General features: G+C 61.9%; 87 protein-coding genes and 2 pseudogenes (2 of these 89 cut by a window edge). 45 read left to right on the top strand and 44 right to left on the bottom strand.

Translation table 11 applies throughout. The features are described from left to right. Together OSC50_RS10165 and OSC50_RS10170 are read right to left on the bottom strand one after the other, a co-directional pair. Positions 1-130 carry the 5' end (the start) of a hemagglutinin repeat-containing protein gene (locus OSC50_RS10165; RefSeq protein ID WP_266247858.1) on the bottom strand. Its footprint begins 4,550 nt before the window's first position, so only the first 130 of its 4,680 coding nucleotides appear in the window; its start codon is at positions 128-130; its stop codon lies off the left edge, out of view. A gap of 29 nt (positions 131-159) precedes the next feature. Further along, a complete protein-coding gene (locus OSC50_RS10170) occupies positions 160-1,854 on the bottom strand; it encodes a ShlB/FhaC/HecB family hemolysin secretion/activation protein (protein ID WP_266247859.1) in 1,695 nt (564 codons plus the stop codon). Positions 1,855-2,065: 211 nt separating this feature from the next. On the opposite strand from OSC50_RS10170, the gene sohB reads away from it, so the two are divergent. Beyond that, a complete protein-coding gene (gene sohB, locus OSC50_RS10175; RefSeq protein ID WP_181076871.1) occupies positions 2,066-3,091 on the top strand; it encodes a protease SohB in 1,026 nt (341 codons plus the stop codon). A gap of 381 nt (positions 3,092-3,472) precedes the next feature. Beyond that, on the top strand, positions 3,473-5,041 hold the full coding sequence (locus OSC50_RS10180; protein WP_266247860.1) for a TerC family protein: 1,569 nt from the start codon (positions 3,473-3,475) through the stop codon (positions 5,039-5,041). Positions 5,042-5,084: 43 nt separating this feature from the next. Here the strand turns inward: OSC50_RS10180 and OSC50_RS10185 are convergent. Together OSC50_RS10185 and OSC50_RS10190 are read right to left on the bottom strand one after the other, a co-directional pair. After that, positions 5,085-5,351, bottom strand: a pseudogene (locus OSC50_RS10185) (thioredoxin family protein); the annotation flags it as partial. Between the two features lie 74 nt (positions 5,352-5,425). Then, the gene (locus tag OSC50_RS10190) at positions 5,426-5,674 is read right to left on the bottom strand and encodes a hypothetical protein (RefSeq protein ID WP_181076968.1); all 249 of its coding nucleotides are present in this window, start codon (positions 5,672-5,674) and stop codon (positions 5,426-5,428) included. Between the two features lie 323 nt (positions 5,675-5,997). Here OSC50_RS10190 and OSC50_RS10195 point away from each other — a divergent pair, with 323 nt between their 5' ends. The 8 genes from OSC50_RS10195 (at position 5,998) to OSC50_RS10230 (ending at position 12,532) form a co-directional block, all read left to right on the top strand. Further along, positions 5,998-6,846, top strand: coding sequence for a transporter substrate-binding protein (locus tag OSC50_RS10195; protein ID WP_040268561.1), 849 nt, complete (start codon positions 5,998-6,000; stop codon positions 6,844-6,846). A gap of 52 nt (positions 6,847-6,898) precedes the next feature. Beyond that, a complete protein-coding gene (locus OSC50_RS10200) occupies positions 6,899-7,561 on the top strand; it encodes an amino acid ABC transporter permease (RefSeq protein WP_266247863.1) in 663 nt (220 codons plus the stop codon). Positions 7,562-7,573: 12 nt separating this feature from the next. Beyond that, on the top strand, positions 7,574-8,236 hold the full coding sequence (locus OSC50_RS10205) for an amino acid ABC transporter permease (RefSeq protein WP_181076873.1): 663 nt from the start codon (positions 7,574-7,576) through the stop codon (positions 8,234-8,236). Further along, positions 8,233-9,015, top strand: a complete 783-nt coding sequence (locus OSC50_RS10210) for an amino acid ABC transporter ATP-binding protein (protein ID WP_181076874.1) — start codon at positions 8,233-8,235, stop codon at positions 9,013-9,015. Before OSC50_RS10205 ends, OSC50_RS10210 begins: the two co-directional genes overlap by 4 nt. A gap of 16 nt (positions 9,016-9,031) precedes the next feature. Next, positions 9,032-9,421: a RidA family protein gene (locus OSC50_RS10215; RefSeq protein WP_253508060.1), complete on the top strand. Its 390-nt coding sequence runs from the start codon at positions 9,032-9,034 to the stop codon at positions 9,419-9,421. Positions 9,422-9,530: 109 nt separating this feature from the next. After that, positions 9,531-10,295, top strand: coding sequence for an IclR family transcriptional regulator (locus tag OSC50_RS10220; protein ID WP_181076877.1), 765 nt, complete (start codon positions 9,531-9,533; stop codon positions 10,293-10,295). 9 nt (positions 10,296-10,304) lie between these two features. Next, the gene (locus OSC50_RS10225; RefSeq protein WP_266247865.1) at positions 10,305-11,513 is read left to right on the top strand and encodes an amino acid deaminase; all 1,209 of its coding nucleotides are present in this window, start codon (positions 10,305-10,307) and stop codon (positions 11,511-11,513) included. Between the two features lie 110 nt (positions 11,514-11,623). Beyond that, the gene (locus OSC50_RS10230; RefSeq protein WP_266247867.1) at positions 11,624-12,532 is read left to right on the top strand and encodes a sugar kinase; all 909 of its coding nucleotides are present in this window, start codon (positions 11,624-11,626) and stop codon (positions 12,530-12,532) included. 117 nt (positions 12,533-12,649) lie between these two features. On the opposite strand, the gene OSC50_RS10235 is transcribed toward OSC50_RS10230, so the two are convergent. The 12 genes from OSC50_RS10235 to OSC50_RS10290 form a co-directional block, all read right to left on the bottom strand. Next, positions 12,650-12,925: a peptidylprolyl isomerase gene (locus OSC50_RS10235; RefSeq protein WP_253508054.1), complete on the bottom strand. Its 276-nt coding sequence runs from the start codon at positions 12,923-12,925 to the stop codon at positions 12,650-12,652. Positions 12,926-12,956: 31 nt separating this feature from the next. Next, a complete protein-coding gene (locus OSC50_RS10240) occupies positions 12,957-15,131 on the bottom strand; it encodes a hybrid sensor histidine kinase/response regulator (RefSeq protein ID WP_266247870.1) in 2,175 nt (724 codons plus the stop codon). Between the two features lie 142 nt (positions 15,132-15,273). Beyond that, positions 15,274-17,226 (bottom strand): acetoacetate--CoA ligase, encoded by a 1,953-nt coding sequence (locus OSC50_RS10245; RefSeq protein ID WP_266247872.1) that lies wholly within the window; start codon positions 17,224-17,226, stop codon positions 15,274-15,276. Between the two features lie 60 nt (positions 17,227-17,286). Further along, on the bottom strand, positions 17,287-18,060 hold the full coding sequence (locus tag OSC50_RS10250) for a 3-hydroxybutyrate dehydrogenase (RefSeq protein ID WP_181076883.1): 774 nt from the start codon (positions 18,058-18,060) through the stop codon (positions 17,287-17,289). Between the two features lie 7 nt (positions 18,061-18,067). After that, positions 18,068-19,459: a GntP family permease gene (locus OSC50_RS10255; protein WP_266247874.1), complete on the bottom strand. Its 1,392-nt coding sequence runs from the start codon at positions 19,457-19,459 to the stop codon at positions 18,068-18,070. 251 nt (positions 19,460-19,710) lie between these two features. Further along, a complete protein-coding gene (locus tag OSC50_RS10260) occupies positions 19,711-21,144 on the bottom strand; it encodes a sigma-54 interaction domain-containing protein (RefSeq protein WP_266247876.1) in 1,434 nt (477 codons plus the stop codon). Positions 21,145-21,187: 43 nt separating this feature from the next. Further along, complete coding sequence (locus OSC50_RS10265; protein ID WP_266247878.1) at positions 21,188-22,759, bottom strand: ABC transporter ATP-binding protein; 1,572 nt, start codon at positions 22,757-22,759, stop codon at positions 21,188-21,190. Positions 22,760-22,769: 10 nt separating this feature from the next. Then, the gene (locus tag OSC50_RS10270) at positions 22,770-23,792 is read right to left on the bottom strand and encodes an ABC transporter permease (RefSeq protein ID WP_181076887.1); all 1,023 of its coding nucleotides are present in this window, start codon (positions 23,790-23,792) and stop codon (positions 22,770-22,772) included. Then, the gene (locus OSC50_RS10275) at positions 23,792-24,853 is read right to left on the bottom strand and encodes a microcin C ABC transporter permease YejB (RefSeq protein WP_181076889.1); all 1,062 of its coding nucleotides are present in this window, start codon (positions 24,851-24,853) and stop codon (positions 23,792-23,794) included. Before OSC50_RS10275 ends, OSC50_RS10270 begins: the two co-directional genes overlap by 1 nt. Further along, positions 24,853-26,715 (bottom strand): extracellular solute-binding protein, encoded by a 1,863-nt coding sequence (locus OSC50_RS10280; protein WP_266247881.1) that lies wholly within the window; start codon positions 26,713-26,715, stop codon positions 24,853-24,855. The genes OSC50_RS10275 and OSC50_RS10280 overlap by 1 nt, the downstream gene beginning before the upstream one ends. 128 nt (positions 26,716-26,843) lie before the next feature. Beyond that, positions 26,844-27,125, bottom strand: coding sequence for a peptidylprolyl isomerase (locus tag OSC50_RS10285; RefSeq protein ID WP_010210937.1), 282 nt, complete (start codon positions 27,123-27,125; stop codon positions 26,844-26,846). A 129-nt stretch (positions 27,126-27,254) separates the two neighbouring features. After that, the gene (locus tag OSC50_RS10290) at positions 27,255-27,746 is read right to left on the bottom strand and encodes a DUF1543 domain-containing protein (protein WP_181076892.1); all 492 of its coding nucleotides are present in this window, start codon (positions 27,744-27,746) and stop codon (positions 27,255-27,257) included. A gap of 106 nt (positions 27,747-27,852) precedes the next feature. On the opposite strand from OSC50_RS10290, the gene OSC50_RS10295 reads away from it, so the two are divergent. Beyond that, positions 27,853-28,674 (top strand): aldo/keto reductase, encoded by an 822-nt coding sequence (locus OSC50_RS10295; protein WP_266247890.1) that lies wholly within the window; start codon positions 27,853-27,855, stop codon positions 28,672-28,674. Between the two features lie 51 nt (positions 28,675-28,725). On the opposite strand, the gene OSC50_RS10300 is transcribed toward OSC50_RS10295, so the two are convergent. Then, complete coding sequence (locus OSC50_RS10300) at positions 28,726-29,241, bottom strand: Hcp family type VI secretion system effector (RefSeq protein WP_181076895.1); 516 nt, start codon at positions 29,239-29,241, stop codon at positions 28,726-28,728. 472 nt (positions 29,242-29,713) lie between these two features. On the opposite strand from OSC50_RS10300, the gene tssA reads away from it, so the two are divergent. Genes tssA through OSC50_RS10380 form a run of 16 tightly spaced genes read left to right on the top strand, consistent with a single transcriptional unit; the run spans position 29,714 to position 49,587 of the window. After that, positions 29,714-31,261: a type VI secretion system protein TssA gene (tssA, locus tag OSC50_RS10305; protein WP_266247892.1), complete on the top strand. Its 1,548-nt coding sequence runs from the start codon at positions 29,714-29,716 to the stop codon at positions 31,259-31,261. Positions 31,262-31,293: 32 nt separating this feature from the next. Then, positions 31,294-31,791: a type VI secretion system contractile sheath small subunit gene (tssB, locus tag OSC50_RS10310; RefSeq protein WP_181076898.1), complete on the top strand. Its 498-nt coding sequence runs from the start codon at positions 31,294-31,296 to the stop codon at positions 31,789-31,791. Between the two features lie 28 nt (positions 31,792-31,819). Beyond that, positions 31,820-33,295: a type VI secretion system contractile sheath large subunit gene (gene tssC, locus OSC50_RS10315; protein ID WP_266247895.1), complete on the top strand. Its 1,476-nt coding sequence runs from the start codon at positions 31,820-31,822 to the stop codon at positions 33,293-33,295. A 14-nt stretch (positions 33,296-33,309) separates the two neighbouring features. Further along, positions 33,310-33,711, top strand: a complete 402-nt coding sequence (gene tssE, locus OSC50_RS10320; protein ID WP_266247897.1) for a type VI secretion system baseplate subunit TssE — start codon at positions 33,310-33,312, stop codon at positions 33,709-33,711. Continuing rightward, complete coding sequence (tssF, locus tag OSC50_RS10325) at positions 33,701-35,488, top strand: type VI secretion system baseplate subunit TssF (RefSeq protein ID WP_266247899.1); 1,788 nt, start codon at positions 33,701-33,703, stop codon at positions 35,486-35,488. The genes tssE and tssF overlap by 11 nt, the downstream gene beginning before the upstream one ends. Beyond that, positions 35,452-36,477 carry a type VI secretion system baseplate subunit TssG gene (gene tssG, locus OSC50_RS10330; protein WP_253508029.1) on the top strand — a complete coding sequence of 342 codons (1,026 nt, stop codon included), beginning with the start codon at positions 35,452-35,454 and terminating at the stop codon, positions 36,475-36,477. The genes tssF and tssG overlap by 37 nt, the downstream gene beginning before the upstream one ends. Beyond that, positions 36,474-39,029 carry a type VI secretion system ATPase TssH gene (gene tssH / locus OSC50_RS10335; protein WP_266247902.1) on the top strand — a complete coding sequence of 852 codons (2,556 nt, stop codon included), beginning with the start codon at positions 36,474-36,476 and terminating at the stop codon, positions 39,027-39,029. The genes tssG and tssH overlap by 4 nt, the downstream gene beginning before the upstream one ends. Continuing rightward, complete coding sequence (locus OSC50_RS10340) at positions 39,026-40,546, top strand: sigma-54 interaction domain-containing protein (protein ID WP_266247904.1); 1,521 nt, start codon at positions 39,026-39,028, stop codon at positions 40,544-40,546. The genes tssH and OSC50_RS10340 overlap by 4 nt, the downstream gene beginning before the upstream one ends. A 58-nt stretch (positions 40,547-40,604) precedes the next feature. Then, entirely contained in the window at positions 40,605-40,736 is a 132-nt protein-coding gene (locus tag OSC50_RS10345; protein ID WP_181076909.1) for a type VI secretion protein, read from the top strand. Positions 40,737-40,750: 14 nt separating this feature from the next. Next, positions 40,751-41,935: a type VI secretion system-associated FHA domain protein TagH gene (tagH, locus tag OSC50_RS10350; protein ID WP_266247906.1), complete on the top strand. Its 1,185-nt coding sequence runs from the start codon at positions 40,751-40,753 to the stop codon at positions 41,933-41,935. A 5-nt stretch (positions 41,936-41,940) separates the two neighbouring features. Next, positions 41,941-42,441 carry a type VI secretion system lipoprotein TssJ gene (tssJ, locus tag OSC50_RS10355; protein ID WP_181076912.1) on the top strand — a complete coding sequence of 167 codons (501 nt, stop codon included), beginning with the start codon at positions 41,941-41,943 and terminating at the stop codon, positions 42,439-42,441. Further along, positions 42,428-43,753 carry a type VI secretion system baseplate subunit TssK gene (gene tssK / locus OSC50_RS10360; RefSeq protein ID WP_266247908.1) on the top strand — a complete coding sequence of 442 codons (1,326 nt, stop codon included), beginning with the start codon at positions 42,428-42,430 and terminating at the stop codon, positions 43,751-43,753. Before tssJ ends, tssK begins: the two co-directional genes overlap by 14 nt. A 5-nt stretch (positions 43,754-43,758) precedes the next feature. Then, entirely contained in the window at positions 43,759-44,622 is an 864-nt protein-coding gene (icmH, locus tag OSC50_RS10365; RefSeq protein WP_253508021.1) for a type IVB secretion system protein IcmH/DotU, read from the top strand. A gap of 14 nt (positions 44,623-44,636) precedes the next feature. Then, positions 44,637-48,020 (top strand): type VI secretion system membrane subunit TssM, encoded by a 3,384-nt coding sequence (tssM, locus tag OSC50_RS10370; protein WP_266247911.1) that lies wholly within the window; start codon positions 44,637-44,639, stop codon positions 48,018-48,020. Further along, the gene (locus OSC50_RS10375; protein WP_253508017.1) at positions 48,017-48,748 is read left to right on the top strand and encodes a PP2C family protein-serine/threonine phosphatase; all 732 of its coding nucleotides are present in this window, start codon (positions 48,017-48,019) and stop codon (positions 48,746-48,748) included. The genes tssM and OSC50_RS10375 overlap by 4 nt, the downstream gene beginning before the upstream one ends. After that, the gene (locus tag OSC50_RS10380) at positions 48,745-49,587 is read left to right on the top strand and encodes a serine/threonine-protein kinase (protein ID WP_253508016.1); all 843 of its coding nucleotides are present in this window, start codon (positions 48,745-48,747) and stop codon (positions 49,585-49,587) included. The genes OSC50_RS10375 and OSC50_RS10380 overlap by 4 nt, the downstream gene beginning before the upstream one ends. On the opposite strand, the gene OSC50_RS10385 is transcribed toward OSC50_RS10380, so the two are convergent. Further along, complete coding sequence (locus tag OSC50_RS10385; RefSeq protein ID WP_253508014.1) at positions 49,584-49,949, bottom strand: DUF6388 family protein; 366 nt, start codon at positions 49,947-49,949, stop codon at positions 49,584-49,586. The two genes, OSC50_RS10380 and OSC50_RS10385, sit on opposite strands and share 4 nt — an antisense overlap. Beyond that, complete coding sequence (locus OSC50_RS10390; RefSeq protein ID WP_181076923.1) at positions 49,942-50,208, bottom strand: hypothetical protein; 267 nt, start codon at positions 50,206-50,208, stop codon at positions 49,942-49,944. Before OSC50_RS10390 ends, OSC50_RS10385 begins: the two co-directional genes overlap by 8 nt. A gap of 318 nt (positions 50,209-50,526) precedes the next feature. Here OSC50_RS10390 and OSC50_RS10395 point away from each other — a divergent pair, with 318 nt between their 5' ends. Further along, a complete protein-coding gene (locus OSC50_RS10395; protein ID WP_253508012.1) occupies positions 50,527-52,602 on the top strand; it encodes a PTS sugar transporter subunit IIC/EAL domain-containing protein in 2,076 nt (691 codons plus the stop codon). Here the strand turns inward: OSC50_RS10395 and OSC50_RS10400 are convergent. From OSC50_RS10400 to OSC50_RS10410, 3 genes are read right to left on the bottom strand one after another with little or no spacing between them, the layout of a single operon-like run. Beyond that, complete coding sequence (locus OSC50_RS10400) at positions 52,599-53,441, bottom strand: metal-dependent hydrolase (protein ID WP_266247913.1); 843 nt, start codon at positions 53,439-53,441, stop codon at positions 52,599-52,601. The genes OSC50_RS10395 and OSC50_RS10400 overlap by 4 nt on opposite strands. A gap of 15 nt (positions 53,442-53,456) precedes the next feature. Beyond that, positions 53,457-54,347, bottom strand: coding sequence for an SDR family NAD(P)-dependent oxidoreductase (locus OSC50_RS10405; RefSeq protein ID WP_253508010.1), 891 nt, complete (start codon positions 54,345-54,347; stop codon positions 53,457-53,459). Next, entirely contained in the window at positions 54,344-55,882 is a 1,539-nt protein-coding gene (locus OSC50_RS10410; RefSeq protein ID WP_253508008.1) for a flavin-containing monooxygenase, read from the bottom strand. The genes OSC50_RS10405 and OSC50_RS10410 overlap by 4 nt, the downstream gene beginning before the upstream one ends. 276 nt (positions 55,883-56,158) lie before the next feature. Here OSC50_RS10410 and OSC50_RS10415 point away from each other — a divergent pair, with 276 nt between their 5' ends. From OSC50_RS10415 to OSC50_RS10460, 10 genes are all read left to right on the top strand, one after another. After that, a complete protein-coding gene (locus OSC50_RS10415; protein ID WP_253508006.1) occupies positions 56,159-57,151 on the top strand; it encodes an alpha/beta fold hydrolase in 993 nt (330 codons plus the stop codon). Positions 57,152-57,459: 308 nt separating this feature from the next. Next, the gene (locus OSC50_RS10420) at positions 57,460-58,740 is read left to right on the top strand and encodes an alkane 1-monooxygenase (protein ID WP_181076932.1); all 1,281 of its coding nucleotides are present in this window, start codon (positions 57,460-57,462) and stop codon (positions 58,738-58,740) included. Positions 58,741-58,874: 134 nt separating this feature from the next. Further along, on the top strand, positions 58,875-59,369 hold the full coding sequence (gene praA / locus OSC50_RS10425) for an alkane oxidation protein activator PraA (protein WP_181076933.1): 495 nt from the start codon (positions 58,875-58,877) through the stop codon (positions 59,367-59,369). A 131-nt stretch (positions 59,370-59,500) separates the two neighbouring features. Further along, a complete protein-coding gene (praB, locus tag OSC50_RS10430; protein ID WP_181076935.1) occupies positions 59,501-59,995 on the top strand; it encodes an alkane oxidation protein activator PraB in 495 nt (164 codons plus the stop codon). A gap of 133 nt (positions 59,996-60,128) precedes the next feature. After that, the gene (locus tag OSC50_RS10435) at positions 60,129-61,583 is read left to right on the top strand and encodes an outer membrane protein transport protein (RefSeq protein WP_181076936.1); all 1,455 of its coding nucleotides are present in this window, start codon (positions 60,129-60,131) and stop codon (positions 61,581-61,583) included. A gap of 228 nt (positions 61,584-61,811) precedes the next feature. After that, complete coding sequence (locus tag OSC50_RS10440) at positions 61,812-64,337, top strand: acyl-CoA dehydrogenase (RefSeq protein ID WP_266247915.1); 2,526 nt, start codon at positions 61,812-61,814, stop codon at positions 64,335-64,337. A gap of 39 nt (positions 64,338-64,376) precedes the next feature. Continuing rightward, a complete protein-coding gene (locus OSC50_RS10445; protein ID WP_266247916.1) occupies positions 64,377-65,720 on the top strand; it encodes a 3-oxoacyl-ACP reductase in 1,344 nt (447 codons plus the stop codon). 4 nt (positions 65,721-65,724) lie between these two features. Continuing rightward, positions 65,725-66,615, top strand: a complete 891-nt coding sequence (locus OSC50_RS10450) for a MaoC/PaaZ C-terminal domain-containing protein (RefSeq protein ID WP_181076942.1) — start codon at positions 65,725-65,727, stop codon at positions 66,613-66,615. After that, positions 66,612-67,910 (top strand): acetyl-CoA C-acetyltransferase, encoded by a 1,299-nt coding sequence (locus OSC50_RS10455; protein ID WP_266247918.1) that lies wholly within the window; start codon positions 66,612-66,614, stop codon positions 67,908-67,910. Before OSC50_RS10450 ends, OSC50_RS10455 begins: the two co-directional genes overlap by 4 nt. 31 nt (positions 67,911-67,941) lie before the next feature. Continuing rightward, positions 67,942-69,645, top strand: a complete 1,704-nt coding sequence (locus tag OSC50_RS10460; protein WP_266247919.1) for an AMP-binding protein — start codon at positions 67,942-67,944, stop codon at positions 69,643-69,645. 207 nt (positions 69,646-69,852) lie between these two features. Here OSC50_RS10460 and OSC50_RS10465 read toward each other — a convergent pair whose 3' ends face one another. Continuing rightward, positions 69,853-70,968, bottom strand: coding sequence for a Gfo/Idh/MocA family protein (locus tag OSC50_RS10465; protein WP_181076947.1), 1,116 nt, complete (start codon positions 70,966-70,968; stop codon positions 69,853-69,855). A gap of 308 nt (positions 70,969-71,276) precedes the next feature. On the opposite strand from OSC50_RS10465, the gene OSC50_RS10470 reads away from it, so the two are divergent. Next, positions 71,277-72,317 carry a WD40/YVTN/BNR-like repeat-containing protein gene (locus OSC50_RS10470; protein WP_181076969.1) on the top strand — a complete coding sequence of 347 codons (1,041 nt, stop codon included), beginning with the start codon at positions 71,277-71,279 and terminating at the stop codon, positions 72,315-72,317. A gap of 15 nt (positions 72,318-72,332) precedes the next feature. Continuing rightward, positions 72,333-74,708: an efflux RND transporter permease subunit gene (locus tag OSC50_RS10475; RefSeq protein WP_181076949.1), complete on the top strand. Its 2,376-nt coding sequence runs from the start codon at positions 72,333-72,335 to the stop codon at positions 74,706-74,708. Between the two features lie 40 nt (positions 74,709-74,748). Here OSC50_RS10475 and OSC50_RS10480 read toward each other — a convergent pair whose 3' ends face one another. Then, the gene (locus OSC50_RS10480) at positions 74,749-79,614 is read right to left on the bottom strand and encodes a dermonecrotic toxin domain-containing protein (protein WP_266247921.1); all 4,866 of its coding nucleotides are present in this window, start codon (positions 79,612-79,614) and stop codon (positions 74,749-74,751) included. 41 nt (positions 79,615-79,655) lie between these two features. Then, complete coding sequence (locus tag OSC50_RS10485; RefSeq protein WP_266247922.1) at positions 79,656-84,347, bottom strand: dermonecrotic toxin domain-containing protein; 4,692 nt, start codon at positions 84,345-84,347, stop codon at positions 79,656-79,658. 152 nt (positions 84,348-84,499) lie between these two features. On the opposite strand from OSC50_RS10485, the gene OSC50_RS10490 reads away from it, so the two are divergent. The 3 genes from OSC50_RS10490 to OSC50_RS10500 all read left to right on the top strand — a co-directional run bounded on the left by OSC50_RS10490 (position 84,500) and on the right by OSC50_RS10500 (position 86,287). Continuing rightward, positions 84,500-84,790, top strand: coding sequence for a DUF5629 family protein (locus tag OSC50_RS10490; RefSeq protein ID WP_266247924.1), 291 nt, complete (start codon positions 84,500-84,502; stop codon positions 84,788-84,790). Beyond that, complete coding sequence (locus tag OSC50_RS10495; protein WP_181076954.1) at positions 84,777-85,952, top strand: lactonase family protein; 1,176 nt, start codon at positions 84,777-84,779, stop codon at positions 85,950-85,952. The genes OSC50_RS10490 and OSC50_RS10495 overlap by 14 nt, the downstream gene beginning before the upstream one ends. A 155-nt stretch (positions 85,953-86,107) precedes the next feature. Continuing rightward, the gene (locus tag OSC50_RS10500) at positions 86,108-86,287 is read left to right on the top strand and encodes a hypothetical protein (protein WP_181076955.1); all 180 of its coding nucleotides are present in this window, start codon (positions 86,108-86,110) and stop codon (positions 86,285-86,287) included. 775 nt (positions 86,288-87,062) lie between these two features. Here the strand turns inward: OSC50_RS10500 and OSC50_RS10505 are convergent. From OSC50_RS10505 to OSC50_RS10575, 15 genes are all read right to left on the bottom strand, one after another. Then, the gene (locus OSC50_RS10505) at positions 87,063-87,656 is read right to left on the bottom strand and encodes a glutathione S-transferase (protein ID WP_266247925.1); all 594 of its coding nucleotides are present in this window, start codon (positions 87,654-87,656) and stop codon (positions 87,063-87,065) included. After that, a complete protein-coding gene (locus tag OSC50_RS10510; protein WP_266247927.1) occupies positions 87,653-91,291 on the bottom strand; it encodes an AAA family ATPase in 3,639 nt (1,212 codons plus the stop codon). The genes OSC50_RS10505 and OSC50_RS10510 overlap by 4 nt, the downstream gene beginning before the upstream one ends. Continuing rightward, positions 91,288-92,526 (bottom strand): exonuclease SbcCD subunit D C-terminal domain-containing protein, encoded by a 1,239-nt coding sequence (locus OSC50_RS10515; RefSeq protein ID WP_266247928.1) that lies wholly within the window; start codon positions 92,524-92,526, stop codon positions 91,288-91,290. Before OSC50_RS10515 ends, OSC50_RS10510 begins: the two co-directional genes overlap by 4 nt. A 136-nt stretch (positions 92,527-92,662) precedes the next feature. Beyond that, positions 92,663-93,790 carry a hypothetical protein gene (locus tag OSC50_RS10520; protein ID WP_266247929.1) on the bottom strand — a complete coding sequence of 376 codons (1,128 nt, stop codon included), beginning with the start codon at positions 93,788-93,790 and terminating at the stop codon, positions 92,663-92,665. Between the two features lie 30 nt (positions 93,791-93,820). Then, complete coding sequence (locus tag OSC50_RS10525) at positions 93,821-94,693, bottom strand: M12 family metallo-peptidase (protein WP_266247931.1); 873 nt, start codon at positions 94,691-94,693, stop codon at positions 93,821-93,823. Positions 94,694-94,734: 41 nt separating this feature from the next. Next, the gene (locus OSC50_RS10530) at positions 94,735-94,941 is read right to left on the bottom strand and encodes a hypothetical protein (protein WP_253507978.1); all 207 of its coding nucleotides are present in this window, start codon (positions 94,939-94,941) and stop codon (positions 94,735-94,737) included. 161 nt (positions 94,942-95,102) lie between these two features. Then, on the bottom strand, positions 95,103-95,396 hold the full coding sequence (locus tag OSC50_RS10535) for a DUF6124 family protein (protein ID WP_266247932.1): 294 nt from the start codon (positions 95,394-95,396) through the stop codon (positions 95,103-95,105). 720 nt (positions 95,397-96,116) lie between these two features. Beyond that, the gene (locus OSC50_RS10540) at positions 96,117-97,754 is read right to left on the bottom strand and encodes a BatD family protein (protein WP_181077956.1); all 1,638 of its coding nucleotides are present in this window, start codon (positions 97,752-97,754) and stop codon (positions 96,117-96,119) included. After that, positions 97,751-99,499 (bottom strand): tetratricopeptide repeat protein, encoded by a 1,749-nt coding sequence (locus OSC50_RS10545; protein ID WP_266247934.1) that lies wholly within the window; start codon positions 99,497-99,499, stop codon positions 97,751-97,753. Before OSC50_RS10545 ends, OSC50_RS10540 begins: the two co-directional genes overlap by 4 nt. After that, on the bottom strand, positions 99,496-100,584 hold the full coding sequence (locus OSC50_RS10550; RefSeq protein WP_181077952.1) for a vWA domain-containing protein: 1,089 nt from the start codon (positions 100,582-100,584) through the stop codon (positions 99,496-99,498). Before OSC50_RS10550 ends, OSC50_RS10545 begins: the two co-directional genes overlap by 4 nt. Then, on the bottom strand, positions 100,577-101,071 hold the full coding sequence (locus tag OSC50_RS10555) for a DUF4381 domain-containing protein (RefSeq protein WP_181077950.1): 495 nt from the start codon (positions 101,069-101,071) through the stop codon (positions 100,577-100,579). Before OSC50_RS10555 ends, OSC50_RS10550 begins: the two co-directional genes overlap by 8 nt. Continuing rightward, positions 101,068-102,000: a DUF58 domain-containing protein gene (locus OSC50_RS10560; protein ID WP_253507972.1), complete on the bottom strand. Its 933-nt coding sequence runs from the start codon at positions 101,998-102,000 to the stop codon at positions 101,068-101,070. Before OSC50_RS10560 ends, OSC50_RS10555 begins: the two co-directional genes overlap by 4 nt. A 5-nt stretch (positions 102,001-102,005) precedes the next feature. After that, complete coding sequence (locus OSC50_RS10565; protein WP_034098224.1) at positions 102,006-102,965, bottom strand: AAA family ATPase; 960 nt, start codon at positions 102,963-102,965, stop codon at positions 102,006-102,008. Between the two features lie 188 nt (positions 102,966-103,153). Next, positions 103,154-103,507 (bottom strand): hypothetical protein, encoded by a 354-nt coding sequence (locus OSC50_RS10570; protein ID WP_181077947.1) that lies wholly within the window; start codon positions 103,505-103,507, stop codon positions 103,154-103,156. Positions 103,508-103,575: 68 nt separating this feature from the next. Next, positions 103,576-105,282: an ATP-binding cassette domain-containing protein gene (locus tag OSC50_RS10575; protein WP_181077945.1), complete on the bottom strand. Its 1,707-nt coding sequence runs from the start codon at positions 105,280-105,282 to the stop codon at positions 103,576-103,578. Between the two features lie 708 nt (positions 105,283-105,990). Between OSC50_RS10575 and OSC50_RS10580 the strand changes: the two genes are divergently transcribed. Beyond that, positions 105,991-110,859, top strand: coding sequence for an NAD-glutamate dehydrogenase (locus OSC50_RS10580; protein ID WP_266247941.1), 4,869 nt, complete (start codon positions 105,991-105,993; stop codon positions 110,857-110,859). A 516-nt stretch (positions 110,860-111,375) separates the two neighbouring features. Here OSC50_RS10580 and OSC50_RS10585 read toward each other — a convergent pair. The 3 genes from OSC50_RS10585 to OSC50_RS10595 form a co-directional block, all read right to left on the bottom strand. Next, positions 111,376-112,062 (bottom strand): GntR family transcriptional regulator, encoded by a 687-nt coding sequence (locus tag OSC50_RS10585; RefSeq protein ID WP_266249672.1) that lies wholly within the window; start codon positions 112,060-112,062, stop codon positions 111,376-111,378. 18 nt (positions 112,063-112,080) lie between these two features. Next, the gene (locus tag OSC50_RS10590; protein WP_266249671.1) at positions 112,081-112,782 is read right to left on the bottom strand and encodes a FadR/GntR family transcriptional regulator; all 702 of its coding nucleotides are present in this window, start codon (positions 112,780-112,782) and stop codon (positions 112,081-112,083) included. A gap of 86 nt (positions 112,783-112,868) precedes the next feature. Continuing rightward, complete coding sequence (locus OSC50_RS10595; protein WP_181077978.1) at positions 112,869-114,194, bottom strand: C4-dicarboxylate transporter DctA; 1,326 nt, start codon at positions 114,192-114,194, stop codon at positions 112,869-112,871. A gap of 218 nt (positions 114,195-114,412) precedes the next feature. On the opposite strand from OSC50_RS10595, the gene OSC50_RS10600 reads away from it, so the two are divergent. Continuing rightward, positions 114,413-115,042 carry a DNA-3-methyladenine glycosylase I gene (locus OSC50_RS10600; protein WP_266249668.1) on the top strand — a complete coding sequence of 210 codons (630 nt, stop codon included), beginning with the start codon at positions 114,413-114,415 and terminating at the stop codon, positions 115,040-115,042. A gap of 73 nt (positions 115,043-115,115) precedes the next feature. On the opposite strand, the pseudogene pdxR reads toward OSC50_RS10600, so the two are convergent. Continuing rightward, positions 115,116-115,343: pseudogene (gene pdxR / locus OSC50_RS10605) on the bottom strand (MocR-like pyridoxine biosynthesis transcription factor PdxR); its annotated part runs 1,191 nt beyond the window's last position; the annotation flags it as partial.

A 115,343-nucleotide genomic window follows, 5' to 3' on the forward strand; every position in this document is an offset into this window, starting at 1 on the left:
CGGCCACCGGTAGCACGTCGGCGGCGAAGGTTTGTTGCCCTGAGTGAAGGGTGATCAGGCTGCAGATTGCCCAGCGCAGGGTCTGGGAGGGTTTGAGGTGAACGCGGGGAAATCGAGAATGACGGCTCATGGTGTGGTCTTCTTGTTGTTGTGAAAGGGTCATTTCAGAGGCAGGCTCAACTCCATCAGCCAGAAGCCTCGCGCCTTGGCTGGCAACGCCGGCCCGAACAGGCCGCGCTGGTAATCCAGGTCCAGCTGCCAGTCGCGCCGGGACAGCGCCATGCCAAGGCTGGCGCCGCCCACGCGCTGGATGTCGGCGCCGTTTACGTACTGGCTCCAGCCCAGGTCGACGCCCAATCGGGGGCTGATATGCCATTGCTCGGCAAGCGGGCGTGGCAGGCTGAGGGTATTGCGCCACACCGCACCGTTGGCGGCGGCCAGTGTGCTCAGGCGAAAGCCGCGCACCGCGTAATGGTCGGTGACCAGCAGCTGCTCCAGGCCCGGCAGCGGGTCGGGGCTGTATTGCAGCGTCAATTGGCTGCTCCATAACCGCTCGATACGCTGGCTTTGACGCGTGTAGTCGATGTCGAGGCGGTACTTGCGAAACTGCGCGCGCGGCAGGCCCGGGGATGGGTGCTGGCTGTCCCGGTCGGCGCCCAGCCCACGAAGGCCCTGGGCGTAGCTGAGTGTGCCGTTCCAGATGCCGTCGGAGATCCTCAGCAGGTTGAGGCTGGCTTCGGCCACCGTGAGGCTTGGGCTCTGAATCGCCAGGAAGGTGTCGGCAATATAGCTGCGTGAACGTTTGGTACTCAGGCGCAGGTTGCCGTTCAGCAGGGTGCGCTGGTCGCGCCACAACAGGCGGTTGAGGCCCACGCCATACTGATTGACCTGACCGTTGGCCCTGATGGTCTGACTGGGCAGTTCGATGCCGTACCGGTAATGCGCCTGGCTGGCAGTCAGGGCCAGGGTCCAGTACCCGTAGGGCAGCGAATAGTAGATGCCCTCGGAGCGGCTGTAACGGGTGCTGCCGGCCAGGGAGGTGCTGGCGCTGAGGTTGATGAAATCATTCAGGCCCAGCGGGCTGTCGTAGGCGAGGTTGAACACGCCCGTGTGCCGCCCGGTGGTGTCGGCGCCCCGGTTGTTGTACCGCGCAATGCTGCTCAGGCGCGATGCAACGCTGCGCGGATGCACCCGCAGATGGGAGCCGCCGGGCTCGGTGCCGGGCAATACCTGCACCGTCAGGTCGAGTGAGCGCAGGCGGTTCAACTGGTCGAGGCCCTGCTCCAGGTCGCGCAGTTGCAGCGGTTGGCCCAGCATCCCGGGAAACGCACCGCGCAGCGACACGGGCAGGCTCGGGTCGGCCAGCTCGATGCTCTCGACAAAGCCTTGTTCGATGACGATATCCAAGGGTTGGCCATCTTCGGGCGCCTGCCGCAAGTACGGCCGGCTGGCGATAAAGCCCGCGTCGACATACAGCGCGGTCAATGCCGCGAGCAGTTGGTTTATCTGCGTAGCGCTCATGCAGACGGTGAGGTGTGACTGCAGCAGGCTGCGCACGCGCGCAGGGTCCAACAGGGAATTGCCCGTCAGGCTCAGCCCGCTCGTGTGCCAGCAGGGCTCGTCGGTGACGGGCGACGGTGCGGAGGGGCTTGCCGGCGCCGGTGGTTCGCGTTCGAGCTGGCGCAAGCGTTGCTCGCGTTCCAGATGTTCACGGGTTCGGCGTTCGAATTCCTGTGTGCGCAGCTCAACCGGGTTGGCCTGCACGGTAGCGGCCAGACCGGGCGTGGCGGCACTCGACGCAATGGACAGGGCCGTGAGCAGGCAGGCGCGAATATCGAGCGGGAAGGGACGCATGAGCAGGGGTCCTGTCGAATGCTTTCAACGCGAAGTTTAAAGTCGTTTTCCCCTGTAAATGCTGAGTTGTACGTCTGAAAATTGTGTGGGAATCGAACTACTCAAGTAGGACCCTGTCGTTTTTTTTGTAGGTTTCTGACCGAGTGAACAGCGTTAGACACAGCGACGCCAATCCCCGTAGACTGCGGCTTTCGAGCCTCATAGGTGTCTTATGGAGTTTCTTGCCGAGTACGCAAGTTTTCTAGCTAAAACCGTCACCCTGGTGGTCGCCATTCTGGTGGTGCTGATCAGCTTCGCGGCGCTGCGCAGCAAAGGTCGGCGCAAGTCCGCCGGCCAATTGCAGGTCAGCAAACTCAACGATTTCTACAAAGGCCTGCGCGAACGTCTGGAGTCGAGCCTGCTCGACAAGGACCAGCTCAAGGCCCTGCGCAAATCCGAGGGCAAGGCTGAGAAAAAGAAGGGCAAGCAAAAAGCCGAAGCTAAACCACGCGTGTTCGTGCTGGATTTCGACGGTGACATCAAGGCTTCGGCCACCGAAAGCCTGCGCCATGAAATCACCGCACTCCTGAGCCTGGCCACGCCCAAGGACGAAGTGGTGCTACGCCTGGAAAGCGGCGGCGGTATGGTGCACAGCTATGGCCTGGCCTCGTCGCAACTGGCGCGTATCCGCCAGGCCGGCGTGCCGTTGACGGTGTGCATCGACAAGGTGGCGGCCAGCGGCGGCTACATGATGGCGTGCATCGGCGAGAAGATCATCAGCGCCCCGTTTGCCATCCTCGGCTCCATTGGCGTGGTGGCGCAGTTGCCCAACGTCAATCGCCTGCTCAAGAAGCACGATATCGACTTTGAAGTCCTCACCGCTGGTGAATACAAGCGCACCTTGACGGTGTTTGGCGAAAACACCGAGAAGGGCCGGGAGAAGTTCCAGGAGGATCTGGACATTACCCATCAACTGTTCAAGAACTTTGTCTCGCGTTATCGCCCGCAACTGGCCATCGACGAAGTGGCGACCGGCGAAGTGTGGCTGGGTGTGGCTGCGTTGGATAAACAGCTGGTTGATGAACTGCAGACCAGCGATGAATACCTGGCGACGAAGGCGAAGACGGCCGAGGTGTTTCATTTGCACTATGCCGAGCGCAAGAGTTTGCAGGAGCGCGTGGGGTTGGCGGCGAGCGGGTCGGTGGATCGAGTGTTGTTGACGTGGTGGAGTCGGTTGACTCAGCAGCGCTTTTGGTAAACCTGGATTCAGAATGCAGTGTGATTGTGGGCGTGGGTCTGTGCACACATCTTAAGGCTGATAAATAACTGTGTGGAGCGGGCTTGCTGTGGTGAGCGATCGGGGGCAAGCCCCTCCCACCTGGTTTATGTGTCAGGTACAGGTTTTGTAATGGTTTTGTGTTGTGGGAAAGTCGCGTTTCGAATGTAGGATTTAAGTCCTTTTCTGATCACAGGACTTGCATGAATACCCTCTCGGAGCCCCCCAGTCGTCTCTCCCCAAGGCGCTTGTTGCTGCCGTTCCCGCTGAAACATCCCGTTTTTCGATTGCTAACCTTGTCCCGGTCTTCTGACCGCGTCTTGCCGTGTCCGGCATTCTGAATTCAACCAGGAGACTTCATAAATGGAATGGTTAGCGGATCCAACGGCCTGGCTCGGCTTGTTGACCTTGATTGTGCTGGAACTGGTGCTGGGTATCGACAACCTGGTGTTTATCGCGATCCTGGCGGATAAGCTCCCGCCCGAGCAGCGCGACCGTGCGCGGTTGATCGGTTTGTCTCTGGCGTTGCTGATGCGCCTGGGCCTGCTGGCGAGTATTTCCTGGTTGGTAACGCTCACCCAGCCGCTGTTTGAGGTCTTTGACAAGGCTTTCTCGGGGCGCGATCTGATCATGCTGTTCGGCGGTGTGTTCCTGCTGTTCAAGGCGACCATGGAATTGCATGAGCGTCTGGAGGGCCATGTGGCACAGCGTTCGGGCAATGCGGCTTATGCGCTGTTCTGGCCCATCGTGGCGCAGATCGTGGTGCTCGATGCGGTGTTTTCCCTGGATGCGGTGATTACCGCCGTGGGCATGGTGGACGAGCTGGCGGTGATGATGATCGCCGTGATCATTTCCATCGGCCTGATGATTGTCGCGAGCAAACCGTTGACGCGCTTCGTGAATGCCCACCCCACGGTGATCATGCTGTGTCTGGGCTTTCTGATGATGATCGGCTTCGCCCTGACCGCCGAAGGCCTGGGCTTTCATATTCCGAAGGGCTACCTGTATGCGGCCATCGGCTTCTCGATTCTGATCGAAGTGTTCAACCAGATTGCCCGCGCCCGTCGCAGGAAATCGGCGCAGGGCGTGCTGCCGATGCGTGAGCGCACCGCCCATGCGGTCATGCGCCTGTTGGGCGGCCGCAGCTTGGCGGTGGAAGAGGTCGGTGAAGAGGTTGCCGATCTGCTGGGCGAACCGGACGCGGCGCAAGGTCCGCTGTTCCACCGACGCGAGCGGGTCATGATCAGCGGCGTACTGCAATTGGCCGAGCGACCGATCCGCACGCTGATGACACCGCGGGCCAAGGTCGACTTCATCGATCTGTCGGACGATCGCGACACTATTCGCCTGAAACTGATGCATTCGTCCTATTCCCGGCTGCCGTTGATCCGTAACGGTGCCATTGATGAGCCATTAGGCTTTGTGCACAAGAAGGAACTGCTCAAGGAATGCCTGGCTGGTAACGAGCCGAACCTTGAGCACCTGGCGCGCCGGGCGATCAATCTGTTGGAGAGTTTTTCGATCCTCAATGCATTGGAGCAGATGCGCCAGGAGTCGACCCACATCGCGTTTGTGATCAACGAATTCGGTGATTTTATCGGCGTACTGAGCATGACCGACATTCTTGAGTCGATCGCAGGCGAACTGCCGGATGCCAGCGAAATTGAAGGCCCGGACATTGTTGAAGAAGGCGCGGGCTTTCGCGTCAACGGCGCGCTGAATCTGCAGCACGTGCGCCAACGCATCGGCTTCAACGCCATCGCTACCCAGGATTACCAGACCTTGGCGGGATTGGTGATGAGCCTGCTCGATCGTCTGCCCGTGGTGGGCGACCGGCTGGAGCATGAGGGTTGGCGTTTGACGGTGGTCGCGGTAGAAGAGCGGCGGGTGACGCAAGTGGTTTTGCAACCTTGCGACGTGAATAGTGTTTGAAGGTGCTGCGCACGACACGGAGTTGCTTGGTCTCGGGCCCGAAGCCCTTGAGTTTCTCCATCAAGGTGCCGCGCATATAAATCAGTAACGTCGGGGTACCCGTCACGTCAGGGTGCCTCGGCGTCTTCGCGCAATCCACCACCAGGCTGCGCACGCGCGGGTACTGTCGGGCAATTCGGTCAAACAGCGGCCCGGCCGTTACGCAGGCTGGGCAATGCTCAGAGACAAACAAAATGAATACCGGACGCTTGGTGTTCAAGATCCGTTGATATTCCTGGGCGTTGGCAATCGTTGCGGTGGCATACCCCATGGCGTGAACCTCCTGGATAGAGCTGGTTTTCACCAACGCTAAGCCGGGCCCGCGCCTGCGTCTACTGTCAACCTTTACAGGTCAGCCTCCCGTTCCGCGCGTTCGCGCGCCTTGCGCGCCTGGTTCGCGCACTTGCGGTATTCCTCATTGTCGCGAGACGCCTTGGCGCGGCGATAGTCGTGATGGTTCTGGCTGCTGTAATTGGCATCGAAGGACTCCTTGAGCCTCGCCAACTCCTCCTTGCACGCGCGACGGTCCTCGCTGCCCAGTGCATGCCCGGCAAACATCGCAAAAACCACTAACCCGACAACACTCGTCTTCATCATCGCCCCCGCACCCCGCCTCCAAAAAACCAAAACAACACGCCGCGCCTGACCCTGAAAGCCTAGCTCCCCCTCTCGATATTTCCACGCTGCCACCGCCCCCAATTGAGGCGTTATCACCCAACCTGTGGCCGCAGGTAGCACCTTAGCAGCCGATACTGGCTCTTAGCAGTATTTCACAAAAGCCTATCTCACTGATCTAAAAGGTATTTCCCACCAGCATATTTTTCCGCGTCTACGTATGGCACACTTTCTGCTGTCTATTCCGTTGTTACAAACTAAGTTCCGGTATAGCGGAATACACAACCCCTGGAGTGCTTGTCATGCATCACCGACCTTCCGTGTTCAAAGCGTGTGTTTTTCTCTTCGCCGCATCGGCTTCCCTCGCCAGCGTTGCGCAGGCGGCGGGCAGCAAGCTCGATGATGTGCTCAAACGTGGGCATCTGATCGTGGGTACAGGCAGTACCAATGCGCCGTGGCACTTCCAGGGAGCGGATGGCAAGTTGCAAGGGTTCGATATCGATATCGGCCGCATCGTGGCCAAGGGGCTGTTCAACGACCCAAGCAAGGTCGAGTTCGTGGTGCAGTCGTCCGACGCGCGAATTCCCAACCTGCTGACCGACAAGGTCGACATGAGCTGCCAGTTCATCACCGTCACCGCCAGCCGCGCGCAGCAGGTGGCGTTTACCTTGCCTTACTACCGCGAAGGCGTGGGCCTGCTGCTGCCGAACAACAGCAAGTACAAGGAAATCGACGACCTGCAGGCCGCGGGCGATGGCGTGACCGTGGCCGTGCTGCAGAACGTGTACGCCGAAGAGTTGGTGCACCAGGCGCTGCCCAAGGCCAAGGTCGATCAGTACGACAGCGTTGACCTGATGTACCAGGCCGTGAACTCCGGCCGCGCCGATGCCGCCGCCACCGATCAGTCCTCGGTCAAATACCTGATGGTGCAGAACCCCGGCCGCTACCGCAGCCCGGCCTACGCCTGGAGCCCGCAGACCTACGCCTGCGCGGTCAAGCGCGGCGATCAGGACTGGCTGAACTTCGTCAACACGGCGCTGCATGAAGCCATGACCGGCGTGGAGTTCCCCACCTACAAAGCGTCCTTCAAGCAATGGTTTGGCGTGGACCTGCCGGAGCCGGCGATTGGCTTCCCTGTCGAGTTCAAGTGACGTGTAAAAACCGGGGCGCCAACACTGGCGCCCCTCTCAGGTAGCGTTGACCATGAATTATCAGTTGAATTTTGCCGCCGTCTGGCGCGATTTCGACACCTTGCTGGCGGGGCTCGGGTTGGGTCTGCAACTGGCATTGCTGTCGATCGCCATCGGCTGCGCGATCGGCCTGCTGATGGCGTTTGCCATGCTGTCCAGGCACCGCGCCTTGCGCATGCTGGCCTCGGTGTATGTGACGGTGGTGCGCAATACACCGATCCTGGTGTTGATCCTATTGATCTACTTTGCGTTGCCCAGCCTGGGCATTCGTCTGGACAAGATTCCTTCGTTCATCATCACCTTGTCGCTTTACGCCGGGGCGTACCTGACCGAAGTGTTCCGCGCCGGGCTGTTGAATATTCCCAAGGGGCTGCGCGAAGCCGGCCTGGCCATCGGCCTGGGCGAGTGGCGCATTCGGGCCTATATCACCGTGCCGGTGATGCTGCGCAATGTGCTGCCGGCGCTGTCGAACAACTTTATCTCGCTGTTCAAGGACACCTCCCTGGCCGCTGCGATCGCCGTGCCGGAACTGACCTATTACGCCCGCAAGATCAACGTCGAAAGCTACCGGGTGATTGAAACCTGGCTGGTCACGACCGCGCTCTACGTGGCCGCCTGTTACCTCATTGCCCTGTTGCTCCGCTACCTGGAACAACGTCTGGCGATCCGTCGTTAAGGAGGGTTCCCCATGTACGAATCTCCCAGCTGGTTGCATGCGTTGTGGATCGCCCGGGACACGCTCTGGGCGGGGTTTCAGGCCAGTGTCTATGTGTCGGCGCTGGCTATTATCTTTGGCACGCTGATCGGTATCGTCGCCGGGTTGATCCTGACCTACGGCAGGTTCTGGATGCGTGCACCGTTTCGCCTGTATGTCGACCTGATCCGTGGCACCCCGGTGTTTGTGCTGGTGCTGGCGTGCTTCTACATGCTGCCGGCGCTCGGCTGGCAGATCAGCGCATTCCAGGCCGGTGCGGTCGGGCTTACGTTGTTCTGCGGCTCCCACGTGTCGGAAATCGTGCGCGGCGCATTGCAAGCCATTCCCCGTGGGCAACTCGAAGCGAGCAAGGCGATCGGTCTGACGTTCCGGCAGTCGCTCGGCTACGTGCTGTTGCCGCAGGCGTTGCGTCAGATCCTGCCGACCTGGGTCAATTCCTCCACGGAAATCGTCAAAGCCTCGACCTTGCTGTCGGTAATCGGCGTGGCCGAATTGCTGCTCAGCACCCAACAAGTGATCGCACGCACCTTCATGACCCTGGAGTTCTACCTGTTCGCCGGGTTTCTGTTCTTTGTCATCAACTACGCCATCGAGTTATTCGGGCGCTACATTGAAAAGCGGGTGGCCTTGCCATGAACCAATCTCACACAACCGAACCGCTGCTGAACATTCGCGGCCTGCGCAAACAGTACGGCGAGGTCGAAGTGCTCAAGGGCGTCGACCTGTCGATGCAGCGCGGCAATGTGGTGACGCTGATCGGCTCCAGCGGCTCAGGCAAGACCACACTGCTGCGTTGCGTCAATTTGCTGGAAGAGTTCCAGGGCGGCCAGATCACCCTGGACGGCGAGTCGATTGGCTACAGCGACGTCGGTGGCAAACGCGTGCGTCACCCGGAGCGCGTGATCGCTCAGCATCGGGCGATGACGGGCATGGCGTTTCAGCAGTTCAACCTGTTTCCGCATTTGAGCGCGTTGCAGAACGTCACCCTGGGCTTACTGAAAGTTAAGAAAATGCCTAAGGACCAGGCGGTAGCGCTCGCGGAAAAATGGCTTGAGCGCGTAGGACTTCTAGAGCGGCGCAATCACTTTCCCGGCCAATTGTCCGGTGGCCAGCAACAGCGCGTGGCGATTGCCCGCGCCATTGCGATGAACCCCAGCCTGATGCTGTTCGATGAAGTGACCTCGGCGTTGGACCCGGAACTGGTCGGCGAAGTGCTCAGTGTGATCAAGGGCCTTGCCGAAGAGGGCATGACCATGTTGCTGGTCACCCATGAAATGCGTTTCGCCTATGAAGTGTCCGACCAGATCGTATTTATGAACCAGGGGCGTATTGAGGAGCAGGGTTCGTCGAAGGATATCTTCGAACGTCCGCAATCGCCGCGCCTCGCGGAATTTTTGAAGAACATTCGTTTTTAATCAGGAGCACATCGTTATGAGCATCACTCGTTACGGAGCCGGCAGTACTGCCGGCGGTGGCCAGCCTCGTCCTTTCGCGCGTGCCGTGGAGGCGGATGGCTGGTTATACGTCTCAGGCCAGGTACCGGCGGTGGACGGCGAAATCATTACCGGCGGCATTGTCGAGCAAACCCACCAGACCTTGCGCAATGTGGTAGCGATTCTGGAAGAAGCCGGCTACGAATTGAAAGACGTGGTCCGGGTCGGCGTATGGCTGGAAGACCCACGGGACTTCTGGAGTTTCAACAAAGTCTTCGGCGAATATTTCACCCCTGAACACGCCCCTGCGCGGGCTTGCGTGCAAGCCAGCATGATGGTCGATTGCAAGGTCGAGATCGATTGCGTGGCCTACCGGAAAAAAGGCTAAATTGCCCGGATCGTGAGACCACAACAGATCCATTGTGGGAGGGGGACTTATCCCCCTTCCACAGGGCATTGTGCCGCACCCAACCACTTCGACCGGACCGAATACCGCCATGACCGAAGACACCATCAAACGCCGCGCCAAAGGCCTGGACCGCGCGTTCGATATTCTCGATTTTCTCAAGGAAATCGGCCAACCACTGCGCCCGAACGATATCGCCAGCGGCATCGGCAGCCCCAAGTCCACGGTCTATGAACTGGTCGCCTCGCTGTTGGAACGGCGCATCCTGGAAACGGTGGGCAAGGACGGTCACGTCTACCTGGGCCGCCAACTGTACTTTCTCGGTCAGGCGCACCTGCGCCATTTCGACCTGACCCGCGAGGCCGACCATGCCTTGCAGGAGATCGTCAGCCAGACCCACGAGACCGCCCAGATGTGCCTGCTCAACGGGCGCAAATACACCGTGGCGCTGATGCGCGAAGGTGAGCGGCATTTCCGTATTTCCTCGGACATCGGCGAAAACGCGCCCATCCCCTGGACTGCCTCCGGGCGTCTGCTGCTGGGGCACTTGAGCGATCAGCAGATCGTCGACCTGATCGACCCCGACGACTTCATCCTGCCGGACGGCCAGCGCCTGCCGCTGGAGACTTTCCTGGCGCAGATTCGTCAAGCCAGCCTCGACGGCTTCTTCTCGTTCGACAGCGTGGCCGACACCTTCACCCACTGTTTCGCCGCCCCGGTGCGGGATGCCCAAGGGGTGAGCATCGCGACTTTGTGCATCGTCGCGCCACGGGCCGACGCCCTCAACAACTACAACGACTATCGCCGGGTGCTGATCGAAAGCGCCAACCATCTGGCCCGTCGCATCAACGAATAGGAACCTCTTATGCCTGCCCTCAATGCCGTTGAAAAAGGCGCCGCCGCGGTCGGTGCCCATCTGGTCCGCGACGTCAGCCTGCCGGCCCTGGTGCTGCACCGTGACGCCCTGGAACACAACATTCGCTGGATGCAGACGTTTGTCCGCAACAGCGGCGCCGAGCTGGCGCCCCATGGCAAGACCAGCATGATGCCGGCGCTGTTCAAACGGCAGATCGAGCAGGGCGCGTGGGGTATTACCCTGGCCAGCGCGGTGCAGACCCGTGCTGCTTATGCCGGTGGCGTGCGCCGCGTATTGATGGCCAACCAGTTGGTGGGCGCGCCGAACATGGCGTTGATTGCTGAGCTGTTGGCCGACCAGGATTTCGAGTTCCATTGCATGGTCGACCATCCGGACAACGTCGCCGACCTGGGGCGGTTTTTTGCCGCCCGTGGCCTGCGCCTGAACGTGATGATCGAGTATGGCGTGCTCGGCGGACGTTGCGGGTGCCGCAGCGAGCAGGACGTGCGCGACCTGGCCAAGGCGATCAAGGCGCAGCCGGCCCTGGCACTGACGGGGATCGAAGGCTACGAAGGGGTGATCCACGGCGAACACGCCATCCGCGGTATTCGCGATTTTGCCGCGAGCCTGGTGCGCCTGGCGATGGAACTGCAGGACAGCGGCGCTTTCGATCTGGCCAAGCCCATCGTCACCGCTTCGGGGTCGGCCTGGTACGACCTGATCGCCGAGTCGTTCGAAGCCCAGAACGCCGCCGGGCGTTTTCTCAGCGTACTGCGCCCCGGCAGCTACGTGGCCCACGACCACGGTATCTACAAAGATGCGCAGTGCTGCGTGCTCGACCGCCGCAGCGACCTCAGCGAAGGCCTGCGCCCGGCCCTGGAAGTCTGGGCCCACGTACAATCGCTGCCCGAGCCAGGGTTTGCAGTCATCGCCCTGGGCAAGCGCGACGTGGCCTACGACGCCGGCCTGCCGATGCCGCTCAAGCGCTACAAGGCCGGTATCCTGCCGGCCGAAGGCGATGACGTGAGTGCCTGCAGCGTCACGGCCGTGATGGACCAGCACGCCTTTATGACCGTGGCGCCGGGGCTGGAACTGCGCATTGGCGACATCATTTCCTTCGGCACCTCGCACCCGTGCCTGACCTTCGACAAATGGCAAGTCGGCTGCCTGGTGGATGAGCAATTGCAAGTGATCGAACCCCTGCACACCTGCTTCTAAACCGCGCCGCCCCTATCGGGGGCAAGCCCCCACCCACCTGTTGAAATGCGTTCCCATGTGGGAGGGGGCTTGCCCCCGATAGAGCCCTCAACCACATCAGAGACTCAGGCATGAACACAACCCCTCGCATCGCCCTGATCGGCGAATGCATGATCGAACTGCAACACCGCGCCGACGGCAGCCTGGTTCAGAGCTTTGGCGGCGACACCCTGAACACTGCGGTGTACCTGCGCCGTGCGCTGGGCGAAAGCGGCAGCGTCGACTACGTCACCGCCCTGGGCGATGACAGCTTCAGCGATGCAATGCGCCGGCAATGGGCCGACGAAGGTCTCGGTCTCGGCCTGGTCCAACGCCTGCCGGGGCGGTTGCCGGGTTTGTATTGCATCCAGACCGATGCCAAGGGCGAGCGAAAATTTCTGTATTGGCGCAACGAAGCCGCCGTGCGCGACTGCTTCACCACGCCTGCCGCCGAGCCGGTTCTGGCGGCGCTGCCGAGCTACGACGTGGTGTATTTCAGCGGTATCACCCTGGCCGTGCTCGGTGAGGTCGGCCGTGCGCGCCTGCTGCAGGCGCTGATCGAAACCCGCCGCCGTGGCGGCCAGGTAGTGTTCGACAACAACTACCGTCCGCGCCTGTGGCCCAGTGTGGAAGCAGCGCGCGCGGCGTATCACGCGGTGCTCGCCGAAGTGGACATCGCCTTGCTCACCGAAGATGACGAGCGCGGGTTGTTTGGCTATCAGGACGCCGAGCAGGTGTTCGCGGCCTATCCAGCCATTGCCGAGGTGGTGCTCAAGCGTGGCGCCGATACATGCCTTATCCGCTGCAACGGCGAGCATTTTGCCGTGCCGGCGTTGAAGATCGAGAAGGTGGTGGATACCACGGCGGCGGGGGATTCGTTCAGTGCGGCGTATCTGGCCAGCCGGCTCCAGGGCGGTTCACCCGAGGTGGCGGCGTTGGCTGGACATCGTCTGGCCAGTCGGGTGATTCAGGTTCCGGGGGCATTGATTCCCCTGGGGTGAATGGCCGACTTCGGCGGATCGGGAGCAAGCCCCTTCCCACAGTCGATTGCATTCCTCCAGATATATGCATTCCACGGTGGAGGGGGCGTGCCCCCGATAGGGCCCTGAAGGCATCCCTCAATCGCGATAAAACACCTGCACCAAGTGATACCCGAACTTGCTCTTGACCGGCCCATGCACCACCCGCAGCGGTTTCTTGAAAATCACCGCATCGATCGCCCCAACCATTTGCCCTGGCCGGATCTCGCCCAGATCGCCGCCACGTTTGCCCGACGGGCAGGTGGAGTACTTCCTGGCCAGCACATCAAAAGCTTCGCCCTTGGCAATGCGCTGCTTGAGTTGTTCGGCTTCCTCGCTGGTTTTCACCAGGATATGACGGGCTTGGGCTTTCATGGTTTTCTACCAGGTGTGCGACGGCGCGCGATTATGCCTGAAGTCGTTCGTCGACGCCGATCATCGCGCGGATTTTCGTCGCCAGCAGATCAATGGAAAACGGCTTGGCTACCATGTCCATGCCATCCTCCAGGAAGCCCTGGCGCTCGGAGGCTTTTTCGGCGTAGCCGGTCATGAACAGCACCTTGAGCCCCGGACGGTGCTGGCGCGCGATTTCCGCCAGTTGCCGGCCGTTCATGCCCGGCAGGCCCACGTCGGTCACCAGCAGGTCCACGCGCAGGTCCGATTCCAGCAGCGGCAACGCGGTACGCGCGTCCGCTGCCTGGTGTGCGGTGTAGCCCAATTCGTCCAGCAGGTTCACCACCAGCATGCGCACCGCCAGGTCATCCTCGACCACTACGACTGCTTCGCCCGCCTGGGCCACCGGCGCTTCGCCGAGGCTGGCCGGCAGGCTGCTCTCCAGGGAGGTGCCGTGCAGGCGCGGCAGGTACAGGCGCACGCAGGTGCCCTGGCCCGGCTCGCTTTGGATGGTCACATGGCCGCCGGACTGCTGGGCAAACCCGTAGATCATCGACAGCCCCAGGCCAGTACCCTGGCCGATAGGCTTGGTGGTGAAGAAGGGGTCGAACGCTTTGGCAAGAATCTTCGGCGCCATGCCGGTGCCGTTGTCGCACACACCGAGCATCACGTAATCGCCGGCCTTGACGGGTTCGAGGGTGGTGATGTCGGTGCCGTCCAGGTAACTGTTGGCGGTTTCGATCAGTATTTCACCGCCGTCGGGCATGGCGTCGCGGGCATTGATCACCAGGTTGAGCAACGCGTTTTCCAACTGGCTGGCATCGGTGTTGACCGGCCAGATGTCCTGGCCCAGTTGCACATTCAGGCGAATGTGCGCGCCTTTGGTACGACGGAACAGGTCTTCCAGGGACGCCACCAGCTGGTTCGGGTCCAGTGGGCGCCGGTCCAGCGACTGGCGCCTGGAGAACGCCAGCAACCGATGGGTGAGGGCGGCGGCGCGATGGGCGGAGGACACGGCGGCCTCGATGAAACGGCCGATCTCCTCGCTGCGCCCTGCGGTGATGTAACGCTGCATCAGGTCCAGGCTGCCGATAATGCCGGTGAGCATATTGTTGAAGTCATGGGCGATGCCGCCGGTGAGCTGGCCTACCGCTTCCATCTTTTGCGCATGGCGTAAGGCATCTTCGGCGCGCTCGCGTTCGTACATTTCGTTTTGCAGGCGCTGGTTGGCCTCGGCCAGCGCCTGGGTGCGCTGGGCGACCCGCTCTTCGAGGTTTTCATTGAGGTGGCGCAGGGCCTGTTCGGTGGTCTTGCGTTCGGTCAGGTCCAGGGCGGCGCCGAGGAAACGCACCGGCCGGCCCTGGTGGTCCTTGTAGCAGCGGCCGCGGGCGAAGATCCAGCGTACCTCGCCATCGGGCAGCAACAAACGGTACTCCTCGGCGTATTCGGTGCCGTGGCTGATGCAATGCTTGATGCTGCGCGCCACCGTGCCACGGTCTTCGGGGTGAACACCTTGCAGGTAGGCGCTGATGGGCAAGAGGCCGGCGTCGCCGGGTGCGACGCCGTGCAGATAGGCGAAGTGCGCGTCGGCGATGAAGTGGTCTTCGCCAATGTCCCAATCCCAGGTACCCACCGCGTCGGTAGCGGCCAGCGCCAATTGCAGGCGTTGCTCGCTGTTGTGCTGGGCCTTCAGGCTGGCTTCGGAGCGTTGTTGCAGCTCGAGGGCCTTGCTGCGGCGCTCGTGGGTGTCGATGGCGGTGACCAGGATGCCGGCAACCTGGCCGCTTTCGTCGCGGATCGGGCTGTAGGTGAGGTCCAGCCAGATTTCGGTGTCGCGGTGGTTGCGCTGCAGCACAAAGCGCTGCTCGCTGAAGGTGCGCGTCTGCCCGTCGCGCACGGCGCTGTAGATCGGTGCGGTAAAGCTTTCCAGCTCCGGCCAGGTCTGATGCGCCGGCTGGCCCATGGCATCGGGGTGCTTGTTGCCCGCCAGCCGGGCAAAGCCATCGTTGTACAGTTGGATAAGTTGGTGGCCCCACAGCAAAAGCATCGGCATCGGTGAATTGACCACGATATCGACGGCTGTGCGCAGGCTTTGCGGCCAGTCATTGGCCTCACCGAGCGGGCTTCGTGCCCAGTCCAGCCGTGCAATCAATGCAGCGGCTTCGCTACCGGTGGATGTTCCATTCATGAAAAAGCCCTGAGCGTAACGCTTTGAAAGATAAAAACACCCATTATCCCGTGAGTGGGCAATAAGTGACTACCCCGGAAAAATAGCACGCCCTGGCGTTTTGTCTCGCAAATCGGCCCCTCAGAGCTGAAACCTTTCATCTTCAAGCCAGTTCGGGACGGTCGCGAAACGCCTCCAGGGCCTCGGGGTTGGCCAGGGCGTCGGTGTTCTTCACCGGTTCGCCGTGCACGACGTTGCGCACCGCCAGTTCGACGATCTTGCCGCTGATGGTGCGCGGAAGATCGCTGACGGCGAGGATCTTCGCCGGCACATGGCGCGGTGTGGTGTTGGCGCGGATCACCTGGCGGATCTGCTGTTCCAGCGCCTCATCGAGCACGACGCCAGGGTCCAGGCGCACAAACAGCACGACCCGAACGTCGTCCTGCCAGCGTTGGCCGATGGCCAGGCTTTCCAGCACCTGAGGGACTTTTTCCACCTGGCGATAAATCTCGGCGGTGCCGATGCGCACGCCGCCGGGGTTGAGCACCGCGTCCGAACGCCCGTGGATCAACAGGCTGCCGTTGGCGCGCTCCTCGGCGTAGTCGCCCTGGGCCCATACGCCGGGGAACTGGCTGAAATACGACGCACGCAGTTTCTGCCCGTCGGGGTCGTTCCACAGGCCGATGGGCATGGCGGGGAAGTGACGGGTACACACCAGCTCACCTTTTTCGCCGATCAACGGCTGGCCCTGGTCGTCCCACACCTCGATGGCCATCGCCAGGCTCTTGCACTGCATTTCGCCACGGCGCACCGGCAGCACCGGGTTGCCGATGACAAAACAGGAGACGATGTCGGTGCCGCCGGACATCGACGACAGGCACAGCTCGGCCTTGATCTCGCGGTACACGTAGTCGTAGCTCTGCGGTGACAGCGGCGAGCCGGTTGAGATCAGCCCCTTGAGGCTACCCAGCGCATGGCTCAGGCGCGGTTGCAGGCCGGCCTTTTCCAGGGTGGCGAGAAACTTGGGGCTGGTGCCGAACACGCTGATGCGTTCCGCGTCGATCAGGTCGATCAAGCGCGCAGGCCCTGGGTGAAACGGCGAGCCGTCATAGAGCACCGCCGTAGCGCCCAGGGCCAGTACCGACACCAGCCAGTTCCACATCATCCAGCCGCAGGTGGTGTAGTAGAACAGGCAGTCGTCGCGGGACAGGTCGGCATGCAGGCCGTGTTCCTTCAGATGGGTGAGCAGCACACCGCCGGTGCCATGGATGATGCACTTGGGCACCCCAGTGGTGCCACTGGAATACAGGATGTACAGCGGATGATCGAACGGCACCGCAACAAACGCAGGCTCGCCGCCGGGTTGGTAAACGTCCTGCCAAAGCGTCACGCGGGCCCGGGTGCGATAGTCCTCGACCCGAGCCTGCGGCCGTGCGTACGGCACCACGATCAACTGCTGCAAAGACGGCAGGCGTTCGAGGATTTCATTGAGCTTGGCGCTCTGATCGATGGTTTTGCCGGCATACCGATAACCGGCGCAGGTGATCAGCACCTTGGGTTCGATCTGGCCGAAGCGATCGATCACGCCTTGGGTGCCGAAGTCGGGCGAAGAGCACGACCAGATCGCGCCAAGGCTGGTGGTGGCAAGCATGGCAACCAGGGTTTGCCAGGTATTGGGCATACACGCCGCGACGCGGTCGCCGATACCGACGCCCGCCGCTCGCAGACTGTTTTGCAGGCCGGCGACATGGGCGGCGAGTTCGGCGTAGGTGAGTTGTTCGCGCTGGCCGTCTTCACCGACGGCGACCACGGCCGGGTGATGGTCACGGCGGCGCAGCAGGTGCTCGGCAAAATTCAGGGTCGCACCGGGAAACCACTGGGCGCTGGGCATGGCGTCGCCTTCGATCAGCGCGGCGCTGGGCGGGCTGCGAAACTGCACGTCGAAAAACGCGACAATGGCCTGCCAGAACTCGGCGCGCCGGTCGATGCTCCACTGGTGCAGCGCCGGGTAGTCGCAAAGCTGCACGGCGTGGCGATCATTGATAAAGCGCCGGAACTGATCCATGCGCGTGTTGCGGATGCGTTCCGGGGAGGGTTGCCAGAGGATTTCGGACATCAGCCAGGTCTCTTGTTCTTATGCACGTCTTCCAAACAACAGCGTTCCACTGTGTTTGATCTATTGGGCCAGCCAGCCCCCATCGATATTCCATGCCGCACCACGCACCTGGGCGCCGGCCTCGCTGCACAAGAACAGCACCAGCTCGCCCAGTTGCGACGGGGTCACGAACTCCAGCGACGGCTGTTTCTCCGCCAGCAGATCATGCTGCGCCTGCTGCGGGTCCACGCCTTGGGCAATGCGGTCGTCGATCTGCTTTTGCACCAGCGGCGTCAACACCCAGCCGGGGCAGATCGCGTTGCAGGTTACGTTGCTGGGGGCGGTCTCCAGGCCCACCACTTTGGTCAGGCCGATCACGCCGTGCTTGGCCGCCACATAAGCGGCCTTGCCCACCGAACCGACCTGGCCGTGCACCGAGGCAATATTGACGATACGCCCCCAGCCCTTGGCCTTCATGCCCGGCAGGCCCAAGCGTGTGCTGTGGAACACCGACGACAGGTTGATCGCGATGATCGCGTCCCAGCGCTCGGCCGGGAAGTCTTCGACCGCCGCCACATGCTGGATGCCGGCGTTGTTCACCAGAATGTCCACGCCGCCGAACTCACGCTCGGCGTAGGCGAACATGTCGGCGATCTGCGCCGGATCGCTGACGTCCGCCGGATGGTGGCCGACCTGGCCGCCATAGGCTTGCACCTGGGCGATTACCGCGCTGGCATCGCCAAAGCCATTGAGGATCAGGTTGGCGCCGGCCTTGGCCAGGCTCAGCGCGATACCCAGGCCGATGCCGCTGGTGGAGCCGGTAACCAGGGCGGTCTTGCCATTCAATGTCGTCATGTACACCTCATACAATGCCAGTGGCATAGAAAGTACCGATCACCACGAACACCGCAAGGGTCTTGATAATCGTGATGCCGAAAATATCCTTGTAGGCTTCGCGGTGGGTCAGGCCGGTGACCGCCAGCAGGGTGATCACCGCGCCGTTGTGGGGCAGGGTGTCCATGCCGCCACTGGCCATGGCCGCGACCCGGTGCAGCACTTCAAGGGGGATATTGGCCGCGTGGGCCGCCGCGATAAAACTCTCGGACATCGCCGCCAGGGCGATGCTCATGCCGCCCGAGGCGGAACCGGTGATACCGGCCAGCAACGTCACAGTGATCGCCTCGTTGACCAACGGGTTGGGGATGCCCTTAAGCCAGTCCGCCAGCACCAGAAAGCCCGGCAACGAAGCGATGACCGCACCGAAGCCGTATTCCGACGCGGTGTTCATCGCCGCCAGCAACGCACCGCTGACCGCGCTCTTGCTGCCTTCGGCGAGTTTGCTCTTGATGGCCGAGAAGCCGAACACCAGCACCACGATAATCCCCACCAGCAGCGCCGCCTGCACCGCCCAGATCGCCGTGAGCTTGGCAATCTCGGTGGTCACCGGCGCGCTCATGCCAGGCAGGCTGAGGCTGTGGGTCTTGCCGTACCACTGCGGAATCCAGTGGGTGAACAGCAGGTTCATCACGCCTACCAGGATCAGCGGCGACAGCGCGATCCACGGGTTGGGCAGCGCCAGGTTCTCAGCGGTTTCCGGCTCGTTGCGCAGGTCGGTGCCGTAGCCTTCCCCGGCGCGCTGGGCCTTGTTGCGTTGGCGTGCCAGGTAGAGCATGCCGGCGCAGAACACGAAGATCGTGCCGATCAGCCCCAGCCACGGCGCCGCCCAGGCGGTGGTGTTGAAGAACGTGCTGGGGATGATGTTCTGGATCTGCGGCGTGCCGGGCAGGGCGTCCATGGTGAAGGAAAACGCACCCAGGGCGATGGTCGCCGGGATCAGGCGCTTGGGGATATTGCTCTGGCGGAACATCTCCGCCGCGAACGGGTACACCGCGAATACCACCACAAACAGCGACACGCCGCCGTAGGTGAGCAGGGCGCAGACCAGCACGATCACCAGCATCGCCTGGCGCGTGCCGAGCAAACGGATCGCCGCCGCCACGATCGAACGCGAGAAGCCCGACAACTCAATCAACTTGCCGAATACCGCACCGAGCAGGAACACGGGGAAATACAGTTTGATAAAGCCGACCATTTTTTCCATAAACACCCCGGTAAAGGCAGGGGCGACGGCGGAAGGGTCGGTCAGCAGCACCGCGCCAAGTGCGGCGATGGGGGCGAACAGGATAACGCTATAGCCACGGTAGGCAGCCAGCATCAGCAACGCGAGGGCTGCCAGGGCAATGATCACACTCATGGTGTGTCTCCAGATGGGATTGTTATTTTTGTGGGTGACGCTGTGGGAAGGGCTATAGCGAGATGTGTGCCAAGTGGTTAATTGCTTGAAATATATGGATATTTTTCAACAGGTTTTAAGCCGTGTCTCAATTTCAAGACAAGCACGGATCAAATGTGGGAGGGGGCTTGCCCCCGATAGTGGGTCTATCAGCCAGGAAAATAGCGGCTGACCCAATGCCATGGGGGCAAGCCCCCTCCCACCAAGTCTGTCTATTTATTGAGATGCTTGTCTCTATTTAGAGATTGCGTAATGTCCAGGGCCACCATCTTCTTGTACAACGTCGATCGCCCCAGCCCCAACCGCTTAGCCGCCTCCACCACATTGCCTTCACACCCTTTGAGCGCCGCCACAATCACCTGCCGGTCAAACCGCTCTCGCGCCGCGTTGTAGCTTTCGCCTTCTACCGCCGCCACGGCATTGCTACGCGCCACCGGACTGAAGGTGCCGATCGCCGCGCGGACTTCCTCGGCGTTCAATACCAGGTCATCGCTCAACAGCGCCGCGCGCTCCAGCACATTGCGCAACTCGCGGATATTCCCCGGCCAGGCATGCTGGGCCAGCAGGGCCAGGGCCTCGCGGTCCAGTTCGTGGTGGCTGCGCAGTTCTTCGAGGATCGCCTCGCTGAGCGCCGGAATATCTTCCAGGCGTTCGCGCAGGGGCGGCACCTGGATGGGCAGCACGTTCAGGCGGTAGTACAGGTCTGCGCGAAACTGGCCGCGCTTGATTGCCGCTTCAAGGTCCATCGATGTGGCCGCGATCACCCGCACATCACTGTGCAGCATCTCGTTGGAGCCGACCGGTTCGAATTCCTTTTCCTGCAACACCCGCAGCAGTTTGCTTTGCAGCGGCAGCGGCATATCGCCGATTTCATCCAGAAACAACGTACCGCCCTCGGCGATCTGGAACTTGCCGGAGCGACCCTTGCGGTCCGCCCCGGTAAACGCGCCAGGTGCCGTGCCGAAAAATTCGGCTTCCAGCAGGTCATGGGGGATCGCCGCGCTGTTGATGCTCACGAACGCCTTGTGCGCCCGCGACGACGCACCATGAATGGCCTGGGCCAGCAGCTCCTTGCCGGTGCCGGTTTCCCCCAGCAGCAATACGGGCGACTCGGCCTTTGCACTGCGCCGCGCCCGGCGTTTGACCTCCAGGCTCGCGGCACTGGTGCCGATAAAATGCGCGAAGGTGTACTTGCTCTGGCGTGAGCGCAGCAACGAGCGGGTGGAGGCCAGTTCCTGCTGCATGCTCAGGTAGCGCTCGATCAGGGGCGACAAGTTGCGCAGCTCATCGAACAGCGCGAAGCCGATGGCGCCGATCACCGCGCCGGCATCGTTGTGAATCGGCAGGCGCATCACCACCAGCGGGCCTTTGGGCGTGTCCTGGATATCCAGCAGGATCGGCCGGTCGGTGCGCACCACCTGGCGCAGCAAACTGTTTGAGATCACTTGTTCGCACGGTTGGCCGATGGCCTCTTCGGCGCTCTTGAGACCGAAGCGCCTGGCGTAGCGCTCGTTCATCCACACGATGTTGGCATCACGGTCGACAATCACCGTGCCTTCGCTGGACTGCTCGATGATCTCGAACAGCGACTGGATCGCCAGCCCGCGTACCTGTTGGTAATCGGTGAGGTTATCGGTGAGGTTCATGCCCATGCCGCCAGCAAAAGGGTGAGTGGAATCCCATAACGTCCTACAGCGGGATATGCGCCGCTGCCATCAGTTCCTTGGTGTAGGGGTGCTGCGGTGACTCGAATAGGTCATGGCTGGCGCCGCGCTCCACCACCTGGCCGTCCTTGATCACGATCATGTCGTGGGCCATGGCCCGCACCACGGCCAGGTCATGGCTGATAAACAGGTACGTCAGGCCGTATTTTTCCTGCAGTTCACGCAGCAGCGCCACGACTTGTTTCTGCACGGTGCGGTCCAGAGCGGAGGTGGGTTCGTCCAGCAGCATCAGCGCCGGCTTGAGCACCAGTGCGCGGGCGATAGCGATGCGCTGGCGCTGGCCGCCGGAAAACTCGTGGGGGTAGCGATGCCGGCTGGCAGGGTCCAGGCCCACATCCTTGAGCACCTGGATGACCTGCGCTTCGCGCTCGGCCAGGCTGCAAGGGGCATGCACTTCGAGACCTTCGCTGATGATCTGCTGCACTGACATGCGCGGGCTGAGGCTGCCGTAAGGGTCCTGGAACACCACCTGCATCTGCTTGCGCCACGGGCGCATCTGTTGATGGCTGAGGGCTTCTAGGGCGTGGCCCTGGAAGCATATGCCGCCGTGTGAGTCCAGCAGGCGCAGGATCGCCTGGCCGAGGGTTGATTTGCCCGAGCCGGATTCACCGACGATGCCCAGGGTCTTGCCACGTTGCACGCTGAGGCTGATGCCGTCTACCGCGCGCAGGTAGGTTTTGCGCCGAAACAGCCCGCCGCCGAGGCGGAACTGCACGCTCAGGTCATCCACTTGCAACACCGTCTCGCGCTCCTCGCTGCACAGGGCGTCGCCCGCCGGTTCGGCATCCAGCAGCAGGCGGCTGTAAGGGTGCTGCGGCGCGCTGAACAGCGCCTGGCATTCGGCCTGCTCGACGATCTCGCCGGCGTGCATCACGCACACCCGTTGGGCGATGCTGCGCACCAGGTTGAGGTCATGGCTGATCAACAGCAGCGACATGCCCAGGCGTTGCTGCAGGGATTTGAGCAGCAGCAGAATCTTGCGCTGCACGGTCACATCCAGCGCGGTGGTCGGTTCATCGGCTATCAGCAGCTCCGGCTCGCATGCCAGGGCCATCGCAATCATCACCCGCTGACGCTGGCCGCCGGACAACTGATGGGGATAGGCCTTAAGGCGTTCCCTGGGCTTCTGGATACCGACCAGCTCAAGCAATTCCAGGATGCGCGCCTGCGCCGCCCTGCCGCCCAGGCCCTTGTGCAGCAACAGGGTTTCACCGATCTGTTTTTCGATGCTGTGCAGCGGGTTGAGGGAGGTCATCGGCTCCTGGAAAATCATGGCGATGCGGTTGCCGCGCAGTTTCTGCAAGGTCGTCGCAGGCGCTCCCACCAGTTCCTTGCCGCGATATTTCACCGAGCCGGTGGTGGCGCTGCCGGCTTCAGGCAACAGTTGCAGAATCGAATGGGCGGTCACTGACTTGCCCGAGCCCGATTCGCCCACCAGCGCCAGGCACTCGCCGGGGCGCACCTCCAGGCTCAAGTTGCGTACCACGGCCTGGCCGTTGAAGGCGACGCAGAGGTCGCGGATCTCGATCAGGTTCATTTGCAATCACTCATGAGCGTGGGTCGAAGGCGTCACGCAGCGCCTCGCCGATAAAAACCAGCAGCGACAGGATCAGCGCCAGGGTGAAAAACGCCGTCAGGCCCAGCCACGGCGCCTGCAGGTTCTGTTTACCCTGGGCGATCAGCTCACCCAGCGACGCGCTGCCCGCCGGCATGCCGAAGCCGAGGAAGTCCAGGGCGCTCAACGTGGAAATGGCACCGGTCAAAATAAATGGCAGGTAGCTCAAGGTCGCAGTCATTGCATTGGGCAGGATATGCCGACCAATGATCTTGGCATCGCCCAGGCCCAGGGCCCGCGCCGCTTTGACGTATTCAAGGTTGCGCCCGCGCAGGAATTCGGCGCGCACCACGTCCACCAGCGCGAGCCAGGAAAACAGCGCCATGATCCCCAGCAGCCACCAGAAATTCGGCTCGACGAAACCCGACAGGATGATCAGCAGGTACAGCACCGGCAGGCCGGACCACACCTCAAGTACACGCTGCCCGATCAAATCCACCCAGCCGCCGTAGTATCCCTGCAGCGCGCCGGCGGCAATGCCGATAGCCGCGCTGATCGCGGTAAGCGCCAGGGCGAACAGGATCGATACCCGAGCGCCGAAGATGACCCGCGCCAGCACATCCCGCGACTGGTCGTCGGTGCCCAACCAGTTCACCGCCGAGGGCGGGCTGGGGGCAGGGCGGGTCAGTTCGTAGTTGGGCGTGTCGTCGCTGAATGGGATCGGCGGGAACAGCATCCAGCCGCCGTCCTGCTTGATCAGCTTTTGTACGTAATCACTGCGGTAATCGGCCTGAAATGGCAATTGCCCCCCGAACTGCTGCTCGGTGTAGCGCTTGAACACCGGGAAATACAATTCGTGCTTGTAGCTCACCACCCAGGGTTTGTCGTTGGCGATCAACTCGCCGCCCAGGGTCAGGATAAACAGACCGATAAACAGCCACAGCGACCACCAGCCGCGACGGTTTTTCTTGAACCGCTCGAAGCGTCGGCGGGCCACCGGTGACAGATTGAGCATCAGGCGTTCCTCGCGGCGAAGTCGATACGCGGGTCCACCAGGGTGTAGCAGAGGTCGCCGATCAGTTTTATCAGCAGGCCGAACAAGGTGAAGATAAACAGCGAGCCAAACACCACCGGGTAGTCCCGTGATACGGCGGCTTCGTAGCTCATGCGGCCCAGACCGTCGAGGGAGAAGATCACTTCGATCAGCAGCGAACCGGCAAAGAACACACTGATGAACGCCTGGGGAATTCCGGAGATCACCAGCAGCATGGCGTTGCGAAATACATGACCGTACAGCACGCGGCGCTCGCTCAAACCCTTGGCGCGCGCGGTGACCACGTACTGACGCGTGATTTCATTCAGGAATGAGTTCTTGGTCAGGATGGTCAAGGTGGCGAAACCGCCGATCACCAGGGAGGTCACCGGCAGCACCAGGTGCCAGAAATAGTCGGCCACCTTGCCCACGGTGCTCAGCTCTTCGAAATTCTCCGAGACCAGGCCGCGCACCGGGAACCAGTTGAGGGAGGTACCACCGGCAAACACTACGATCAGGAACATCGCGAACAGGAACGCCGGCATGGCATAGCCGATGACGATGGCGGTGCTGCTCCACACGTCAAAGCTGCTGCCATGGCGCACGGCCTTGCGAATGCCCAGGGGGATCGACACCAGGTAGGTGATCAGAGTGGCCCACAGGCCGAGGGAAATGGTCACGGGCATTTTTTCGAGGATCAGGTCGATCACGCTCTTGCCACGGAAGAAACTGTTGCCGAAGTCCAGCTGGGCGTAGCTTTTGAGCATCAACCACAGGCGTTCCGGCGCGGGCTTGTCGAAGCCGTATTGCTTTTCGATGTCCTTGATCAGCTTCGGGTCCAGGCCGCGACTGGCGCGCGAACCGCTGCCGATGCCTTCGCCGGACGAGCCGCCGACGCCACCGCCGCCAATCCCTTGCAGGTGGGCGATCGCCTGTTCCACCGGGCCGCCGGGGGCGGCCTGCACAATCACAAAATTCACCAGCAGGATGATCACCAGGGTCGGGATGATCAACAGCAGGCGCCGCACGATATAGGCAAACATCAGCGGGCCTCCGCGCGTTTTTTCAGTTCGGCTTTCATTTGTTCATTCGTCAGCGGTGTGGGGCTGATTTCCCACCAGGTTTCCAGGGCCTCATCGTTCTTGGCCTCGATGGCCGGGCGGCCGAAGCGGTTCCACCACGCCGCCGACGTACCGGGCGGGTAGTAATTGGGAATCCACAGATAATTCCATTGCAGCACCCGGTCCAGGGCATGGGCGTAGGTGAGCATCTGTGCCTGGGTGTCGGCCTTGACCAGGCCTTTGATCAGGGTGTCGACGGCCGGGTCCTTGAGCACCATGTAGTTATTGGCCCCCGAATCGAACGCGGCGGCCGAACCGAAGTAGTTGTACAGCTCCATCCCCGGAGAGGTGGTGACCGGGAACCCGGTGACGATCATGTCGTAGTCTCGACTCATCAAGCGGTTTACATACTGCGAGGAGTCGATGCGACGAATATTCAGGGTGATACCGATCTGCGCCAGGTTGCGCTTGTAGGGCAGCAGCAGCCGCTCGAGGCCGGCCTGGGCATTCAGGAAGGTGAACTCCAGCGGCTCGCCCTGGGCATTTACCAGTTTGTCGCCGTCGGGCTTCCAGCCAGCTTCCTCAAGCAGGCTCAGGGCCTGCAGCTGTTTGTCGCGGATCATGCCGCTGCCGTCGGTGACCGGTGCCTTGAACACCTGGGTGAATACCTCATCGGGTACTTGCCCGCGCAGCGGTTCGAGAATCGCCAGTTCCTCCTTGGTTGGCAACTGGCTGGCGGCCAGCGGGCTGTTGGAGAAGAAGCTCTGCTGGCGGATGTACATATTGCGCATCATCTGCCGGTTGGCCCACTCGAAATCCCACAACATCGCCAGGGCCTGACGTACGCGGCGATCCTTGAACATCGGCTTTTGCACATTGAATACATAGCCTTGTGCCGGTTGCGGCATCTCTTTGGCCAAATGCGCGCGTTGCAGGCGTCCATCGTCGAGGGCAGGGCCGTTGTAGCCGATGGAGTAGCCGGTGGCGGAAAACTCGCGATTGAAGTCGTAGGCACCGCCGCGCAATACCTGGCGTGCGACTTCGGTGTCGCCGAAGTACTCCAGGCTCAGGTGATCGAAGTTGTACAGGCCACGACTGATGGGCAGATCCTTGCCCCACCAGTCGGGGTCGCGGGTAAACGTGATGGTGCTGCCCGAATCGATCTTGCTGACCTTGTAGGGGCCGCTGCCCAGTGGCGCTTCGTAGCCGCCGCCGTTGGCAAAATCGCGGGTCTTCCACCAGTGCTGAGGAAACACCGGCAGGGTGGCGATATCCAGGGGCAGGGTGCGGTTCTCATTGCTGGAAAAGTCGAAGCGCACCTGGCGCTCGCCTTCCACTTCTACGTGCTTGACGTCGGCGAACAGCGTACGAAAGCGCAGGCTGCCTTGGGTCATCAACAGGTCAAAGCTGTAGCGTACGTCTTCGGCGGTGATCGGCTTGCCATCGGCAAAGCGCGCCTTCGAGTTCAGGTAAAAGCGCAGCGACAGGCCGTCCTCGGCACGCTCCATCTTCTCGGCGATCAGGCCGTAGACCGTATAAGGCTCGTCCAGGGAGCGCTGGGCCAGGGGCGCGTAAAGCCAGCCATCGACCTGGGACACGCCGATGCCTTTGTCGATATAGGGCAGCACATGATCGAAGCGCCCGATCTCGATAGCCGAACGCCGCAGGCTGCCGCCCTTGGGTGCATTGGGGTTGGCATAGTCGAAATGGGTGAAACCGGCCGAGTACTTGGCCGGTTCACCGTACACCGTAAGGTACGTTTGTGGCGCCGCGATCACGGCGGTACTCGCCAGCACAAGGGCCAGCGCAGTGCCGAGAAGGGGTGTGGAAAAAGCCAATCGCATTGTCAGCCTTGAACGCCGGATAAAAGAATAGGGATTTGTACGCTAACGGCGGCACCGTCGCCAGTGATCGGATGCACAACGGCCCACCAGATGGCGGGCCGTTGTTTCACGCATCAGCGCAGGGCGGATCAGTCCTGACGGCTGGTGACTTCCAGCAGGTGGTAGCCGAACTGAGTCTTGACCGGGCCTTGCACGGTGTTGACTGGAGCGCTGAATACCACGGTATCGAATTCTTTAACCATCTGGCCTGGACCGAACGAACCCAGGTTGCCGCCGTCGCGGCTGGATGGGCAGCTGGAGTTGGCTTTGGCGATTTCTGCGAAGTCGGCGCCGCCTTCGATTTGGGCCTTGAGTTCGTTGCACTTGTCTTCGGTGGACACGAGGATGTGGCGGGCGGTGGCTTTGGCCATGAGAGTAACTCCTTGAATGAAAAGGGTGAGCGTACCGGAATCAGGCGGCTATTTCCCGGCAAAGTTCCCAGGGATTGCCTGAGCGGTGCGGCGGCGGGCCATGCCTTTGGCAGGCAGGCTGAAGTTTCACTACAGAACGATGTAATCGTTGCGCTGGACGATTGGAAGATGTGCGCCCTGGACCAGGTGCAGGTAGCGGCCATCCACCAGGTCGATGGGCAGGCAGTCGTCCACATCCAGCACTGCGTCGGTATGGGCCTGGGACCAGTGCCGTCGCATCTGTTGCTTGCCTTTGCTCGTGGCTTCCTGCTTGTTACGGGCAACCACCAGCACATAATGATGGGCCTCGCCGAAGCTGTCGGTCTCATAGCCGCCCAGATTGATGAAATACAGATGATGGGCGCCGGCCTGGGGCGCCAGGTGGCTGAGTTCGATTTTCCAACCGTCGACGCCGTCGACCTCCATCCACGAATCGATGTGCACGCCCTTGGCATTGCCGAACCAGGCATCGCGCAGTTGCGGGTAAGTGCCTTGCAGCGTATCCGCCGCAGCGAACACCACATCATGAACTTCGATACTGGCCCGTGGGTGTTTGCCCCCGAGCATCACGACAAACAGCATTGCAGGTCCTTCCTGGCGATTGAGCAAGGCACAACCATACTTCGATTGAACCCTTTTGTCCGGTCAATGCCACAGTGTTAACCCGTGAATTGAGCAGGAGGTTGTCATGCGTAGCATTGATCTGGCGGGCGTGCCCGTCCCTGTCATCGGCCAGGGCACTTGGCGCATGGGCGAAGACCCGAATCATCGCCGGGCTGAAATCGCGGCGTTGCAACTGGGCATCGACGAGGGCATGACCTTGATCGATACCGCCGAAATGTATGGCGAAGGCGGCGCTGAACGGGTGGTCGGCGAGGCCATTCATGGTAAACGCGACCAGGTGTTTCTGGTGAGTAAGGTGTATCCGCACCATGCCAGCCAAAAGGGCATTCCTCGTGCATGTGAAGCCAGCCTCCAGCGCTTGGGCACTGACTATATCGATCTGTATCTGCTGCACTGGCGTGGTCAGTACCCCCTGGAAGAAACCGTCGAAGCCTTTGAGCGTCTGCGCGAGGCAGGCAAGATCGGCCGTTGGGGCGTTTCCAACTTCGACGTGGCCGACCTGCAAGAACTGGCATCCCCGGCCTGTGCGACGAACCAGGTGCTCTACAACATTCAAGAGCGCGGCATCGAGTTTGATTTGCTGCCCTGGTGGCGACAACATAACTTACCCCTTATGGCCTACTGTCCGATTGCCCAGGGCGGAGAGCTGTTGTCCAGTCCGACGCTCAAGCAGATCGCCACTCGTCACGAGGCAGCTCCCGCCCAGGTGGCCCTGGCCTGGGTGCTGCGCCAGGACGGTGTGATCGCCATTCCCAAGGCGGTTACGCCGGAACACATCCGGCTTAACGCGGCGGCTGCCGACCTGGTTCTGGACAAGCACGACTTGGACGCCATCGACCGTGTCTTCGGGCCGCCCCAGCGCAAACATCGGTTGGCAATGGTCTAGCCGCAACCGGAAACGGTGCCGTCCATGGGCGCCGTTTCCGTGCCGAGCGGCTTAACCCGCTACCGGGCTGCGCCAATCGTCGGAGCCGGAAGTACCGGACACTTCGTGTGTCCACACGATCTTGCGATAGGTGAAGTACACATCCTCCAAGTGCGTGAAATGGGCGTTTTCCGGGTCCTGGCAGTTGGGCATGCGCGATTGGATATCCACCAGCGTGGCACCCTCCAGCTCGATGGTGAAGTAATGCTCCTGGGTACCGGCCGACGAAGTCCGGAACCATTCCAGTCGACACTTGACCTCTTCGCCACTGGTCAGCGCACTGAACAGCAACGGTGAGGATTTATCGAAGACCTTGCTGATCATCAGCGGCTTGTGAACCCGCTGCCCGGTCGGCTGCCCGGATTGCGGATCGCGGGGAATGATGACCTGGTGGGCGAAGGCCTGGACCAGGATCTGATCCTCGTGCCCCTCCTGATAGATGTTACCTACCGAGTCCTGTGTAAACGTGCCTGCCGTGATCAAACCTTGTTTGACGCCGGTAATGGAGAGATACGCGGGTGTTGGCATGACGGTTTTCCTTGCCTGGTTAAATAGGTAGTTCCAGACGACAGCTGCGTCGACTGGTCAAATGCCTATAACAAAAAGCGTGCCGGAAAGTGCGTGAGCCAATAAAGGCGCGGGGTTGCTGCGATAACGTGCTTGTTTGGTCGAATATGATCGAGTGAGAGTTAAGTTAATGGTGGATTGTTTGCGCATGAGTGCGCAGTTAATTGCTCGCAGTGAACGGGCTTCAAAGGCTGGGGTTTAGTATTTAATTGACGAATTGGGCTTAGTTGACTGTGCAAAATGCTGCGCAGGCCTTGATTTTATTGGGTTGTAGGAAATTGCTTAAGTGGCGACTGGTGGCTTGCTGAATGCTGGAGGCAAGTCTACTGTTTGCAGACTTCGTTGTCGTTCTGGCGAAATATATCTGAAATATGATGCGTTTATGCAATGCGATTAGTTGGCTTCTCGTGCTCTTAAGTTGCGCGTGGTTAAAATGAATTATTATGAAAAGCTCTGTGTTTATTATATTGAAGTTATCCGTGCGCCCTGTTCGCAAGAACATTTCGCGGGTGGTGACGTGCGCTTTTCGCCCGAGTACGAGGCCTTGGAATTGGAACTAAGTAAGGTCCACTCAATGCACGGCACCTCCCAGCCGGATTGGCACAAGGTCATTGAAGTCAGTGAGCAGCTGCTGCGCCGTCAGTCCAAGGATCTGCGCGTGGCTGTCTGGCTGACCTGGGCGCTGCACCAGCGTGAGTCGTTTGCGGGTCTGCTGGCGGGCCTTGGGATGTTGTGTCATCTGTGCGACCGTCATTGGTCGATTGTTTATCCTGCAAAAAACCGTACCCGAGCCGCGGCATTCGCGTGGTTGGTTCTGCGTCTCGAGTCATTGTCGGCGCAGATTGTTTCGCTGCATGACCAGCAGCCGCTGCATCGCGCTTTGCTCGAGCGACTGGCCCATTTGGATGAGTTGTTGAGCAGTCACCTGGGTGATGACGCGCCGCTGTTGTTGTCGATCCGCAGGCAATGGGACCAGCGCTTGGAGCATACCGCGCCAGGCGATCCTGCAGGCACCCAGTTGAGCGGTGTCGTTGCTCGGGCCAGCCATGCGACCACTCAATTGCTGCGAGCCGAACTGTCGCTGGACAGCGAAAAGGACGCCCATAAATGGCTGCGTTCCTTGCAGGAACAAGCTCGGCCGTTGTGCGACTGGTGGCTGCGTCAGAACGCTACCGACCTGCGTGCATTGCGCCTGAATCGCACGTTGATGTGGATGACCCTGATCAGCTATCCGCAAGCCGACGCGGAGCGGATCACCACGCTGCGTGGCCCGGCGCCCGACAAGCTCAAGCGTTACCGGGAGTGGCTCGCCCAGGGCCAGTACGCCGATCTGCTGCTTGAGCTCGAGGCCAGCCTGGCGGGTGCGATGTTCTGGTTTGATGGGCTGCACATGGTCTGGCAATGCCTGGAGGCCCTGCAGGCGCCGTTGGCCATGAGCGAGCTGGAAGTGAGCTTTGCCCTGCTGCTGCAACGGCTGCCCGACCTGCCTGAGTTTCGCTTTCACGACGGCAGTCCGTTTGCCGATGCGGGCACCCGGACCTGGATTGCCTTGCAGGTGCGGCCTCATAGGCAGCCGCCCGAAACGCTGTGTGAGGCCGCCGATGCCCAGCCTTGGGAGGTCGCCCTGCAGGCGCTGCAGCCCAGGCTGCGAAAGGAGGGCCTGAAGGCCGTCGTACATGAACTCAAGCAAGGCCTGCACGGAGCTCGCGGCGACCGTGAGCGCTTTTACTGGCGCCTGGCCCAGGCGCGCCTGTGTGTGCAAGCGGGCAAGCATGAACTGGCAAAGATCCAGCTCGACCAACTCGATCTAGAACTGCAGCGCACCGGGCTGGACCGCTGGGAGCCGGAGCTTGCGCTGCATGTCGCCCAATTGCTGCACCGTTGCTGTGACCTCGTGCCGCAAAGCCATGCCGTGCGCGAGCGCAAGGAAGACACCCATCGCAGGCTGTGCCTCTTCGATCTTGAAGCGGTACTTGAATAGGCTCTCGAGCCCCCCGAACAAGGAGAAATACCATGGCCAAAGAAGGTTCCGTAGCCCCGAAGGAACGCATCAATATTACGTTCAAACCCGCTATCGGTGGCGCCCAGGAAGAAGTCGAGCTGCCGTTGAAACTGCTTGTGCTGGGGGATTTCACCCAGCGCGAAGACGTGCGCAAGCTCGAAGACCGCAAGCCTATCGCCATCGATAAGAACACCCTGGACGAAGTGTTGGCCAACCAGGCATTGAACCTGACCCTGAATGTGCCCAATCGACTTCAGGAGGGCGCCGATGCCGAGGAGTTGGGGATTCAGGTGCGCATCAACTCGATGAAGGACTTCAACCCTGCGCATCTGGTTGAGCAGATTCCTCAACTGCAAAAACTGATGGCGCTGCGTGAGGCGCTGGTGGCGCTCAAGGGGCCTTTGGGCAACACACCAAGCTTTCGCAAGGCCATAGAGCAAGCCCTGACCAACGACGAATCCCGCGTGCGGGTACTGGCGGAGCTGGGCCTGAGCGACCCATCCGCCTGACATACCTCAGTAAAAGGACACTGACGCCATGAATACCCAACACACTCAAACCGTTGCCCACGCCGCTCAAGAGCACGGCATTCTCGACAACATCATTGCCCAGACATTGTTGAGCGCGGACGACGAAGCCTATGGCATTGCCAAGCGTGGCGTCTCAGCCTTTATCGAAGAATTGATCAAGCCGCACAACAGCGGCGAGCCGGTGAAAAAACGCCTGGTTGATCGAATGATCGCCGAAATCGACGCGAAGCTCAGCCTGCAAATGGACGAGATCCTGCACCACCCGGAGTTCCAGGCCCTGGAATCGTCGTGGAAGGGTTTGCAGTTGCTGGTCGACCGCACCAATTTTCGCGAAAACATCAAGATCGAACTGCTGAACGTTTCACGTCAGGACCTGCTGGATGACTTTGAAGATTCTCCGGAGGTGACGCAGTCCGGGCTCTACAAACACATTTACAGCGCCGAGTACGGTCAGTTCGGCGGCCAGCCCGTGGGCGCCGTCATCGCCAACTACTTCCTCTCTCCCAGCGCGCCCGATGTGAAACTCATGCAGTACGCCGCCAGTGTGGCCTGCATGGCTCATGCGCCGTTTATCGCGTCTGCCGGCCCGGGTTTCTTCGGATTGGAGAGCTTCACGGGCCTGCCTGACCTCAAGGATCTCAGGGACCATTTCGAGGGGCCGCAGTTTGCCAAGTGGCAAAGCTTTCGCGAGAGCGAAGATTCGCGCTATATCGGCTTGACCGTACCGCGCTTCCTGTTGCGCACGCCTTACGACCCCCTGGAATGCCCGGTCAAGACCTTTGCTTACCGGGAAAACGTGGTGAACAGCCACGAACATTACCTGTGGGGCAATACCGCCTATGCCTTCGCCACGCGCCTTACCGACAGCTTTGCACGGTTTCGCTGGTGCCCGAACATCATCGGCCCGCAAAGCGGCGGTGCAGTGGAAGACTTGCCTCTGCATCACTTCCAGAGCATGGGCGAGATCGAAACCAAGATTCCTACCGAAGTGCTGGTGTCCGACCGCCGTGAATATGAGCTGGCGCAAGAAGGCTTTATTGCCCTGACGATGCGCAAGGGCAGTGACAATGCTGCGTTTTTTTCCGCCAGCTCCGTACAGAAACCCAAACATTTCGGCATCAGTACCGAGGGCAGGGAGGCGGAGCTGAATTACCGGCTGGGCACCCAGTTGCCGTACATGATGGTGGTCAACCGTCTGGCGCATTACCTCAAGGTTCTACAGCGCGAGCAATTGGGTTCCTGGAAGGAGCGCACCGACCTTGAGCTGGAACTCAACAAGTGGATTCGTCAGTACGTCGCCGATCAGGAAAACCCCAGCGCCGAAGTCCGTGGACGGCGCCCGCTGCGTGCGGCGCGTATTGTCGTCAGTGATGTGGAAGGCGAACCGGGCTGGTACCGCGTCAACCTGAGCGTGCGACCGCACTTCAAATACATGGGGGCCGATTTCACCTTGTCCCTCGTCGGCAAGCTCGACAAAGAATGAGCAAGCGCCAGGTCATGACTCGCAACCACAGCCTGTTCGAACGATTTGCAGCACCGTCGGCCAAGCCCGGCTGTGGCGTGACATCTGTCGCGGCTCACCTGGGCAAGATGCTCAGCATCCGCGCGGGGAGCGTGCAGACGCTGCCGGATTATGGGTTGCCTGACTTCAATGAGATGAACCAGAGCCTGCACGAATCATTGAGCCAGTCACGCTTGCTGATCGAGCGTTTTATTCGAGCCTACGAACCACGTTTGAGCAACGTTCGTGTGCGTGTGCTGCCGCGCGATCATGACCCCTTGCGCCTGGCATTTGCCATCGACGCCACACTGCGTATTGATGGCGTCGTGCAACCGGTGGTGTTTACCGCACACCTGCGTGATGCGGGGCGTATCGAGGTGTTGCCCGATGTCCTTTAACCGTTATTACCAAAGCGAACTCAGCGCCTTGCGTCAGCTGGGACGGCAGTTCTCCGAACGCAATCCGGCGCTTGCGCCGTTTCTCGGCGAAGCCGGCCAGGACCCGGATGTCGAGCGGTTATTGGAAGGCTTCGCTTTTCTAACCGGGCGCCCGCGTCAGAAACTGGATGACGAATTGCCGGAGCTGACGCACTCCCTGATGCATTTGCTATGGCCCAATTATATGCGCCCGATTCCAGCACTCAGCATCCTGCAGTTCGACCCATTGAAGACGGCTGGGCCTGGGGTCATGGTTGCGCGGGATACACCGGTGGAAAGTGGCTCGGTCGAAGGCGAACGTTGCCGCTTTCGAACCTGTTACGCGACCCAGGTCTTGCCCCTTCAACTGAGCGCGTTGGACTACAGCGTTCAGGGAGAGCAGGCAGTGTTGAGCCTGCAGTTGCGCATCAGTGCCGAGGGCGACTTGAGTCAGTGCGCATTTGACCAGTTGCGCCTGCCCCTGACCGGGGACCGCTACATCAGCCAAGGCCTGTACCTGGGGCTGCTGCGTCATCTTACGGGTGTGCAGTTACTGCCACTGGACCGTGCAGGTGCGCCGATTTCCGAGCGTGATGGCCAGGCGTTATCGCTGCGCATTGGCTCGGATCAGGTGCAGCCGGTGGGCTTCGCGCAGGATCAGGCGCTGATCCCCTATCCGCCGAACACCTTCACTGGCTACCGTCATTTGCAGGAGTATTTCATCTTCCCCGACAAGTACCTGTTCGTCGATGTGACGGGGCTGGATGCGCTGCGACGCTTGCCCAACGAGGTCATCAAGCGAATCTGCGGCGTGACGTTGCGCTTTGAGTTACACAACCAACCCTCGCAGCTCCAGCATCTGACTCGGGACAACGTAAAGCTGTATTGCACGCCCATCGTCAACCTGTTCACACATGATGCGGTACCGATTCGCCTGGATGGCAAGCAGGACGAGTATCTGCTGATTCCCGGAGAGTATGCGCGAGGTAACGCCGGTGTGTTTTCCGTCGACCGAGTGACAGGCTGGCGTCCTGGCGGCCAGGGTTACCGGGCGTTCGTCCCCTTTGAATCGTTTGAACACGATGGCCATGGGAATGCCTCGGCAGGCCCGCCCAGCTACACCATTCGCCAGCGCGCTTCGGCGCAGCATGGTGGGCTCGACACCTGGTTGGGTTTTGCCGATGGCGTCGGACACGAGCAGGAAACGCTGTCGATCGAGCTGACCTGCACCAACCATAACCTCACTCGACAACTAGCGGCTGGAGCGATCAACCAGCCCTGCGAGCAGACCCCCGAAGGGCTGTCGTTTCGCAACATCTGCGCGCCGACCGATAGCCTCGCACCGCCCCTGGACCAGGATTTTCTCTGGCGCCTGATCAGCAATATGTCGCTCAACTACCTGTCGTTGAGCGATATCAACGCGTTGAAGGGCGTTCTGGAAACTTACGACCTGCCGCGTTATCACGACCGGCAGGCCAGGAAAATCAGCCAGAGAAGACTGGGCGCATTGCGCTCCATCAGTCACGTCCAGGTTGATCGACTGCATCGACGCATGCCGTTGCGAGGCGTGCTGATCGACCTGAGCATCGACGCCCAAGGCTTCCTGGGGCAGGGCGAGATATTTGTATTCGCCTCGGTACTCAACGAATTCTTCGCGCTCTATGCGGGCCTCAACACTTGCCACGAACTACGTGTCACCAGCACACAAGGAGATGAGTACCTATGGCCAACCCGGATGGGCCAGCAGCCTCTGATTTAACGCAACTGTCCCGTGTCATCCGTGAATATTCGCTGTTCCAGGCAATTTCGCAGGTGATCCGGCGTTTACGCGATGCGCATCCGTTGCTGGATAACGACGCGCTGTATGACCGTTTGGAATTCCAGGCCAACCCAGGCCTCGGATTTCCCGGTCACGATATCGATCGATTGGAGTTTTTTGTCGAGCAGGGACAATGGCGCGCGCGTCTTCGTCTCAACGTGCTGAGCCTATGTGGCGCAGGCTCGCCGCTGCCGGCGTTCTACGGCGAGCAGGCATTTGCCGATGGGGCGGGCGGCAATGCTGCCCGTGACTTCCTGGACCTGTTCCACCACCGGCTGCACCGCCTGATGCTGCCGATCTGGCGTAAGTACCGCTATCGCGCGTGCTTCGAGGGGGGCGCGCGGGACAGGTTTTCCGAACAGATGTTCGCCTTGGCCGGGTTGAGAGGCCAGCCGATTCGCGATGCCGCCCAGTTGAACTGCAAGCGACTGCTGCCTTATCTCGGGTTGCTCAGCCTGCGCGTGCATTCCGCGGCCTTGATCGAGACGGTGCTGCGTTACTACTTCAGGCACTCCCGTCTGTGGGTCGAGCAATGGGTGGCGCGCTCGGTTGTTATTTCACCGACGCAGCGCAACAGGCTTGGCGACGCCAACAACGCGCTGGGTGTGGACCATGTCCTTGGCTGCCGAGTCGACGACCGCAGCGGGAAATTCAGGGTGCACCTGCCGGACCTCGACTGGCAGCGTTTTCACGATTTTTTACCTTCGGGCACCGACCACCCGCCGCTGTGTGCACTGATAGGACTGATCGCGCGCGAACCACTGGACTATGACCTGCGCCTGGTATTGAGCAAAGAAGAGATCAGACCGTTGCAGCTTGGCGAACACAACGTTTGTCGATTGGGCTGGGCCAGTTGGCTGACGCCTGCACGCGCCGATGGCGCGGTCATCGTGACCGGCAATATTCGCCGCAAGGGCAGAGGCATATGATGAATGTAGACCTGCAACAACTGATCCGCGCATTGAATCCCCAGGCGCGGCGAGACTTGGAACGTTCAGCCGAGCGTTGCGTGACGCGCGGAGGCGGCGAGGTTCTTGTAGAGGATCTGCTGGGCGTCCTGCTGGAACACCGCGAAGGCCTGTTGATCAAGGCACTGGCTGACGCCGAGGTTGACAGCGCTGAACTGGCAGCCACGCTGCGGCCAAGGATTGAAACGAGTGCTTCGCCTAATCCGGTGTTCGCCAAGGGCCTGGTGCAATGGTTGCAAAACGCGTTGATGGTCGCCCATCTGGAGTTGCATCAAACCGAGGTGGACCATGCCGCGCTGTTGTTGGCGTTGTTGTGTCACCCGCCACAGCCTGAAGGTTGCGCTTATCAACGCGTGCTGAGCCGCCTGGATGCGCAGCGCGTGCGCGAGTTTGCTGCAAGTCGGAAGGTGGAGGGCGTCCCGGCAAGCGATGGTGAGTCGTGCCTGTCACGGTTCACCCACGATCTGACCCGGCAGGCCCATGAAGGCCGGATCGATCCGGTGCTGTGTCGCGATGGCGAGATTCGCCAACTGATCGATATCCTTGCGCGACGACGCAAGAACAACCCGATCCTCGTTGGCGAAGCCGGCGTAGGCAAAACAGCCGTGGTCGAGGGGCTTGCCTTGCGGATCGCCACCGATCAGGTGCCGGAACCGCTCAGAAACGCACGGGTGCTGACCCTGGACATGGGCATGCTGCAGGCCGGAGCCAGTCTCAAGGGCGAATTCGAACGGCGCCTCAAGGGCGTGATGGATGAGGTCAACGCCTCGCCACAAGCGGTCATTCTGTTTATCGACGAAGCGCATACGCTGGTGGGCGCGGGTGCCCAGGCGGGTGGCGCCGATGCGGCCAACCTGCTCAAGCCGGCGCTGGCCCGAGGTGAGTTGCGCACTATCGCCGCCACCACCTGGTCGGAATACAAACGTTACTTCGAGAAAGACCCCGCCCTGGCCCGGCGCTTTCAACCGGTCAAGGTCGGCGAGCCGAGTGTTGAGGAGGCGGTTTCGATCCTGCGTGGCCTGGTGCCGGTGCATGAAGCCAGCCATGGCGTCTATGTACGTGACGACGCCGTGGTGGCCGCCGCCTGCCTGAGTGCCCGCTACCTCGCTGGGCGCCAGTTGCCCGACAAGGCCGTGGACGTACTGGATACCGCCTGTGCCCGTGCACGCATCAGCCGGGTCTGCGCCCCCGAGTCGCTGCAGCGGCTGGGTGCGCAGAAGGCTGAATGTATGCGACAGCGTCTGTCGCTGTTGCGAGACACAGGCGCAGGGTTGCCGATGGATGCGCAGGCATTGCGCGCGCTGGAACGGCGACTGGCGGCTGTCGAGCACGCGTACCAACAGTTACAAGCACGTTGGCTTGAAGAGCAGGCGTGCGCGCAACAGGTACTTGCACTGCGACAGCAATTGGACGATGCCCGCCAGGCAGGGCAGGACGTGGATGCCCTGGAACAGGTGCTGGCAGAACAGCGTGCCCGACAGGGCGCACATCCCCTGGTTCATCTCGAGGTGTGTCCGCGCCTGGTGGCCCAGGTCGTCAGCGCCTGGACAGGTATTCCGGTTGAACGCCTGGCGGTCGAGCACAGTGAGACGGTCCTGGGATTCGCTGACGCGCTGCGCTCGCGCATCCTGGGTCAGGAGCACGCCGTGCAGGCCCTTGATCGCAACTTGCGTGCCGTCGCCGCAGGTCTCAACACGCCCGACGCGCCTGTTGGCGTATTCCTGCTGGTGGGCCCAAGTGGCGTAGGCAAGACGGAAACGGCCATGGCCCTGGGGGATTTGCTCTATGGCGGCGAGCGCTTTGTCACGATCCTGAACATGGCTGAATATCAGGAAAAGCATGCGCTGTCTCGACTCATTGGTGCACCTCCCGGCTACGTCGGCTACGGGGAGGGCGGTGTACTGACGGAAGCGGTGCGTCAGCGCCCGTATTCAGTGGTGCTGCTGGACGAAGTGGAGAAGGCTGACCCCGACGTGTTGAATCTGTTTTATCAGATCTTCGACAAGGGCCTGGCCAACGACGGCGAGGGGCGTGAGATCGATTTTCGCAACACGCTGATTCTGATGACCTCCAACCTGGGCAGCGAATGCATCACCAAGCTGTGTGCCGGCGCTCAGCGGCCCGACCCGCAGGTACTGCAAGCGGCCATCTATCCGATGTTGCGTGATTATTTCAAGCCGGCCCTGCTGGCTCGAATGCGTGTGGTGCCCTATTACCCGATCGCCGGTGACGTGCTTCACGATCTGGCCAGGCTCAAGCTGGAGCGTCTCGGCTGCAGGCTGCAATTGCGTCGTTTGTCGTTCAGCTATACGGACGATCTGGTCAAGCACATGGCCGAACGTTGCAGCCACAGCGACAGTGGCGCCCGTTATATCGACCAATGGATCGACAGCTGCCTGTTGCCGCAGATGGTTGACCGGCTTCTGGAGACCATGGCTGTCGGCGAATCCGTAGCGCGCGTGCATGCCGGTCTGGACGCCAACGCCCAGCCGATCTGCGAGTTCAGCCAATGACAGACAATCCGTTCAGCCAAGTACCCCATCCCCTGGACTATGCCGAGGCTTTGCTGGCCTGGTTCACTCGCCTGGGCAGTGAGTGTGACGAAGCCAGCTTGCCTGACGCGTGCGTCGCGGCGGCGGCCCAGCTCAGCGGTTGTGAACTGAGCCAATTGTATTGGCGCGACGAGACAACGGGCCGGCTCGAGCTGACTGCCCAGCATTTGCCAGGGGTCACGCGACCCGCTGACCCCACGTGCCGGCCGGACTTTCAACATGAGCAACTGCTGCACTACGTAATCGATCAGGCTACCCCGCTGTCGCTCGATGAGTTGGCGCGCAGCGTCTATGCGTGCGGCTTCCTGCCGGCAATGGCGACACCCTGGCAGTCGTTGTCCTGCATACCGTTGTTCGGGCGGCGCAAGTGCGTTGCCGGCCTGTTGCTGTGCGCCAGCCTGCGTAAACAATCGTTGCAGGGTTACGCGTCCTCATTGGGGCAATTGGGCAGCTTTGCCTTGAGGCAGCTCACGCTGCTCAAGCGTACGGGGCCTGCACACACGCGTATGGGCGCCACGCCTCGTATGGGTGCATTCGGGCTGATCGGCAACAGCGCCGCTATGGCGGCAACCTGTCGCTTGATCGGTAAGGTGTTATTTGCCCCCAGCACCGTGCTCCTGCGGGGCGAGACCGGAACCGGCAAAGAGGTGGTGGCGCGTGCGATCCACGACGCAGGCCCGCGCAAGGGCAAGGCTTTCGTGGTGCAGAATTGTGCCGCCTTCCCCGAGGGGCTGCTGGAAAGCGAACTGTTCGGCTACCGCAAGGGCGCGTTCACGGGGGCCGAGCGTAACCATATCGGTTTGTTTGACGCGGCCAATGGCGGCACGTTGCTGCTGGATGAGATTGGCGATATGCCACTGTCGCTGCAGGCCAAATTGTTGCGGGTACTGCAGGAGGGGGAGATTCGCCCGCTGGGTGCCGGCGCGCCGCATAAGGTGGATGTGCGGATTATCGCCGCCACCCACCGCGACCTCGCCGCGATGGTGGCCGAGGGCCATTTTCGCGAGGACCTGTATTACCGCCTGGCGCAATTTCCTATCGAACTGCCGCCCCTGCGTGAGCGAGAGGGTGATGTGCTGATGCTGGCCCGGCATTTTATGCAGAACGCCTGCGATGCGTTGGGACGCAGCCCCCTGGAGTGGTCAAGCGCTGCGCTGGATCAACTGTCGAGTCACGCTTTCCCGGGCAACGTTCGGGAACTCAAGTGCCTGGTGGAGCGCGCCGTGCTGCTCTGTGAGGAGGACGTGATCCTTCCGGCGCACCTTTCTCTCACGCCACCACCAGTGCCCTGCGCCGTCGAGGCAACGTTGCGTCAGCGCCTGGAACGGGTGGAGCGGGTGTTCTTGATCGATTGCCTGCACAAGAACCGCGGCAATCGAACCCGCACTGCCCGCGAACTGGGGGTGGCACGTCGCACCCTGCTTTATCGTCTCGCACGCTTGAACATCCCTTGTGACGACATGCGCGGGGAGCGCTGATGAAGAGCTCATGGGTGCGATTTCCGGCTGCCCGGCCTGTTTTTCCTGGAGAAACCTGATGCATTTTCGTCCATGGCAAGCCTGGTGGCTTGCGTTGTGTTTGTTGAGTGGCTGCAACGCCAATTACGTGTTTGATGACGCCGACTACCGTCCGCTGGGTGATCCCCAGCTGACGCGTAGCGGCCGTTGAACGAGGGCCCTGGCATGCAATTAGTGTTTGAAGTGTGCGACGCCGCAAGCGGTGATTCGTCGGCGCGCAAGGTATTCGATGACGCCGGCGGCGTGATCGGTCGTGGGGTAGGGTGTGATTGGAACCTTGCCGATCCCAGTCGCTTGCTGTCCAGCCATCATGGTCTGGTCAGTTACCGTGACGGGCAGTACTTTCTCACCGATATCAGCAGTAACGGCATCGGCCTGCGGGGCAGCAGCGAACGCCTGCGCAAAGGCCTGGCACGGCTGATCAGCGACGGTGACGTCTATCAACTGGGGCCGGTGGATATTCGTGCGCGGCTGGCGGAACGACCAAGCCCCATCGCGGCGCAGAGCTGCGCCGGTAGCGAGACGATCCCCCATGATGCCTTTGTGGGGCTGGACCCGTTGCAGGCAATGCCCAGTGACGACTTGTCCCATCCGCCATCCGAAGATTCGCACGGGTTGCCCGACAACGCTGCGTTGAGCGCCCGCGCGCTTTCCAGCGGTGACTTGGCGCGCGACCACTTGATCGCGCCGAGATGGGCCGACGTCCAGGAAAAAGCACCGGATGTCGAACCGCTTTCGGCTCCTGTTCCGGTCCCTGCGGTCTTCTGGACGCAATTCGGCGAAGCGCTGGGCCTGCGGATGGAGGGGCTTGATTCACGCACGCGCGAAGCACTAGCGATCAAAGTGGCGGGCTTGTTCAGGCAAACCGTCGAGGGTATTCAGCAAAGCTTGCGCACCCGCGATGAGCTGAACAGCGAGTTGCACCTGGACCTGACCACCTCACCCTTCAAGCGCCAGAACCCGCTCAAGGACTGTGTCGACCCCCAGGCTGCCATGAGCGCGCTGCTGGGCATGGAAGAACAAGGCCAGCTTTGCTCCGAATGGGCGGTTGCCCAGGCTTGCCGTGAACTGCAGATCCACCAACTGGCGCTGCTCGTGGCTTGCCGTGCCACGGTGCGCAGTGCGGTAGCGGCGTTTGCCCCAGTGCATCTGCTGACATGCTTTGAACGTGAGCGCAGCCCGTCGAGGTTCACCACCGCTGGTGCACATTGGCGCGCCTACCAACGTCATTACCAACGACTTAACGACACGCCTGGCCTTGAGGAACGCCTGTTACGCGAGGATTTTTCCAAAGCCTATGACGAACAGGTGCGTCTGGTTTCAACACTGCACACGGCCTATCCGGGATGACTTTCATGTATCGAGCTGTCGTCGTCTTTCTACTGTCGGCGTTGAGCCTGCTGGCCGGCTGCCACAGCCTCTCTCCTTTTTCGACCTTGACCAAGCTGGAGCTGACCCTGACGGCCAGCGAAACGCTTAATCCGGACCTTCACGGTCGTCCATCGCCGGTGGTCATACACCTGATCGAACTGCGGCACCCGGCGGCATTTGAGCATGCTGATTTCTTCAGCCTGTATGGACGCGCTGAGCAAGCGCTGCCCAAGGACTGGGTCGGCAGCGAGGAGCTGGCCTTGAGTCCCGGTGAGCGGCAGGTGCTCAAGCTCAGTATCGAACCGCAGAGCCGCTACGTCGGCGTGCTGGCGGCCTACCGGGATCTGCCTCGTGTGCAGTGGCGCAGGGTACTCAGCGTTCAACAACAGCAGTTGACCCGTGTCGACCTTGTGCTTGACGAGGCGGGTATCCGCATCGTCGGCCATGAGGCCGGTCGCTTGGGAGATCGAAATGCAGATCTATAACGTCATCTGGCAGGAGGGCATGTTGCTGCGCCCGCAGCACTTGCAGCACAGCGACCGTTACTACCACCAGCAGCTTAACCAGACCCGCCTGTTGCAGGGCGATGGCTGGGGATTCCTGACGCTTGAGGTCGACTCGCAATACCTTAACCTGGGCAAAGTGGTAGTCGCCCGAGCCAGCGGGGTATTTCCGGACGGCAGCCTGTTCGAGCTGGGCAGCGCGAACGAACCCTTGGTGCTGCAGGTGCCTGCTGACGCGGGCGGGCAAGCGGTGTACCTGGTGTTGCCGCTGGCGGTCGGCAATCAGGTGGAGGTGCGCAGGGCGGAGCAAGGCGACGTTCTGGCGCGCTACGTCAGTCATGAAACCCAGGTGGGCGACTCCAATGCCGGTGTCGATTCCCGTTGCCCGATCAATTGCGCTCGTCCGGACCTGCGACTGGCGTTGGGGGAGCAGGCCGGCGACCCGCTCCTGGTGAAACTCCAGGTGGCCCAGGTGCTGGAGTCGACACGCGAGGGAGGCGTGACGCTGGACGCGGACTTTGTGCCGACGTTCATCTACCTGCAACGCTCAGGCTACGTGTCGTCGTGCGTCAATGAGGTGATCAGCCTGCTGGGTACCCGTGGCGACGCGATTGCCGAGCGCATCCAGGGCAACGACGGATCGAGCACGCAACTGGGCGACTTTCTCATGCTGCAGTTGATCAACCGCACAGAGTCGACCCTGCGTCATTACCTGACCCAACCTCAGGTTCGTCCAGAGACGTTATACCGCGAGCTGTTGGTGATCCTCGGTGAACTGTCGACGTTCGCTACCCACAATAAACGCGCCCAAATAGAGGCGCGGTACCGGCATGGCGACCAGGGTGCGAGCTTTCGCGGGTTGATGGACGGCATTCGAACGGTGCTGTCGTCGGTGCTGGAGCAGCATGCCATTGAGCTCGTACTGCAACCGCGCCAATACGGGGTGCTGGTCTGTCCGGTCAGTGACCTCAAGTTGCTGGGCTGCGCCACTTTCATTCTGGCGGCCACTGCCCAGTGCGACTCGGAAGAGCTGCGCCAGCGCTTGCCCGCGCACCTGAAGGTCGGCCCCGTGGAGCGCATTCGCGAACTGGTCAACCTGCATCTGGCGGGAATCAAGGTCAAGCCGTTGCCCGTGGCGCCGCGACAGATCCCGTTCCATGCCGGCAAGACCTATTTCATGCTTGAACTCAGTGCTCGTGACATCGCGCAGCTGGCGCAATCGGGAGGTTTTGCCTTCCACGCCAGCGGCGAGTTTGCCGGGCTTGAGCTCAAGTTCTGGGCCATCAGGAACTGATCGTTATGACTATGGACAGTGAATACCCGCAGGATGAGAAAACCGTACTGCTTGATCGCGATGGTCACGGTCCCGTGCAGGGCGCCGTGACGGATTTCGCAGCGCCGCCGCGCTTCGAGCACCTCGAGGACCGGATGATCTACACCGCCGGCCTGCAGGGCGCGCACAGCTTTACGATGGGCCCCAACCTCCTGGTCGCGTCGGCCTGGGACCTGCTGCTCCAGACGGTCCAGCTCAAAACCAGTTCGGGACGCGAGAGCCTGCAGGCGCTTAACGACCGGCTGTCCGCAGGGATCCTGGCCTTCGAGGCGCGCGCCCTGCATCACGGCGAGGAAAACAGTCAGGTCATGTCCGCGCGTTATGTACTTTGCAGTGTGATTGACGAAGCGGTGGTGACCACGGCGTGGGGCGGCCATAGCGATTGGTCGAAAACAAGCCTGCTGAGCCGCTTTCATCAAGAGACCTTTGGCGGGGAAAAGTTTTTCCAACTGCTGGAGCGCTTGTCCCTCGATCCGCTTAAGCACCTGGCGATGCTGGAATTGATGTACCTGTGCCTGTCCATCGGCTTTGAAGGCAAGTACCGCGTGACGGAGCGCGGTGGGGTGCAGCTTGAAGCGGTGCGCGACGGCCTGTACCGACAGATTCGACATGGGCGTGGCGAACACGCGTCGATGACGGTTTCCACCGAGCCAGACAGACCGGCGCGCACGGCGCTACGCATTGTGCCGGCCAAATGGGTCGCCACTTGTGCTGGGATCTGCCTGCTGGCGATGTATCTGGCATTCGCCGGCGTGCTCGGCGACCAGCGCACGACCTTACTGCAATCCTTTCAATCTTTGGCGCCGGATCTGACGCGGACGTCCTCGTAACGCTGGGAGCAATCATGAGCGCATTCTTCAAGGGCGTGGGCGCGTTGCTGCGCAAAATTTGGTTATGGAGCCTGTTGTTGGTACTGGGCAGCGCACTGTTGGTATGGTTTGCCGGGCCGCTGTTGGCGGTCGCTGACCACCGTTTCTGGCAAAGCTCAACGGCGCGTCTGCTGACGATCAGCGCGTTGTTTCTCGCATGGGGGCTGGCGATGGTGGGGGCCGGCGGTCGGCGTGCCGCACGGTTGCGCTTACCTGAGACCGAGGCGAGTCACCCGCGCGACGGATTGGTGGAGACGGAGCAACGCCAGGTGCGCGGGCGTTTCAAGGAGGCCTTGCACACCCTGAGAACCACGCGGCGTTACGGTGAGCGCAGCGCGCGCTGGCGCAACGAGTTGCCTTGGTATTTGTTGATTGGCGAGCAAGGCAGCGGCAAAAGCTCTTTGCTGGCGGCCAACGGTTTGGTTTACCCGCTCGATCGCTCAGAGGCGCGGTCTTCGAGAGCGAACGCTTACTTCGATGCCTACCTGGCCGACGAAGCCGTTGTGATAGAGGTCGCCGGGCGCTATCTGACGCAGCCTGACGTGCCGGTGGACGGTGCAGGATGGTCGACGTTGCTGGGCCTGCTCAAGTCGCGACACCGAGCGCGGCCGCTCAACGGTGTGGTGGTGACCCTGGCGGTGGAAACGTTGCTGGGCATGAACGAGCACGACCTCGACCTGCATGCACGACGGATACACACGCGTCTGCAAGACATCCAGCAACGGCTGCACATGGACGTGCCGGTGTACCTGATACTGACCCAGGCCGACCGCTTGCCGGGGTTCGCCGAATTCTTCGACTCCCCTATGGGCGACAGCGCAGAAGCGGTGCTCGGAGAGCCCCTGGCGGCAGGCAAGGCCGGCACCGAGATCGGCCATGTGCGCGAAGCGTTCGAGAGGTTGCTGCAGCGTCTGGGCGCGCAGGTGATTGCTCGCTTGCATCTGGAACGTGATGTCGAGCGCCGCGGGCAGATGCTTGACTTCCCCCGGCAGGTTGCCCATATCGGTGAGCGTTTATGCCTGTTCGTGGAAACTGCGTTCTGCGCTCATCGCTTCCAGCGCATCAATCGACTGCGCGGGTTCTACCTGGCCTGCGGGGCGTCGGAGGACGGACGTTCTTATTTCGTGCAGGGCCTGTTCAACCGCGTGATCTTTGCGGAGGCTGACCTGGCGGGGCTGCATACCCCCGAGCGACAACGCCTGCGCCGCCGCCAAGGCCTTGGGATGCTGGTCGCTTCGTTGCTCGTGGTCGTGGCGGGAATAGTCTGGACACACAGTTACTCGGTCAACCACCAGCGCCTGCTGCAATTGGCGCAACTGCTCGATATCCAACCGCCCGATCCTGCCATAGCGGATTCCACCCTGGCACTGCTGCCGCGGCTGGACAGCCATCGGGCTGCGACCCAGGTATTCCCTCCCGTGGCGCAGGTGCGGATGGTCGAGCGGGTAGGGTTGTTCCAAGGCGAGGCCGTCCGTCCGCTGTTATCCGATGTTTATGACAGGACACTGCATCAGCAACTGCTGCCGCAAGTGGTTGCCCTGCTTGAAGAACAGGTCCGGGCCAGCCTGGGCGATCGCGAAACGTTGATGGATACGTTGCGGGCGTACCTGATGCTCAACTTGCCGAAACGTCGTGATAATGCCTGGCTGAAGGAGCGTGTGGCGGGTCATTGGTCTGCACGTTACGCCAGCGACCCGTCGGTGCAGAAGCGCTTGAACGAGCATTTCTCGCGCTTGCTTGAGCAACCGTTCGTGATGCCCTTGAGCGATGACCTGGTGGCCGAGGCTCGCCAACAATTGCGCGGTGAATCGCTCGCCGGCGTGGTCTATCGGGCGCTGCGTCACCAGGCTCGCAACCTTGAACCTTATCGACTGGTACAGGGGCGCGGGCTTTCCGCGCCGGATGAACCCATCCCCGGCTTCTTCACCCGGCGGTACGTGCAGTACTTCGAAAAGCAGGGGCCGCGACTGGTCAACGCCATCGCGCAGGACAACTGGGTGCTCGGCGAAAGCGGTGACCTGAGCCCCATGGATTTACGCCAGCTGATGCTGGAGCTGGAGCAACGCTATTTCAGCGAGTATGCCGATGCGTGGAGCCACGCCATCGGTCAGGTTCGGCTGTTGGAGAGCGACAACCTGCGACAGCATGCCGAGACGCTTGCCGACCTGGCATCCGCCCAGTCGCCGTGGGTGCAACTGTTGCATCAGTTGCGTGAAAACACCCGGCTTGTGGCGCAACGCGAGCACCTTGAGGGCGTGACGCGCCAAGTTGGCGAGCTGGGCGTTGCGGCGCAGGCGGGCGCCGCCCTGTTGTCAGGCAGCGCGTTACCGGGGCAGATGGCACCTGATTCCGCGCGGCGCGCGTTGCAGCGGCGCTTCGAGCCCTTGCATCAATTGCTGGATGCGGAGCAGAACCCACGTGAACAACTGCTGCAGGCGTTGCGGCTGCTGGATGAATGGCAACTGCAGTTGGCGGGCTTGAACCGCGATGACTTGCCCGAACAGGCCGCGTTCAGGATGGCCAGCCGGCGCATGGATGGCCAGCAACCGCAATTGGGGCGTTTACGTGATACGGCTGCGCGCCTGCCGCAACCTCTGAAAGGGTGGTTCGACAGTATTGCCGACGATAGCTGGCGGCTGTTGCTTGACAGCGCTCATGCCTATGTCAATCAGCGCTACCAGAGCGAACTCTACGGCTTTTACGCCAAGACGATTCAGCGTCGGTATCCATTCACTGCCAGCGCACGCACCGATGTCGCCCTGGAGGATTTTCAGGAATTCTTCAAGCCACGGGGGAGCTTGGCGCGCTTCTACGACAGCCATCTGCGCGCGTTTGTCAGTGCAGACGGCCGCCGCTACCGCCTGCGTAGCCTGGACGGCCGCAGCCTGCCGATGTCGCGCTCGTTGCTGGACCAACTCAGCAAAGCCCAGATGATTCGTCAAGGTTTCTTCAATGACGAGCAGGAGTGGGCGGTGCGGTTCAGTCTGGCGCCCTACAGCCTGGACCCGGCTGTCAGCCGTGCGATGCTGAGTATTGGCGACAAACAGCTCGAATATCGCCACGGACCCATCGTGCCCATGGTGTTCGACTGGCCCGGCGAGGCGGACCAGAGCCGCACCAGCCTGGTACTGGAGCGTGGCGCGCAGCGGCCATTAGGCATCAAGGATAACAGCGGGGCGTGGTCATTGTTTCGGTTCGTCGAGCTGATGCAAAGTGAGCTCATTGATGCTCGCCAGGCCCGCCTGTTCAAGGCTGATCTCTCCGGGCTGCGTGCGCACTTCCTGCTTTCCAGCCAGCGCAACCCGGTGCCGCTGCAGTGGGAGCAATGGCGCACCTTTCGCTTGCCGGAGCAACTATGACCCCGATGCCTGCGTTGTGGCGCAGCGCCGGGCGTACAGCGCGGGGCAAGCTGCGTGCGCGCAACGAGGACGCTTTCCTCGACTGCCCGCAGCGTGGCTGCTGGGCGGTAGCCGACGGCATGGGCGGCCATCGTGCCGGGGATGTGGCCAGCCAGTCGGTCATCCGAAGCCTGGCGTCGTTGCCTGGCGATGATGGCTTCGATCAGCGTATCGACACGGTGCGCAGGCGCCTGCGCGCACTTGACCGCCAGTTGAGCCGCGCGGTGCCATCGGTTGATGGCAGCCTGACGGATATGATGGGCAGCACCGTGGTCGCCTTGCTGCTGGATGGCAATCGTGCCGCCTGCCTTTGGGTCGGCGACAGCCGATGCTACCTCTGGCGCGGGCAACGTCTGTACCAGTTGTCGCGGGACCATTCACGCTTGCAGCAATTGATGGATCGCCAGCACTTGACCCTGGAGCAGGCGCGCGGCCATCCGAATGCCAGAGCCCTGACGCGGGCCATCGGCGGCCGACAACCCCTGAGCCTGGAGGTGCTGGAACTGTGCGTCCGCCCCGGCGATGTGTTTTTACTGTGCAGCGACGGTTTGTATCAGGGGCTCAGCCACGGCGTGCTGGGGCGTGCGCTGAGTATGAACAACCCTCGGCAAATGGTGGATCGGTTGTTCGCCGAAGTGTTGCGCGGCTCGGCCCAGGACGACCTGACGGCGGTGGTGGTGCAGCCATGAGCGCGGCCCTGGGCCCGCCCGACCTGCTTGCGGGGCGCTATCAGCTTGAGCGCGTGTTGGGAACGGGTGGGATGGGTGTGGTTTATCGTGCACGAGACCTGCTGCACGAAGCTTTCGGTGAGCCCAGCCCCTGGGTCGCATTGAAACTGCTGGGCGACAGCCTTTCCACCTGTCCCGATGGGCATGTGCTGCTGTACAGCGAATTCGCCCTGACACGAAGGCTGCGCCATGAGCACGTGGTGCGCGCGTTCGCTTTTGAAGTCGACACGGTGCGTCAGGTGGCGTTCTTCACCATGGAGTGGCTGCCGGGGCTGACCCTGGACCGGCTGCTGCTGGAGTACCCGGACGGCCTGCCTTGGAATGAGCTGCAACCGATGGCCGTGCAACTGTTGGATGCGCTTGCTTATGCGCACCGCGCGGGTGTGCTGCATGGGGATATAAAACCGACCAACATCATGGTCGGGGAGCAGGGCTTGTGTCTGTTCGACTTCGGCCTGGGGCATGCCGAGTCGCAAAGAGCCGCCGGATTACCAGGCTTGAGCCACCGTCGCTTGAATGCCTGGACCCCGGCCTATGCCGCCCCGGAGTTGAAGGACGGCGGCGGACCGTCAGTGAGCGCCGACCTTTATGGCGCCGCGCGCGTACTGTACGAGTTGGCCCAGGGAAGGCGCGTCGTGGAGCCTCACCGCACCCGCCCACTGCCCCGGCCGCGCAGGTTGCCCAGGCGCTGCTGGAGCGCGTTGCGTTCAGCCTTGAGCTGGGCTGCGACGCATCGAACGGTTACGGTTGAGCAACTGCGCGATAGCATGGCGGTGACGCACCGGCGATGGTTTGTCTAGGGGAGTGGGACGCCGGGCAGGTTGTGCAGCTCGCAGTATTCGGACCAGCTCAATCCGGCCATCTGCGCCACTTCCCTGTGCACTTCCAAGCGTTGAGCGTTGAAGGCTTCGGGGGACTCGGCGGTGAGTTTAAGCGTCAGTTCCCACGCGAACAAACCCAGGCGCTCGGCTTCCGCCTCGAAGGCTTCGTGCAAGCGTTCCGCGCGGTATTGGGCAAGCGATTCACCCTTGGCCTGAGCGGCCAGGGGATTCAAGGCGTCCAATTGCGCGAGGAGCTCCGGATGGGCCACAAGAAATCGATCAAGGGCCAGTTGATGGCTATCACCCGGCTCAGCTACAGGATCGTTTCTACGCTCAGACACCGGTGCCGACCTCCTGGTGGGATTCCCTGCGTCGAGCACGCTTGCGCAGGTGGCGCGATACCCGATGTTGCAGTGGTTCGAGTATGAAGAACAGCAGATAGGCCATCAGCACCAGCGTCAGATCAACCCAGGTACCGGCGATCGGTCCGGACACTTCTTCAACAATATCTTTGATTACAAACAACAGGGCGACTCCGCCCAGCCATAGCATTGCGTTAAGCAGCAGTGGCCGCATTGCGTTCGACAACTTGTGTTGCATTTTGAACCTACCTCCTGGGTACCTGGTATGACTCAGGCCCTGCTTCCCTGAATTGGCGACCTCAGCCTGACGCTTTGCCGGGTCACACTCACGCTCCATAAGCCGTCAATAGTACCCGCTCAACCACGATTAGGGATTTTTCCTACTTAAAAAGTTCAATTAATTGCGCGCGATCACCCATTCCAGGCCGCAACCCCCTGGAAAATCGACGCCAACGCCGTAAAGGCCTTTCGCTCCCAGTGCCTGGGCGTGTAGCGTTACCTCGTGTTTCCGGGCCCTGCCTTGAAGGGCATCGTGCGATGGGCAGAGGGATGGGTCATGGCGCAAACGCTCTTCAAGCTTTTCTTCACCCAACGTCTGGCGGCTTTGGCCAGCACCGAGTCGTTGCGGGCAATCCGCGAAGGGCTGTTGTGGATCCTGCCTTGCCTGCTCGTTTCGGCCGGGTTTCTGATCCTGTCCGAATGCGCCCGGGTGCTGGGATTCGACCCGCGACTGGTGGCCTTTCTCGCGGGGCTGCATAACCAGATCAGTTCGGTCATCCCACTGCTGGTGGCCGCGTCCATTGGCTACATGCTGGCGATCCAGTATCGCCTCCCGCAGCTTCCGGTGGCGTTTCTCTGCCTGGCCCACGTGGTGATCGCCACCTTTGTACTGCGCGACTACCCACGGGCCTCGGCCACCTTCGTGTTATTCATCGCCATCGCCTCGCCGTTGCTGAACGTGCCGGCCGTGGCCTGGTTGCACCGTTATCGTTGGACGCGGCTGGTCAACGAGGACCTGGTGGGGCACAACCTGCGTGGCACCATCAACATGGTCGTGCCCGGCGCGATCACCGCCCTGGCATTGGTCACGGTCCTGTCGTTACTGCTGCAAGTCCCGTATGTGGCACAGTTGCAGGGGCCGCAGGTGCTGGATGCGTTGCAGTCGCCCTACGGCAGCGGCCTGTTCGTGACGCTGATGAATTCGCTGTTGTGGTTCTTCGGAATCCACGGCGTGTACGCCATGCAGCCGCTGTTCGATGTGTTGGATCAGGCCGTGGTGCTCAACGGCACGGCGGCGGCTGCAGGGGAGCCGATCAAGTACCTGTTGAACAGCGGTCTGCTCGGCAGTTTTGCTTTTATCGGCGGTTCGGGCGGCGCGTTATGCCTGCTGCTGGCGATCCTGCTGTTTTCCAAGAGCCAGTCCATGCGCCTGGTCGCCGTGGCGAGCTTGCCGCTGTCACTGTTCAACGTCAGCGAGGTGCTGCTGTTCGGCTTGCCGATCATCCTCAACCCGCGTCTGTTCATCCCCTTTCTATTAGTGCCTGCCATGAACGCAATGCTGGCCTTGGGGGCGGTGCAGATGGGCTGGGTTTCGCCGGCGGTGGCCAGTGTGCCGTTCACCTCTCCGGTATTGCTCAATGCTTATCTGAGCACTCACGGCGACCTGGCGGCGGTCGCGCTGCAGGTGGCATTGCTGGGCCTGGGCACGCTGGTGTATGTGCCGTATGTGCGGGCGATCCATCGCCAGGCCAGCGAAGGCGGCACGGTGTATCTCAAATCCCTGGACATGACCTTCCGTGGCCTTGAGGAAAAAGGCCGGCTGCGCGAACTGGACCCCGTGCTGGCTTCCCACAAGACCCTGGCGCGTCACGCCAATGAGCTGAGCCGCATCCAGCAGATCAGCGACTACGATTTCTATCTGGAATTCCAACCGCAAGTCTCGACCCGCACCGGACTGTGCACCGGTTGCGAGGCCTTGATGCGCGCTCGCGATGCCCAGGGCACGGTGCATTCGCCCTGGGAATTCCTGCAATGGCTGGCCCAGGCCCAATTGATGCCGGACGTGGACATGTGGGTGGCGTCCCAGGCCGTGCGCCAATACCAGAAATGGCAAAAGTTGGGGTTCACGCTACCCATGACCATTAATATTTCCAGCGCGACGCTGACGGATGCCACCTATGGCGAGCGCCTCGTCGGCATCCTGGCACAGGCCCACGGGCAGGTCTCGGTGGAGATCACCGAAGATGCTCTGGTCAGCGATATCCAGGCTACGCGGCGGACGATTCAGAAACTCCAGGCGATTGGCGCCAAGGTGTATATCGACGACTTTGGCACCGGTTTTTCAGCGTTGAGTTACCTGCACCAGTTTCCGGTGGACTTTATCAAGATCGACCGCAGCTTCGTGGTGGCCCAGCATGATCCCAAGGGCGCGCAGGTCCTGACCGGGATGCTGCGTTTCTGCGAGGCGTTGAACCTGGGTGTGGTCGTCGAAGGGGTGGAGACCGCCGAGCAACTGGCCTTCCTGAACACCGGCAGCGAACTGTTTATCCAGGGCTGGTATTTCAGCAAGGCGCTGCCGGGCGATCAGTTGGAAGGCTTTGTGCGCGAACGTGCGGCGTTGGCGCAGACCTAGGCGGATTCGTAGCCGCGCCGGGTCTGTTCGATGTCGTCGACCAAAGCGTCGATACCGGCCAGGTGCGCGCGATTGTCATGATCCCAAGGGTGGAAGCCTGGCTTGAAGTAATGCAGCCAAGGCACCAGCATGCGCGGGAAAACGCCTTTAGGGCCATACAGAAACTTGAGCATGCGCCAGAAGCCCTTGAAAAAACCTCCCGCCTTGCGGTCCGCCACCAGCAAGCGCACATGAAAGTCCAGCACCACCAGCCAGAACAGCAGCGTAGTGGTGAGCATGGTCCCGGTGCGCAGCAGATAGCGCCCGGGACCCGGCTTGATCACAGTGTTCCATACGTCAAACGCCACGGCTTTGTGCTCGGTTTCTTCGAGGGCGTGCCAGTACCACATTTGCTGGTAGCCCTTGAGTGAATGGCCGAAGCGCGACGGGTCGCTCAGCAGGATCTCGGCGAGCATCGCGGTGTAGTGCTCCAGGGCGATGGTCACGGCCAGGTTGAACGCCGGCGGCAGGTGTTTTTTTTGCCAGTCGAGGATGAATTTCAACCGCCGATTGAGGGTGTGCGCCGGCAGGCCCGCCGCTTGCAGCAGGTCGTTATAGGCCACATGTTCGCGGCTGTGCATGGCCTCTTGACCGATAAAACCCTGGATTTCCTTCTTCAACAGCGGGTCGTCGATGCGCTGCCGGTAATGGCGCACGCTGTCCATGAAGAACAGTTCGCCCTGGGGAAACAGCAGCGACAGGGCATTGAAGAAGTGCGTGATGAACGGGCCTTGTTCGTGCCAGTCCTTGATGCGCTCGGCGGGCAGGGCAAAACGGACATCGCGACGGATGGGTAGCATGGGCTGTGCTCCTGTTCAGAGACGAGACTCGTCGTTGGTTTCAAACACTGGCGTGCGCGGTTTGGGAGCCATGCGTTTGCTGGCAAATACCACCAACGCCTGGTAAGCCGCCGGCAGGCAACGGGCAAGCAGGTCGAGGGCATAGGCGTCGCGGCCGATCAACACGCGACGCTTGTTTTTGCGCACTCCGTGCAGGATCACTGTCGCGGCCTGGTCGGCATCGGTGATAAACAGTTTTTCGAAGTCGGCGCGGGCCTGTTGTTCGCTGTGGATCAAAAAGCCGGTCATGTTCGCGTCGATACGGCTGCTGCGGCAGATATCGGTGCGGATCCCGCCGGGGTGCACGCAGGTCGCCGACACGCCGCAGCGTTGCAGGTCGAGTTCCTGACGCAGCGCCTCGGTAAAGCCACGCACTGCGAACTTGCTGGCGTTGTAGCCGCTCATGCCCGGCTGCGCGAACAGCCCGAACACGCTGGAGGTGTTGATCACGTGGCCTTCGCCGCTTGCCTTGAGGTAGGGGAGGAAGGCCTTGGTGCCGTGGACCACGCCCCAGAAATTGATACCGACGATCCACTCCAGGTCAGCGTAATCCACGCCCTCTACGGTACTTGACAGTGCCACCCCGGCATTGTTGAAAACCAGGTTGACCTGGCCGTGCTCGGCCATGCAGCGCGCGGCCCAATCCTGCATGGCTTGGCGGTCGGCCACATCAAGCATCTGCGTAGTGATCCGCACCGGCGGCAGGCCCGACTCTTCGATCAAGGCGCGGGTGTGTTCCAGGCCTTGAAGGTTTTTGTCCGCCAGTGCCAGGTGGCACCCCTCACGGGCCAAGGCCAGTGCCAGCGCGCGACCCATGCCGGAGGCCGCGCCGGTGATGGCCGCAACGCGGCCGTTGAATGACTTCATGACAGGCTTCCTTCGGGATTGGCGCGGACCACGGAGGGCGCACGCGCAGGGGGGCTGAGGACCGCCATGCCCGTCACATAATCCTTGAGCGCGAACTGGCGGGTGAGTTGCTTGAAACGCCAGGTCGAGCCGGGCCAGAGCGTGGTGTTCCTGCCGGTGCGCGGGTCCAGATACCAGCTCTGGCAACCGCCGGTGTTCCAGATGGTGCGTTCAAGCTTGTGTTGCAGATGGTGGTTGTAGGCCTGTTCCACCGTCGACTTGACCTCCACCGTGGCGATACGCTGGCGTTGCATCTGCTTGAGCGCGTCGAGGATGTAGGCCACCTGGGCCTCAATCATCAGGATCATCGAGTTGTGCCCAAGCCCGGTATTGGGCCCGACAATCAGGAACAGGTTGGGATAGCCGGGCACGGTTGTGCCCTTGTAGGCATGGGCGCCCTCACGCCAAGTGTCCATCAGGTCCATGCCGTCGCGGCCGATGATGCAGCCGCGTGGCAGCGGGTCGCTGGCCTGGAAGCCGGTGCCGAAAATCAGGCAGTCCGCCGGGTGCTTGATACCGTCGGCGGTGATCACGCCGTCGGGTTCGATGCGCTGCACAGGCTCGGTCACCACCTCGACATTGCTGCGCGACAATGCCGGGTAATAGTCATTGGAGATCAGCACGCGCTTGCAGCCGATGGTGTAGTCCGGCGTGAGGCGCTTGCGCAGGGAAGGGCGCGCCACTTGCCTGTGCAGGTGACGCAGGGCGATACGCTGCACCATCTTCATCAGCCGCGGATGCCGCGCAAAGCCCACCACCCGTCCTTCCAATGCCCAGTAAAACCCCGCGCGCATAAGCCGCTGCGTAACAGGCACGTGCTTGAACAGCCAGCGTTCCAGCGGCCCAATCGCACGGTCGGGTTTGGGCATGATCCATGGCGGCGTGCGCTGGAACAGGTCCAGGTGGGCCACCTGCGGGGCGATCTGCGGCACGAATTGAATCGCGCTGGCGCCGGTGCCGATCACCGCCACGCGCTTGCCCTTGAGCGAATAACCATGGTCCCACTGCTGCGAGTGGAAACGCTGGCCCTTAAAACTTTCCAGGCCCGGAATATCCGGCAACGCCGGGCGCGACAGGCCGCCCATCCCCGACACCAATACCCGTGCGCTCACCTGCCGACCGTTGCTGAAACTCAGGTGCCAGCGCTGTTGGGCTTCATCGAACACCGCGCGGGTCAACCCCATACCGAAGCGCAGGTAGGGCGCCAGCTCGAAACGCGTGGCGCATTGTTCCAAATACGCGCGAATTTCCGCCTGCGGCGCGAACTGCCGCGTCCAGTTCGGGTTGGGCGCAAAGGAAAACGAGTAGACATGGGACTGCACGTCGCAGGCACAGCCGGGGTAATGGTTGTCGCGCCAGGTACCGCCGAGGCTGTCGGCCTGTTCGGCGACGAAAAAGTCGGTAAGCCCGGCCTGCTTGAGCTGGATGGCCATGCACAGGCCGGCGAAGCCTGTACCGATGATGGCGATGTCGATCGAGTCATTGTGGGCATTCATAGGCTGTCCTGAGTGGGCATCGGATGGGCTCCTGATCTTGTTGTGTCTTTTGGGTGGAACGCCGTTGCAAAGGAAAATTTAATTAATTATTTTAAAAAAGATTTTAAATAATCTACCTGAAAATATCGCCTACGCTAGGTCCTTGTCTCGAATGTGCGATTTGTCCGACGGACGCGCATGTCTGTATCAGGCTTTGGTCCAGGGTGTGTGCGGTGGCCGAGGCCCGACCAATTCCGGTTGGGGCGCCGGCGGCAGGGAATGCAGAGGACCGAGCGCATGACGATGGAATGGGTAATGGCTGCGGGTGTGGGGGCGTGTGCAATGGCCTGGGGTTTCAGCGCCTGGATGACGCGGCGCATTGAAAAGGCCGTGCCGCGCGCTGGCCGTTTTATTGAGGTCGACGGCGAGCAATTCCACTATGTGGAAGAGGGCAACGGGCCGCCATTGGTGATGATTCACGGATTGATGGGTAGCAGTCGCAACCTGACCTACGCCTTGTCCGGTCACTTGCGCGAGCAGTTTCGGGTGATCACCCTCGACCGGCCGGGCTCGGGTTACTCCACGCGCCGCGCCGGCACTGCGGCCGACCTGCCGGGCCAGGCGCGGCAAATTGCCCGGTTCATCCAGGCGTTGCGGTTGGACCCACCGCTGGTGCTTGGGCATTCCCTGGGGGGCGCGCTCGCTCTGGCGCTGGCCCTCGACCATCCTGAGACGGTATCGGGCCTGGTCCTGGTGGCGCCACTGACTCATCCCCAGCCGACATTGCCACCGGTGTTCTGGTCGCTGGCGGTGCGGCCGGCATGGCTGCGCCGCTGGGTTGCCCATACGTTGACGGTGCCCATTGGCCTGTTGACTCGGCGCAGTGTGGTCAAAGGCATCTTCGCGCCGGATGTTGCGCCCGAGGATTTCGCCACCCGTGGCGGTGGCCTGTTGGGCATGCGTCCAGCCAACTTTTATGCCGCCTCCAGTGAAATTGCCCTGGTCAACGACGACCTGCCGCACATGGTCCGGCGCTACCCAGGCCTGACCTTGCCGATTGGCTTGATCTACGGCGCGCGGGACCGGGTGCTGGACTTTCGCACGCACGGTCAGGCGCTCGCCGACAGGGTACCGGGCCTGAAACTGCAGCTCGTTGAAGGGCGCGGCCACATGCTGCCGATTACCGCCACGCCGCGGGTGGTGGAGCTGGTGCAGCAGGTGGCCAAGCGCGTGCGGTCAGGGCAGGCCAATACGCAGCTGACCCCGCCCGTTGCCCTGGCGAACAAATAATCATGGCCGTCGTGTTCGGGCGGGGCGGTGCAAACCGTCGTTCTAGAGACCTGACTGGCGGACCTGAAAAAAGACTGCGCAGTCACCGGAAAAAGCGCTCGACAAAGTAGTTGACGACCTAACGATTCCGCGCTATCTATTTAAAAAAATATTTCAATATTTATTTTGAAATGAATTTTTTGAAGTGCCTAAGAGCGAACAAAAATGAAAAAAACGCTTTTTATCGCATGCTTGATGTCCGGGGACCGCTCGCGCTCCCCCATCCTGTGGTCCGCCACTCGGCCTGCGCGTTTTGCCCGGAGGCTGCCATGAACCAGACGCTCGCAGCACCTTCGGTATGGGCCGATGGCAAACGCCACCTGTGGTGGCTGGGCATCATGCCCCTGGCCACGCCGCTGTTGTCCGGAGCACTGGCGATCAGCACCGGCGTTCAGCAGCTCTGGTGGGTCGGGGTGCTGGTGATCTTCGGCCTGATTCCGTTGATCGACGGCCTGCTCGGCGAAGACGTCAGCAACCCACCGGAATCCGCCGTCGGCCACCTTGAATCCCAACGCTATTACCGCTGGATCGTCTACACGGGCGTACTCTTTGTGATCGCCTCGGTGGTGATCACCGGCTGGCTCGCCGCGGGGGGCATTGCCTGGATCATCGACGGCGGGCTGCTACAGGCCACCGCCCATCTCGACCCGGCTGACTGGCTGTCCCAGGTGGCCGCTTACGTCACCGCCCGCACTCAGTTGCATGGCGAACCGAGCTGGTTCACTTACCTGGGCATGGCCATGTCGACCGGTGCCGCCACCGGGATTGCGATCAACACCGCCCATGAACTGGGGCACAAACCCAAACCCCTGGAGGTGTTCCTGGCCAAGGTCACGCTGGCGCCGACCTTCTACGGGCACTTTTACACCGAACACAACCGTGGCCATCACGTCCGCGTCGCGACCCCGGAAGATCCGGCCAGCTCGCGCCTGGGGGAAAGCTTCTGGGCATTTCTACCACGCTCGGTGTGGTTCAGCGCGCGCTCGGCCTGGAACCTTGAGCGTGAGCGCCTGCGCAAACTCGGTCTGCCGGCCTGGCACTGGAAAAACGCCGTGCTCAGTGCCTGGATGTACAGCGTGGTGCTGTGGGGCGCGATGATTGCCTGGCTCGGGGCGGCGGTGATTCCGTTCCTGATTATCCAGGGCATCTATGGATTCTCGTTGCTGGAAGTCGTGAACTATGTCGAACACTACGGCCTTAAGCGTCAGAAGTTGCCCAACGGGCGCTATGAGCGTTGTTCACCCCGACATTCCTGGAACAGTAATCGGATTGTCACCAACATCTTTCTATTCCAGTTGCAGCGCCATTCCGATCACCATGCCAACCCCACGCGCAGTTATCAGTCGTTGCGCCACTTCGATGAGTCGCCGCAACTGCCCTATGGTTATGCAAGCATGATTGTCTGGGCCTATGTGCCGTACTTGTGGCGCCGCCGCATGGACCATCGCGTACTTAATCATTATGCCGGGGATATCACCCTGACCAATCTTCAACCGTCGCAACGTTTGAAGTATCTGGAGAAGTACAGCCATAACGCCACACCGTTTTAATGTAATTAGAAACAGGGTTGTCGGCGCGCGGTGTATCCAGCGCGCGGGTTTTTGTCGCCCTGGGTTTGTCGCTCAAATAGTTAGCAAGTTGTGTTTGACCCGAACAAAAACAATTAAAGGGAAGGACGTCCACCATGCAGGCACCCGCCAAATTCACCGCTCATGTCGTATTGGCCGCGTTGGGGCTGATCGCCTATCACCAGGCCCAGGCCGCCCGCATCGAGCCGGCCGGCAGCGCTTTTACGGCACAGGGTCCCATCAGCTTTTCCAAGGGGGCACTGATCAGCGCCGACTGCACCATTAAAGTCGCCGGCAAAGTGGCGGCGGATGGCGCATCGGTCAATGTCGACAAAGTTGAATTCGATGGCGGCCTCAAGTGCAGCCGGGTGGAGGCCATTAACTTGCCTTGGATACTGGTGGCCAAAGACAGCCGCAGCGGGTCCATGTCAAAAATCAGCGTTGATGTACATGCCTTCGGTCTGGGCGGCAAGTGCGGTCCCTCTACCGCTGATGGCACCTGGGATAACGCCACTGGAAAGTTGGAAGCGGCCAATGTGCCGATTGGCGAAGACTGCAAGATAAAAACGGTGTCGATCAAGATGCCGCCCAACTTCAAAGTGGTTGATTAACGCAACGCACATTAATAGCGGTAATTGCATTGAAATTTGGCTGGAAAGGGAAGTTCTGCAGTTTCACCGTGACCTCTCGTTCATGGCCATTACCCCTGGCGAATGACTCGCCATCACTGTGAGGAAAAACAATGAAAAGCTTGAAAACCCTCGTATCGTTGTCTGCTCTGGCTGTCTGCATGGGTGCTGCGTCGATGGCGAACGCCTATAGCATCGCCCCGGTCAATACCAGCTTTACCGCACCTGGGACGATTTCGGTGAAATCGCCGTCTTCTTTCCAGGCAACCGTCAACTGCGGCGCCACCTTCACCGGTAATGTCGACGCCACCGGCGTTGCCAAAATCACCGGCGTGGCGGTCACCGGTGGCGGTCTTTGCGCATTGCCGAAAATCACCGGCCTGCCGTGGACCCTCACCGCCACCGGCCCAACGGCGGGTACCGTGACCAACGTCGGCTATACCATCGCCGCTTCGATTCTTTACCCGGCTTCCAATTGCGGCCCGTCCACCATCACCGTGGGCTACAGCGGTGGTGTGCTCACCGCGACCAACCAGACCCTGAGCGGCAACTGCACGGTCGCCAGCCTGAGCGTGACCCCAAGCCCGGCACTGACCATCGTGCCTTGATCGCCGGTTGAGAACGAAGGGCTGATCACCCGTGGAAAAACCGGCGCCTTTACCGGGCGCCGGTTCAGGCTGGGCCAGGCAGCAGGACGAACCGGCAGGGCCGGCTCGGAGCGATAACAATAAGGAGTGCCGCATGAATAATAAGAAACAACATGTGCAGGTTTTGCTGGGGCTGGCGTTGATAGGCGGCGTGGTAGTGGCTGCGCCTGTTCAGGCCGGCGGCTTTTCAACCCCCACTTACGGCGCGCCAGGCTGGGGCAGGGCCTTTGCCGGCGGTTCGCTGTTCAAGAATGACCCCAGCTCCGCCTACAACAACCCGGCGGCCATGGCCTTCGTCGAACACAACGTCGCGCAGCTTACCGTCGACTATGCGCGCATCAAGATCAAGTACAAGGGCGATGCCTTCGATTACGCCGGCAACCCCGTTTCCAGCACGCCGCTGGACGCCAACGGTTTTCCTGACGTGGCAGCCGCCACGCCGAATAACAACGACGGCGGCGAGGGCGGCTTTACCGCGTGGCTGCCCACCGGTTTTATGGTCATGCCCCTCGGAGACCGGTTCGCGTTCGGCTTGAGCCAGGTCGTGCCGCAGGGCATGCGCTCCACCTGGGATGAAAATTCGAAACTGCGCGATTTTGCCGTGGACACCAAGATTGAAACGGTGGGGCTCACCGGCTCCCTGTCCTTCAAGGTCAACGACCAGTTTTCCCTCGGCGGGGGATTGATCGTGCAGCACAGCAAGGGCTTCGTCAGTCAGAACGTCGACCTGCTGTCCGCCGCGGCAGTGTCCGATTCAGTCCTGGGTGGCATCAACTTCCCGTCGGATGTGGGCAGCGCCCTGATGCGGGTCAAAGTCGATAATATTTCGACCGGCTGGTTTACCGGGCTCGTGTGGAAACCCACGGACCGCGACACGCTGGGCTTGAATTATCACGCCAAGATCAAGAACAAGATGACCGGCAAATACACCGTCCGCGCCGACCAGTTCTCCAACAACCTGATGACTCAGCCGAGTCCGTTCGGCGGCACCGGTACGCTGGTGAACACTGCTTATCCAGGGCTTGAACTGTACCCGAACGGCGCCCATGCCAGCGTCCAGTTGGACATCCCCGCCACGGCGGGCCTGGACTGGGTGCACCAGTTCAATGACCGTTTGACCCTGGGGGCGAGCGTCACCTGGACCGAGTGGTCATCGTTCAAGGACCTGACCCTTGAGTCTGGCGGCACCACCGTTGTCTCCATTCCCTACAACTACAAGAACACCTGGATGTATTCCCTGGGCGGCGACTATCGGTTGACCGACGAACTGACCCTGCGCGCCGGTGTTGCTCTCGACCAGACGCCGACCCGCAATTCGACCCGCGACCCGCGCATTCCGGATGGCGATCGTACGTTCCTGTCATTGGGCGCCGGCTACGATGTCAAAGCCGTCAAGGGCCTGAGCCTGGACTTGGCGTATTCCCACCAGTTCGTGCAGGAGGTCAAGCTCAAGACCCAGAACGTGGATCGCCTGGGCGGCGCGCGACTCGACGGTAAAGCCGAATCGTCGGGCGATGTGGTCAGCGTATCGGCGACCTACGCGTTCTAACCGTACGTTGAAGGGCGGGAGCAGCCAGCGCATCTGGCTGCCTTGCCGGTGATTTTTTCGTGCAACCGGCTGAGTCCGCTCAGCCGTTATTTTTCGCCCAGACATTAAATAAAAATTTCAAAAAAAAATTTGAATTTGTATCTTCCCGTTTGTAGTGTGGCTTTACGCCGCTGTCGTGCTTGCGCGACTTGCATAGGTGTCGTGCCCTGAATCGAGTAGAGGTCTCCCATGGTTATCTGGTTATTGGCGGGTTTCGTAGCAGCGCTTGCCCTGGCGTATCGACAAGCGGCGGCAGCCCAATGGCTGGGGGTCAGCCTGGTGTGGCTGGCGCTCGCTTACCTGTTCGGCGTGGTCGCTGGCCTTGGCGTCAGCGTTGCGGTGCTGCTGGTGGTGGCTCCCGCGCTGCTGATGACGATAAAACCCTTGCGGCGCGCGCTGCTAAGCAGCAGGGCGCTCGGCCTGTTTCGCACGATCATGCCGGCCATGTCCGACACGGAACGCGCGGCCATCGAGTCCGGCACCGTGTGGTGGGATGCCGAGTTGTTCAGCGGTAAACCCGACTGGCGGCGCCTGCTGCAGGCCGCGCCGGCCAGTCTCAGCGCCGAGGAACAGGCGTTTCTGGATAACGAAGTGGAAACCCTGTGCGACATCGCCAACGACTGGGAAACCACCCAGGTCTGGCAGGACATGTCCCCTGAAGGCTGGCAGTACACCAAGAGCGCCGGCTTCCTCGGCATGATCATTCCCAAGCAATACGGCGGCAAAGGCTTCTCCCACTACGCCCACTCCCAAGTGGTGATGAAGCTCTCCACGCGCTGTTCGGCGGCGGCCATTTCGGTGATGGTGCCCAACTCGCTCGGCCCGGCCGAACTGTTGTTGCACTACGGCACCGATGCCCAGCGCAATTACTACCTGCCGCGCCTGGCCCGTGGCGAAGACATCCCGTGCTTCGCCCTGACCAGCCCCTACGCCGGTTCCGACGCCGGGGCGATTCCCGATGTGGGCATCGTCTGCAAGGGCCTGCATGACGGGCAGGAAGTGCTGGGCCTGCGGGTGACCTGGGACAAGCGCTACATCACCCTTGGCCCGATCGCGACGGTGCTGGGCCTGGCGTTCCGCGCCGAAGACCCGGACGGCCTGCTCGGCACGCCCGGCTCGCTGGGCATCACCTGCGCGTTGATTCCCACCTCCCACCCCGGCGTCAACAGCGGCCGGCGGCACTGGCCGCTTAACGCGGTGTTCCAGAACGGCCCGACCACCGGCAAGGACGTGTTTATTCCGCTGGACTGGGTGATCGGCGGCCGCGAGCAGGTCGGCAACGGCTGGCGCATGTTGATGGAGTGCCTGGCCGCCGGTCGTGCGATTTCCCTGCCTTCGGCCAATGTCGGTCTGGGCAAGGTCGCGGTGCGGGGCACCTCGGCCTACGCGGCCATGCGCAAACAGTTCGGCCTGCCCATCGGCAAGTTCGAAGGGGTGCAGGCACCGCTGGCGCGCATGGCCGGGCATTTGTACGCCTGCGACGCGGTGCGCAAGGTCTCGGTGGCGTCCCTGGACGCCGGCGAAAAGCCGTCGGTGATCTCGGCCATCGCCAAGTACCACGTCACCGAGCGGGCCCGGATGATCGTCAACGACGGCATGGACATCGTCGCCGGCAAAGGCATCTGCATGGGCCCCAATAACTTCCTGGCCCGTGCCTACCAGCAAAGCCCCATCGCCATCACCGTGGAAGGCGCGAACATCATGACGCGCTGCCTGATCATCTTTGGCCAGGGCCTGATCCGTTGCCATCCCTATGTGTTCCGCGAGATGGAAGCGGCGCGCAACCCGGACCGGCGCCAAGCGCTGGAAGCGTTCGACAGCGCCATGTTCGGTCACGTGAGTTTTGTGTTGGCCAATACCGTGCGCGCGGCGGTACATGGGCTGACCGGCGGCCGGCTGATTTCCGTACCGGCCAAGACCGACCCTGCGCTGGCGTCCTACTACCGCCAGGCCAATCGGCTGTCGGTGGTGTTGGCGCTGATCTCGGACGTTTCCATGGGCGTGCTGGGCGGTGCGCTCAAGCGCAAGGAAAGCCTCACCGGGCGCCTGGGGGACGTGCTGTCACAGTTGTATATCCTGTCCTGCGTGCTTAAACGCTTTGAGGACGATGGCCGCCCCCAGGCGGACCTGCCGCTGGTGCATTGGTCGGCCCAGGACGCGCTGCTGCGCGCCCATGAAGCCCTGGCCGAAGTGCTCGACAATTACCCCTCCAAAACCGCTGCGCGGGTGATGCGGGCCTTGAGTTTTCCGTTCGGTCTGCCCTTGCGCAAACCGTCGGACCGCCTGTTGGCCGACGTCGCCGACGCGGTACAGACCCCCGGCGCCACCCGCGACCGCTTGCTGGCCGATTCCTACATCCCGCGCCCGGAAATCGACAAGTTGGCTTATGGCGAACTGGGCTTCCGTTTGCTGCCCCAGGTGGAGCTGATCGACGCCCGGCTCAAGCCCGCGATCAAGCAAGGCGTGCTCGACCCGCTGCCGATCTCCGCCACGGCCTTTGCCACCTGGCGCGTCAAGGCCCGGGCACTGGACCTGATCAGCGACGATGAGGAGGCCTTGCTCGCCCGCTACGTGGAATACGCCGATCACGGCATCCAGGTGGATGACTTCCCCCAGGACTTCGGATTGCTGGAGGCGTTGCAGCAGCGCAAGCAGGCGCTGGAGCCGACCACCAAGCGTCGTACGGCTCAGGGCGAAAACGCCTCGGTCAACTAGGAAAAACCCGATCAGAATGTGTTGAGAGTGATTGCTGATATGAGTGACAGCTACCTAACCTTCGTCAATTCGCCCTGGGGCCGTCGCCTGGCACAGGCGGCGGGCTTGCCGCAGCCCTTGCCGTTGCAGCGTCATCGCAGCGGCCAGCAAAGTCTGGTGAACCCGGTGATTGTCGCCGGGGCAGGGCGCCTGATGACCCAGGTGCAACGGGTTTTCAGCGACACCGACACAGTTGCCGCCACCCCGGCGACACTCAACGCGCCGTCTACGGTCAAGGTGCAAGGCGCGGTATTCGATGCCAGCGGGCTTGTCAGCCTGGAGCAACTCGACGAGCTGTACCGGTTCTTCTACTGCAATGCCAGACGCCTCGGCCAGCACGCGCGGGTGGTGGTGCTCGGCACGGCGCCGGAGCACTGCGCGGATCTGCCCCAGGCCGTCGCCCAGCGCGCCCTCGAAGGTTTGGTGCGGTCCCTGGCCAAGGAGCTGCGCCGGGCTATCACCGTGCAGTTGCTGTACGTGGCACCGGGCGCTGAGGACGCGCTGGACAGCAGCCTGCGGTTTTTCCTGTCGCGCCGATCGGCCTATGTGTCGGGGCAAGTGGTGCGCGTACACGCGCCGGTGGACGGCCACGTCACGGTCAACTGGGACAAACCCTTCGCCGGCCGCCGCGCGCTGGTCACCGGCGCGTCCCGTGGTATCGGCCTGGCCATCGCTCAGGTGCTGGCTCGTGACGGCGCGCATGTGATCTGTGTGGACGTGCCTCAGGCCCACGATGCCCTGCAGCAGGCCGCCGGCGCAGTGAACGGTTCGGCATTGCCGCTGGATATCACCGCGCCCGACGCCGCCTCGCTGTTGCAGGCCCATGTCAGCCAGTACGGCGCGTTCGATGTGGTGGTGCACAACGCCGGGATTACCCGCGACAAAACCATCGTCAAGATGAGCGAATCGGCGTGGCAGAGTGTGCTGGCGGTCAACCTGCAGGCGCCGCTGTGCTTGAGCAACGCGTTGCTGGAGTGCGAGGGCCTCAACCCCGGCGGCCGCATTGTCTGCGTGTCGTCGATTTCCGGCATCGCCGGCAACCTCGGGCAAAGCAACTACGCCACCTCCAAGGCCGGTGTGATCGGCCTGGTACAAGGGCTGGCGCCGCGCGCGGCGACTCAGCAGGTTACGGTCAATGCCGTGGCGCCAGGCTTTATCGAGACGCAGATGACGGCCCGCATCCCTTTGATGATCCGCGAGGCAGGGCGGCGCATGAATTCGCTGTCCCAGGGTGGGCAGCCGATCGACGTGGCCGAAACCATCGGCTGGCTGGCCCATCCGGCGTCGGGCGGGGTTAACGGCCAAGTGGTGCGCGTGTGCGGCCAAAGCCTGTTGGGAGCCTGATGCCATGGACGACCTGACGCAAATCATCGACCCACCGCCGTCACGCACGCGACTGCTGCTGGATGGTATGCGCGCACTGCGCAAACCCAAGCTGGACGGCGCGCCGCTGCTGCCCAAGGCGCGCCTGGTGCGCCCGGCGGTGGAGCTGTCGGCTGAGGGTATCGCCGCGTATGGCAGCGCCTGCGGTTTTCGCCGCGAGCAGGGCGTGCCGTTGACCTATCCCCATGTGCTGGCCTTTCCTTTGCACTTGATGTTGTTGACCCGCCCCAGTTTCCCGTACCCGGCCAGCGGCATGGTGCACCTGGCTAACCGCATTCGGCAGTACCAACGCCTGCGGGAAGGCCAGGCGTTGCGGCTGGAGGTGTATGCCGAGCGCTGGGTCGCTCACCCTAAAGGGCAGGCTCTGAGCATCGCCACTCGCGCCTACAGCGCGGGCGCGCTGGTGTGGGAGGGCGATAGCCTGTACCTGCGCCGGGGCGTGGCGGACCCGGTCGGCGAACCTTGGGTGGACGCGCTGGGCGTGGCTTCAGACAGCTGGGTCCGTACCCAGAAGTGGCTGTTGCCGGCCGACCTGGGCCGGCGTTTTGCTAAGGTGTCCGGGGATTTCAACCCGATCCACACCTCGGTCATCGGCGCCAGGCTGTTCGGCTTTCGCCGCGCCATCGCCCATGGCATGTGGACCCTGGGCCGCGCGCTCGCCGCCCAGCAACCGCCGGGTGGCCTGGAGCGCGCCGAGGTGCGGTGCGAATTCAAGTTGCCGATCCTGCTGCCTGGCCAGGTCGCGCTGTGGAATCCACCTTCCAGCGGCCCGCGTCGCGCTTTCGAAGTGCGCAACGGTGCGGGCGACAAACCCCATCTGCGCGGCCTGCTGTCCTTCAATGAGAACCTGCAATGAGTCACTACAGCTTCAACCCGGCGCCGACCCGCCGCGTGGCGATTATCGGCGGCAACCGTATTCCCTTCGCGCGCTCCAACACCGTGTACGCCCACGACAGCAATCAGGATTTGCTGGTGGCGGCGCTGCAAGGTCTGGTGGACCGCTACAACCTGCACGGCCAGCGCCTGGGCGAGTTCGCCGCCGGTGCGGTGATCAAGCATTCGCGGGATTTCAACCTGGCGCGCGAGTCGTTGCTGTCCACCACGCTGTCGCCCGAAACGCCCGCCTACGACGTGCAGCAAGCCTGCGGCACGGGGCTGGAAGCGGCGTTGCTGGTGGCCAATAAAATTGCCCTGGGTCAGATCGAAGCGGGCATCGCCGGGGGCGCCGACACGACCTCCGATGCGCCGATCGGCATCAACGAGTCCCTGCGTCACACCTTGCTCGCGGCCAATCGCGCCAAGGGCATGGGTAACCAATTGAAGGCGTTGCTTAAGGTCCGTCCGTCGATGTTTTTCAAGCCGCTGCTGCCGCGCAACGGTGAGCCGCGCACCGGCCTGTCCATGGGCGAGCACTGCGAAGAAATGGCCAAGCGCTGGCAGATCAAACGCCTGGCCCAGGATGAATTGACCCTCACCAGCCATCAGCGCCTCGCGGCGGCGTACCAGCGCGGCTTCTTCGACGACCTGATAAGCCCCCATCGTGGCCTGGCCCGGGATAATAACCTGCGTGCCGACGCCAGCCTGGAGAGGCTCGCCGGCCTGTCCCCCGCCTATGACCGCCAGAGCGGCACGCTCACCGCCGGCAATTCCACGCCGCTGACCGATGGCGCCTCGGTGGTGCTGCTGGCCAGCGAAGCCTGGGCCGCCGAGCACGGTTGGCCGGTGCTGGCTTACTTGCGTACCGGCGAGACGGCAGCGGTCAATTTTATCGACGGCAGCGAAGGCTTGTTGATGGCGCCTGCCTATGCGGTGCCGCGCATGTTGCAACGTGAAGGCTTGAGCTTTGCCGACTTCGATTTGTTCGAGATCCACGAAGCGTTCGCCGCCCAGGTGCTGTGCACGCTCAAAGCCTGGGAAGACCCCGACTACTGCCGCGAGCGGCTAGGCTTGGCGGCACCGCTGGGGGCGATCGACCGGGCCAAAATGAATGTCAACGGCGGCTCCCTCGGCTGCGGTCATCCGTTCGCCGCCACCGGCGGTCGGCAGTTGGCGGCGCTGGCCAAGGCGATCCATGAGCGCGGCGGCGGCCGCGGCCTGATTTCGATCTGCGCCGCGGGCGGGCTGGGCATTACCGCCATCGTCGAAAAATAGCGCTGTTAAAAACAACAACAAGGAAACCGCCATGAACGCTATCAGCCTGGAACAACGCGAACGCATCTGGTTGGACGCTTATCTGCCCGGCGTCCCGGCCGATATCGACGCCGGCATCGAGGGCTACCCCTCACTGCGCGAGGTGTTCCTGGAGCACCTGGAAAAATTCCGCGAGCGCGTCGCCTACGTCAGCATCGGCACCGAAATGACCTACGCCGACTGGCAGGTGCAAGGCTTTGCCTTTGCTGCCTGGCTGCAGGCCCAGGGCGTACAGCGCGGCGACCGCGTGGCACTGATGATGCCCAACTGCCTGCAGTACCCGATCTGCCTGCTCGGCACAATCCTGGCGGGAGCGGTGGTGGTCAACGTCAACCCGCTGTACACCGCCCATGAGCTCAAACATCTGCTCAAGGACAGTGGCGCCGAAACCGTGGTGATCTTCGAAAACTTCGCCCACACCCTGGAAAAAGTCATCGAAGGCAGCAGCGTCAAACGCGTGGTGATCGCGGCCATCGGCGACCTGCTCGGCACCTTCAAGGGCGCCGCCATGAACTTCATCCTGCGCCGCGTACAAAAGCAGGTGCCGGCCTTTACCTTGCGTGGCTCGGTGCGCTTCAAGCGGGCGTTGCAACAGGGCAGGGCGCTTGACCCGCAGCCAGTGGCCATGCATCTGGATGACCTGGCGTTTCTGCAGTACACCGGCGGCACCACCGGCGATGCCAAAGGCGTGATGCTCAGCCATCGCAACATCATCGCCAACCTGTTGCAGGCCAAGGCGTGGGTCGGCGACCAGTTGGATCAGGACAAGCAGGAAACCAACGTGACCTTGCTGCCGCTGTATCACATCTTTTCCCTGACGGTGAACTGCCTGATGTTCATGTGCCTGGGCGGGCGCAATATCCTGATCGCCAACCCTCGGGATGTGAAGCGGGTGCAGATGATTCTGCGCAAGGAGCGTTTCAACGGGATTGCCGGGGTCAACACACTGTTCAATGGGTTGCTGGAAAACCCGGAATTCTGCGCGCGGGACTTCTCCGACCTGCGCATGGTCATCGCCGGCGGCATGGCCACGCACACCGCTGTGGCCAAGCGCTGGAAGGAAGTCACCGGGCTGCCGATCATCGAAGGCTATGGCCTCACCGAGTGCTCGCCGGTGGTGAGCATCAGCCCCATCGATATTTCGCGCATGCGCGAGATGGACTTCACCGGCAGCATCGGCGTGCCGTTGCCGTCCACTTGGGTGCGTTTTATGCGCGAGGACGGCGAATTGGCCGACATCGGCGAGCAGGGTGAGCTGCAAGTGCGCGGCCCACAGGTGATGCAGGGCTACTGGAAACGCCCCAGGGAAACCGCCGAAGTGCTGGATGCCGAAGGCTGGCTGGCCACCGGCGATATCGGCGTGATGGACGAACGTGGCTATATCCGCCTGGTGGATCGTAAAAAAGACATGATCCTGGTCTCAGGCTTCAACGTGTACCCCAACGAAATCGAAGACGTGGTGGCCCTGCACCCCGGCGTGGCCGAAGTGGCGGCGATTGGCGTGGAGGACGGCGTGACCGGGGAGAAGGTCAAGATTGTCGTGGTGCGCAAGGACCCGAGCCTGACCCAGGAGCAAATACTCGCCCACTGCCGGGAATACCTGACCGGTTACAAAGTGCCGCGTTACGTGGAATTCCGTACTACCGAACTGCCCAAGACCACCGTGGGCAAAGTCCTGCGCCGCGCGTTGCGCTGATGTAAATGTATGCAGCTGATCTAAAGGTGGGAGGGGCAAGCCCCCTCCCACCTTTGATAGCCATTCCAGGCGATGTGGTTTCAGCTGATACTCCGAGGTGCCTGGGTGTGGTGCCGCTTCGCAGCCCAGCGCAGGGCAAGCCTGCTCACCACAGCAAGCCTGCTCACCACAGAATTATTTGTCAGTCTTTAGGGTTTGCGTGGAGTGTCAGACCGCGTTTACGTTGACCCAGCGTTCCTCGCGGGCCGCCAGGCGAATCGCGGTCGCCAGCCGCTCCACGGCCCACGCCGCTTCAAAGTCAGTGCCGTCCGCGCCCTGGCCGGCCACGGCCATGAGCAGCTCGTGCACTTCCAGTGTTTTCAATTCGTTGTAGCCCAGTTGGTGCCCCGCCGCCGGGCTGAAGGCGGCGTAACCGGGCAGGGCGGGGCCGGCCAGCAGGCGCTGGAAACCTTCCTGGCCGACGCGGCACAGGCGCAGTTCATTCAAACGTTCCTGATCGAACGCCAATGTGCCCTGTGTGCCGCTGATCTCGACACTCAGATGGTTCTTATAACCGTGCTTGAGCCAACTGCTGCTCACCGTGCCGCGTGCGCCATTGGTGAAGCGCAGCAGGGCATGCACCTGGTCGTCCACCGCGATGACTTTGCGTTCGGCGCTGCCGGTAACCGCAGGGCGTTGGCGGTGGACGGTCTGGGTGTCGGCGCACACGCTAGCCACTTCGCCCACCAGGTAACGCGCCATCGACAACACGTGGCTGCCCAGGTCCGCCAGGGCGCCGCCGGCGTGTTCCACTTCGCAGCGCCATGACCACGGCGACTGCGGGTCGGCCATAAAGTCTTCGCTGAATTCACCCTGGAAACTGATGATCTCGCCCAGCTCGCCATTGGCGATCATTTGCCGCGCCAGGCCAATCATGGGGTTGTGCTGATAGTTGTAACCGACCCGCGTCACCACCCCGGCGGTGCTCGCTGCACGGCGCATGGCGTCGGCCTGTTCAAGGCTGACGGCCAGGGGTTTTTCGCAGTACACCGCTTTACCGGCGGCAATCGCGGCCATGGCCATGGGGTAATGCAAGTGGTTAGGTGTGGTGATAGCCACGACATCCACGGCCGGGTCTTCGATCAGCGCCTGCCAATCGCCATGGGCCTTGGCAAAGCCCCAGGCGTGGGCGCAGCGCTGCGCACGCTCGGTGTCGGCGTCGGCCAGGGCGGCCAGCTTGAGGTGCACCGGCAGTTCGAATACCGCCCGGGCGTTATTGAACGCCAGGGCGTGGGCACGGCCCATGAAGCCTGTGCCGATCAGGCCGATTCCGAGTTCGCGCATAGCCTTTGATCCTTTGGATTATTGTTGTGAGAGCGGCTATTAATGGAATAAAAATTCTCATAATTCAATAGATGGAATAAAAATTCAGATAGCCCAGCACAATCAGCCTGACGAATGCGGCCATATTCACCGCATGGCCAAACGCCGCCAGTTAACAAAAGATAACGTAGCGCTGATTGTCAGACGATTCCAAAGCCCGATAGGATGGCCCCTGCTTCCTCCAGGCGCTCTAGATTGCAGGTTTCAGAGCCCGGGATGGCAAGACCTAACAATAATAAATGGGAGAAAGGTCTATGAGTGAGCCTGTCATGGGTTGGGTTGTCTGCCGCCCACGCGCCGCACGCAGGGTTGCGTTGCTGGCCACAGCGCTCTCGCTGTTTGGGGCTGTCGCGTTGTCGACCGCCGTCCAGGCCGCCAGCGATACCCCCGCCGCCGCGGTGTTTGCGATTGAATCCCCCAAGGCCGCCAAAGGCCTGATGATCGACGTAGTCCACGCCGGCAAGCGCCTGGTGGCGGTCGGTGATCGCGGGCATATCCTCTATTCCGATGACCAGGGCGCCACCTGGGCCCAGGCCAAGGTCCCCACCCGGCAACTGCTTACCGCTGTATTTTTCGTCGATGACAAACACGGCTGGGCCGTCGGCCACGATGCGCAGATCCTCGCCAGCAGCGACGGCGGCGCCACCTGGACCCAGCAGTATCAAGACCTCAAGCGCGAAGCGCCGTTGCTCGACGTGTGGTTCAAGAACGCCAGCCACGGCCTGGCCGTCGGCGCTTACGGTGCGCTGCTGGAAACCAACGACGGCGGCAACAGCTGGGAAGACGTCAGCGACCGCCTCGACAACGAAGACCAGTTCCACCTCAACGCCATCGCCGCCATCAAGGACGCCGGGCTGTTTATCGTCGGCGAGCAGGGCAGCATGTTCCGTTCCAGCGACGACGGCCAGACCTGGGAAAAACTCGAAGGTCCCTACGAGGGCTCGCTGTTTGGCGTGATCGGCACCGCACAACCTCAAACCCTGCTGGCCTACGGCTTGCGCGGCAACCTTTACCGCTCCACGGATTTCGGCGGCACGTGGGAGCAGGTCGAGCTCAACGCCGCGCGCGGCGCCCTGGAGTTCGGTCTGTCGGGCGCCACCTTGCTGGAGGATGGCTCGCTGGTGGTGGTCGGCAACGGCGGCAGCGTGGTGGTCAGCCACGACGACGGCCAGACCTTCAGCGTGTTCAACCGCCCGGACCGCATCTCCCTCTCGGCGGTGACCGCCGCAGGCAATGGCAACCTGATTCTGGCCGGGCAGGGCGGCGTTCGCGTCGCCAGGCCAACGGGCGCCGAACTCGAAAAACAATAAGAAGGCAGAGAAAGCATGAGCAGTCATCACAACGATAAAGCGACCTTTCTTGAGCGCCTGATCTTCAATAATCGCCCGGCGGTGATCGTGATCTGCCTGCTGGTGAGTGTGTTCCTGTTCTGGCAGGCGACGTTGATTCGCCCGTCCACCAGCTTCGAAAAAATGATCCCCCTCAAGCACCCCTTCATCGAAAAAATGATGGAGCATCGCAACGACCTGGCCAACCTGGGCAACACGGTGCGTATCTCGGTGGAAGCCAAGGACGGTGACATTTTCACTAAGGAGTACATGGAGACTCTGCGGCAGATCAACGACGAGGTGTTCTATATCTCCGGCGTCGACCGCTCGGGCCTCAAGTCGCTGTGGAGCCCCAGCGTGCGCTGGACCGAAGTGACCGAAGAAGGCTTCGCCGGTGGTGAGGTGATCCCGCAGAGCTACAACGGCTCGCCGCAAAGCCTCGATCAACTGCGTAACAACGTGCTTAAGTCCGGCCAGGTCGGGCGCCTGGTGGCCAACGATTTCAAGTCGAGCATCGTCGATATTCCGCTGCTGGAGTCGTACCCGGACCCGCAGGACCAGGGCAAGTTGCTCGCCCTGGATTACCAGAAGTTTTCCCACGAGCTTGAAGACAAGATCCGCACCAAGTTCGAAGCGCAAAACCCCAACGTGAAAATCCATATCGTTGGCTTTGCCAAGAAGGTCGGCGACCTGATCGACGGCCTGATCATGGTCGTGCTGTTCTTCGGTATCGCCTTCATGATCACCCTGGTGCTGCTGTACTGGTTCACCTGGTGTATCCGCAGCACCATCGCCGTGCTGATCACCACCCTGGTGGCGGTGGTCTGGCAGCTGGGGTTGATGCATGCGGTGGGCTTCGGGCTGGACCCTTACTCGATGCTGGTGCCGTTCCTGATCTTCGCCATCGGCATTTCCCACGGCGTGCAAAAGATCAACGGCATCGCCCTGCAATCGAGCGACGCCGACAACGCCCTGACCGCTGCGCGCCGCACGTTCCGCCAGTTGTTCCTGCCGGGCATGATCGCCATTCTCGCCGACGCCGTGGGCTTTATCACCCTGCTGATCATCGACATCGGCGTGATCCGCGAGCTGGCCATCGGCGCCTCCATCGGCGTGGCGGTGATCGTGTTCACCAACCTGATCCTGTTGCCGGTGGCGATTTCCTACGTCGGCATCAGCAAGCGCGCCATCGAGCGCAGTAAAAAGGATGCGCATCGTGAGCATCGTTTCTGGCGCCTGCTGTCCAGGTTCGCCAGTGCCAAAGTCGCGCCGGTCTCGATCCTGCTGGCCCTGGTCGCTTTCGGCGGCGGCCTCTGGTACAGCCAGCACCTGAAGATCGGCGACCTCGACCAGGGCGCGCCGGAACTGCGCCCGGACTCGCGTTACAACAAAGACAACAACTTCATCATCAGCAACTACTCCACCAGCTCCGACGTGCTGGTGGTGATGGTCAAGACCAAGGCCGAAGGCTGCTCGCGCTATGAAGCCATGGCGCCCATCGACCAGTTGATGTGGAAGATGCAGAACACCGAGGGCGTGCAGTCGGCGATCTCGCTGGTCACCGTGTCCAAGCAAATGATCAAGGGCATGAACGAGGGCAACCTGAAATGGGAAACCCTGTCGCGCAACCCCGATGTGCTGAACAACTCCATCGCCCGCGCCGACGGCCTGTACAACAACAATTGTTCCCTCGCGCCGGTGCTGGTGTTCCTCAACGACCACAAGGCCGAGACCCTCGACCGCGCGGTGCATGCGGTGCAGGAATTCGCCAGGGAAAACAACAAGGACGGCCTGGAATTTATCCTGGCCGCCGGTAACGCCGGCATCGAAGCGGCCACCAACGAGGTGATCAAGGAGTCGGAGCTGATCATCCTGATCCTGGTGTACCTGTGCGTGGCGACCATGTGCATGATCACCTTCCGTTCCTGGGCGGCCACCCTGTGCATCGTGCTGCCGCTGGTGTTGACCTCGGTGCTGGGCAACGCGCTGATGGCGTTCATGGGCATCGGCGTCAAGGTCGCGACCCTGCCGGTGGTGGCGTTGGGCGTCGGGATCGGCGTGGATTACGGCATCTACATCTACAGCCGCCTGGAAAGCTTCCTGCGCGCGGGCCTGCCGCTGCAGGAAGCCTATTACCAGACGCTCAAGTCCACCGGCAAAGCCGTGCTGTTCACCGGCCTGTGCCTGGCGATCGGCGTGTGTACCTGGATTTTCTCGGCGATCAAGTTCCAGGCTGACATGGGCCTGATGCTCACGTTCATGCTGCTGTGGAACATGTTCGGCGCGTTGTGGCTGCTGCCGGCCCTGGCGCGCTTCCTGATCAAACCGGAAAAGCTGGCCGGGCAGAAGGGCAATTCGCTGTTCGCCCACTGAGCCTTGAGCGGCCCGTGCTTCAGAGCACGGGCCGTACGCTTCATGGGCGGGGTGCGATGGCCAAGAACAGCTGGTCCACGGGCGGGCTGATCAGCGCGTAGACGATGCTGCGCAGCGGCACCGCGCCAGGTTCTCCGTGAGCCTGCAACTGCTGCTGCACATGCTCCTTGAGCAGGTCCTTCTGGGTGAACTTGCGCTGTTCGGGCAATTTCAAATGCGCCCGCGTGTACGCGGCGGCCGGCGCCTGCGCCGTGGCGTAGTGGAAGTGGGCGTACCACAACACCTTCGGTGGCTTGCCGACCTTGTCGTACACCGCGTACTCGGTGAAAAAGTCACCGCGCAGGGTCGGCCGTTGCGGGGCCGCCAGGCTGGTCAGGTTGATATCGATCTGCTGGTTGCGCCATAAGTACTCGATGCCTACCTGGGTCGGCCACTGCAATTTGTAGGCGGCGCTGCACACCTGTACGGCCTTGCGCTGCATGTCCCGGGCGTTGACGCGAAACTCCTCGATCAAGTCTGTGGACGCCTCGGGGTAATGGTGGGCCAGTTCGTCGGCCACCGCGTCCAGTTCACGGGCCTGGCCGCCCAGCAGCTCCTCCCAGTCCGCCGGGTTGATGGCCTGGCGGGTGACAGGGTCGTCGAGTTCACTCTGCTGGGCGCTGATGACCTGCTCGATGGCGGCTCGTTGGTTGATCAATCCACGGCCTTGCTCGCGCAGGGTGGCCAAGGCGATTTTAGGTGGGCTCGTCACTGGCGCGTCCGGGTCTTTTTCAACGACTTGCGCCCAACCGTCGCCGCTTTTCTTGAAGGTAGTGAGGGCCCTGGTGGTGAAGGCGTCGGTGATGGTCACCTGCTCCTCCTGTGCATCGGTCAGTTTGAAATCGCCCACCAGATAGTCTTTCCCGCGGGTGCGGAATACCTTGGTGGTGGGGGCCTTCGCCCGCAGGGTTTTCGACAGGGGCAATTCGACCGCCAGGGCCTCCTGTTTGCGCACCACGCTTTCTAATTCGTTTTGCGCCAATGCCTGTGCGTACCGCAGGCTTTGTAGAAAACGCTCGGAACTGGACGGCAATCGCAGCGGATTGATGGCCTTGAGCGCCTGAATGCCGTTCTCGTACTCGTTGTAATGGGCGAGCAGGCTTTCATAGACGTTGCGTTGCTCATCGAGAGGAAACCCGTCGCTGCTGCGCACGGCGATGTGCGACTGCACCGCCTGATGAATATCGAGGCTGTTGAGGCGCTTGACGTACAGCGCCTCCTGGGGTGGCAACCGGCTGTCGGAAACGACGGCCGTCACTCCGGCCAGCGCCGATAGCGCCCTAAGGCGCATGTTCTCGTTGAAGAAAGTGCTCGGATTGATCATCGCCAGGAAATCCTGACGGATCGCGCGACCCGCGCCGGAATCCTGTTCCAGTTGATCGAGGGTGGTTTCCATCTCACTGGCGAGTTGGCCCATACGCTCAAGTGCATCGGCCATTTCGATGCTGCGGCTGACATGTTCGTTGTAAGCACCGGGATCGCCCAATACGTAACTGACCAGCATGCGTTTTTCCAGATGGCCCATCGGCTCGCCACGGTTGGAGTACAGCAGGGAGTTGGTCCAGTTACGCAGATAGGTGTGAATGACGAATTGCTGCTCCCAGATCAGCTTCAGCATCTTGGCGCGTTCCTGCACGTGCATCCTGGCGCCGCCGAACTTTTCCAGGTCGCGGCCGACCTGGATGGCCTCCTGGCGCAACCGCGAGGTGTGCTCGAAGCGTTCGATCAGGGTCTGCATAAGGATTTCGAATTGGGCGCGGGCCGCGCTGTGCCGTTGCATCTCCTGGGTGTGCCGGGCCTGCAGGGCCGGTCTTTGCTGCACGTCGGCCTGGTCCATCAGGTTCCACGCCACATTCAGCACGCGTCCTTGTCTGGCCAGGGCCTGGTCAGCCTCTTCCATGCGTGTCATCGATTCCCTGAGCGTAGCCATCTGCGGTGTGATTTCTGCGTTGAGGGCTTCTGCGCGATTGATCAGTTGGCGCGTTTTCTCACGATTCTCCTCGCGCAGCGCAGCAATACGCTTGGGGCCACCGCCCTGCAGTTTCAGACCTCGATCCAGCGTCCAATGACCTTTGCCATCGGTCTTGAGCTTGATGCCGGGGTGGTCGGTTTTTTGTGGATGGATGATGAACACCTCGCCCACACCCGGTACGATCGAGACGCGAAACAACAGGCCGCCCACCGAGGCATGCCACAGGCTGTCGATCCTGTACAAACCCTGGAACGGGCCGATATCGACGGCAGCGGGCGCAGGCTTTGGCCAGGGCCGGCTGACCGCCAGCAGTTTTTCCAGTAGCCGCGCCGAAGCGCTGTCACTGGCCAGGGAGCGGTCGAAGTCCAGCGGCGTGCGCCCCCCGCCGGGCGGCTCGGAAGGCACGCCGGTGCCTGCGTAGTGCACTTGCGCTTGAGGGTGGCTGACGGGGTCGCCAAGGCGTCGACGTAACGGCAGCTGGGCGAGGGTTTGCGCGCGGTGCTCCGTTTCTACCATTGCCTCGCTCGCCTGGCCCTGATGCACCAGCAGCATGCCGATGTTCAACAGCACGTCGACCCAGGCCAGCTCTCGGGCAACCGGGTCATCGCTTTGCAGCGCCGGCAGATCCTGGCTAAGGCTCTGCGTCAGTTGCAGCATCCACGCGGCGGCGGCCAACGGCCCGCGTATCACCACCAGCAGCGTGTTGAAACCCAGTTGCACGCCTTCGAGCAGATGCGCCCAGCGACTTTGCGCGCTGGACGTCGACTGGCGCTGCGCCAGGTCCACCAACTGGCGCGCCTCACTGCCGAACAGGTACTCCATCAACCGGCCATTGCTGAGGTAACCCAGTATCTCGCCCGCGCTGCGATCGTCTGCCGGCGCCAGCGTGGCGGGGCTGGGAACGCCGGGCAATACGTCGGATTCGGAGCCCAGGCTGAAACGGATGATATGGGGCTCGGTAAAACCACCGTTGCTGTAGATCGCCCTGGCGTTATCCGGCAACCAGGTCAGGACGCTGTCTTGCAACTCGCCAGGCGCGGCGATAGCGTTGAGCAGTTGTTCGCGGCTGGCAAACTCCAGCAGTGACTGAGCGTAGGCCGGGCGATACAGCACATGCGGTCCGGCATCCGCATTGCGCGGCTCGATGATGAACATGTTTTGTACGACGTCGGCGTGGGCGTCGGGTTTTCGTCTGAAGGCCAGCACGCGCATGATGATTTCATCGTCGCCGACGCAGCGTTGGGCGCGAACGGGCTCGACCACCGCGCTGACGCACTGGAAACCACGCCGGGTCAGTCCGCCTTCACCCTTGATTTTGTACTCCAGTGCCAGGGTCTTGAGTTGCACCGGGCATTGTTGAATGAACAATTGCTGGCGTTTCTGCGCCTGCGGATTGTCGTCCAGCAGGTGTTCGCGCAAATAGGCGGGATAATAGCGACCAATGTCGACCTGTTCGATCATCTGCATCAGGTAATCGGTGGTCAGCCACGCTTCGATTTCCCGCCTCTCGCGGTGGCGCAGGGTGACGTTGCCGCTGGGCTTGCCCGCCAGGTTTTTCAGGGCCAGGTCGACCAGGCTCATCGTCACCGTTTCCAGGTAACCGCCCTGCAGCGTACCGATTGCGACCTTGAAGACCAGTTGCAAGTCTTCGGCGCGCCAGGCCAACGTGGCGTCATCGGTGCAGGTTTCCTCCAGGTTCAGGGCGGCATTGCGACCCCGGCACAATTGCTGGTTCAAGCGTTTGGCAGCAAAACTGCGCAGCGTCTCGATGCCGTCCAGATACCGTTCGCCAGGGTTCAGGCGCTGCAGGCTGGCCTGCTCCAGCAGGCATTGGCGATAGGCCAGTCGGTCGGCCGTCGAGGCGTTTTTGAGCCAGTCGGGAAGCGCGGCCCGGACTGCCTCCAGCGACGGCGCAGGCGTCGACCCAGGCGCAATGAACAAGGGCGCCGGATCGGTGAGCGCGGCCAATCGGGCGGCCAGTTCGATTGGCGTGGTCTGCACGCGCAGATCGAACGCGGCAAGGTCTTCCAGTTGCTGGTTGAGCACCAGCGCCGCTTGCACCTCGAACAGGTCGCCATCGGGTTCGTATTGGCGCCAGGTGATCTTTTCGGCGTTGTAGCGTTGCGCCATGCGTTCGCCCCATGCCAGGCCAAAGGCTTGCAGGCTGGCAAAGGCTTCCAGTTGGCCCGGCAGGCTATACAGCCAGACCCGTTCGCCGCTGACGATGAGGATTTCACTGCCCTGTAGCGTGAGCGTGACGTCGTCGTGTTCCAGGCGCGTTTCCACGCAATAAGCATGCACGGCGCTGCCGGGCCATGCCTGTCGATTGCGGGTTTCCCGTGCGGGGTAGCGGACCAGGCTGGTCAGGGTGCGCAGTTGTAAGGGGTCGGCCCCGGGCTGGTTGATCGTGCAGCCCCGAAACACGCCCTGCAACACGCCGGCGAGCCATTGCCAGCGCGTGTTACCGCTGCCGTCGTCCTCGCTCCAGAACACGCTCAAGGCTTCTTGAAAACCTACATGCAGGATCAAGGGCAGCTCCCGGATTGCATCCTGGATAACGGTCAGGTCATACGCGCGCGAGCCTTGCGCGTCATAAACCAGGCGTGTTCCGCTGGCGTCGCTCAAGTAGGCATCGAGGCCGCCGCGCGTTGACAGGTCGGGCAGTGAGCCGTCGGCAAGGTAAGTCAGCGCGACCTCCACCAACGGCGCCAAGGCGCGGCCGCCGCCGTCACGCGGGTGGGCCAGGTAGAGGGCGGAGGCGGGCAGGGTCAAAGGCGGGTATTTATCCCGCAGGTTGTCGGCCAACATCTGTGTGGTGACCGAGCGCAAGGTAGGTCGCGCGGCAAATTGCGCGTGTACGGCTTGCGCCAGGATCCGGGTATCTGGAGTGGGCATGAAATAGTCCTTTATAAGTCTTGAGCGGGTATATCGCGCCGTTACGACGCCAACGGCAGGAACCAGCGCTCGGCCAGGGCCTTGCCGATCAGGCCACGGTGCACGTTCACCACGGCCTGGGGGGTGTCAGCCTTGGCCAGCAGTGAGTAGTAGCTTTGCTTGCGCTGCTCCTTGGTTTTGAGGTGCGCGACGGTGTAATCGGCTTTGGGGGTGTCGGCATTGGCGTAGTGAAAGTGCGCGTACCACAACAGTTTTCCTTGCGGGTCTGTCAGCGCGTATTCCTGAATGAAATCCCGGCGCTCGCCACTCAGAGGCACGCGCTCGCCATACCGGGCCACACCGACCTGCTTTTGCTCGATCAGGTATTCAAGGTTTGCATGGGTGGGCGGTAGGTCCAGACACAGTTGCAGGCGCAGTTCGTCGCCCTTGGCCGTCAGCCGAGCGCCGGCTTCGAGCAGGTGCGTTACCAATGCCCGATCGGCGTTATTGCGGTCTTTTTCAGGCAACGCCTGGATGGCCTGATCCAGCTCCGTGGCGAGGCTGTTGAAGCGGTCGCTTTGATGCTGCATGAACTCCTGCACTTCTTCAGGGTGTCGGGAAATTCTGCGGTACTCGTTGCCGCGGCGCAGGTGCTCGTCCAGCGTGGCCAGCAGCTTGCGAGCCTCGCCCTTGACCAGGTTAAGGCTGCGCACGGCGGACGGTGGGCGCGCAGCAGCGGGCTGCAGGATTTCATCCCACACCTCACCTTTCTGCGAGTACATGCTCAGCAATTGATCGTTGTCTTCGGACCTGACCTCGACGACCTCTATCGGCAAGGTGCTTCCCGCCGGTTTCAGGTCGCCGATAAACGTGCCTTTCTTGCGCGTCCTGATGACTTTTTTCTGGGGCCTTCCTGGTGCGGTCGGAGGGCGTCCGGGCCGGCGTTCGCGCGGTTGGGCGACGGGTTTGATTTCGTCGGCCAGTCTGCGGGTGACATCCAGGTACAGCGCCTCAATCAATTTGAAAAGCCGGTTCGAATACGGTCTATCAGGGGCCTGCACGGCCACGATGCCTAGCCCCTGCAAGGCGTCCAACGCTCGGCCGTAGTGTTCGACCAGGCTGTCCAATACGCTCACCCGGTCACCGGCAGTCAACTCCAGGGTGTTGAGCTCGCTATGGGTACGCACGTGTTGCGACAGCGGTGACACGATGGCGTCCAAAGCCTGAAACGCCGGCGCATCTTCTTTGATGACCTGCAGCTTGAGCGTGCGAATCTGCAGGTCCTGGATTGCCAGCGCACTGATCTCTTGCGGCCGACCTTCCGTCAACCGCGTAAATGCTTGCGCACCAGGGGTTCCCTGGCCGAGCAGTTCGTTGAGGTGACGGTCCTTGGCTTGCAGCCAGTGGATCGAGCGTTCATTGATGTCCAGCAATGCCTTGATGAACTGTTCATGGCCTTCGGGATCGAGCATCACCGCCAGATCGAATTCGGCGCCCTGGACGGTGAATTTGCTGTTCGCCCTGTAGAGCGCTTGCCGGTCGGCTTCGGCGACCACCACCAGCTTTCGTGCGTTGTTGACGCTGTTTTCCAGGAGTACCGCCACTGTTTGCGCTGACAAGGGGATGTCCAGCTCCCGCCTTTCCTGTGCAGCTTCGAGAATCTTTTGGTACGAACGGGTTTGTTGTTCCAGGGCGGTTTCGAAGCGCCTGCGCGTATCGGCACGCTGTGCATCGGTGTATCGCGTGTCTTGCTGCGCACTTTCCATGACCGCCTGGGCGACCTCGACTGTCCGGTTCTGCGTGGCCTGCTGACCCAGGAACTGCGCGTAGTCGGCTTCAAGCTCGGTGACTCTCTGAGCCTTGCGTCGGCGTTGCTCGGCAATACGTCTGGGCGGCATGCCGCCGCGCAGGCGTAGGCGGGTATCGAGGGTCCAGGTGCCCTGGCCGTCGGTACGCAGGTGCGGGCCGCGACGCGCGGAATCGAGCGAGTCGACGATGATCACCGCGCCGTTCCCAGGTTCGAGTTCCACCTGATACCACTGGCCGTCTACCAGGGCGTGCCAGAGGTTGTCGACCACATACAGGCCCTTGCGCGGCCCGTGCAATATCGGGGCAGGCAACACCCGTGGGCGCTGCGCCTTGTAGCCGGCCAGGCGCGCGCGTTGGCTGGCCGTCAAGCGCTGCCGCGCGTGGGCGAAGCTGAAGTCCAGCGGCGCAGTGTCGGCGCCGAGCAATACGCCGGGCAATGCCACCGCGCCTTGATGAATATGGGGCGCAGCTGGAACGGGCCATTGCTCGGCAGCATGCGGCGGCGGCGGCAGGGAGGACTTGCGCGGGGTACCTGTGGCGACATGCGCCACCGTCGGCAATGGCGGGCCCTCCAGCAAGGCCAGGCCCAGGTTGAGCAGCAGGTCGACCGTGGCCAGTTCCCGGACCTGCGGGTCCGTGGATTCCTGGCCCTGGACGTCGTGTTCAAGGCCTGCGTACAGCGTGGCCAGCCAGGCGGTCAGCAGCAGCGGGCCGCGCAGTAAGGGGTACAACACGCTGCCGAACAGCAACCCACCGCCCTCAAGCAGTACTTGCCAACGGCTTTCGCTGTTGGACACCGATGTGCGATCAGCCTGGGCCACAAGCGCCTGGGCATTGCTGCTGTACAGGTACTGCATCAAGCGGCCGGTGAGCAGGCACTGGTGCAACTCGTCGTTCAGGCCATCGACCGACAACGTGGCAGGCTCCGGCGTGCGCACAGGGCTGAATTCATCGCCCTGGCCAAAGCGCAGGTAATGCGGCTCATGAAATCCATTGTTGGCGTAGATCGGCCGCGCGGAGTCGTCCAGCCAGAGCAAAACGCTCGATTGCAACTCTCCCGGTTCGGCAATGGCGTCGAACAAGGCCGCGCGGCTGTGAAACTCCCGAAGCGGTTCTCGGTACAGCGGTCGATACAGGATATGCGGCCCATCCTCGATGTTACGGGCTTCGATGATGTACATGTTCGCCACCTGGTCCGAATGGGCGCCAGGGTGGCTGGACAAGGCCAGATGGCGAATCACGATGTCCTGCTGGTCGGCGACGTCCCTGGCCGTCAGCGCCGCCACGCGTCGGGCGCCGGCGCGGGTCATGCCGCTGGCGTGTTGCAGGCTCAGTTCCAGGGCCAGCATCGGCAGCTGTACCGACACCTGATCGGCGAACAATACTTCGCGTTCGCGGGCTTGCTCATCGTCGCCGAGCAGTTGGGTCTGCAGTAGCCCGGGATAATGCCGGCCGATGTCGACACGTTCGATCAGCCCACCGCTTCCCGTGACATAGTCGGGCGTGAGCCAGGACGGCAGCGGCAGGCCCTGGCGGTGGTTAATGCGCATCTGGCCCTTGGGGCGGCTGGACAGGTTATTGACTGCCAGCTCGGTGAGGCCCATGCGTTCGTGCTGGATGACGCCTACGGTGCCTGGATAGCCGGCGGCGACGCTGAAGGTCAGCTCAAGTTGGTCGGGGTCCAGCGCCGAGGCTTCGGCGGGCGAGTTGAAGCGCAGTGCATCGCGGCGCAGCTCGTTTCGCAGGTTGTCGGCGGTGAACGTCTTGATATCTTTGATGCCGCTGAGGAAAGTACGCCCGCCCGCGCGTTGTTTTGCGCTGGCCAAGGTCAGGCTATAGCGACCGTACTCGGCCTTGGTGGCGCTGTCGGCGTCCTGCAACCAGGCCGGCAGTTGGGGGCGCAAGGTCGTGAGAAGGTCGGGCGCGATGGTCGGCGAGTCGGCAAAGAACTGCGCTGGATCGACGATCCGTCGGTATTCTGCCTGCAAGGCTGCAAACCCCTGGGTGGCGGGCAGGGACAGGGCGCCCAGTTGTTCCAATTGCCGGTTGAGGAGCAGGGCGGCCTCGTGATCGAAGGCGTTGGCGTCCGGCTCATAACGGCGGATGAGGATATCATCGACGCGGTAGCCCGCGCCCTGGCGTTGGCCCCAGGCCTGGGTCAACGCGTCCATCGAGGTGAATGCCTCGATCTGCCCGCCGGGGTTGCACAGCAGCACGGTGGACGTGCCGTGGCTGGGGCGCGTCAGCACCAGCTCCGGCCCCAGTACGGTGACGCTTCGGCCAGCGCTGCGCAGGGTGGCTTCCAGGCAATAGGCAAACACCGCCTGGGCGCCATGACGGGCGCTGCGCTGTTCACGATCGGGCGTGCCGATGAACTGGTCGAGCATGTCCCGAGCCTGGTCATCCAGGTCGGTGCGACGCAGGGCGGCGATTCTCAACGTGTCCATCAGCATGTCCGCCAGCCAGCGCCAGCGGTCGTCTCTGCTGTCGTCGCGCCAATAGTCGCCTATGGCGTTCTGTAAGCCGATCGGCAGGGTCTCGTTCAGCTCCTTGATGAGGCCTTCGATCACCTTCATGTCTATGCGCGTTGCGGTGGTGCCGGGCAGTTTCAACTGGCGTGGAGGGTTGTCGGTCAGGTAATAACCGAGGTTGCCGATATCGCTGAAGTCCAGATTGACGACGCCGCCCAGGTAGTCATGCACCACTGACAGCAGCGGACGGAAAAACCATTGTTTGCCGTTCGGGGTCGCCAGTTGAGTCGCGGCCAGATCCAATCTCAGCGACGGATAGCGCTGGCCAATGGCGGTGGCGAGCTGGTGTTGAATCACCTGCTCAAGGGTCGGAAGACCGGCGAACTCGCGTGCGACCGCCAGGGCTGGGGTATTCACCCCGGCAGGCAAGGCGGAAGGAGGACTGAAGAGCGCAGCGGGGCTTGAGTCGGGCATGTGTATTCCATGGCGGCATGAGGAGTTGTGCCGAGGATGCCAAAGCGGCCGCGCAGGGGACCCATAACCGGGTACCTCAACCACACAAAACCCGCAAAGCCGCAGCGGATTAGCCTATCATCAGCGGTTTTCTTGACTGATGAATGATCCCGATGACTGCTTCCAGCCTGCCCGCTGAACTTCACACTGCCGACATGCTCGAAATCGATGGCTTGCATGCCTTTGACTTCACCTTCGACGAGAACGGCCTGCGCACCACCTGCATGGACGGCCGCGCCGAAAAGCGCTGGTCGTTCAGCCAGGCGCAGGTGCAGAGCGCCGCTTTTGACGACAACTTGCAAAGCTGGACCCTCACCGGTGAGTCGGGCGAACACCGCCTGGTGTGCATGAGCGCCTTCACCGGCAACAATAACGACGAGGAAGACGAGCATGATGATGCGTAGATTCTGGCCGCTGCTGATGGCCGGCAGTGTTGGTGCGATGTCGGTGCAGGCAGCACCGGCGGACACCTATGAACTGTTGGTGGGCAGCTACACCGCCGGCACCAGCGAAGGCATTTACCGCCTGCAATTCGACAGTCGTACCGGGCAGTTCCAAGGCAAACCGGTGCTGGCGGCCAAGGCGGACAACCCGTCGTGGTTGACCGTATCCAAGGACCAGAAGCATCTGTTTGTGGTCAATGAAAATGGTCCGGGCCAGAAAGATGCGGTGGGGCGCGTGAGCAGCTACGCGATCGACCCGAAAAATCACCAGCTCACCCTGGTCAATCAGGTGCAGAGCCTGGGTAACGAACCGACCCATTCCAGCGTGGCGGCGGACGGGCGTTACCTGTTTGTCGCCAACTATTCGGTGGTGGAAGACCCGGGCGGCAGCCTGGCGATCCTGCCGGTGGACGCCGGCGGCAAGTTGTCGACGCCGGTGCAGTTGAGCGGGCACCCGGCCAGCCGCGTGAACCCTGAACGCCAGGCCTCCAACCACGTGCATTCGGTGGTCTCATCGCCAGATGGCAAGTACGTGTTCGTTCAGGACCTGGGAGCGGACAAGCTGTTCGCCTACCGGTATGACCCGACGACCAACCACGAATTGCCATTGACCCCGGCCAATCCGGCGTCGGTGCAGCTGCCGCCGGGCAGCGGCCCGCGTCACCTGCTGTTCAGCGCGGACGGCAAACACGCCTGGTTGACCACCGAGATGAGCGCCCAGGTCGCGGTGTTCGATTACAACGACGGCAAGCTGACCCAGACCCAACTGGTCGACTACGCCGCCGGGCAGCCGGTGTCCGACAAGGCCGGCGCGGCGTTGCATGCCTCCAGCGACGGCAAGTTCCTGTATGTGAGTAATCGCGGCACCGCCAACCAGATCATCGTATTTGGCGTGGACCCGGCCACCGCGCACCTCAAGGAGCTGCAGCGTCGCAGTGTGGAAGGCGACCATCCGCGCGAGTTCACCCTCGACCCGAGCGGCAAGTTCCTGTTGATCGCCAACCAGAAGAGCAATGAAATCGTAGTGATCGAGCGCGACCTCAAAACCGGCCTGCTGGGTAAAACCGTGCAGAAATTGCCGATCGATGCACCCAGTGACCTTAAGTTCCTGCTGCGTCAATAAGCCACAGGCCCCGTTCAGCGGGGCCTGAGCCTGTGTATTAATTGTATTAATAGCGGCTAATGTTTCAAAGCATTTCTAAGGCGCGGCCCTCGGGCGTACGTTTGGTTCCAAGGCCACCCCGGCCACACCACCAAACGTACACGAGGGTTACCGCCATGAACTTCAATCTGTTCTCCGTCATCGCCGCTTCCGCTGTTTCCGCCACCGTCGCCTTGCCGGCCGCCGCCAGCGTGGAAGTCACCAGCCGCACCTCCAGCACCAGCGCCTATACCCAGAAATACCTGCAGCAAAGCGCCAACTTCTATGCAGCCCTGGATCATAAAACCCAGCACTGAGCACGTCAGGCCACGCCTTTTGATCGTTCCCACGCTCTGCGTGGTAACGCCTCTTGGGACGCTCCGCGTCCCGCCCAGCGCCGCAAGCTCAGGCTACTGCGCACAGGCGACGCGGAGCGTCACGGGCTGCATTCCCACGCGGGAGCGTGGGAACGATCTGTGCCGTGTTTGATCGTTCCCACGCTCTGCGTGGTAACGCCTCCTCGGACGCTCCGCGTCCCGCCAAGCGCCGCAAGCTCAGGCTACCGCGCACAGGCGACGCGGAGCGTCACGGGCTGCATTCCCACGCGGGAGCGTGGGAACGATCTGTGTCGTGTTTGATCGTTCCCACGCTCTGCGTGGTAACGCCTCCTGGGACGCTCCGCGTCCCGCCAAGCGCCGCAAGCTCAGGCTACTGCGCACAGGCGACGCGGAGCGTCACGGGCTGTATTCCCACGCGGGAGCGTGGGAACGATCTGTGCCGTGTTTGATCGTTCCCACGCTCTGCGTGGTACGCCTCCTGGGACGCTCCGCGTCCCGCCCAGCGCCGCAAGCTCAGGCTACTGCGCACAGGCGACGCGGAGCGTCACGAGCTGCATTCCCACGCGGGAACGATCTGTGTCGTGTTTGATCGTTCCCACGCTCTGCGTGGTAACGCCTCCTGGGACGCTCCGCGTCCCGCCCAGCACCGCAAACTTAGGCTACCGCGCACAGGCGACGCGGAGCGTCACGGGCTGCATTCCCACGCGGGAACGTGGGAACGATCTGTGCCTTGTTGGACACAGGACCCAAGCGCTCAAGGCTTGGCCATCACCGCCATGAACGACGGGGATTGCACAAAGCGTGTCAGCCAGTCCTGTAGCCGGTGATACGCAGTGCCTGCAAACCACTCCCGATCTACGTGGGCAAACTGGCGTACAAAGGGCGCCAGTGCCACATCGACAAGGCTCAGATGATCGGCCAGCAAATAATCTCGCTGCGCCAGCAATCCCTCCAGCTTTTGCAGGAACACCTCACCCTCGGCCCGATAAAACGCCTTGGGCTGCTCCGGGTAGCGTTCGGCGTATTTGTATCGATTCAAGTGATACTTGAATCGCTCGTCATTCTCGGCGATCAACGCCAGCACCGCCGGGTCACCGCCCAGTCGCCAGTCCTCGGGGTCGTGCCGGGCCAGGGCCCATTGCATGATCGCCAGGCTTTCATCAATCACCTGGCCGTCCACGCTCAGCACCGGCACGGTGCCTTTGGGCGACAATGCCAGCATTTCGGCCGGCTTGGCCTTGAGGCTCACCTCGACGATGCGTACCGGCACGCCGCTGTAGCGCAGTGCCAATCGCGCGCGCATGGCGTAGGGGCAGCGGCGGAACGAGTACAGCAGCGCTTGGCTCATTTGACCTCCAACGTACTCAGGCCGTTGCCCTGGCGCTTGACCTGGATCTGTACCGGGATGCGCTCGTGCATTTCCTGTACGTGGGAAATCACGGCGACTTTGCGGCCCTGGGCCTGCAAGCCATCCAACGCATCCATCGCCAATTGCAGGGATTCGGGGTCGAGGCTGCCGAAGCCTTCATCGATAAACAGCGATTCGATCTTCAGCGTACTGGACGCCATCGACGCCAGCCCCAGGGCCAATGCCAGCGACACCAGGAACGTCTCCCCGCCGGACAACGAATGCACCGAGCGCAGTTCGTCGCCCATTTCCGTGTCCATCACCAACAGGCCCAACATGCTGCCGCCGCGCTTGAGGCGATAGCGGCGCACCAGTTGACGCAGTTGCACATTGGCGTGGTGCACCAGCAGGTCGAGGTTATAGGCCTGGGCGATCTTGCGGAATGTATCGCCGCTCGCCGAACCGATCAGTGCATTCAGGCGTGCCCAGCGCTGCCACTCGTCATAGGCTGTGGCGATCTCATGGGCCAGGGCGCTGTTGGCGTCCTGGCGACGCTGGTCCTCGGCCTGGCGCGCGCGCAGTTCGGCCACCTGTTTCTCGCCCTCGGCCAATTGCTGGTTGAGGGCGGCGAGGGTGCTGTCCAGCTGTTCGGCTTCCAGGTTGCCGTTGTGCAGGGCCTGGTGTTCCGCCAGGCGCTGTTGGCGCTCTTGCAGCAGGACCTTGGCTTGTTCGACGGCTTTCTCGCTGTGCTGCAGTTGCTGGCGCAGCGCGTTGATGCGCGCCTCGTCGAAGGCCAGCAGACGCGTCAGGCCAGTGTCATCGAGTTCGGGGTGCAGCGCGCGCCATTCGTGGATACGGGCGTCGAGCGCTTGCTGTTCCGCGAGCAGTGCCTGTTGGCGTTCCTGTCGGGCCTTGAGGTCGGCGGCCAGTTGCACCAGCGCGTCACGCGTCTCTTGCAGTTGCTGGTTGGCGTCGGTTTCGCCTTGGCGTGCGTGTACGACGGCCTGGTCCAGTTGTTGCTGCCACTGTTCGGCGCTGGCGTGCTCGCCCAGCAGGTGGCTGAGTGTTTCCTGGGCGGCGTGCTGTCGACTGGTCAGTTCGCCGACCTGCTGGGCCAGTGCTTCAAGTTGCTGCCGGCGATGCTGCTGGTGGGTCTGTTGTTTCTCGATGGCCTGTTGGCGTTCCTGTTGCTCGGCCAGCTCATCGCGCTGATGGCCCAACTGTTCCAGGCGTTGGCTGACTTGCTGGTCCAACTGCATGAAGGTCGCCGCAGGTTCCTTGCGCAGGCCTTCCAGCGTCTCGGCCGGCAGAAGACTGGCGAAGGCACTGAGTTCTTCGTCGAGGCGTTCGCGGTCGCTGGACAGTTCGCGCTGTTGATCCACCAGCAACTGGCGGGCTTGCTGGCTGGCGTCCTGGGCCGCTTGCAATTGTTGCTGCAAGCGCCCGGCGTTTTGTTGCAGGTTGAGCAAGGCCGCCTGGCGTTGTTCGTCCTGGCTGATGTTTTGCGTCAGTTGGGCCAGTTGTTGAGCCAGCCAGGGGCTGCGGTTGGCGGCGTCCTGGTTGAACAGGGAAGTGGCCAGCGGATGTGCATCCAGGCTGGGTTGCAGCGCCTGTTGTTGCGCGGCCAACTGTTCCTGCTGTTGCAGAAATTCCTTTTGCTGCGCGATCAGCCCGCCGACTTCGCCACGCAGGTCGGTGAGTTTTTCCTTGAGGGTGTCGACGGCTTTCTGCGCGGTGGCCTCTTCGGTTTCGTCATGGCGGCCAAGGCTTTGCAGCAGCGCTTCGGGTTGGTGATACGGGTGCTCATGGCTGCCGCACACCGGGCAGGGCTGGTCGTCCTGTAACTGTCCGCGCAATTCTTCGACGCTGGCACTGCGCGCCAGGCGTTGGCGTTCGAGCAGGTGCTTGGTCACCGTCAATGTCTGCTCGGCCACCGTCAGTTCCGCTTTAGCTTGCAGGCCGCTCTGGTTGAGTCGCTCGCGCTGTTGTCGGGCATCGGCGAGTTTCTGTGTCAGCGCGGCAGCTTGCAGGTCCAGCTGTTGCCGGCTGTCCCAGAGGCGCGTCAGGTCTTCGAAGGCGCGCTGTTGCTTGCGATTGTCCTGCAACAGGCTGGCGAGCAGTTGAATCTGTTCGGCCACCGCATGGGGTTCTGCGCCGGCTTCCTGATACAGCAGGTCCAGCGATTGGCGTTGTGCGCTGAACGTTTCGGCAGCGCGGGTGGCGCGCTCCTCCAGTTGCGGCAGTTCGTCCTGGCCCTTTTTCAGGCGGTTACCAATCACCATCAGCTGTTGCAGGCGCTCGCGCTGGTAGGTCCAACCCTCACTCAAGGGTGCCAGGGCCGCACTGCGTTCCAGCTCGGCGCCCAGGCTTTGCAGGCGCTCGGCGACTTGAGCCTGCTTGTCCAGTAAGCCGTTGAGCAGGGCTTGGCCTTCGGTGCAGGCGGTTTGCTGCTGGAGGTGCTCGTCGGTGCGCTTGGCCAGGTCTTGGGTCAAGTGGGTGAGGGTGCTTTGTTCTTCGAAGGCCTGACGTAGCCGCGGGGCCGCGTCGCTCTGGTTCTTCAGGGCGTCAGCCAAGGCCGTTTGAGCGGCTGCCTGCTGGTGTTGAGCTTGCGCCTGGCGGGTCTGCAGCTCGCTCTGCTGTTGGATATGCTGCTGAATCTGCGCAGCCAAAGGTGTCAGCAGTGCGCTCAGTTCGGCCTGGCGTGCGAAGTGATGGCGTTGCGGCGCCAACTGCTCCAGGCGGAGCAGGTCCTGGCGTTGCTGGCTTTGACCGGCCCACTCGGCCTCGGCGCGTTGCAGTTGTTCGGTGGCGTTGAGTTGGCGTTCCTGCCACTCGCGCAATTCCTTGAGCCAGGTGTACTGCAACTCCAACTGCTTAAGTTGGGCCTGCCGGGTCTTGAGCTGCTGCTGGGCCTCGGCCAACTGTTGATCCAGTTCAGCGCGTGCTTCGCCAGTCAAAGGGACCACGCCGCTCGCTTGGTCCTGCAACTGCTTGTGCGCGTCCCTGGCTTCCTTGGCTTTGTCGAACGCGCGACGGCCGAGCTGGGTGTACAACGCAGTGTCGGTGAGCTTTTCCAGCAGTTCGCTGCGCTCGTTGTCATTGGCTTTGAGGAACGCGCTGAACTCACTCTGCGCCAGCAGCACGGCGCGGGTGAACTGTTCGAAGTTCAGCCCCAGGGCCAGTTCCAACTGGGTTTTGTATTCGGTTTTCTGGCTGGCCAGCAGTTGGTCACTGTCCAGGTCGATCAGGCTCTGACGGCTGTTCTGCAACTTGCCGCTGGCCTTGTCGCGGGCGCGGTTGGCCTCCCAGCGCGCACGATAGCGGCGGCCGCTGACACCGACGAAGTCCACCTCGGCATAGCCGCCGCCGGTGCCACGGCGGATCAGGGTGCGCGGGTCACCGATGGAAATATCACTGTCGGCATCCGGCATCTTCGCCTGGCCGGTGTCGCCCAGGCGTGGCACCGCACCAAACAGCGCCAGGCACAGCGCATCGAGCAAGGTGCTCTTGCCGGCGCCGGTGGGGCCGGTGATCGCGAACAACCCGGCACTGGCCAGGGGCTCGGCGGTAAAGTCGATCTCGAACGGGCCGGCCAGGGAGGCCAGGTTTTTCAGGCGAATGGCGAGAATCTTCATGGTTGCTCCTCCTGCTGCACTTCCTGGAGCAGCACGGCGAAGTCCTGCAAAGTCTGTTCATCCACTTCGCTGCCGTAGCTGTCCTGCCAGGCGCGGCTGAACAGCTCCTGGGGCGTGAGCTGGTCGAGTTCGATCAGGCGCTCATCGTCGGTGTCGTCGCCGCCGCGCTTGCCCGCGTACTCGGCAGCAATGCGCACCAGACGCACGGCCTTGCCTTGCAGGGCGCTTTCGATTTGCTGGCGCAGGTCCGGTTGCGGCTCGTCGAGGCGCACGCGCACTTCGAGCCAGGGGTGGCGCTGGGTTTCGGCGAGCAGGTCGATGTCGGGCAGGTTGGCGAGTTGTTTGAGGATGTCCGCCAACGGCGCGGCCTCCAGGCGTTGCAGGTCGACCGAACGGGGAATCAGGATCGGTTCGACACTCACCAGGCATTGGCCCTGGAAGGTGACGTCGAGTATCTGATGCTTATAGCCAATCTCCGAAAATGACAACGGAATCGGCGAGCCGCTGTAGCGAATGCGCTCTTCGCCATTGACCTTTTGCGGCTTGTGCAAATGGCCGAGGGCAACATAGCCGACACTGTTATCGAACAGGCTGGCGGGCAGCGCTTCGGCATTGCCGATGATCAGGCTGCGCTCGGAGTCTTCCGAGACCGAACCGCCGGCCATGTGCGCATGGCTGATGGCGATCAGCGCCTGGCCTTTTTTGCGCTTGGCGTTGGCGGCCGCGATCAGCCATTCATGCACCTGGCCGATCCCGCGCAGGTAGTCGTCGCCCAGGTGCGCACCGGTGACTTCCGCCGGGCGCAAAAACGGCAAGGCCAGACACCAGGCGGCGATCTTGCCTTTGGCGTTCGGCAGCGGGATCAGCAGGCGCTCGGCGTCCAGTTGCCCGTCATCCAGCCACAGCACGCGGCCCAATGCATGGGTGTGCAAACGCCGCATCAACGGCGCGGGCAGTTCGATGCGCGAGCCGGAGTCGTGGTTGCCGGCGATCATCACGATGGTCAGGTTGGGGTTTTGTTCATGGGCGCTGATGATGAAGTCATACAGCCGCTCCTGGGCCTTGAGCGGCGGGTTGACCGTGTCGAAGATATCGCCGGCGATCAGCAACGCCTCCGGGCTATGGGCTTTGAGTTGGCCCAGCAGCCACTCAAGGAAACAGGCGTGCTCGAAGTCGCGGTCCTGGCCGTGGAGGTTTTGGCCCAGGTGCCAGTCGGAGGTGTGGAACAGACGCAAGGCGGACTCCAGAAACTCTAGTCAATGACCGCCGCAGGCATGAACGACGGTGAAAAATGCAGAGTTTACCTAGATGAGCGGCGTCTTGCGCGCAAACCGAACAGGGAGCGAGGTGCGCGCTCCGTGTTGGTTGGCTTTACCGGACGACACAGGTGGTCAAGCGCCGCCAGGGTTTGGAATAGCCTTCCGGCACCCAGTTCAGGTCGGGGCGCGCGCCCTGCGACCAGTGCAGGCCCCTATAGTCGTAGCCGTCATAAGAGACTTCGTCGTTGAGCACATACTCCTGGGTGGCCTGCCACAAGGGCTTGCATGTCGGCAATGACTGCGCAGTGACGGAGACTTCATGAATGGCGCCGGCGCTGCGCCCATGGCGATCGGTAACAACCAGCGTGATCATGTGGTTGCCCGGGCTGGCGGGTGCCCGAAATATCGGATGAGCCTGCGTCGATGTAGCGGGTGTGAAACCCGTGGCTGTCCACGCGTAGGTCAATTGTTCGCCGCTGGAATCATTGCTGGACAGAGGCAGGGCCATGTTCACCAGCACCTCGCGTGCGCCGCTGATCTTCGCGATGGGCGGTGGGGTGGTCGGTGCGGCGAGAATCGTTACCGGGGCCAAGCGCTCCAGCTCATAGGGGCCGGCCTTGAGCACCACTTTGATGGTGGTAGGGGTGTCTTTGAGGACCGTCGCCGCGGTATACACGCCCTGGGGACGATTCCCTATGCTGCCTTCGTACATGCCGGCGGTTCTGCTCCAGGCATAGCTCAATGGCAGGCCGGTGGGACTCTGCGCATCGACGCGGATCGGTAATTTACCGCCGGACGGGACTGCCGGCTGGATTTTCAGGGTGGCGGTGATCGGTGGCGGGGCGGGCCGGACCTTGATCGTTGCGTTCAGGCGTGTGGTGCCGTAGGTGCCTGAGACATCCACCGAAATGGGGTAGTGGGTGTCTTGCGCAACGTCTGGCGCTGTGAGGGTGAGCGAAGCCGTCGTACCCTCGCTGGGGATGAAGCCGGCGGCTGTCCAGTGGTAGCGCAACGGGTTGCGACGTGAGTCGGCGGCGATGACCCTGACCAGAAAGGTTTGATTGGCATCGACCTCCCGCGGCACACGCAGCTGGGCGGCGGGCGGCTCGCCAATAAAGGGCGGGTAAAAGTTTGCCAGCGTGTCCCGTCGCAGGTTGATGACGCGTGCGCTGTTATTGATCTTTGCCACGCCCATGGGCAAGCCGCCGTAGGTGTGATCGGGGTTGGACCAGTAGTTCACCCTTGGGCACTGAACAGGCGACAGGCACTCTTATGACATGATCGTGCGCCAGAAGGGCGGCTGGGTGGTTTGCCGGTAGCCGAAGCCGTCGCCATGGACGCCTGCCGGCACGTCTGAGTTATGACTCAGCCCGAAGTTGTGGCCCATCTCATGGGCAAAGACGTAGGTACCGGTCGGGCAGCTTAAAACACTGAATGCATACGCTTTGGGTGCGTTCACATACGCCAATCCGCACAGTCCCCTGGCGTTGGTAACCAACACTACCAGGTCGGCTTTTTGCTGTTCGCGCAAAGCATGCACGGGTGCGCCGAGGGTGGCGTCTGTGGGGTCCCGCAGGCTTTTCAACATCGCGTCATAGCCATCCGCGCCAGAAATATCGTCGTAGTCGAGGTGATAAACCCCCGCGCTCTGGAAAGACACCGGCACTTCGCTGAGGGTCATGCCACGGTTGGCCTCGGCGAACATCAGCGTTGCGAGCCCGTCCATGTCCGGCCACGCCGTCCTGGCGCCGTTGGTGAATACCAGCATCACGCGCACCGTGCTCAGCGGGCTGGCAGCTTCTTTCGAGGGGCGGGTACCCCGTGTTTTGGCCCCCTGCTTGCCGGTGCGCCCGGCGGGCCGTTCGGCATCGCCCGGGTAGCGGGTTTCGTCCACCTTGACGATCACGTGTCTGCCATCGCCTATCGGCATCAGCAGGTAGAGCTGGCCCTTATAACGAATTGAACCGGTGATGTTGTCGTCGTGACGTGCCAGCGTCACGGTATTAAGGCCATCTTCGGGCACTTCTTTATGGGCGGTAGAGGCCTGCCGGGCGTGGCTGCGCTGGTCCGGCAGGCGCGCATGCCAGACCAGCATGCCCGGCTTCTGGCGGTACGATTCAACCCTGTCGGCGACCACAACCACACCCTCCTCCAGAGGCAGCGCGAGGTTCCTGGTGCCCGCCGTCAGCAACCGAGGTGCAGGGTCACCTGGTTAACCTGCGATGTGGTCGGGTCGCTGAGCAGTGCCTGCAAGGCAGCGTTGCGCGGTTGCGCGACGCTGGCCTGGGCCGACACCGCATCGCCGAGGATAAACAGCTCCTCGACGGCAAAGCTGCGCGAGCACACCAACAACAAGAGCGCGAGCAGCGCATAGGACGTGAGTTTGTTCATGATTTGCCATTGCTCCTGAGCGCATCACCGGTCGGTCTTAACGTTCAGGCATGTAAGGGCAGGGCCTTGGCGGCTGGCTACTGTCAGAAATCACAGTTACGACGGGTGGCAGAGAGGGAGTGGGCTGACTCTCATTACTGGGAACCAGCCCATTTGCGCTATCACCCAGCGTGCAGGCATTCCAGCGCACGGTCGGCCAGAGTGCTGGCCATGTCGATCAGGTGCTGCGTGGCACCGGCCATATGGCGCTGCTCGCCGCTCAAGCCCTGGGTGGTGTCGGACGCGGTGGCGGCGGCGCAGCGCAGCAGGTCGCAGAGCTGGGCGAGGGCGTCTTCGAAGCTGAGGTCGTGGTGCACGGTGAAGGATGACGGTGGTTGCAGGTAATGACGCAGGGCGCGGTCGAGAATGTCGCGGTCGAGGGTGAAACGGGGTGGGTCGGGGACGATTTTGTTCATGAGTGAAGCTCCTGAAAAGTGGGAGCCAATCTTTTACCGATCTCACTCGGCGAAAGGTGGCAGCTATGTGCGGGGTGAGATTACCGGTCAGGAAGCACCCGGTCAGACCGAAGTCTGCCCGCACACAGCCGCCATAGAGCATGTTGCTCGCGGTTGTGGCGCTTGGCTTTCTGTTCACAGGATCTCACCCCTGATCGCTGATAGGCAGCGACGGAGCGAAGGCTAGCCAGTGGAACAAGCAGGCGCAAGGCCGTGGGATTGTCTAGGAAACGTCCTGCAAATTAAAGGGATATGGATTGCTGGCCTTTAACAATGCATGTCGATCAGGCAGCACAGGTTAAAGATGGGAGGGGCGGTGCGACGATTCGACTTGCCCCCGATAGCGGCGTGTCAGTCCACTCATCTACAACTGACCCACCGCTATCGGGGCATAGGTATCTACACAACTTTGGTTCAACGCTGAACGCCCGGCAGATAGGGCTGTTGTGGCGAGCGGGCTTGTCCCGCGTTGGGCTGCGCAGCAGCCCCAGTAAAGAAGAATGCGCTGTATCAGACACTCTGTAGAGGCTGCTTTTGGGGCCGCTTCGCCGCCCAACGCGGGACGAGCCCGCTCGCCACAGGGGGATTTGTCAGGATCTGAAAGTTGTGTAGATACCCATGGCTATCGGGGGCAAGCCCCCTCCCAACTTTTTATGTGTGGTGTGTCAGGGATGCAGGGGCTTATTTGGGATACAGCGGTGGCAAGCTGGTGGTGTCCGTGGCCGGGTCCGGTTCGCGCTCGGCCATGGGGATGGCTTTGACCGCGCGCCACAGGTCTTCGCCCAGCCAGTACTGGCCGCTCTCGCTGTACAGCGCACCGTTCAACCCATCCAGCGCGTCCGACAGCGGCACGAAGCGCGCCGCCATGTCCGCCAGGGTTTCCGGTTGCTGGCGCGCCCAGGCGTCCAGGGCCTGGCGAGTGGCCTGGGGGTCGTTGGCCTGAGTGGCGCGCTTGAGGTCGTCGAGCAGGGTGCGCGGGCTCGGGCCGGTTTGCGTCGCGCGCTGCACGGCGGGTTGCCGACGCGCGCGCCACCACAGGCCGAAGCCCAGCAGGGTGGTGCAGGCCAGCAGCAAGGTGCTCAGTTGCCACAGCCACAGGCGGCTGTCGTCCGGGGCGGTGATGATGGTCGGCGTGGCGGGGGTGTCCACCACCAGGCTGGGGTTGTTGGCCACTTGCAGGGTGCGCGCCGGCAGGCTGGTGCGCTCCAGGTGGTCTTCGTGGGTGTTCCACCACACCACGTCGACGGCCGGCAGCTCCAGCGCGCCGGCGCGGTTGGGCACCAGCGCCTCTCGGTCTTCGCGGCTGCCGACCAGGCCGCGCTCGCTGGTCTGGTTGGCCAGCACCGGTTGGTCCGGGTAGCGGCGCAGGCCGGCGATGTCGGTGCTGGGCAGGGCCGGCAGTTGTGCGCTGGAGAGACCTTCGGCCTTGACCGTGAGGCTGCGGGTCAGCGAGTCCCCCACTTGCACCTGCGCAGGCTCGGGGTTCCAGCTTTCGCTCAAGGTGAGGCTGCGGGCCGGTAGCCAGGGCGCATCGGCAGGGTAGAGCGACGGCTTGGGCCGGACCGTCAGCCGCAAGGGTGCGGAGCTGACATGGATCAGCTTGCCCGGCTTGGTGCCCTGCAGCGTATTGTCCTGGGGCGGGCGCGCTTCCACCAAGGTGGCGCTGAAAGTCTGCGCACCCACCTCCAGGCTGCCGCTGTGCTGGGGGTAGAGGGCGTAGCGAGTTTCGATCACGCCATGGCGAATACTGTTGATGACTTTTTCATAGGTGCGCGATTCGCCCAGTTGCTCGACGCGCGCGTCGGCGATCTGCAACGGCGTGAGGCTGCTGTCGTCATACAGCGACACCGAGTGGTACACGCGCACGGTCAACAGCGCCTGGGCCTGGACATACACGCTGGACTGGTCGAGGCTGGCTTCGACGAACACCGGCGCCAGTTCCGCGCTGGTGTTCTGGCTGGCGGTTTCCATGACCTGCAGGCTGATCGGCTGGGTCTGAAGGTCGCCCACTTGCAGGGGCGGGATCACCACCGTGCCGTTTTCCTTGGGCAGCAAGGTGATGATCCAGCGCGTGGTGGCGTGGTTGTCGCCGCCCAGGGTGGTGAGTTGGTTGATCTGGCGCGTGCCGCTGACTTCAAACTGCGCATCCAGCGGCGACAGGTCGGGTTTACCGAACTGGGTGGCATCGCTGGACTCCACTGTCAGCTCCACCGTTTCACCGGAGTTCAGCCGGCTGCGGTCGACGCTGGCAACCAGATTCGCCGCCTGGGCGGCGCTGGTCGATAACGCGAGCAGAAGCAGTAGGGTGGGGCGGCTCATCGAGTCTTGTCCTGATGTTGTTGCTGTTCGTACCAGAATTTGCGCCGCAGCAGTTCGCCGGGGTTGTCCGGAATCTGCCGCAGCCATTGTTCCAGGGCCTGGCGTTGTTCGCTCAGGCTGGCGTCGGAGCGGCGCAGCGGCGGCGTGGTGGTTTGTTCGTCGCCCAGCTCGCTGCCCGGCACCTCGTTGCTGCCAGTCGTGGGTTTGACGCCGGACTGGGTATCGGTGCTGCCGGATTTGCCCTGGCCCTGGGTGGACTCTTCACCGCCGGTGGCGGTTTGCCCATCGGCGCCCGGTTGCGCAGTCTGGCCGGGTTGGGGTGTTTCGTCATCCGGGTTTTTTGCCGGTTGCTCGGGTTTTTGCTCGGCCTGCGCCTGGGCCTGTTCCTGTATCAAGGCTTCGACCAGGGCTTTGTTTTTCAGCGCCGGGTGCAGGTCGGGCTGGGCTTCGAGGGCTTGGTCGTAGGCATCCACCGCCGCCTCCAGCTCGCCGGCCTTGGCCAGGGCGTTGCCGCGGTTGTAGTGGGCGAACGCGTCATTGCTTTCGGCAAAACGCTTGGCCGCTTCGGCGTAGTTGCCCGACTCATACAGCGCCACGCCTTGCCATTGCCGGTCTTCGAAACGCTCGGCGGCTTGCGCGGGGCGTTTTTTCTTCAGCAGGTACTGGCCTTGCTGGTCGGGGCGCAGCCACAAATCCTGCAGCTCGAACGCGTAGCTCGGCTGGGGCGCGCCCAGCAGCAACAAAGGCAGGCAGAACAGCCACCCCCGGCGCCCGGCGCAGGCGGCGAGCATCAGTAACGGCAGCAGCAACCAGTAACCCTGGTCGGCCCAAGTATCCAGGCGCAGGCGTTGCCCGTCGTCGCGCATGGCTTGCGGGGCGTCCAGTACGCCGAGCTGGCGCAGGTCCTTGTCATCCAGGCGTGCAGCGCGATAACGACCGCCCATTTCGCTGGCGAAGGCTTTGAGGGTCGGGCTGTCCAGGCGCGGCACCAGGATTGCGCCCTGTTCGTCCTTGAGGAACTCACCGCTCTCCTGGGCCACGGGCGTGCCCTCGCGGCTGCCGATGCCGAGGATCGACAGGCTCGGCGCCTGGGCGCTCTGCAGCAACAGCCGGATGCCTTGGCGCTCTTGTTTGGACAACGACGAGCCGATCAGCAACAGACGCCCCTGGCCCAGGCTGGCCTGGTTCAGCAGGGCCAGGGCTTTTTCCACGGCCAGGTCGGCGCGGTGCCCCGGCTCGGGCATGATCGAGGGACGCAGGGCTTCCAGCAGGTTGCCGCTGGTGGCCAGGTCGTCCGACAAGGGCACGAGCGTGTGGGCGCTGCCGGCGTACACCACGATGGCGGTCTGCGCATCGCTGCGGGCGCGCAGCAAGTCATACAGCTTGCGCCGCGCCTGCTCCAGGCGGTTGGGTGGGGCATCGGTGGCGAGCATTTCCGGGGTCAGCTCCAGCAGCACCACCAGCGGGTCGGCAGGTTTCTGGCTGGACTGTTCCACGCGTTGCCAGCTCGGACCGAGCAAGGCCAGTACCGCCAGCAGCCAGGCAATACCCAGCACGACCCACGGTGATTTGCTTTCGCGGCCGCTGCCGCCGCTGAGCAGCACGGCATGGAAGGCCGGCGGCAGGATGACCTGCCAGCGCCCGGCGCGTTTTTGCCGGTGCCACAGTTGCCACAGTAACCAGCCGAGCAATGGCAGCAGCAACAGCCACCAGGGGCGAAACCAGTGCGGCCACAGAGCGATCATCGGCGTCCCCGTAAACGCAGGCGCTTGAGACGTTGGCGCCACTGGGGCTTGGGTGGCAGGAATAAACCCTTGCTGGCCAATTTATCGAAGCCGCGTTGCAGCGCGTTGTTCGGCCAACGTTCCTGGATCACCAGCAACACGCTCAGGATCAACGCCAGCGCCAGCGGCGCGCTGTACAGCGCGTGTGCCGGGCGCGCCTGGGTGGGTTGCTGTTCAACCGGTTCGAGGGTGTCCAAAGTCTGCTTGATCGCTTGCAGCTGCGCGCCATCCCGGGCTCGAAAGTACTGGCCCCCCGTGGCCTCGGCAATCGCCCTGAGCGAGGGTTCGTCAAGGTCCAGGCTGGGGTTGACGCCGAGGATGCCCAGCGAGCCGTTTTGCTCCGGGTCGGCCCCAATGCCGATGGGGTAGATCTTTACGCCTTCTTCGGCGGCCAGGCGCGCGGCGGTCAGCGGGTCGATCTGCCCGGCATTGTTGGCGCCGTCGGTGACCAGGATCAGTACGCGGCTCTGGGCCGGGCGCTGGCGCAGGCGTTTCAAGGCCAGGCCGATGGCATCGCCGATGGCCGTGTTCTTGCCTGCGATGCCGATGCGCGCCTCGTCCAGCCAGGTGCGCACGGTCCGCCTGTCAAAGGTCAGGGGCGCCTGCAGGTAGGCCTGGCTGCCGAACAGGATCAAGCCCACGCGGTCGCCTTCGCGACTTTCGAGAAAATCGCCGAGCAGGTGTTTGACCAGGTTCAGGCGGCTGATGTCTTCGTCCTGCCAGTGCATATCGGGGAAGTCCATGGAGCCGGAAACGTCCACCGCCACCAGCAGGTCGCGGCCACTGGCGGCGATCGGCAAGGGTTCGCCGAGCCATTCGGGGCGCGCGGCGGCGGTCAGCAACAGCAGCCACAGCACCACGAACGGCGCTTGCTGGCGCCAGCCCGGCAGGTTGGAGCGCGCGCGACGGCGTGCCAGGCCTTCGAGGTCGCTGAGGTAGCTGACTTTCAGCGCCGGTTCACCGCTGTCGGCCGCCGGCAGGATCAGCCGCATCAACCAGGGCAGCGGCAACAAGAGGAAGACCCATGGCCAGGCGAACTCAAACATGTTTGCGGATCCAGGTGTCGACGGCCTGGGTCAGGCCGGCGATGGCCTTGTCGTCGAGTTTGCATTCGGGCTTGTACGCACCTTCCACCAGCACCATCCAGCGCGTCAGGCCCGCGGCGGGGCAGCGATTGTCGAGGAATGCCAGCCATTTTCGGCCGTTGAGGGTATGGCTCTGGCTGTAGGGGTAGTCGTTGCGGCACAGGCGTTTGAGCAGGCCGTTGAGTTGCTGCAGCCAGGCGCCGGCGGGCGCGCCGTCATAGGGCTTGGGCATCAGCGCAAGCTCGGCGAGGGCGGCGATGCGCAGCGGGTCCAGCGGTTGCTCGGTGCGCACCGCCGGGCGGCGGGTCGGCAAAAAACGGCGCAGCGACCACAGGCCCCAGCCCAGCAGCGGTATCAGCAACAGCAGCAGCCACCAGCCTGGCGCGGGCGGCCAGAAACCAATGGCCGGCGGGGCAATCAGCGGTTGCAGTTGATCGAGGCTGCTCATTGCTTTTTAACCGGGCGTTGCGGGTTGAGGTATTCGCGCAGTTGCTCGACCATTTCGCTCTGGGTGCTCAAGGGCATCAGCAAGACACGTAGTTTCTGCGCGAGCAATTCCCAGCGGGCGATGCGGGCTTCGGCCTGAGCCTTGTAGGCCTGGCGCAGATCGTAATTGAGCGTGTCCAGTTCCAGTTGCGCACCCCGTTCTGCGAAGCGCAGCAGCCCGGCGGCGGGCAGGGCATGGTCGAGCGGGTCGCAGACTGGCAGCAGCAACAGGTCGCAATGGCGCGACAGCAGGCTCAATTGCTGCTCGGCGCCGTCGCTCAACGCGCGTTCGTCGCAGATCACGATCACCAGGCTGCCCGGGCGCAGGACCTCGCGGCCACGACGTAGGGCCATGCCCAAGGCATCGGCTTCGGGGCGGGTTTCGGTATTCAGGCTCTGGTTGACCCGCACCAGGCGGTTGAGCAATTGCAGCAGGCTTTGCTTGCTGCGGCGTGGCTTGATTTCGTAATGCTCGTTGTCGCCGAACACCAGCCCACCGACCCGGTCGTTATGCCCCAGTGCCGCCCAACCGATCAGGCTGGCGGCCTGGGCGGCGAGCACTGACTTGAACATCTGTCCGGAGCCGAAAAACAGCCGGCAGCTTTGCTCGACCATGATGAAAATCGGGCGCTCGCGCTCTTCGTGGAACAGCTTGGTGTGCGGCTCCTGGGTGCGCGCAGTCACGCGCCAGTCAATGGTGCGCACGTCATCGCCGGCCTGGTAAACGCGCACCTGGTCAAAGTCCACACCGCGCCCGCGCAGCTTGGAATGGTGCAGGCCGATCAAAGGGCTGCGCTGGCTCGGCGTGGAAAACAGCTGCACTTCACGCACGCGGTGGCGCATCTCAATCAGCTCGCTGAGCGTGACGCGGATTCCATCACCGGTATTCATAGCCTTCAAGCGACGGCTACGACGTCGAGAATGCGTTGCACCACGCGGTCCTGGTCGATCCCGGCGGCTTCGGCCTCGAACGACAGGATGATGCGGTGGCGCAGCACGTCGAACAGTACGGCCTGGATATCTTCCGGGCTTACGAAGTCGCGCCCGGCCAGCCAGGCGTGGGCGCGTGCGCAGCGGTCCAGGGCGATGGAACCGCGCGGGCTGGCGCCGTAGGCGATCCACTCGGCCATTTCCGGGTCGAACTTGGCCGGTGTGCGCGTGGCCATAACCAGTTGCACCAGGTACTCCTCCACCGCATCGGCCATATACAGGCCGAGGATTTCCTTGCGAGCGGCGAAGATCGCCTGCTGGCTGACGCGGCGCTCGGGTTTGGTTTCACCGTTGAGCGCTTCGCCGCGCGCCTGCTGCAGGATGCGCCGCTCCACGGTGGCATCGGGAAAACCGATCTTGACGTGCATCAGGAAACGGTCGAGCTGGGCTTCGGGCAGCGGGTAGGTGCCTTCCTGTTCGATGGGGTTTTGCGTGGCCATCACCAGGAACAACGGCGACAGGTCGTAGGTGCTGCGCCCCACGCTGACCTGGCGTTCGGCCATGGCTTCGAGCAGGGCCGATTGCACCTTGGCGGGGGCGCGGTTGATCTCGTCCGCCAGCACCAGATTGTGGAAGATCGGCCCCTGTTGGAACACGAAACTGCCGGTTTCCGGGCGATAGATCTCGGTGCCGGTGATGTCGGCGGGCAGCAGGTCGGGAGTGAACTGAATACGATGGAACTGCGCTTCGATGCCCTCGGCCAGCTCTTTGATGGCCTTGGTCTTGGCCAGGCCCGGCGCGCCTTCGACCAGCATATGGCCGTCGGCGAGCAGGGCGATGAGCAGGCGCTCGATGAGCTTTTCCTGGCCGAGAATCTGCGTAGAAAGAAAGGTTCGCAGCGCAAGCAGCGCTTCACGATGTTCCATCGATGACGGTTCCTGGAAAGAAGAGCCCGCGTGCTGTGAAACGAACAGCGGGCTGGGGGCATTACTTTAATGCATCGAGGGGCGTGGCGACTAACGGCGTAACGGCTATTTTTGGCAAAACTTGTAGGAATTATGTGCGAAGGTGCGCTTTCTGTTGTGAACACCGGCAATGCGGGCGGGGCTCGCCTTTAAATCCGAGTATAGGTGCCCGTGCCTTTGAGGATGTTCTGCAAGGTGTCCTCCACCTCGCCCAAGTCGGATGCGGCCGTGGCATGGGTAATCTCCAGTTGATCCTTGCCACCCAGCGCATCAGCATCACCGGCAGCCAGTTCTATTCGCAACGTCGTGTCGCCCAGCGTGACCTTCAGCCCATCCAGGGTCGACGGCTCGTAGTCCCAGGTCAGCTCGACTTCCTCTTCGTCCGGGTAGCGGCTGAGCATGAACATCTCGCCGTTTTTGCCATGGCAGCAGAGCATCGCCATATTGTCTTCTTCTTCGTCGCATGGGGTGGCCATGAGGGCGTCGGTTTTTAACTGAAGCATGGGGAATCCTGTTGGGTGGAGGCACGGCGCCGGCAATTGTGCCATTGCAGTGAGTTTCGTGCAGAGACTTACTCGTGGGCGGGCATGTTGTCCAACAGCTTCCTGATGGCTGGTTTTACCTGCAACTCGTGCCACGGGCCGTCATCCACAATAGCTCCTTCTCGCATGATGATGACGCGATCAAAGCGCTCCAGGTGGCGCAAGTCATGGGTTACACAAATCAAGCCGAGCTTACCGAACGTTTCGAAAAGCAGATCCCACACAGGTACTGCCAGTGTTTGCTCAATCGAAGCGCTGGGTTCATCGAACAAGTTAAAATGACCAGGTTTATTGATCAGTCGCAATAGTGACAGGCGTTTGGCTTCACCCCCTGACACATTAGTCGCGTTTTCGGCCAGGCTGCGATGGTCGACCACCGCTTCAACCTGCAATTGCCGTATCGCTTGTTCCAAGCCCGAGGATCTATCTACCCCAAATAAAACAGAGTGCTCAAAAGCGCCCTCTAAAAACTGTGGTGATTGAGGACAATATCTGATGCAGTCCAAATGAGCTTTTGCATTCAGGTCGGATACAGCCACTCCATTGATGTACAGATTATCTCTCAGCGAAAGATTCAACCCTGCGAGCGCTTCCAATAACGTTGATTTACCGGCGCCACTCGGGCCTGTGATTGCTACCGATTGACCTTGGGTAAAACTCAGCGTGGTGTTGACGTTTATTCGGGACGAACCATCCGCCGTTACAAAGCATGGTTTAAGGGCCAACGTCGATTCTGAATATTTCGGGAGTACTGCTTGCCGGGTTTCGTCGTCGAAGTTAGGCAGCGTCAACAGATGCTCAAGTCTGCGCTGGTCAGCCAAGAATTGATCAAGCACCCGATAACCTTCTGTCAGGTTTGTGACGTTGAGTAAGTAGCTGCTGGCGATCGAGAAAATGGCTACCAATTGTCCGACACTGATGCTTGGCGTCGCAGACAGCTGATTGAATACTCCCCAGGCTAACAGCGCTCCTGTCGAAAAGCTGATGAACAGGATCTTTGCCCCACTCAAATAACCACTCGAACTGGCCACAGTGATGGCGGCATCCGCATAGCGTTTGAAAGCAAGATTCAACGGGCGGGATGCGGACTCTTCAGCACCCTCCAGTTTTATTGTTTTTCCGGCACTCAAGGTGTTGAATAAAACTGCGCTTAATTCATCTTCCTGTTCGTTGACAGTAGTGAGGTGGAGTCTTCGCCAGAGAATGATTTTGTAGGTGGCAAACGCATAAACAAGAGCGCACCCATTTAGTGCGAGGAAAATAGTTAGGCCGCCCATGTAAAGAAACGCGCCGCCCACTACTATGAATTCCAATAAAATAGGGAGTCCCGTTGTAATGAAGAATGTCAGTAACTTTTCATGTGCCGTCAATCCTCTTTCTACCGATTTGATGAAGTGTCCTATTCGCCAGGTATTGAATGCATCAAATTCTTTTCGTATTAGTTGTGTAACCCAATGAATGGAGGCGTCCCGAATAATGGATTGAACAAGTTTTGATAAGAGCAGGTTTTGTGCTGGGTTGATTGCCGCATGTACGCATCCTGCCAAAATGAACGCTGCAATCAAACTGGGAAGTAAAATTTGATAACCCTTGGGATTTGTGCCGAGCGCATCAATTATTCCGCCGAAAAGCAACGGTGGCGCCAATACCAGTATTTTCAGTAATAAAGTTGTCGTCAGAGTGAAGGTCAGTAGGCTTTTATGGTCCCTGCAGGCTTTGTAAAGAAGGTTCAGCATGATGGCGCCACGGTTTGATCTTTTGCGTTGTGATCGAGCAGGATCTGCTGACGTGCTGCTACCTATCAGAAATTTCGCAAGCGCTTAAATTAGTAGCATCACGGTTTTCCTCTTTCAATCGCAGCTGTGCAATTGGCTTCCGGCAGCTTTGTAGGAAAGTTCCTAGCGGAACGTAGTTATTTTCTTTTAGTATTTCCGTGCTTCGTATGGCTTATAAAGGTTCAGCTTGGAGTTCAATAGGTTGAAGATGTTTATAGGTTCAGGCTGTAGGCGAATTTCGGTCCTGCTTCCTGGGCGCATCGGCAGCATGACTTTGGCGTCAATGTCAGTCATTTTTGGTGCTCGCAGGCTTGAAATCGAAGATTTGCTTGCGAGAGACAACGGTTGCACCCGTCGCAACCCCACGCCTGCGTACCGATGACCGAATATGTCGCAGCGCTGCAAGAGCCGTCCTCCTACACTCGTTAAGCTGCGCAACGGATGCGCATGTTCCAGGCGCCTGACCTGCCCGTCGTACCGTCACCCGGCAAGGTGCGCATCTTATGGAAGTTGTATGTGACCTGACTGTCTTGTCCAGCTTCACCCACCTGTCACCCTGATTCGTTTATGGTGCTTAACTCGTTACCTGCGAACAGAGTCGACGGTCTCCCCCCAAGGGGATAACACGCGACGCTTCCATCAATAACAAGCCCAAGCGGAGTACCACAGATGGCGTTCTTCACCGCAGCCAGCAAGGCCGACTTCCAGCACCAACTGCAAGCGGCACTGGCGCAGCACATCAGTGAACAGGCACTGCCACAAGTGGCGCTGTTCGCTGAACAATTCTTCGGCATTATTTCCCTGGACGAACTGACCCAGCGTCGCCTTTCCGACCTGGCCGGTTGCACCCTGTCTGCCTGGCGCCTGCTTGAGCGCTTTGATCACACCCAACCGCAAGTGCGGGTCTACAACCCCGATTACGAACGTCATGGCTGGCAGTCGACCCACACCGCGGTCGAAGTGCTGCACCATGACCTGCCATTCCTGGTGGACTCGGTGCGCACCGAGCTCAACCGTCGTGGCTACAGCATTCACACCCTGCAAACCACCGTGCTCAGCGTGCGTCGCGGCAGCAAGGGCGAGTTGCAGGAGATTCTGCCCAAAGGCACCCAGGGCGAAGGCATCCGGCAGGAATCGCTGATGTACCTGGAGATCGACCGCTGTGCCAATGCCGCCGAACTGAACGTGCTGAGCAAAGAGCTGGAGCAGGTGCTGGGCGAAGTGCGCGTGGCCGTGGCCGATTTCGAGCCGATGAAAGCCAAGGTCCAGGACCTGCTGGCCGGTATCGACGCCAGCCGGTTCAGCATCGACGGCGAAGAAAAAGCCGAGATCAAGAATTTCCTGGAATGGCTGGTGGGCAATCATTTCACCTTCCTGGGCTATGAAGAATTCGTGGTACGTGACGAGGCGGACGGCGGTCATATCGAATATGACGCCAATTCGTTCCTCGGTCTGACCAAGCTGCTGCGCGCCGGCCTCACCGCCGAAGACCTGCGCATCGAAGACTACGCCGTGTCCTACCTGCGCGAGCCGACTGTGCTGTCCTTCGCCAAGGCCGCGCACCCAAGCCGCGTGCATCGCCCGGCCTACCCGGACTACGTGTCGATCCGCGAGATCGACGCCGACGGCAAGGTCATCAAGGAATGCCGCTTCATGGGCCTGTACACCTCGTCGGTGTACGGCGAAAGCGTACGCGTGATTCCCTATATCCGTCGCAAGGTGGCGGAAATCGAGCGCCGCTCGGGCTTCCAGGCCAAGGCGCACCTGGGCAAGGAGCTGGCGCAGGTCGTCGAAGTCCTGCCCCGTGACGACCTGTTCCAGACCCCGGTGGACGAGTTGTTCAGCACCGTGATGTCGATCGTGCAGATCCAGGAACGCAACAAGATCCGCGTGTTCCTGCGCAAAGACCCGTACGGTCGTTTCTGCTACTGCCTGGCCTACGTGCCGCGCGACATCTACTCCACCGAAGTGCGCCAGAAGATCCAGCAAGTGTTGATGGATCGTCTCAAGGCCAGCGACTGTGAGTTCTGGACCTTCTTCTCCGAGTCCGTGCTGGCGCGTGTGCAATTGATTCTGCGGGTTGACCCGAAGAACCGCCTGGACATCGACCCGCTGCAACTGGAAAAGGAAGTGATCCAGGCCTGCCGCAGTTGGCAGGACGACTACGCCAGCCTGGTCGTGGAAAGCTTCGGCGAAGCCCACGGCACCAACGTGCTGGCGGACTTCCCGAAAGGCTTCCCGGCCGGCTACCGTGAGCGTTTCGCCGCGCATTCGGCCGTGGTCGACATGCAGCACCTGCTCAGCCTCACCGAAGCCAACCCGCTGGTGATGAGCTTCTATCAGCCGCTGGGCCAGGTGTCCGGCCAGCGCGAGCTGCATTGCAAGCTGTATCACGCCGACACCCCGCTGGCGCTGTCCGATGTGCTGCCGATCCTGGAGAACCTCGGCCTGCGCGTGCTGGGTGAATTCCCGTACCGGCTGCGCCACGCCAATGGCCGCGAGTTCTGGATCCATGACTTCGCGTTCATCGCCGCCGAAGGCGTGAACCTGGATATCCAGCAGCTCAACGACACGCTGCAGGACGCGTTCGTGCACATCGTGCATGGCGATGCCGAGAACGATGCGTTCAACCGTCTGGTGCTCACCGCCGGCCTGCCATGGCGCGATGTCGCGCTGCTGCGTGCCTACGCCCGTTACCTCAAGCAGATCCGCCTGGGCTTCGATCTGGGTTACATCGCCAGCACCCTGAACAACCACACCGACATCGCCCGCGAGTTGACCCGGTTGTTCAAGACCCGCTTCTACCTGGCGCGCAAGCTCACCGCCGATGACCTGGAAGACAAGCAGCAGCGCCTGGAGCAAGCGATCCTCAGCGCCCTGGACGACGTTCAGGTGCTCAACGAAGACCGCATCCTGCGTCGCTACCTGGACCTGATCAAGGCCACCCTGCGCACCAACTTCTACCAGACCGACGCCAACGGCCAGAACAAGTCGTACTTCAGCTTCAAGTTCGACCCGCGCGCCATTCCCGAGCTGCCCAAGCCGGTGCCGAAGTTCGAGATCTTCGTGTACTCGCCACGGGTCGAAGGCGTGCACCTGCGCTTCGGCAACGTTGCGCGCGGCGGTCTGCGCTGGTCCGATCGTGAAGAAGACTTCCGCACCGAAGTGCTGGGCCTGGTAAAAGCCCAGCAGGTGAAGAACTCGGTGATCGTGCCGGTGGGTGCCAAGGGCGGCTTCCTGCCGCGTCGCCTGCCACTGGGCGGCAGCCGTGACGAGATCGCGGCCGAGGGCATCGCCTGCTACCGCATCTTCATCTCCGGCCTGTTGGACATAACCGACAACCTGAAGGACGGTGTCCTGGTGCCACCGGCCAATGTCGTGCGTCATGACGACGATGACCCGTACCTGGTGGTCGCAGCCGACAAAGGCACCGCGACGTTCTCCGATATCGCCAACGGCATCGCCATCGACTACGGCTTCTGGCTGGGTGATGCGTTCGCCTCCGGTGGCTCGGCCGGTTATGACCACAAGAAAATGGGCATCACCGCCAAGGGCGCGTGGGTCGGCGTGCAGCGTCACTTCCGTGAACGCGGCATCAATGTGCAGGAAGACAGCATCACTGTCGTCGGCGTCGGCGATATGGCCGGCGACGTATTCGGTAACGGCCTGTTGATGTCCGACAAGCTGCAACTGGTCGCAGCTTTCAACCACCTGCACATCTTTATCGATCCGAACCCGAACCCGGCCACCAGCTTCGTCGAGCGTAAGCGCATGTTCGAGCTGCCGCGTTCGGCCTGGACCGACTACGACACCAGCATCATGTCCGAAGGTGGCGGCATCTTCTCGCGCAGCGCGAAGAGCATCGCGATCTCGCCACAGATGAAAGAACGCTTCGATATCCAGGCCGACAAGCTGACCCCGACCGAACTGTTGAACGCCTTGCTCAAGGCGCCGGTGGACTTGTTGTGGAACGGCGGTATCGGCACCTATGTCAAGGCCAGCACCGAAAGCCACGCCGACGTGGGCGACAAGGCCAACGACGCGCTGCGGGTCAACGGCAACGAACTGCGCTGCAAGGTAGTGGGCGAGGGCGGTAACCTCGGCATGACCCAGCTGGGTCGTGTGGAATTCGGCCTCAATGGCGGCGGTTCCAACACCGACTTCATCGACAACGCCGGTGGGGTGGACTGCTCCGACCACGAAGTGAACATCAAGATCCTGCTCAACGAAGTGGTGCAGGCCGGTGACATGACCGACAAGCAACGCAACCAGTTGCTGGCGAGCATGACCGACGAAGTCGGCAACCTGGTGTTGGGCAACAACTATAAGCAGACCCAGGCCCTGTCCCTGGCCGCGCGCAAGGCCTACGAGCGTGCCGCCGAGTACAAGCGCCTGATGAGCGACCTGGAAGGCCGTGGCAAGCTGGACCGCGCCATCGAGTACCTGCCGACCGAGGAACAACTGGCCGAGCGCGCCGCCAATGGCAAGGGGCTGACCCGGCCCGAGCTGTCGGTGCTGATCTCGTACAGCAAGATCGACCTCAAGGAAGCGCTGCTCAAGTCGCTGGTACCGGATGACGAGTACCTCACCCGTGACATGGAGACCGCGTTCCCGCCGAGCCTGGTGGCCAAGTTCGGCGAGGCCATGCGTCGTCACCGTCTCAAGCGCGAGATCGTCAGCACCCAGATCGCCAACGATTTGGTCAACCATATGGGCATCACCTTTGTGCAGCGACTCAAAGAGTCGACCGGCATGAGCCCGGCGAACGTGGCGGGTGCGTATGTCATCGTGCGTGACATCTTCCATCTCCCGCACTGGTTCCGCCAGATCGAGGCCCTGGATCACCAGGTTTCCGCCGAGGTGCAGCTGGAGCTGATGGACGAGTTGATGCGCCTGGGGCGCCGCGCGACGCGCTGGTTCCTGCGCAGCCGCCGCAACGAGCAGGATGCCGGTCGTGACACCGCCCACTTCGGTCCGCACCTGGCCGCGTTGGGCCTCAAGCTCGACGAACTGCTGGAAGGCCCGACCCGCGAAGGCTGGCAGACCCGCTACCAGGCGTACACCGAAGCCGGCGTGCCGGAATTGCTGGCGCGCATGGTTGCAGGCACCACGCACCTGTACACCTTGCTGCCGATCATCGAAGCCGCTGACGTAACCGGGCATGACGCCGCCGAAGTGGCCAAGGCCTACTTTGCCGTCGGCAGCGCACTGGACCTGCCATGGTACCTGCAGCAGATCAGCGATCTGCCGGTGGCCAACAACTGGCAGGCCCAGGCCCGCGAAGCGTTCCGCGACGATGTGGACTTTCAGCAGCGCGCGATCACCATTTCTGTTCTGCAGATGGCCGACGCGCCGCAAGACATGGAAGCCCGCGTGGCCTTGTGGCTTGAACAGCACAAGGACATGGCCGAGCGCTGGCGTGCAATGATGGTGGAAATTCGTGCCGCGGTCGGCACGGACTACGCCATGTACGCGGTGGCCAACCGTGAACTGCTGGACCTGGCGTTGAGCGGTCAGTCGGTGCTGCAACCGGCTTGATGTTCCGGTGAAACCCAGTGAGAGGGGGCTTGCTTCCGACAGCGGTGTATCAGTCATGGATAGGTTGACTGACACACTGCCATCGGGGGCAAGCCCCCTCCCACATTTCGGATCTGAGTTGGCTTCAGGTTTTTGTGCGGTCTTGGCTGACAAGAGGCATAGAAAGCACCCTGGCACCGACAAAACTGTGGGAGGGGGCAAGCCCCAATGCCGGTCAGTTAAGAGACGGAACGGGCAACCAGTAACCTGTGGCGAGCGGGCTTGCCCCGCGTCGGGCTGCGAAGCAGCCCCAAAACATAGTCCCGGAGCTGCCTGGCATACTGCGACGCTCCTATTGGGGCTGCTGCGCAGCCCAACGCGGGGCAAGCCCGCTCACCACAGTTACAGTGTTCCTCCTTAACTGACTGGCATGGGGGCTTGCCCCCGATAGCGGTGTATCAGCCATGGTTAGTTTGACTGACACACTGCCATGGGGGCAGGCCTCCTCCTACATTTGGATCTTCATTTATCTGAAGGTCAGTGGTGTTTCAGTAATTTGCTTTCCAGGTGATCCAGGTGTTGGGTCATCAGGGTCACTGCAGTGTTTGAGTCGCGCTGCTCAATCGCATCCACAATCGCCACATGCTCCTGCCACGCGCAATACGTGCAGGCTTTCGCTTCATATTGGGCGATGACCAGCGACGTCAACGGCACCAGGCTGTTGAGGAACTGCGCCAGTGGCGCATTGCCTGCCATCGCCGCCAATTGCAGATGAAACTCCCCGGACAACCGAATCGCCGGTCCACGCTGGTCGTGTTCGATGCACTCGCGCTCGCGGCCGATCAGCTCGCGCAGTTGGCGGATCTGCGTCGGGGTAGCCTGAGCGCAGGCCAGCTGTACCACGGTGATTTCGGTCATGCGCCGGGCTTCGAGGATGTGTCGGGTTTGCAGACTGTCCGGCGCGGCGACCTGGGCGCGCTGGTTGGGCCGCAGGATGATCACTTGCTGGTGGGACAGCTTGGCCAGCACCCGGCGAATCACGCTGCGGCTCACGCCAAAGGTGTCGCCCAGGCCTTCTTCGGTAAAACGGCTGGAAGGAGCGATGCGTTGTTCGAGGATGGCATCGAACAACTGCGGGTAGATGTCGTCCACCGATGGCTTTTTACCGGCCACCAGGCGCAGGGCTGGCTGGATCGGGTCGCGTTGCAGGGCGTGAGCGGTCATGGACTGTCTCCAAAAAAATCAGCTGCCGAGATGGTCGTCCGGAATGTTCAGTGCAATGCCCATGCGCAATCCTTCCTGCAGGATATGCCGGCGCATTTCTGCGCTGGCCAGGGCGCTGTTCTTGTTGCGTATCGCGCGCACCACGGCCTCGTTTTCCTGCAGGCGTTCGGCCAGGTGTTCAGGCGAGTTGCGCAACACCTGGGCGCTTTGCTTGAGGGCGTTGCGGGTCTGCTGCACCACGTTCTGGAAGATCGGGTTGGACGTCAGCGCGAACAGCTCCTCGTGGAAGTCGACGTAGGCGTTCATGCCGGCTTCGGCGTCACCGGCATCCAGGGCTTCGCGCATGTCCATCAGGGTCAGGCGCAACTGGCCGACTTCCTTGCTGCTGATGGACTGGGCCACCAGGCCGACGATAAAGGGTTCGAGGGTGTAGCGCAGTTGCAGGATATCTTCGAGGCTGGCGTCGGCTACGGCGTCGCTCGACTGCGGTTCGCTGACGCTGGTTTCCAGCACGACCACGCCTTTGCCGGGCATGGAGCGCACCAGGCCCAGGGTTTCCAGCACGATCACAGCTTCACGCAGGCTGGGGCGGCTGATACCCAGCTGTTCGGCCAGTTCGCGCTGGCCGGGGAGCATTTCGCCGCGGCGCCATTGGCCTCGTGCCAGGGCGGCGCGGAGTTTTTCTACCACTGAATTGACGACGGTTGAGCTGCTGATCACGTCGATACTTCCTTAATGTTGCTAATACAGTCAGGTGGGAGGGAGCAAGCCCTCCCGCATCAGCCAGTGTTGCCCATGAGACAGCGTTAGAATTCCTGATGCGCCGGCAATACCGGTTTCTTGGCCTGGAAGGCATACCCTTGCTGGCCGTCCAACACCTTGTTGGCGCGTTGGATATCGATGTCTTTTTCCCAACGGGCAATGGCGACAGTGGCGACGCAGTTACCAATCAGGTTGGTCAGCGCGCGGCCGATGCCCATGAACCAGTCCACTGCCAGCACCAGCACCAGGCCTACCACCGGAATCGCCGGGATCGCCGTGAGGGTCGCCGCCAGAATCACCAGTGCGGAACCGGGAATGCCGTGGGCGCCCTTGGAGGTGATCAGCGACACCAGCAGGATGGTCAGCAGGTCGGTCATCGACAGCGGTGTGCCGGTGGCATTGGCGATAAATACGATGGCCAGGGTCAGGTAGATCGAGAACCCGTCGAGGTTGAACGAGTACCCGGTCGGAATCACCAGGCCCACGGTGGAGCTGCCGATGCCCAGGTGTTCCAGTTTGCGCATGATCTGTGGCAGCACGGCGTCGGACGATGCGGTGCCCATCACGATCAGCAACTCTTCGCGCAGGTACTTGAGCAACGGCAGCATGCGCAGGCCCGACAGGCGCATCACCACGCCGAGGACCAATCCCACAAAGGCAAAGCAGGTCAGGTAAAACAGGCCGACCAGGCTGCCCAAATGCTGCAGGGAGTCCAGGCCGTACGTGCTGGTGGTGAAGGCGATCGCGCCGAACACGCCGATCGGCGCCAGGCGCACGATCATGCCCATGATGCGGAAAATCACATGGCTCAGTTCGTTGATCAGTCGCGAGATACCCGACGCCGCTTCGCCCACCAGGTTCAACGCACTGCCGAACAGCACCGAGAACAGCAGGACTTGCAGCACGTTGTTGTCGGCAAAGGCGCCGATCACCGAGTTGGGGATCAGGTCCATCAGGAACTGGCTGGTGCCGCGGATGTGCTGGCCCTTGTCGGCCAGTTCATTAAGGCCGGCGGAGGAGAGCTGTTCCAAGTGGATGTTGGCGCCGGTGCCGATGCCGGTACTGAAGGCCATGACCAGGCCGATCACCAGGGCGATGGTGGTCAGCACTTCGAAATAGATCACCGACTTGAGGCCGATGCGCCCGACTTTTTTCAGGTCGCCGGCACCGGAAATGCCGCTGACCACCACGCAGAATACGATCAGGCCGATCAGCATTTTGATCAGCTTGATAAAGCCGTCGCCCAGGGGTTTGAGTTGCGAAGAGAATTCGGGAAGGGCCAGGCCGCAAACAACGCCTAGCATCAGGCCGATCACGACTTGCAGGAAAATCGAACGCGAGCACCATCTGAGCATGGGAGGGATCTCTATTCGGTGCCCTGGTGGTTCCAGGGCTTAATTGTTGTGGTCATACCGGTAAGTCCAGTGCGGGGCCAGTCTACGCCGGGTTTTTTTGAAATCACAAGTAATAATTCGGCGGTTGGCAGGTCCCGGTCTGACCAGTGGGTCGGCGAGTGCGGTGCTTGAGCGGTTGGCGGCGGGCAAATTTTTTCGCTTATCATCCGCCGCTCGGCATAGGAGAGGCACGCATGGATACACCAGGCTTGAGCACCGATGAGCGCGGGCATAGCCATTGCGCCTGGCGCAGCGCCGCGCCGGAATACCCGCGCTATCACGACCATGAGTGGGGCGTGCCGGTGGCCGATGACCGCCAGTTGTACGAGAAGATCTGCCTGGAAGGGTTTCAGGCGGGACTGGCGTGGATCACCATCCTGCGCAAGCGCGAGCAGTTTCGTGCGGCGTTCGACGGCTTTGATTTCCACCGCGTGGCGCAGTATGGCGAGGCGGATATCCAGCGCCTGATGCAGGACCCAGGCATCGTGCGTAATCGGGCCAAAATCGTTTCCACGATCAATAATGCACGCCGCGCGCGTGAGCTGGTGGAGGAGACCGGCTCGCTGGCGCAGTGGTTATGGGCCTTCGAGCCCGGCCCGGAAGAGCGCCCGGCCGTGGTGGACCTGGCTTACTGGACCGGCAACCCGACATCGCCGGCTTCGGTGCGTTTATCCAAGGCTTTGAAGAAACGTGGCTGGACGTTCGTGGGGCCGACCACGATGTATGCGTTGATGCAGGCGATGGGGATGGTCAATGATCATCTCGAAGGATGCGCATGTCGCCCGCGGATTGAAGCGCTGCGGCGCCAGTTCAAGCGCCCTTGAATTGCCGACTCGGCGCGGTTGAAACTGTGGGAGGAGGCTTAACCCCGATAGGCATGGGTATATCCATCGTCAGCAGAATATCGCGGACCTTGTCCAGGGCCGGGTCGATATCGAGCAGTTCAATGGCACCGAACCCGACAATCAAGCCTCTACGCACCGGCGCGTCATGAAAGAACACCTCCAGCGGGTACAAGCCGACGTCCACCTGCCGCGCCAGCTCCCTCAGCCGTGCAATATTTACCTGCACCTTGCACAGGGCAGCCAGGTGGAAACCGGCCACCGTGGGTATTGCTTCGAACCA

Origin of the sequence: Pseudomonas quebecensis, assembly GCF_026410085.1 — a bacterium.
GTDB lineage: Bacteria > Pseudomonadota > Gammaproteobacteria > Pseudomonadales > Pseudomonadaceae > Aquipseudomonas > Aquipseudomonas quebecensis.

Coding starts and splice junctions, on each gene's coding strand:
- tssB (WP_181076898.1), top strand. CDS start 31,294: ATGGCCAAAGAAGGTTCCGTAGCCCCGAAGGAACGCATCAATATTACG.
- OSC50_RS10415 (WP_253508006.1), top strand. CDS start 56,159: ATGACGATGGAATGGGTAATGGCTGCGGGTGTGGGGGCGTGTGCAATG.
- OSC50_RS10485 (WP_266247922.1), bottom strand. CDS start 84,347: ATGCCCGACTCAAGCCCCGCTGCGCTCTTCAGTCCTCCTTCCGCCTTG.
- OSC50_RS10475 (WP_181076949.1), top strand. CDS start 72,333: ATGAGCAGTCATCACAACGATAAAGCGACCTTTCTTGAGCGCCTGATC.
- tssA (WP_266247892.1), top strand. CDS start 29,714: ATGAATTATTATGAAAAGCTCTGTGTTTATTATATTGAAGTTATCCGT.
- OSC50_RS10585 (WP_266249672.1), bottom strand. CDS start 112,062: ATGACCGCTCACGCCCTGCAACGCGACCCGATCCAGCCAGCCCTGCGC.
- OSC50_RS10565 (WP_034098224.1), bottom strand. CDS start 102,965: ATGGAACATCGTGAAGCGCTGCTTGCGCTGCGAACCTTTCTTTCTACG.
- OSC50_RS10490 (WP_266247924.1), top strand. CDS start 84,500: ATGACTGCTTCCAGCCTGCCCGCTGAACTTCACACTGCCGACATGCTC.
- OSC50_RS10380 (WP_253508016.1), top strand. CDS start 48,745: ATGAGCGCGGCCCTGGGCCCGCCCGACCTGCTTGCGGGGCGCTATCAG.
- praB (WP_181076935.1), top strand. CDS start 59,501: ATGAAAAGCTTGAAAACCCTCGTATCGTTGTCTGCTCTGGCTGTCTGC.
- OSC50_RS10400 (WP_266247913.1), bottom strand. CDS start 53,441: ATGCTACCCATCCGTCGCGATGTCCGTTTTGCCCTGCCCGCCGAGCGC.
- OSC50_RS10195 (WP_040268561.1), top strand. CDS start 5,998: ATGCATCACCGACCTTCCGTGTTCAAAGCGTGTGTTTTTCTCTTCGCC.
- OSC50_RS10465 (WP_181076947.1), bottom strand. CDS start 70,968: ATGCGCGAACTCGGAATCGGCCTGATCGGCACAGGCTTCATGGGCCGT.
- OSC50_RS10300 (WP_181076895.1), bottom strand. CDS start 29,241: ATGCCAACACCCGCGTATCTCTCCATTACCGGCGTCAAACAAGGTTTG.
- tssF (WP_266247899.1), top strand. CDS start 33,701: ATGTCCTTTAACCGTTATTACCAAAGCGAACTCAGCGCCTTGCGTCAG.
- OSC50_RS10455 (WP_266247918.1), top strand. CDS start 66,612: ATGAGTCACTACAGCTTCAACCCGGCGCCGACCCGCCGCGTGGCGATT.
- OSC50_RS10445 (WP_266247916.1), top strand. CDS start 64,377: ATGAGTGACAGCTACCTAACCTTCGTCAATTCGCCCTGGGGCCGTCGC.
- tssE (WP_266247897.1), top strand. CDS start 33,310: ATGACTCGCAACCACAGCCTGTTCGAACGATTTGCAGCACCGTCGGCC.
- OSC50_RS10405 (WP_253508010.1), bottom strand. CDS start 54,347: ATGAAGTCATTCAACGGCCGCGTTGCGGCCATCACCGGCGCGGCCTCC.
- OSC50_RS10230 (WP_266247867.1), top strand. CDS start 11,624: ATGAACACAACCCCTCGCATCGCCCTGATCGGCGAATGCATGATCGAA.
- OSC50_RS10395 (WP_253508012.1), top strand. CDS start 50,527: ATGGCGCAAACGCTCTTCAAGCTTTTCTTCACCCAACGTCTGGCGGCT.
- OSC50_RS10255 (WP_266247874.1), bottom strand. CDS start 19,459: ATGAGTGTGATCATTGCCCTGGCAGCCCTCGCGTTGCTGATGCTGGCT.
- OSC50_RS10435 (WP_181076936.1), top strand. CDS start 60,129: ATGAATAATAAGAAACAACATGTGCAGGTTTTGCTGGGGCTGGCGTTG.
- OSC50_RS10495 (WP_181076954.1), top strand. CDS start 84,777: ATGATGATGCGTAGATTCTGGCCGCTGCTGATGGCCGGCAGTGTTGGT.
- OSC50_RS10390 (WP_181076923.1), bottom strand. CDS start 50,208: ATGCAACACAAGTTGTCGAACGCAATGCGGCCACTGCTGCTTAACGCA.
- OSC50_RS10345 (WP_181076909.1), top strand. CDS start 40,605: ATGCATTTTCGTCCATGGCAAGCCTGGTGGCTTGCGTTGTGTTTGTTG.
- tssC (WP_266247895.1), top strand. CDS start 31,820: ATGAATACCCAACACACTCAAACCGTTGCCCACGCCGCTCAAGAGCAC.
- OSC50_RS10535 (WP_266247932.1), bottom strand. CDS start 95,396: ATGAACAAAATCGTCCCCGACCCACCCCGTTTCACCCTCGACCGCGAC.
- OSC50_RS10245 (WP_266247872.1), bottom strand. CDS start 17,226: ATGTCCGAAATCCTCTGGCAACCCTCCCCGGAACGCATCCGCAACACG.
- OSC50_RS10480 (WP_266247921.1), bottom strand. CDS start 79,614: ATGCCCACTCCAGATACCCGGATCCTGGCGCAAGCCGTACACGCGCAA.
- OSC50_RS10265 (WP_266247878.1), bottom strand. CDS start 22,759: ATGAACCTGATCGAGATCCGCGACCTCTGCGTCGCCTTCAACGGCCAG.
- OSC50_RS10260 (WP_266247876.1), bottom strand. CDS start 21,144: ATGAACCTCACCGATAACCTCACCGATTACCAACAGGTACGCGGGCTG.
- OSC50_RS10225 (WP_266247865.1), top strand. CDS start 10,305: ATGCCTGCCCTCAATGCCGTTGAAAAAGGCGCCGCCGCGGTCGGTGCC.
- OSC50_RS10210 (WP_181076874.1), top strand. CDS start 8,233: ATGAACCAATCTCACACAACCGAACCGCTGCTGAACATTCGCGGCCTG.
- tssK (WP_266247908.1), top strand. CDS start 42,428: ATGCAGATCTATAACGTCATCTGGCAGGAGGGCATGTTGCTGCGCCCG.
- OSC50_RS10285 (WP_010210937.1), bottom strand. CDS start 27,125: ATGGCCAAAGCCACCGCCCGCCACATCCTCGTGTCCACCGAAGACAAG.
- tssJ (WP_181076912.1), top strand. CDS start 41,941: ATGTATCGAGCTGTCGTCGTCTTTCTACTGTCGGCGTTGAGCCTGCTG.
- OSC50_RS10340 (WP_266247904.1), top strand. CDS start 39,026: ATGACAGACAATCCGTTCAGCCAAGTACCCCATCCCCTGGACTATGCC.
- OSC50_RS10545 (WP_266247934.1), bottom strand. CDS start 99,499: ATGATCGCTCTGTGGCCGCACTGGTTTCGCCCCTGGTGGCTGTTGCTG.
- praA (WP_181076933.1), top strand. CDS start 58,875: ATGCAGGCACCCGCCAAATTCACCGCTCATGTCGTATTGGCCGCGTTG.
- OSC50_RS10600 (WP_266249668.1), top strand. CDS start 114,413: ATGGATACACCAGGCTTGAGCACCGATGAGCGCGGGCATAGCCATTGC.
- OSC50_RS10295 (WP_266247890.1), top strand. CDS start 27,853: ATGCGTAGCATTGATCTGGCGGGCGTGCCCGTCCCTGTCATCGGCCAG.
- OSC50_RS10200 (WP_266247863.1), top strand. CDS start 6,899: ATGAATTATCAGTTGAATTTTGCCGCCGTCTGGCGCGATTTCGACACC.
- OSC50_RS10570 (WP_181077947.1), bottom strand. CDS start 103,507: ATGCTTCAGTTAAAAACCGACGCCCTCATGGCCACCCCATGCGACGAA.
- tssG (WP_253508029.1), top strand. CDS start 35,452: ATGGCCAACCCGGATGGGCCAGCAGCCTCTGATTTAACGCAACTGTCC.
- OSC50_RS10215 (WP_253508060.1), top strand. CDS start 9,032: ATGAGCATCACTCGTTACGGAGCCGGCAGTACTGCCGGCGGTGGCCAG.
- OSC50_RS10550 (WP_181077952.1), bottom strand. CDS start 100,584: ATGTTTGAGTTCGCCTGGCCATGGGTCTTCCTCTTGTTGCCGCTGCCC.
- OSC50_RS10460 (WP_266247919.1), top strand. CDS start 67,942: ATGAACGCTATCAGCCTGGAACAACGCGAACGCATCTGGTTGGACGCT.
- OSC50_RS10205 (WP_181076873.1), top strand. CDS start 7,574: ATGTACGAATCTCCCAGCTGGTTGCATGCGTTGTGGATCGCCCGGGAC.
- sohB (WP_181076871.1), top strand. CDS start 2,066: ATGGAGTTTCTTGCCGAGTACGCAAGTTTTCTAGCTAAAACCGTCACC.
- OSC50_RS10555 (WP_181077950.1), bottom strand. CDS start 101,071: ATGAGCAGCCTCGATCAACTGCAACCGCTGATTGCCCCGCCGGCCATT.
- OSC50_RS10240 (WP_266247870.1), bottom strand. CDS start 15,131: ATGAATGGAACATCCACCGGTAGCGAAGCCGCTGCATTGATTGCACGG.
- OSC50_RS10505 (WP_266247925.1), bottom strand. CDS start 87,656: ATGAGCCAAGCGCTGCTGTACTCGTTCCGCCGCTGCCCCTACGCCATG.
- OSC50_RS10375 (WP_253508017.1), top strand. CDS start 48,017: ATGACCCCGATGCCTGCGTTGTGGCGCAGCGCCGGGCGTACAGCGCGG.
- tssM (WP_266247911.1), top strand. CDS start 44,637: ATGAGCGCATTCTTCAAGGGCGTGGGCGCGTTGCTGCGCAAAATTTGG.
- tssH (WP_266247902.1), top strand. CDS start 36,474: ATGATGAATGTAGACCTGCAACAACTGATCCGCGCATTGAATCCCCAG.
- OSC50_RS10410 (WP_253508008.1), bottom strand. CDS start 55,882: ATGAATGCCCACAATGACTCGATCGACATCGCCATCATCGGTACAGGC.
- OSC50_RS10420 (WP_181076932.1), top strand. CDS start 57,460: ATGAACCAGACGCTCGCAGCACCTTCGGTATGGGCCGATGGCAAACGC.
- OSC50_RS10220 (WP_181076877.1), top strand. CDS start 9,531: ATGACCGAAGACACCATCAAACGCCGCGCCAAAGGCCTGGACCGCGCG.
- OSC50_RS10470 (WP_181076969.1), top strand. CDS start 71,277: ATGGGTTGGGTTGTCTGCCGCCCACGCGCCGCACGCAGGGTTGCGTTG.
- OSC50_RS10580 (WP_266247941.1), top strand. CDS start 105,991: ATGGCGTTCTTCACCGCAGCCAGCAAGGCCGACTTCCAGCACCAACTG.
- OSC50_RS10530 (WP_253507978.1), bottom strand. CDS start 94,941: ATGAACAAACTCACGTCCTATGCGCTGCTCGCGCTCTTGTTGTTGGTG.
- OSC50_RS10500 (WP_181076955.1), top strand. CDS start 86,108: ATGAACTTCAATCTGTTCTCCGTCATCGCCGCTTCCGCTGTTTCCGCC.
- OSC50_RS10510 (WP_266247927.1), bottom strand. CDS start 91,291: ATGAAGATTCTCGCCATTCGCCTGAAAAACCTGGCCTCCCTGGCCGGC.
- OSC50_RS10280 (WP_266247881.1), bottom strand. CDS start 26,715: ATGCGATTGGCTTTTTCCACACCCCTTCTCGGCACTGCGCTGGCCCTT.
- OSC50_RS10180 (WP_266247860.1), top strand. CDS start 3,473: ATGGAATGGTTAGCGGATCCAACGGCCTGGCTCGGCTTGTTGACCTTG.
- OSC50_RS10190 (WP_181076968.1), bottom strand. CDS start 5,674: ATGAAGACGAGTGTTGTCGGGTTAGTGGTTTTTGCGATGTTTGCCGGG.
- OSC50_RS10440 (WP_266247915.1), top strand. CDS start 61,812: ATGGTTATCTGGTTATTGGCGGGTTTCGTAGCAGCGCTTGCCCTGGCG.
- OSC50_RS10540 (WP_181077956.1), bottom strand. CDS start 97,754: ATGAGCCGCCCCACCCTACTGCTTCTGCTCGCGTTATCGACCAGCGCC.
- OSC50_RS10270 (WP_181076887.1), bottom strand. CDS start 23,792: ATGCTCAATCTGTCACCGGTGGCCCGCCGACGCTTCGAGCGGTTCAAG.
- OSC50_RS10275 (WP_181076889.1), bottom strand. CDS start 24,853: ATGTTTGCCTATATCGTGCGGCGCCTGCTGTTGATCATCCCGACCCTG.
- tagH (WP_266247906.1), top strand. CDS start 40,751: ATGCAATTAGTGTTTGAAGTGTGCGACGCCGCAAGCGGTGATTCGTCG.
- OSC50_RS10450 (WP_181076942.1), top strand. CDS start 65,725: ATGGACGACCTGACGCAAATCATCGACCCACCGCCGTCACGCACGCGA.
- OSC50_RS10235 (WP_253508054.1), bottom strand. CDS start 12,925: ATGAAAGCCCAAGCCCGTCATATCCTGGTGAAAACCAGCGAGGAAGCC.
- OSC50_RS10170 (WP_266247859.1), bottom strand. CDS start 1,854: ATGCGTCCCTTCCCGCTCGATATTCGCGCCTGCCTGCTCACGGCCCTG.
- icmH (WP_253508021.1), top strand. CDS start 43,759: ATGACTATGGACAGTGAATACCCGCAGGATGAGAAAACCGTACTGCTT.
- OSC50_RS10250 (WP_181076883.1), bottom strand. CDS start 18,060: ATGACGACATTGAATGGCAAGACCGCCCTGGTTACCGGCTCCACCAGC.
- OSC50_RS10290 (WP_181076892.1), bottom strand. CDS start 27,746: ATGCTGTTTGTCGTGATGCTCGGGGGCAAACACCCACGGGCCAGTATC.
- OSC50_RS10575 (WP_181077945.1), bottom strand. CDS start 105,282: ATGCTGAACCTTCTTTACAAAGCCTGCAGGGACCATAAAAGCCTACTG.
- OSC50_RS10560 (WP_253507972.1), bottom strand. CDS start 102,000: ATGAATACCGGTGATGGAATCCGCGTCACGCTCAGCGAGCTGATTGAG.